This window comes from Leptothoe sp. EHU-05/26/07-4 (assembly GCF_043421015.1).
In the GTDB taxonomy this organism is placed as follows: Bacteria; Cyanobacteriota; Cyanobacteriia; order Phormidesmidales; family Phormidesmidaceae; genus Leptothoe; species Leptothoe turfae.
Window position 1 is genome coordinate 1268776 of record NZ_JAXSQV010000007.1, and the last position, 115343, is coordinate 1384118.

Genomic DNA, 115343 nt, shown 5'->3' on the forward strand with positions numbered 1-115343 from the left:
GTGAACTTGTGGACAAGGTGTCTGAAAAGGCCTCTGTTACTAAAAAGCAGGCTGATGCAGTCATCTCTGCAGCGGTTGAGTCTATTATGGAAGCGGTTGCCGATGGCGAGAAGGTAACACTGGTAGGGTTTGGCTCTTTTGAGCCTCGCCACCGCAAAGAACGTGAGGGCCGTAACCCGAAAACTGGCGATACTATGGTTATCCCAGCTACTACTGTGCCCGCATTTTCGGCAGGTAAGCTATTCAAGGAAATGGTTGCTAAAAAGTAAGCTGGTCAAAAGTAATTAGAAAATTATTAATAGTGTCGTTACGACTTTGCGTATTGGCAGTGTTATTGTCAGAAATTATTCTGCAACTACACTCAAACCGCTTTTAGTTGTAGCGGCACTTCTTTTTAGCTGTCTTAAAGGTTGTTTGTAATACAAAGCAATGTGACAGACGTTGATGGGACAGTATGGCAATCTACGACACAGATTATGACTTGGCGATTTTTGGGGGTAGTCTCAGCAGTCGGATGGCTGCTTGTACTGCAGCTCAAAAAGGTGCTCGGGTCGCTTTGATCGCGCCGCACTGGCAGATTAGTGATATGACTCGATACACCTTGGCAGCACTTAGCTATGCTGGGTCTACTTCAACACCAAAGAAACGTTGGGCTTTTTGGCGTGATTGGGTTGCTTTGCAATGTGCCCATACAGTTCTTTCTCCTGCGGCACTTAACTCCCAAGGTGTGGATGTAATCCTTGAACCGGCTAGTTTCACACGAGGGCGACGGTTGAAACTAGCAAATCGTTATCTTAAGGCAAAGGGATATTTGCTAACGGATGGTTATGCCACATCAGGTCCCATGGCGACTGGTCTCTTATGCCATCAGTTAGCAAAACTTGAGACACTTCCTAAAAGCATTGGCGTGATTGGATATGGTGCAACAGCTCTGGAATGGGCCTATGCTTTGAGTCATCATGCCAAGGTCGTTCTCATTTTGCAAGATCGGTCGCTTTTACCAGCGGAAGATGAAGATATTCAACGTCTTGCTGCGGCTCAGCTTCGGAGCATAGGTGTTAAGGTCATTTTCTCGCATAATTCCCCTGGATCTGATGAGTGCCAGTTTAAGGCGGAAAAATTTAATGTTGAGCAATTGGTGATTGTACCTCAGCCCTATGCCTGGGAGACGCTGGCTTTAAGCAATGTTGGTATTGCTTCAGATGTTCCCATGGCGGTTAATGTCTGTCTGCAAACACAATGGTCTCAGCTTTATGTGACTGGCAGTAGTCTGGGGGGAGAGAATCGTCCTGAGTTGACCCAGCAAGAAATAAGTATTGCTTTGGTCAATGCCTTGTTTGGGCGACGATTAACGATGCAATATGAGCGGGTGTTGTATGGAATTAATTTATTGTCCCCCATTGGCCGCTGGGGTTTGACGGAGCGCCAGGCGAGACGATGTTATGGGCGTGATGTGCAGATATTTCAGGCATTTTGTCTGCCAGTGATGGCTGAAAATGTTGCACAGATTAATTTTTGCAAACTTATTATCTTAGGTCAGCAGATTATTGGGATGCATCTGACGGGGGATGGGGCTCCTACATTGGCAGCAGCTTTGGGTAACAAACCTGATATGCAGACCTTGAGCCCATGGATAACTGCTAGTTTTAGACCTGGCACATTGCTGGATGTTATTTATCAAGCGATTGATCAATGGAAACATTGCCGTTGGTGTGAAGGGCAATGGCGACGAGATGGGGCTGAGAATTGGTTTAACTTCCGGCGTTCGTTGTAGAGGCGTTCCATGGAACGCCTCTACAACGAACCGTCTCTATATATAGTATCGGTTAACTAAACCCGCGCCAGGGTGACCATTTCTGATTGATCCTGATACTTACCCTGGCGAGTTTCATAGCTAATTTGGCAAGGATCCCCTTCCAAAAATAAAAGCTGCACGACGCCCTCATTGGCGTAGATACGGCAGTCTGCGCTGGAGGAGTTGGAAAACTCTAATGTAAGGTAACCACGCCAGCCGGCTTCGGCTGGTGTCAGGTTAGCGATAATCCCGCAGCGGGCATAGGTACTTTTGCCGATACAAATAGTAGTAATGTTGTCGGGAATCGCAAGTCGCTCTAGGGCTACTCCCAAGCCGTAGGAATGGGCAGGCAATATGAAATAGCTGCCGGATTCATCACGTTGCAGCTGAGTGAGCTCCAAGTTTTCTGGATTAAAGTGTTTAGGGTCGATGACCGTGCCTGGTATATGACGGAAAATCCGAAATTCTTTAGGTGATAAGCGGATGTCGTATCCAAAAGAAGATAGTCCGTAGCTGATGACGGGCACGTTGGCACCATTTAGGTCTACCCGTCGCACTAGTTTGGTTTCAAAGGGCGCAATCATGCCCTCTTTGGCCATGGTGTTGATCCAAGCATCATTTTTGATCATTGTTTACGACTCACGACTCACCATATGGAAATGGGCTTGATTGCCTTTTGACTAGGGCAAAAACTCACGGCGGAACTCAGTGACCTGATCGGCCATTGACAGAATTGAATAGGGCATCTTAGGGCCTGTCAAAATGATATCCATTTGAGTGGGGCGGTGCTTAAGTAAATCGAGTACCTCTGCTTCGGGAATTAAACCGTATTCAATGGCAAGGCTGAGCTCATCTAGCATGACCAAACCATATTGATCGCTTTGTACAACTGACTTGACATGGGACCACAGCTCACCTACTGCCCTTTGGGCATCGGCATCTTCTGTAGTTTCAAAAATGCAACCAGCGTACCCGCAGCGTAACCAGTCTAAGTTTTGCCCCATGTGGGTCATGTGACCTGGACCTTGGTCAATACCGCCTTTGAGAAACTGAGCTACTAGTACCGTCATACCTTGGTCTGCAGAGTGCAGGGCTTGAACCATGACATTGGTAAAAAAGCTGCGATGAACAGATGTAAATACCCGTATTGATCCTTCAAGGGCTTGTAAAAATGGGTGACGCTCCCCGCTGGCAATGTTTTGGGAAACATCAGGAACAGGCGAGAGGCGGGATGGGCGGCGGGCATTCTGATCTACCCTCAGCTGTTGAACCATAAAACGCTATATCTAGTAGCACTTTCTCAGTAGAGCCCTAAATATAGCGCATACCTGACAGATTTAAGCAGCTACTTAACATGATGATTTTCTTGCAAAGATAATGATACTCACCACTGGTGATGGATGCCCCAACCTTGCATAGCTCAGGCTTAGTGCTATATAGACTATATAGTTAAAATGTACTATCTGATGGGAGGGAGAATCTACGTTGCGAAAGCTGGGGACGCTAAAGCCACCACGGCCACCAGGGTAAGAGTTGCGATCGCAATCACCACGCTAGCTCTATCTGCTTTAATCCGTTTTTTCATCGTTCAAGTCTCGTAGGTCGCTATCGTAACACAGGGTTTGAGGATAGCCACGACACAGCTCTCAACGGCTAACCCACGCTATGGTCGAAGAGTTATATCGTTTTTTAGAACGCCACTCCAATGTTAAAAGCAGTTTTATTTGACTTAGATGGCACCCTGGCCAACACCGATCCAATTCACTTCCAAGTGTGGCAGACATTGCTGGCATCCCATGACATGGTCGTCGACCAGGAATTTTATGATCGCTTTATCAGCGGGCGTCTTAACCCTGATATTGTGCAAGATCTCTTACCGCAGCTTTCAGTGGAAGCAGGAGTAGCTTTTATTGCTGATAAAGAAGCTCAGTTTCGAGAAATGGCCGCGAATCAACTCCAGCGGATGCCAGGGCTGACCGACTTTCTTCACTCCATTGAGCAGAAAGGATATGCCATTGCCCTAGTGACAAATGCCCCCCGCCCCAATGCGGAATTTATGCTGAAAACCCTGGCCTTAAACGGTGTTTTTGATCCTATTGTCATTGCGGATGATTTACCTAAAGGTAAGCCTGATCCGCTTCCTTATCAAACTGCATTAGAGCAGTTGAGGCTGCTTCCAGATGAGGCAATTGTGTTTGAAGATTCTCCCACGGGTGTTCAGGCAGCGACTGCGGCGGGCATTCCCACTATTGGCGTGACGTCTACCCATAGCGACACGATCCTATGTCAATTAGGAGCCCAGTGTACGATTGCAGATTTTACCGATAGCCGATTGCTGGCCTATGTTGGCGATCCGGATGTGGCAGGTACAGCATCAAGATAGCGCTTAGAACGTTTGTCAGGGCCAGTCAATGATGAGTTGCAAGGACGTCCCAGACTCTTAGATGCTAGGAAGGGATTAGTTATGGATTTCCATTATGAGCAACGCTTCTGAACATTCGCCTGAGTCACAGACGGTCCAAGACCGTTTAGTGAATTTGCGTCAACTAGCGCAAGCATTTCCTAAGGAACAGCGGGAAGATGTCCTGCTAGAACTTGATGACCTCAGCACAGATCTAACCCATACGGATGGTTCTAGCTTGCAAACCCTCCACAAAAGGCTTAAACGGCTGGCTGCCATTGCCATGATGGCCCGTATGTTTGCTACGAATAACCAGCAGGTAATTGAAGAGTTTGCCAGTAATTTAGTCGAGCTGACCAATGCAACGAAGATTGGCGGGGGAGATAGTGAAGAGTAGGAGTGGGGGTAGGGCTAGTAATAATTTCTAGCGGGGGGTGGTGTGTAGGCCTGTTCTACCCAAATCTGGGTATTTACTGGTCCATAATGCTGGCGTAACGCATTTTCCACACGTTCACCGATAGTGTGGGACATGGCTAAAAATTCTGGATGAACGGCCAGATAAAGTTCGATCCAAACTTGGCGACCGACCATGCCCCGTGACCGAATGAGATTGCATCGGGTGACCCCCTCTACGCTAGTCGCTACCTGGGCAATCGCTTCAGGTGCAATGGCAGTGGGACGTAACAATGTGGGTAGTTGGGTGTCTAGGACGCGCCAGAAGCTGTGAAGGGTGAAGATGATAAGTGCGATCGCAAGCAGTGGATCGAGCCAAGTATAACCACGCCAGATACCTACCAAGCTTAACAGCATTATGATGCTGAGCCAGCCATCGCCTAAGACATGTTGTGTCGTGAGTTTAAGGGCCAAACTATTTAGATATCTGCCTTGGTAAGACACCAATAAAGCTAACGTTAAGGCAATGGCTACCATGGCAGCCATCAACTGCATCAGCGCTACGGTCACTTCTACTGGAAAAGGAGTCGTAATCTTTTGCATTGCTAGTTGAAATTGCCCTAAAGCAACGATTAATAGGCTGACGCCAAAGAACCCTAACGTAGCTGCTAAAATTAATGCCCCTCCTGCTTCTCCTCGACCATGGCCCCATATTTCGCGTCCTAATGGACGATGCGGTGAAGCGACCGCTGTCAAACTTAGAGCCGTGCTAAATACATCAATCAGAGTGTGGAGTGATTCTGCTAATAGACATACAGAATGACTGACCCAACCCGCTATGACCTCAATTGTCAAAATCACTAAATTAGCCCAGAGCATCATGAGCAATAGGCGGTAGCATGTTTGCCTTTGTTGCCCAGCATCTATGAACATGGGGGATTTTCTTTCAAGTTGAATGTGGGGTTAGCCATGATTTTCCCTACCGAACGCTATCAGTCAAGATGTCGTATGAGCCATGAACATTGGATCCTACCTATAGGAAACAATAAAAAAGCTACTGATTTAACCAGTAGCTAGAGTAAATATAGTAAGAATAGACCTGATGCCCCTAAATTAATTTCAGGTCTGACAGGCAAAGACATCACGAGCCGATGCCATCGCTCATCATATGTTTCTCAAACGTCTGTAACTTGCTGACAAAAGCAGACAGAAACTTCAGCTCAATATTCAGACAATACGAATAGCTATACGAGTCCTTGACAGCAGTTTAGAAAAGTTGGTTGCAGCGAATGCTTTTCTAAATCTTTTAAGAAGGATGTGGGAGAAGCAAGTGCATCTGATTGACTAATTGAAAATTTTAAAAGCAGAAAGGGTACCGACGACTGGCCGTGTTTCGTCTCGGTACCCTCACTGGTTCGCTCCTCACACACATCCATATGTTAGGGCACATCGTGGACTTTGTCATCCCCCCGTGGCAGGTTTGCATAGGTTAGATATCTAGAGTACCTACAATCGTTCAGCTAGTTGGTAGCCTAATCTGCCGTTCACAGACTGTTTCAAGACAATTCGAGTTGATTCTAGCCAAGGTCTAAGGGCAAAGACTTCTGGTGATTGATTGATTGGCGTAGTGCAGGCTGCTAATGCCAGGACAAGCTGTTGAACCTGTCGCAAAAGCTGAGGTGAGGTTGTCTGATGCCATCGATCGCAGATATCCAACAAACAATGAATCAGATCTTGTAAAGGAGACCAGGAAGTTTGAAATGTTTCCGTTGGGCCCCTTTCGATGCTCCTTGCAGCGCTTCTTGTAGTTAAAAAATCGCGCTGATGATCACGGGTTTGCCATCGACAGCACAGCTCATAAGCAGATTGCAGTTGCCATAGGTCTTCAGGCGTAATCGGCCAAGGCGATGGTGCCAAGGGCAGTATCCACTGTTCTAGCTGCTGTTGCCACTGTGCCATTCCTCGCTGAGAAATGACGAACTCCAACCAACCATCCCTGGTCTTATGAACACTAGACCATAGGGGTGGAGTGGTTTGTTGGCGTAAGATCGATAACAGCATATTTGCGATGTCATCGCTTGGCTGCTGCCAGATTGTCGCCAACTTCCGTGAAATTGCAGAAATGTATGTAACTGTTCCGTTACAGTTAACTTTTTTTAAGGGAATATTCTGATGACAAATCTGTGTGGTTTTACCGATGCTTAACAAAACTGCTGAATACCTAAGGTGAGTATGAAGGTTTAATCTAGGTACATCTTGATTGATGGGATTAAGAACTTCAATCGAGGAAGCTAGATTAGACTGCAATGTCCGTTTTAACGAAAACCATGTCATATTTGTAATAGTCAAAGTAAGTAGGACAGACCCGACTCTGTTCAGGCCTTTTTAGCTTTACTGAAGGTTAATGGTTGTATTTCAATCATCTACTTCAATAAAAGCTGAAGTAAATATAAAGAAATCAATTTTAGGATGCCAACCAGGTTAGTCGTTTGTATTAATGTACTTGACATGTTTGTTCCGTATACTGATCGTGGTTTTACGGTTGACAGATATGGTGGTTCCTTGGTAGTTGACATAGAGCTTTAAATTACTTCTTTTTAATTTACATAAATGATTACTTTCAGGGCGTATCGATAACTGGAATTTTCTTTAATCGGAAGCTTTCCAGGTTGTTTGTTTTGTCTACAAACTCTATGGCTTGACACTAGGTAAATGACACTATCTGAATTATCGACAACTTCCAGCACCTCCTCCATGTCCTCATCTATCCCATCAGATGACGCTCGGCCATTTCATGTATGGCAACGCATTCTGGATTGGGCGCAAGAGCACTATCGATGCCGCACTTTTAGTAAAGATGAGAGGATTCCGACACGCCCTGGACTGCTTTATTTAGTGCAACAGGGAGCTGTGCGCTTAGTTGGAAGCGCTCAGGTTAGCGCCACGCTAAAGCAGCAGAAGAGTTCATCTGCCAGAGTCCCCTTGGTGGCAGCTGAAGAAGCATTCCTAGGGTTTGTCGGTGCAGGTCAGCCGTTTGAGATCGTTGCGCAGCCACCATTTACCCTGCAAAGTTTTTCCCATGTAGATCAAACAACTATCGTTTGGCTTTACTGGAACGATTTGGACACGTGGCCTCATTTTCGTCGTGAGGTGCTAGACGCATTTCGTCGTCAGCACCAGCGTAAATTGCTTTGGTTAAGTACTTTGGGGCAGCGTCGTACCATCGATCGCCTGCTTGGTTTTCTAACTCTACTGGTTGATGAGTACGGTGAGCCCTGTGAAAATGGCTATTACCTGCCCTTCCCATTAACCCATGCTCAAATTGGTAGTGCTATCGGTTCAACCCGAGTAACCGTCACACGTCTGATGGGCAAATTGCGTCAGCGGGGTCTAATTCAGAGTCATGGGGAAAATTTGATTAGTATTCCTTTTAGTGCCAGCCTCAAGCAACAGGGATAAGAGCTGAGTTTATTTTTATTTGCCAAAACGTAGGGGGGTGCATGCACCCCCCTACGTTTTGGTGTTTCTAGAATTTGTGGAGCTTGGCACGGTTCCTTAGGATTATTGCAGGCGTGCAAACCCTACGCTGCTTAAAGCGGCTTGACCTTCATCCGATAAAATTAGCTCTGCATAGGCTTGGCCAATGGGCTTATCGATATTTGACACAATATAAATTTGACGCGTTAGAGGATAGTTTCCTGACTCAAATCCCTTTAGGTTGGGGTGATTGCGCTGATTAGGGCAGTTTTGTAAATCAATATAGGGGAGTTGATACGGAGGCTGTTGATTGATGGAGAGCGGTTTGACCGTACACTGACCTATGACTTCTGGAGCCGATGCAAAATAAATAGCGCCTGGTGTGTTAGCTGTGAGACGAATCGCTTCCGTCGTGTTATTGCTGCGTTGTACCTGAGTACTTAGGGCTTCTCCATTCAGCACGGTTTGGCTAAAAAACATCACGGTGCCACCTGCATCATCACGGGAAATGGGTACAACGGGAAGATCAGGGCCACCGAGTTGTTGCCAATTATTGACACGGCCAGTGTAGATATCCCGGAGGTCAGCCTGACTCAAATTTGAAAGTGGTAACGTTGGGTGGGTAACGACGGCAACCCCTTCAATGGCCACAGGAATTTCTTGTAACGCTATACCCTGTTGGTGGGCCTGTTGCTTGTCGGCTTGAGTGAGAGGGCGCGATGTCTGGGCAAAATCTAGTTCACCCTTGATCAGCATTTGAATACCAGCAGACGACCCTGGCGCTTGATTGCTGGGTGCTTGGTAGGTTAGTTGTAACCCCGGAATAGCCTGCTGTAGCTGAGGATCAATGATGCCTCGAATGGGAGCCCAAGTGGTGCTACCACCATAGGTGAATTGCCCGGTTGGTACATCGACATCTGCAAATTTTTCTGCTGGCTTGATGTCGGATAGCTGTGATGTTGGGGTGTTAAACAGACCCTTTTGTTTTATCCACCAACCTCCTCCAGTTACCAATGCGACGAGTAGAGCCAGACCGAGCATCCATGGCCGTATGACTCCTGGTTTGGTTTGGCGAGTTGAAACAGGGTTTGGGGAGGCTGCTGTGTTGAGTGGCTGAGGTGGTGACGGTGACGTCGGTGTTTGGGGCGCAGGTGTCGCTGCACCAGATACCGAATGACTGATGCTGGGCATCAAGACATCTAAGGCGGCCTGGGCACTGTGATATCGATCTTGAGGACTAGCACTTAGTAGTTTGGTGATGACATGGTCCAGATTTTTGTCTTCAAGGGTGATGTATTTTTGCCAAAGCCACTCGCTGCTATAGCTATCAAATAGATCTGCTGTTTCTTGGCCAGTCAATAAAATAATGCAGGTAACGGCTAAGGAATAGAGATCGGACGCTGGAAAAACTTGTCCACCAGTAACCTGCTCGGGAGGTGCGTAGCCTGTGGTGTAGATGCCTGTTGAACGATTTGATGCAGCGGCTCCAGTGACCTGTTTGACTGCTCCGAAATCTAACAAATACAGCTGATTATCAACTGTTTTCATAATGTTAGAAGGTTTGATATCGCGATGAATAGCTCCGTTACTATGGACAAAATCCAGGACTTTTAAAATAGAGATGAGGATAGCTTTAACTGCCCTTTCGGGTAAGGTGCCGCGCCGATCGAGAATTTGGTCTAAGTCTTCACCATCAATAAATTCTTGGACCAGGTAAAAGTATTCTTCATCCTGACCCGATGATGGAGATTTCACCACGATGGGGAAATAGGCGTAGAGATCGGGAATTTGTGGATGTTGATTTCCTAGACGCTCTAGGACCTCAGCCTCACGGGCAAAGAGCTTCTGAGCAATCTTTAATTGTTGTTGGTTGAGTTGGGCTGATGGTTGAAATAGCTTGACAACGCAGGGACGTAAGGTGGGGGTGTCGCGATCGCACGCATAATAAGCTGACCCAAACCCCCCTTGACCTAAAAGTCGCTGTGGCAAATACCGTCCTCTTAAAATTAACGGCATGCCACAGCTCGTGCAAAAGAGCTGAGACGCTGTTTGAAGCGAATCCTTTAGGTTTGGATGGAAGTTAACTGGTCGAGAACAGCCGGGTCTAGTGCAGTGTAATTGCATGGAGCAGCAACGTGACGACGTATTCAAGTGGCAACGCCCAAGAATAAGCTTAACTAAAGCTTAATTGCTCTCTTCAACAGGTTTTTGGTCTACTTGCTTGCCGTTGGTATCTGCTTTAGCGGGTGCTGCCTGATTTCCCCCATTTTTCTTGCGATCAGAGCGCTGATCAAAGTCAATTTCCCGGTTTGTAAACTGAGGCAGAATCTCCTTGGTAAAAGCTCCAGCTGCCGTTGAGCGATAGCGATTGGGATTAAAAATCACCGATAGGGTGCGTTTGACTACGACCGAGTCAATTTTGGCTCGATGCAATACTCCCATCTGTAATTCTTTCTCAATGGCTGAGATTGAGACAAAGGCCACTCCCAGCCCAGACTGAACGGCGTTTTTAATGGCCTCAATGGAGTTCAGTTCCATTTCGGTTCTTAGCCGCCGGGTTTCAATGCCGCACCGGGTGAGTACCTGGTCGATTACCTTACGAATAGTAGATTGGGAATCGAGGGAAATAAATTTTAGTTTGTAGAGATCTTCTCGCTGAATCGCTTGACTACTGGCCAGTGGATGGAAGACAGGCATAATCAACGCCAGTTCGTCTTCAGCGTAGGGGATAATTTCCAGCGAATCCTGTAGTTCTGGAGGGACTTCACCCCCAATAATCGCCAGGTCAATCTGGCCATTGCCGACACTCCAAGAGGTGCGGCGAGTGGAATGCACATGAAGCTGTACCGCCACATCTGGATAGCGTTGACGAAACAGGCCAATCATCCTTGGTAGTAGATAGGTGCCTGTGGTTTGGCTGGCCCCCACAATCAGAGTGCCCCCCTGTAGTTTTTGCAAATCCTCAATGGCGCGACAGGTCTCTTGGCAAAGACTGAGGATGCGATCGCCATATTCCAGCAACAAATATCCCGCTTCAGTGAGCTGTGCTCTCCTACCACCACGGTCAAATAGAGGGACATCCAACTGACGCTCTAAATTTTGTACCTGCAGGCTAACGGCAGGCTGAGATACATACAGACTATCGGCAGCTCGCTTGAAACTACCCTCTGCCGCAATCGCCTTTAGAATGCGCAGTTGATCTAACGTAAACGGGAGGTCAGACATAACGGTTAGGGTGTTAACGCCGGTATTTCAAGCAAAATCCGTGGCACGATCAATAAGGGCCTCTACTAAATAAGAGCACTTTAAAGTATCTAACAAATAGAGCTACCCTGTCGCTGCTTAACACACTTACTAGCACGTTAAAGTCCACAGGATACGTAGATCATTCATTCCTTATGAGGGGAGAATAACTCAAAACGTTAGCTAAAGTATTTTTTGTGAGGAAAACTTTTAAAGCTTGTCAATGAGTTTACCGATTTTATTGAACGTTTGTGGTCATATTCTATCTGCTCTAGTCTTGCTTATATGCAGTTCCAATTAATTCAAAATTTTCTAGACCTGCCCGGTATTATTGGTTTTAGTCTGGTGCCTTTAAATGACACCTCCAATCACGCTTATAGCGTTGGCTTTCCTCAAGGGAACGGGCCTGATAAAAATCCCCTACTGCTACAAGGAATTCAACAGATTATCAAGACAACGCCCACCTCGCTAGAATTTTGTGCATTTCAATTTGGGTCGTATCAGGTGGAGTTGCACAAGGTTGAGAGCGGAGCTGTCTTACTAGTTTTTAGTGAAGGTGCACTCTCTAGCCAGTATTCGAAGTCGGTCAGTGAGCTAATGCAGTTCATTAAAGCTGACTATTTAGCGTTAGTTGAGAGCATACAGTCCATTCATGCCGACAATGTAACTCCTGCCACAACATTCTCTGCACAGCGGCAAACAGCTAGTGTTGATGATGTTGTAGCGGCGATGAATAGTCTTAGTCAGGTAACGAGTCGATATTTAGGCACGCAATTGGTGGCTAATCATTGGCGCACCTATCAATCCCAGGACATGGTCTGGCTGAAGAAATTTTGTATTTCCGTTGATGGCACGATCAGTGTGAAGGATGTAGATTCAAAACTTTCGCCGGAACAGCTCACAGAGATTCGTCTGTGGACTCAGCGATTTCATCAGCGATGTACCCGTATTATTCGAGATTACGACGTATTAGTGGAGCAGACACTACCTAAAGAGCACTGGCAGCTGCTGTTTGGTGGATAACTTTTGTTTTGCGGATATTAGTGACGGTAAACCAAACACTGAGTCAATTTTAAACACTTGCCAGTCACTATGTTTACGTGAATAGTGGAAACTTTTGCCCGATATTTAAACACCTATGGTAAAGACAGTTCGGTTAGAACCGATTGCCCAGGAGAGTGCCGTTGAAACTAACGGCAACCTGTTATCGGTCTTATTACATCAAGAGTTAACTGTATTAAAGGAATGTGGCGGACGAGGTATGTGTGCTACCTGCCACGTTTATGTCAATGAAGGCATGGATGAATTGACCCCCATCAGTCGACGGGAGCAACGTACCCTAGCAATTATTACTTCCTGTAGAGCCAATTCTCGTTTAGCCTGTCAAGCTCGGGTGAAGGGGAATGGTGTAGTGGTGGAGTTACCCCCTGGCATGTACGTCAACTCCATCAAGGACATTGAGTCTCTGATTGGTCGTCGAGCCGACCAAGACTTACTGCACCCTTTGACTGGTGCCGTGCTGGTAGAACAGGGCAAATTAATTACCCGGTCGATGTTACGCAAAATTGCAAATGGTGCCGATTTAAACCTGAACGAGTATTTCAACCACAGTACCTAGAATGTAGGTATCTGGTAGACGGCACTATGTAGGCAGGTCCCTGTATTGCTTAGATTATTTTGTAACGATATGTTTACGCCCATAGTCTTCAAGGTCTTTTTGAGAAAGACAATTTAATATCTTTATTAAAAGATTTAGTATCTTATTGAGCTTTCTAGGTAAACAGCACCCTTTAGTATGGGTTTAATTGAGGGCTCGGCCAGATAATACTTGATGTGGCTGCTTGTATTTTTAGATATTGATGGCTGTCGATAAATCTAGGGATCTTAATCTCCGTCAACAAAATGTGATGCGTGCCACTGTGCGCCACTATGTGTCGACAGCAGAGCCTGTGGGGTCCAAAGCCTTGCTGGATGCCTATGACTTAAATGTCAGTGCGGCCACAGTGCGAAATGTCATGGGGGCACTGGAGCGCTCTGGTTTTTTATATCAGCCCCACACATCAGCAGGGCGAGTGCCTTCTGACTCAGGATATCGGCTCTATGTGGATCAGCTGATTAAGCCTTCAAGGCCAACGGCTCTGCGGATCGATCAACTTTTGTCACAGCATCTAGATTGGCAGGGATGGAGCATTGAGGCCTTGTTGCAGGAAGCGGCTCACATTCTGGCTCACTTGAGTGGCTATGTGGCTTTAGTGACCATGCCTGTATTAGAAAAAATGGTGGTCAAGCACTTACAGCTAGTGCAAATATCGGCTGAGCAAGTGCTTTTAGTGGTGGTCTTAGATAGCTACGGTACTGAGTCTATGGTGGTTAGTTTGCCTAGAGGCACTACGGGGGCCGGGGGAACCCAAGACGAGGAAGTGCTGGATCGAGAGCTACAGATTTTATCCAATTTTTTAACCGCTCAGCTATGTGGCAGGCAGCTGTCTGAGATCTCTAGCTTAGATTGGGATGAAGTAGATACAGCCGAACATCATGTTGTAGCCCTTTGTCAGGCCATTGATGACCTGTCGCGCCGTAAGCGTCAGCCCCAAACCCATATTTTGGTAAAAGGTGTAGCGGATGTGTTGAGTCAGCCGGAGTTTGCAGAGCAAAGTCAGCTGAGAAACCTGGTGTCGTTGTTGGCAGATGGACGCGAGCAGCTATGGCCCTTGATCTACTCAGACGATAGCCCGCTGCTTAAGATTTGGATTGGAGAAGAAAATCCGCTGGAGCCAATGCAAAGCTGTGCTCTGATTTCAGCGACCTATAATCGGGATTCTCTGCCGTTGGGTAGTGTGGGGGTGATGGGACCCACTCGGATGCTGTATGAAAATACAATTGCAGCTGTTGAAGCCACATCTAGTTACCTATCAGAGATTATGTCAGGCTTAGACGTTAACCAGTAGGCGGCGACAATGCCACTGATAAAGCCAAACAGGTGGCTTTCCCAGGAAATTCCAGGTTGTGTGGGTAAAACTCCCCAAAACATTGCGCCATAGGTAACTAGGATAAATAAGGATATTGCGATCGCACCCATCGTTCGTTCGTAATATCCTCGGGCTACTAAAAATCCTAAATAGCCAAAGATTAGGCCACTGGCCCCAATGTGGACGGTTGAACCTAGAGAAAAGAGACTGCCCAATAACCATGTGCTTGCTCCCCCCAGGATCGTAATCATCACTGTGGCTTTGATCCAGGTGTCGATAGAGCGCAGCATCACCCACCAGCTGAGGGTGAGCATGGGTACTGTATTCGCTAATAAATGATTAAATCCACCATGGAGAAATGGGGCAAAGAGAATTCCCCAGATCCCATCTATAGAACGGGGGCGAATACCGTATCGATCGAGATGCCCACCAAACACTAAAAAATCTATAATTTCAATACACCATAGGGTAATCAAAACGATACCCAATAGCTGAAATCGAGCTACGGTAGCAGATTTCAGTTCAGATAAGAGAGGACGATCGGATGACATGTTTTGAGATGGCATTAACTCAGGATGTGGGCAACCTATGCGGCACAGGCTTGGAATAACCACTAGTTCCTAGGTTAAGCCAACTACCGTAAAGTTGCCTTCGCTTCTCTTGCAAATTTGCATTTCTACCGCCCTACCTGCGTCACCACCCTCATCTCACGTTTGACTCCCTTCACTCCATTTACAGAAACGACGTGATCCTTCCAGAACTGCTAGCGGTGCTCTCGATTTCGGCAGCCACTGGCCTCAGACTGGCGTTACCATTACTGCTGATTGGCCTGTTTTCAGGCGAACAGTTATGGGCCGCTGTGCCAATTTTGGCCAACATTCCTCAGATGTTGGTGGTTGCCGTGTTGGTGATTTGGTCCCTGCTAGAATTGACGATTTCTAAAGATCGGGTCAGTCGTCGATTTTTGCAAAGTGCGGAGCTGTTTATCAGTCCGTTTGTTGGCACAATTGCTGGCGTTGCGATCGCACGCCTCGCTGATATCAATGACAGCCTCACCCTTGTCCTTTTAGCCGTGACAGGAGGCGTGCTTGCCTTGGTTATTCAAATGGTTCAAGTGGGCTGGCTATATCGTTTTAACAGCCCGCCCATGTGGATGATTTTTGTGGAAGATGCCCTTTGCATCTGCCTGGTATTCTTTGCCTTTGATGCACCGGAACAAGGTGGCCTAATTGCTTTATTTTTACTTTGGTTTGCTATCCGGAGTTCAGCTGTCTGGCGGCAATGGCAGAAAAAACGGTGATAAAAATGCCGGAGGGTGGGCATTGCCCACCCTCCGGCATTTTTGTATTGCTCTTGCAGAATTACATCAGTCCAGCAATGTGCAACGGCCCATGACCGCTTACCATTTCCAGCAGTAGTGCCAAGAAACCCACCATCGCTAGGCGACCATTCCAGACCTCGGCAAAGGGAGTTAACCCCCATGCAGACTTATCTTGAGGGTAAATACGTACCTGTTTCTGCAACTGCGCAGCGTCAGAAAATAGCTTACGGGGAGATTCCAAAGCCTTTACCACCATGTTACCCATGTCTTCAATAAAGACAGGATAGGTATTCAGGGCAGGAACTCGGTGGAATCCTTTGATGCCAGATTCTTCAGCCAACTCGCGATATTCAATATCGATTTCCTGCAAAGTTTCAATGTGCTCAGATACAAAGCTAATGGGCACAACCACAAGGTCATCAATGCCTTTCTCTGCCAACTCTTCAATGGCATCTTCTGTGTAGGGCTGTAGCCACTCTACGGGGCCTACACGACTTTGATAAGCCAGTGTAAAGTCATTGGGACGATTGACCGCTTTTATGATTAAGTCAACGCAGTGCTCCATCTCTCGCTGGTATGGATCACCTGCTTCTTCGACATAGCTAACGGGTACACCATGGGCGCTAAAGAAGATGTGACCACTTTCAGGATTTGGTAGTTTATCCAGCTCTTGAATGATCAAATCTGCCATAGCTCTGACATAGCCAGGGCTGTTGTACCAAGACGGAATCAGGGTGTAGTTAATTTTCTGTAGGGCGGGGTCGGCCTGCCAAAGTTTTTCTAGCAGCCGGAAACTAGAGCCACTAGTACTAATGGAAAACTGAGGATATAGAGGCAAAATAACGAGGTCTTCAATGCCATCTTGCTTAATTTGAGCAACAGCCTCTTCAGTGAAGGGATACCAGTAGCGCATGCCAATATAAATCTTGACATCGCGCCCCAGTTTTTGTAAGTACTCCTTGAGGGCTGTCCCCTGCTCTTCAGTAATACGGCGTAGGGGAGAACCACCTCCAATCTCCTTATAATTGTCCTGGGATTTGTTCGCACGGCTAGTGGAAATTAGCCAAGCGAGAGGTTTTTGCAACCAGGGAAATGGGAGCCGGATAATCTCTGGGTCAGCAAACAAGTTGAACAGAAAAGGACGGACATCCTCTAACTGCTCTGGACCTCCAAGATTAAGTAATAAGACTCCAGTACGACCCATGACAGCGCAGTTACCTTTATAAACGAAGTTTTAATCATCTTTGACTTATCGTAACAACTAACTACTCGATAGGCATATCAGATTTGTAGAAGTTGAGAATTTTTTTCATTTAGTATGGCGGATGTATCCATAGCGCATTCCATAGATAAGTCATTAGCGCAGGTGAATCAGCGCTTAAAAGCTGCGAAATTAGGGCTGCAAATCGAACGGCGAGGAGATCGCTTAAATCTGCGGGGTACGTTGCCACCACGGCCTGGTAGCCCTAAGCTACGCCCCTATCAACAGCGAGTTCCTTTAAAGTTGCCTGCGACTAAAGCGGGGCTGAAGCAATGTGAGCAAACGGCTAAAATCATTGCGGCTCAGTTATTGCAAAACACCTTTGATTGGCGCAACTATCTGGGAGTTGTTGCAGGATTGCGCATGGCAGGGGCTGATTTATCTGCGCAGATTGATGCTTTTGAGCAGTATTTTTTTGAAACCCGGCGCTCACAATCCTCAGCTGCTTCATTGCAAACGACGTGGGAAAAAGCTTACGTGCCTTACCTGCGGAAACTGCAAGCCACAGCGGAGCATCATCGTAACCTCAGTTTGCCTGAGGCCATTTATGCCACAGTGCAAAGTACCAAGGCCAATTCCCGCAGCCGTCAGATTTGCTGCACCGCTTTAGCTGCCTTAGCAGAGTTTCTAAACTTAGACCTGCCTACAGATCTCAAGTCCTTTTGGGGTAACTATGGCAATAGCCAAACTCAATTACGGGAGCTGCCTTCTGATGAACAGATTGTTGAAGTTTACGACAGCCTAAAAAATCCTCGTTGGCAGTATGTTTACGGCATGATGGCTACCTATGGTTTACGGAACCATGAGGTGTTCTTTTGCGATCGCACCTGCACCCCTAACGCTGAAATCATTGTCCGCGAAACCACCAAAACCGGCCACCACGAAGTTTGGCCCTTTTACCCCGAATGGGTAGAGCGTTTTAACCTCACCACTGGTGAACTCCCAAACGTCAATACCGATCTAGATGCAACGACTTTGCAGCGTGTCGGTCAGCAGGTGACCACCCAGTTTCGTCGCTACAAAATTCCATTTTCACCCTACGACTTGCGTCATGCCTGGGCTGTGCGCACTATATTAATGGGCCTACCCGATGCCGTCGCCGCCAGAATGATGGGCCACTCGGTACAGGTACACAATCGGACGTACCACCGTTGGATGACCTACCGAGATCAGCAGGCGGCGGTGCAGGCAGCGTTAGCAAAAAATGAGATGAAGGCACCCATGTAGGGGCGTTGCATGCAACACCCCTACATCCAACACCCCTACAAATTGAATTTCAATTACATCACCATGCCGCCATCCACATTCATTACCTGACCGGTGATATAAGCTGCTGCGGGATCAGCTGCTAAGAATCGAATGAGTCCAGCAACTTCACTTACTTGACCGTAGCGACCTAACGGAATGTACTTGAGAATTTCCTCGGTGTTAGGGAGTTCGCTGGTCATATCAGTCTCAATAAAGCCAGGTGCAACGGCATTGACAGTTACACTACGGCCTGCCATTTCCTTGGCCACAGTCTTTGTGAAACCGATGACACCTGCTTTAGCGGCACTATAGTTAGCTTGACCGGGGTTACCCATGAGACCGGCCACGGATGAAATATTAATGATGCGCCCTGAACGCTGTTTGAGCATGATTTTGGCAACGGCACGGGTGCAGAGAAATACGCCTGTGAGGTTGAGATCGATCACTGCCTGCCAGTCGGCGGGCTTCATTCTGAGTAGCAACGTGTCTCGGGTGATGCCGGCATTGTTGACTAGCACGTCGATGCGCCCAAACTTTTCCATAGTGCCCTTGATCAAGGTCTCTACCTGATCTTCTTTAGAGACATCAGCCTGAAGGGCAATGGCATTACCACCTGCACCCGTTATTTCAGAAACGACTTCATCAGCAGCAGTACTAGAGCGTGCATAGTTGACCACAACGCTGGCCCCTTCTGCGGCGAGGGCGAGGGCAGCTGCTTTACCGATGCCACGGGACGAGCCGGTAATGATAGCGACCTGATCTTGCATTGCTCCAGTCATGGTGAGGGGAAATGGTTAACGGCTCGATCACTCTATTATTTTTGGGGGTTGGGGATCAATTACCCTCTTTTCACTGCCCATCTTGGCCCAAATAGTTAGCCTAAAATCCAGTACCTTACAAATGCTTATAAAAATGCCAAGAATTCCCTTAAATTCCCACCATTTTGATGGGGCTCGCTTAGCATGAAGGCTGAACCTAGCCTGGATTTAGGACAATGGCTGTAAAACAACAATTTTCTAGTTTTGAGGATATGTTAGCTGGGTCTGATAAGCCTACGCTGGTGGATTTTTATGCTACCTGGTGTGGTCCTTGTCAGTTGATGGCAGGAGAATTGAAGAAAGTTAAGGATGAGCTACAGGATAAGCTGCAAATCGTGAAAATTGACACGGATCGCTACGACACGCTGGCATCCAAGTATCAGATCCATGCGCTACCGACTATGGTGCTCTTTAAGGATGGTCAAGAAGTGGACCGAATTGAAGGTGCCATGAACGCTACTCAATTGGTTACGCGATTACGGCCGAATTTATAATTGGGAACTGCTGACTCAACTGCTTGGTAGCAACGGGTATGATTGAGAGTCCCCAGGCATGCCTGGGCTCGTGACGACTCAGCAAAACAGTATGGAAACGGCGTGTGCCATTGCCCTGGGCAGTAACCTGGGAGACTCGGAGCAAACCATTGAAGCAGCATTGGCACAGCTTGATCGGGGTGGTATGCGGTTTAGGCGGCGATCGCAACTCTACAAAACCGCTCCAGTGGGTCCCCCCCAGCCTGACTACATCAATGCCAGTGCTGTTTTCCATACCACCCTGCGTCCTGAACAGGTGCTGCAGTTACTGCTAGTGACAGAGGCGAGCTTTGGTCGTATCCGGCGTGAGCGTTGGGGACCTCGTACGTTAGATTTGGATTTACTGTTCTATGGCGATCAGATCATAGATACGCCCAGACTGATTTTGCCGCATCCGAGAATGCATGAGCGGGCGTTTGTGTTGGTGCCCCTGTCGGAAATTGCAGCGGATTGGCGACATCCCGTCAGGCAGCGAACCGTGAAGGAATTATTGGGACAGGTTGATACAGCTGGAGTGTATCCACTGGTGGCTTAGAGACTGGGCTTTGACTACGCTCAGCTCTCATCGCATTAGTTGGCTGAGCGAAGCGCCTTTAATGGAGTTAGCCAGCGGCTCATGGTGTAACCTGATCCCGTTACCTCACTGCATCCAACACTATGTCTCTTGGTTTAGAACCGCCTCAGCTACTCAAAAAGTGTCTATTTTACGCCGGACGTAAGTTTGACTTTGAAGTCAACCGTCTCCGTCTACCCAACAAAGTGGAAGGTCAGTGGGAATGCATTCGCCATCCAGGGGGAGCGATGGCTATACCCATTACCCCTGACGGTAAGCTGGTGCTGGTCCGACAATATCGTTTTGCCGTGCAAGGAAGATTGTTAGAGTTTCCGGCAGGTACGATTGAAAGAGAGGAAGATGCATTTACAACCATTCAACGAGAGATAGAAGAAGAGACTGGTTATAGTGCCAGCGAATGGACCAATCTTGGCAAGTTTCCATTGGCCCCCGGTTACTCTGATGAATATATTTTTGCGTTTTTGGCAAGCGACCTTGAGAAGCTAGAAACAGCTCCAGCCCAGGATGAAGATGAGGATATTGAAGTTGTTTTGATGACGCCAGAAGAGTTTGAAAAAGCTGTTCTTAGTGGTGAAGGTGTGGATGCAAAATCGATTGCCGGGTACTTTATGGCAAAACCGTTTTTGAATAAATAAAACGAGAGTTTTAGAAGACATCCACTCATCTTATGTAGGCATACACTGATGTTGGCTTCTCAAAGTGCCGACAGTACATCAGCCCTTTATGGGACGACATGTAGGGCTGATTATTTGTTTTCAAGGATAATTTGGAATTTCTATGGTGCAATGAAGACAAAAAATGGTGTAGACATTGATAGTAATAAGACGATTAGCCACTGGGTTGTAGTCAATACCCAGAGTTTAGTGAATCCTGATGCGATAGAAATCATGGTGTCGAAATCGATCATGTCGGAACCGGTCATGGTGGAAATCATGACGTCTACCATGTCGAAATCTTCCACGGTAGAAATTATGATGGCGGACACTGCCATGACGGAATTCCCGGTTTCGGAAGAAAATTTCATCCCGCCGAAATTCCCCATGTCTGAAGTGGATTCGACGGATGCTGCCGTTTCGGAAGAAAATATCTCCCCGAAATCTATCAGGACGAAATCGACTGCGCCCGGATCGTCTTCTATGAAATCCTTTCTCTAAGGAGATACTAGTATCTTCTGTTTTTACCCATGGGCTTTCCCCATCTTCTAGATCTGCCAACTTATCTACGTTATTTGTAGAATCATTAATAATTTCTGTTGGTGTCTTGGGAACAGTCTCAAACTCGAAGGCAGCGGCTTTTGGCGTAAGAGCACTGAAATGAGCGCCCAAAATTAGGAGTGGTAGCCAATAAAGTTTCATGGGACCTCCAGCTTTTAAAGCTATGTAGAGGGATGGGGGCAGTGGTGGATTTAGAGGTGATGCACCCTTGGTAGATGCTTGAAATGAACCTTGATAGTTCCTAGGTTGACGCGCTCATATGAAATAAACGTGATGGCAGTCTGAAAAAAACATGAGTGATCTTGATCTAAATTATGGCTGCTTTCACTAACTTTGGTGTGCAGGGGAGTGAAGAATGCCCTAGCCAAAAACACAAAAAACACAAAAAACTCTTTCTTCACTATCAATGAAGAAAGAGGGCAATACGATACTTTGTTTCTACTGAGAGGAAAGAGTCGGCAATGACATTCCCTGAGTTCAACTTAGAATACCTGCGATTTTAATCTAATGCGAGGTTGCCACCCCTCTTTTAGACTTCTTGGTTATATTTCACGCCACGATAGGTGAGCTGTACACGCTGATGGGGGTGATTAGGAACCTTAAATGCCTTGCGCTTAAGGGGCGCACCACGGTAGGTGCCAATCTTTTCAGTATCAGTTACTTGAATATTTTCGAAGTGCGCTTCGTAGAGAGCGCCAAGAAATGAGAGTTTCATCTCGGTTCCTCCAAATGTGTAGATGCCATGACAGAAATATTTGGACAGCAAGAAAATCGCTAAAACTTCCCGCCAAAAACATCAAACTGTGTAATTGGTTACAGTTTATATGCTATCGGGATGCATTAAGGCTAAGTTAGTAAACCTTAAAGTGTAATTTAATATTTGCTTAATTGTGTGGCTAAGCTGTCCTTGCACTGGACCTCGTGTCCCCAAACGTTCAGTGTTCCGGAGGCGCTAGCTTGGAGCTGCTAAACCTAGGCTATCCAGCATAAAGGCATATTCAAAGGCGGTTTCTTCGAGCCATCCATAACGCCCGGAGGCACCGCCGTGGCCTGCATCCATATTGGTTTTGAGAAGAAGCTTATTCTGATCGGTTTTTAACTCTCTCAGTTTTGCTGTCCACTTGGCAGGTTCCCAATAAGAGACTCGTGGGTCGTTAAGTCCACTCGTGATCAACAGGTCAGGATACTTCTGGGCTGTGACATTGTCGTAGGGCGAGTAAGACTTCATGTAGTCATAGTACGCTTTCTCATTAGGGTTGCCCCATTCGTCCCATTCCATCACCGATAGCGGCAGGCTGGGGTCTAAGATGGTTGTTACAACATCCACAAAGGGGACAGCTGCGAGGGCAACTTTAAATAACTCGGGTCGCATATTTAATACGGCACCGATCAATAACCCACCGGCACTACCACCATAAATAGCGAGTTTGTCAGCGCTGGTCCATTGGTTATCGATCAGGTACTCAGCACAGGCAATAAAGTCCGTAAACGTATTTTTCTTATGGAGAAACTTGCCGTTCTCGTACCATGGCCGACCCATTTCACCACCACCGCGAATGTGGGCAATGGCATAGATGACACCTCGGTCTAATAGGGAGAGCCGGATAGAGGAGAAATAGGCCGATGATGATGCGCCATAGGATCCGTAGCCATAGAGGAAGAGGGGACTGTTGCCATTTCGCTCAGTTCCTTTTTTGTACACCAGCGAGATTGGCACTTCGGTGCCGTCGGGAGCCTTCGCCATCAACCATTCACTTTGATATAGGCTGCGGTCGTAGCCTCCAAGTACCGGCATCTCTTTTTTGAGCTCTCGTTCATGGGTGTCCATGTCATAATCAAATACTGAGGACGGAGTGATTAATGACGTGTAGGTAAATCGCAGAGTTTTGTTGTCAAATTCAGGCATGGCACCAGACCAGACCGAATAGGTGGGTTCTGGAAACTCTAGGGCTGTGTCTTCTCCTGTGGAGAGTTTGTGGATACGAATGGTGGGCAACCCCCCCTGGCGTTCGTAAATGATCAGATGGTCGATAAATACACTAATACCTGTCAGCTGTACATCAGGGCGATGGGGTATGACAGTTTCCCAATTCTCTTTGCCAAGTGCGTTGACTGGTGTCACCATTAGCTTTGAGTTAATGGCATCCTCGTTGGTAACAATGTAAAATCGGTCGAGGGTGTGGTTGTTGCCAGGATGGTGAGAAATGGAGTATTCCACGCCATGTTTGCGGGGACAAACTATCTGAAACTCTCCATCTGGATTGTTGGCATCTAAAATCCAGATTTCGGAGGTGATTTTGCTGTTAATTGAGATGAATAGATAAGCTTCGCTGCGGGTGCCGCCCACTGAGAGATAAAAAGCATCGTCGGTTTCTTCGTAAACCAGTTGGTCGTTACCTGGATCTTCTCCCAAACGATGTTTCCATACTTGGTAGGGGCGATGGGCATCATCTAGTCGAGTGTAGAAAACAGTACGATTGTCGTTAGCCCAGATGACTTCACTAATGTTTTCAATTTTTTCTGGATAAAGATTTCCAGTGGTCAAGTCTTTGAATACTAAGGTGCAGCGCTCTGATCCATTGGTGTCTGTAGCATAGGCTAGCAACTGATGATCAAGACTCGTTTCATAGTCTCCCAAGGCAAAAAACTCATGCTCCTCAGCTAGCTCATTTTCATCGAGCAAAATTTCTTCGGGGGCGTCTAAGCTACCTTGTTTACGGCATAGGATGCGATAGGCTTTGCCTTCTTCAGTGCGGCTGTAATAGTAATAATCCCCGTCTTTTGTGGGTACCGACAGATCACTTTCCTGAATGCGGCCTAGCATTTCGTCATACAAAGCTCTCTGAAAGCTCTTGTTATGGGAGGTTTGTGCGTCAGTGTAGGTGTTTTCAGCTTTGAGGTAATCCAGGGTTTCTGGGGAGTCGCGATCGCACAGCCAATAATAATCATCAATGCGAACATCCCCATGTTTTTCAAGGGTTTTCGGCTGTTTTTTGGCGATAGGGGCTCCAGACGTCATCAAAACTTTAACTCCCTGAACGTGTGCCCTTCTAGAATACTGAGCTAAGCCCTGGGAAGCCATGATGCATGGGTGTAGAATACCGTCCCTGTGAAGAAGTTTTGAATTCTGAGTTCTAAGTTTTGGGGTGTAGTGCAATTAAACCCCCCACTCAAAACCACCTATACTGATCGGATTCTCCCCTTTTTACCAAGTTTATGGCTGATCTGATCCTGTTTTGGCACCGTCGTGATCTGCGCATTAGTGATAATTTAGGCCTTGCCGCTGCTCGGGAACGGAGTCCTAAAGTAGTCGGGGTTTTTTGCCTGGATCCTGGCATCTTAGAAGCAGATGACGTAGCCCCAGCCAGGGTGGCCTATATGCTTGGCTGTGTGGCGCAGTTACAGGAGCGTTATCAAGCAGTCGGGAGTGAACTGCTGATTCTCAAGGGTAATCCTGTAGAACAAATCCCTCAGACAGCTTCGACATTGGGAGCTATGGCTGTCTATTGGAATCGAGATGTGGAACCCTATTCCCGCCAGCGAGATAACGCAGTGGCAGCAGCCCTGACGGAAAAAGGCATTGAAATGCGGACCAAAACTTGGGACCAACTGCTGCATGCACCGGGGGATGTGCTGACTGGAGCTGGTAAACCTTACACGGTGTATGGTCCTTTCTGGCGAAACTGGCAAAATTTAGTCAAACTACCTCCAGCTGCAACGTTGCAGGGGGCGGTGGGTCTGAGTGACGCGGAACGTGGGTTGGTAGATGCGATCGCACTGCCCTCGGCTAAAGCATTGGGCTTTACGTGGGATGCCCCATTACCCCTAGAACCCGGCGAGCGGGCCGCCCGTGCCCAGCTAGAATTCTTTGGTCATAAAGCCATTGAAGCCTACGATGAGCAACGCAATTTCCCCGCGGTGACAGGTACTTCATTGCTGAGTGCGGCCCTTAAGTTTGGTGCAGTGGGTATGCGTGAGGTGTGGCAGACGGCAATGACAGCCTACGATGCCTGTAACAGTGATGAGGGTCGTACCAATGTGCAAACCTGGATGAAGGAACTCGCCTGGCGAGAGTTTTACCAGCATGTAATGTTTTTCTTCCCAGAGTTAGCACATGGTCCCTACCGTGATGCCTGGAAAGATTTTCCTTGGGACAATGATGAAGAGAAATTTGCAGCTTGGTGTGAGGGACGTACAGGCTATCCCATTGTGGATGCTGCCATGCGTCAGTTAAATGAGACCGGATGGATGCACAATCGTTGTCGCATGATTGTGGCCAACTTTCTCACCAAAGACTTAATTGTCGACTGGCGCTGGGGTGAGAAATATTTCATGCAAAAGCTGGTGGATGGTGATCTCAGTGCCAACAATGGTGGCTGGCAGTGGAGTGCCTCTAGCGGCATGGATCCTAAGCCGTTAAGAATTTTCAACCCGGCTAGCCAAGCTAAGAAATTTGATGCGGATGCAGACTATATTCGCCAGTGGCTGCCTGAGATTCGCCATGTGGATACGGGCGCACTGGTGAGTGGTAAACTCTCACCCCTAGATTTAGAGGGGACTGATTACGCTGCGCCTATTGTCGATCACAAAAAACAACAGGCTGTTTTTAAAGAACGTTATAAGGAACAAAAAGCTAAGTTGGGAGCCCTAAACGAACGTGATTAATTACACATGAGAAAATTAGGTGTACTGATTTCTGTCTCTGATAAACGGTGATTATGGGCAGTAATAGTGCAGTATGCTGTTTTTCCCGCTAGTTCATCCGGATTTTTATCAGTTCATATTGATTAAATCTTTATAACAAGGTTTTTCTATGCCGAAAATCGGGCAATTTTGAAGAGAGGTCGTCATAACGACCAGCATGATGGAAATGCACTTAAAGAGGAATTGAATCGATATGACAAATTCTGGTGGCGTTGAAGGGGCTGACAAGAAAGTTGTAGCCGGTATTTTAGGGATTTTGCTGGGTGCTTTTGGCATACACAAATTTTATCTGGGGTATACCAACGAAGGCATTATCATGCTGCTGGTTTGCCTGATTGGTGGCACTGTGACCTGTGGTGTGGGTTCTGCTGTAGTGGGTGTGATTGGTCTAGTTGAAGGTATTCTGTATCTGACTAAGTCGGATGAAGAATTTGTCAGCACTTATATCACTAATAAAAAGCCATGGTTCTAACGTAGAGTCATGGTACTTGCAAAATCGTCAATTTATTTGCGCCTCGGTCTATTAGGAGCGTTATGTACACCGCTCTTGATCGTGGTGCTGACTTCATTTGGATATGAAATAACGCTGTGGGGATGTCCGCTAAATGCATTGGTGGGCATCCCCTGTCCTACTTGGGGGATGACGCGAGCGGTGTTTGCGATCGCAAACCGTCAGTGGTCAGCGGCTATTCATTACCATCTCCTGGCTCCCTTGGTTGTCATACTCTGGGCAGTGGCCTTAGTTCAGGTCAGTATTGAGCTTTTGACTAAGCGCCTATGGAGCCGATGGTGGCGGCATCGCAGTCTATGGAGTACCGGGCTTATACTAATGTTTGGATATCACGGTTTCCGGTTATACCAACTCTGGATGTCAGGGGCACTAGCTACAAACATGCAGCAGTCTTTTCTAAGTTCTCTAATCTAAATTAAAGCAGCTAAATAATTACTATGCGTAATCGTACACTACCTCTTAAAGCAGGATTGGCCATCGCAGGATTGACCTACTGTCAAATCTTTGCCCATATGGAAATCAACCCTTTTCTAAAAAACTATTTGATTCTGGTGCCGATACAACTGGGAGTGCTGATGTATTTCGGCTACATGCATTGGAGTGGCAAGTATAAACAGCCCTAGACGCTGCCACAATTTGATTTCTTACCCATAAACCCTTTCACTGCACTGGGTTTGCAGGGTCGCTTGGCTGCCTCATGCTCAAAGCTATGCTTCATTTGAGCGATGCCCGCTACTCAAACGATTTATTAAAATAAACACTTACATGACAGCCTTAACCTTAAATTACTCCGCAGAAGAGCCCCGTTTAAAGATCTCCCAAGATTTAACCGAATTCCCCCTAGAAATTTTAGAACAAGCCGATTCGTTGGAAATTCTAGATCTATCCAATAATCACCTCAGGACGCTGCCACCTGAATTCTCTAAGTTAAAAAAGCTGAGAATTGCCTTTTTCAATAACAATCAGTTTGAAGAATTTCCAGAGATCTTAGCCGCCTGCCCAAATCTCTCTATGGTGAGTTTTAAGGGCAACAAGATGAAAACGATTAGTGAAACGGCCCTGTCACCCAACCTTCGCTGGTTAATTCTGACTAACAATCAGCTAACATCATTGCCCAAGAGCATTGGTAAGCTCAGTAAACTACAAAAGTGTATGCTGGCAGGTAATCAGTTACGCTCGTTGCCGGACGAGCTGGCCAAGTGTCAAAGCTTAGAACTCATGCGACTCGCAGCTAATCAGCTACAAACTTTGCCTAGCTGGCTTTTTGATTTACCCCGGTTAACCTGGTTGGCCTATGCCGGCAACCCATGTAGTCAGGCTACAGAAGTTCAACAAAATAATACCCTAGCCACCATTGATCCAGCAGAACTACAGCTGGGTGAAGTCTTGGGCCAAGGGGCCTCTGGGGTTATCTATAAAGGCCTGTGGACGCCTGAAACAGCATCGACTCCAGCTCAAGATGTGGCAGTTAAGCTGTTCAAAGGTGACATTACTAGCGACGGTTTGCCTCTAGATGAAATGCAGGCCTGTATCGCAGCGGGTTCCCATCCTAATTTAGTCAAAGTATTCGGTAAACTAAGCCACCCCATTGATGGCAAGGCGGGTTTAGTATTCTCCTTTATTACCGCTGAGTACGGTAACTTAGGTAACCCTCCCAGTTTAGAAACCTGCACTCGAGATACGTATGCCGATGGTATTACATTTAGACTCCCTGTTATTCTCCAAATTGCCAGGGGCATCTCCTCTGTCGTTGCACACCTCCATAGCCACGGTATTATGCATGGCGATCTCTATGCCCATAACATTCTAGTCAATACTCATGGGAAGAGTATTCTCGGAGATTTTGGCGCAGCGTCTTTTTACGCCCCGACAGATACAGAGGTCGGGCAATCTTTCCAGCAGCTTGAATCTAGGGCCTATGGTTGTCTCTTAGAGGATTTGCTAGCACGTCATATTTCCGAGAATGATGAGATGGAAATAAAGATATTTCAAGCTCTTCGGGATTTGCAGCAGCGTTGTATGGACGCGGTTCCCAGTGAACGCCCATTATTCAGTACAATCAATGAATTGCTGACAGAGGTATCCACACTTGTTTGAGGCTACTCCCTTTCGGGTTCATCATCCTACGACCAGGCTATGTCCGATTGTGGCCAGTATTCCCCATAGTGGCTTGGTGATTCCGGAAGAGATTATCACCAAGCTAAACCCTCAGTATCAGGATTTTCTGCCCCACCAAGACTGGCATTTGGACAAGCTCTATGACAATTTACCCAAACTGGGTATTACGGTGTTGGCTGCCAACTACAGTCGCTATGTTGTGGATCTGAATCGAGTTGCTAAAGCACCTTTTATAGGAGGCTTTTGGCAAGCGGCAGTACCACGACAGACTGCTTACAAGCAGTCCCTGTATCGTCACTTACCATCAAGCCATCAGGTTCAAGATCGAATTGATCACGTTTATCGCCCTTACCATCAAAAGCTGGAATATCTTCTACAACAAATAGTTGACCAATTTGGCTATGCATATTTGTTAGATTTACACAGCTTTGCAGGACCGATTGTGGATCAGGTTTGCCTGGGCAATGGTAATGGCAAAACCTGTTCTGACAAGCTGATGTCAGCTGTTGAAGCAGCATTTGTATCACAGGCCTATCAGGTCGCACAAAACCATGTGTTTAATGGCGGATATATCACTCGCCACTATGGTGCAATGCCAGGTGTGCAATCGTTGCAGATTGAGCTTCGATATCACAACTATCTCAATTTAGAACAACTTGAACAGCCTCGTATTCCCGATTGGGATATCCCTGAATTTCATCAGGCCAAACAAAACATTCAGGCCGTTTTTAGTCATTTGACCCAATCGATACTGGTGCCGTCTAGTGGAGAAGATAGCTGAAAAGTCTGTATCCCTAGAGATTTCAGAAACCTTATGGAGATGAGCAATGGGTCTATCAGCGTTTCATGGCGAGCATCAGCCCATCTGCAATTGGCAATAAACTCATGGAAACACGCTCATCCGAATGGATTTTCTGATTCAGGGCATGAATGCGCTTTGTGCGATTATCCTGTTCTGTGAATGGATTGGCGACTCGCCCTGACCACAAAACGTTGTCTACAGCGATTAAGCCGCCTGACCGTACGAGCTGTAGAGCCTTCTCATAATAGTTGTTGTAGTTGCTCTTATCTGCGTCGATAAATGCAAAGTCAAAACTGTTACTATGACCTTCGGCAATGAGGTGGTCAAGGGTTTCGAGTGCCGGAGCGATGCGTAGGTCTATCTTGTGGTCAACTCCAGCTTTTTGCCAATACTTGCGAGCCATGCCTGTATACTCATCACTAATGTCGCAGGCAATAAGCTGACCATCGTCGGGCAGTGCCATGGCCACAACTAGCGAACTATAGCCAGTAAAAACGCCTATTTCTAGCGCTTTTTTCACCCCTAATAGCTGTACCAATAACCCCATAAACTGACCCTGTTCTGGGGCAATTTGCATCACTGCTCTAGGGTGCTGAGCATTCTCTTCTCTTAACTGCTGGAGAATCTCACTGTCTCGAACGCCTACAGACAGTAGATAGTCATAGAGGTTTGCAGTGAGGGTGATAATTTGAGTAGACATTGAAGAGGCTGCTGGGACTTTGGATTCTGAGTGCATGCACATCATAAACTAGAAAACTCTAAGGGAAACAACCCAGACTTGAAAGATATTCAATTGAGTAAGAAGGGGCGATTCTACAAGACTTAGAGCTCAATGGTTCTCTTTTGCAACGCTAATGCTGATATCGTTTGACGGTTTGCTAACCTAAGGTACAAAGCGTGAGGAACACCTAATGGATGTGACCCAGGTGGTGCAGGTATCTGCACGGGTGGGGTGGATCATTGAAGTGAGCCAGCAAGACGATGGATATCGCTGCTGGGTAATCAACCGTGAATTGGATGTCTTGAGTGATGGGCACATATACGCCACTAGCAGTGCCGCTCTAGCCGCAGGCAGGTTATTTGTTGAAAGGAATTAGGTGCTTAGAAGTCTTTGAATAGCCTATTGGCATTCTATTGGCATTAAATTAGTAAGAAGTAGGGTCCTAGGAATGCATTTTCCTAGAACCCTTACTTTTTAGATGAGCCTGTAATTAGCTCAGAAAAATTGCTGTCTGCTACCCATTTAGGGCTGGCACAGCACTCGACGCATGGTTTTCATATTGCCGGGTAAGTCAATGCGCATGGCTTGCTCTAGCAAAAACTTAGGTGCTGGAATCATGGGTGTGGCTTTGACTGAGTAGGTCAGTAGCGTACCTTCACCAAAATCTTCTAGTACAAGGTCGGCGGCAAAGTCTGCAAAAGTGCCGCGTTCTAGCCGAAACTGAATGCTCTGATGCAGATGCTCAACGACGTGAAGGTAAATTTCTACCTGAGCGGTGAAAAGGATAAAGGCTTTGCGGGCTGCCTGGTAGAGTTTGCGAGTAATGCGCTGGGACTGTTGTCTGACGTGGTGTTTTACGGACGCTTCTAACTCGCGGCTGTGGGTAATGTCGGGAAAGTAATGAACCCAGCGACTGTAGTCAGTGAGTTGCTCCCAAAGTTGCGATCGCACTAACGGCACATACATTTGAGCAGTAACAGCGGCACCTTTACCTTTGTGGTTAGTATCGGTCGCAATTAAGATATCGCCGCGCAGCAAAGCTGTTTGTTGTGTCGTCGAAACCATAGGATTCAATAAGGAAAAACTTTATATATGCTTAATAAATCTGCCGAATAACTGAGACGCCCCAAAGCATCCATTAGCTTAATGTAGATTGCAAGTTTGTACCGATTCGTTGCCCATTATTAACCAGGCGATATGAGACAAGTGTCAAGCAAACACATTTTTGCGTAAAACCTTAGTAAACCTTGTTGTTCCCTCGATACATGTACCTACTCCGAACCGATGGCTAATCGTTTTCGTCTGCGTCCAATTACTCAACTGTTGCTGGCCACCATCGCGATGACAGCCATTGTCTGGATATTGCGTGGTACGGGCCTCCTGTCATTTCTGCCGGGCATTATTATCTGGTTGCTGATTTTGACATGTTTTGCGATCGCACTCTTTAGCAGCGTGCAATCCACTCGATAGGATAATGCACACTGGTCTTGAAATGTAAATTATTTCTAAATCAAACGTTAAATAAACTTTAAATTCACTCTGCTAGGTTGCCGGGGAGTTGTGAGGCAATCAGCAATGGAACTATTGAGAATATTGGGAATTTCCCTGCTATTACTACTGCTAGGGGACTTTGTCGCTACGTTTATTTACCACGTGCCGGAGCATGTGTTTGGCCGTTACCACAGCATCGTGCACCATAGCCCCAACCGTAGTTTTGTGAGTTACGCCTTCCGCAAACATTGCCCCCAGGCCCTACTGCCAGGATTTTTGGGCGCGTTGCCCTACCTAATGTGGGTGCCATTGCTTTGGCTATTGTCTCCCGTGGGGACCATGATTGGGCTGTTACTGGCTGAGCTGCACGTGATCTGGCGGCACCAGTTCAACCCAGACTATTGCACGCCTAACTGGATTAAAACCATCTGCCGTTGGCTATGCATTACCACGCCTGAGCGCCATCACCTCCACCATAGAAATGCAAATCTGGCCTATGGTGATGTCTTTACGTTTTACGGTAAGCCAGCTCAGTATTGGCTTACATTTTTGCGGCAGCTTAAGCGCCAGTGGGTTTAACAGGTCTGCTGCTAACTATTCTGGCCGTATTTTTACGGGTATCCCTTTATGGTTTCCCTCGTGTAGTTATGGTTTTCCAAAAGGGTATGCCCGCAACCCATCGATCGGTGGAACGCATGCCACTGCAGTCCGTCGAACACATCGCAGCCGCAGCATCCTGTAAGGTTAAGGATGAATCGGCTCGCCGACGCAGAGATAAGGAGTATCATGACCATCCAAACGGTTTCGACAACGCCTTTTTCAGATCAAAAGCCGGGCACATCCGGTTTACGTAAACAGGTCGCTGTTTTTCAAAAGCCTAATTATCTAGAGAACTTTGTTCAATCTATCTTTGATAGCTTGGAGGGCTACCAGGGCCAAACGCTGGTTGTGGGTGGAGACGGTCGCTTCTACAATCGCCAAGCGATCCAAATTATTCTAAAAATGGCCGCTGCTAGCGGCTTTGGTAAAGCCCTTGTGGGGCAGGGTGGTATTTTCTCCACACCGGCAGTTTCCTGCATTATTCGCAAGTATGGAGCCTTTGGTGGCATTATCCTTTCTGCTAGCCATAACCCTGGTGGCCCCGATGGTGACTTTGGCATTAAGTACAACATCGGTAATGGTGGCCCCGCTCCAGAAAAAGTAACCAGTGCCATCTTTGATCGCAGCAAGGTCATCGATAAGTACGAGATTCTCGATGCTGAAGATGTGAACCTGGATCGGGTGGGCACTACTTCCCTGGGCAATATGACCGTTGAAGTGCTTGATGCGGTCAATGACTATGCCGCATTGATGGAAACTCTATTTGACTTTGAGCAAATCCGTCAGCTGCTTACCTCCGGCAATTTCAACATGTGCATGGATTCGTTGCATGCAGTAACTGGCCCCTATGCCAAGGCCATTTTTGAAGGTCTACTGGGCGCTCCTCAAGGCACCGTGCAAAACGGTGAGCCTCTAGAAGACTTTGGCGGTGGGCACCCTGACCCCAACTTAGTCTATGCCCATGACCTGGTAGAGGTCATGTTTGGTAGCAATGCCCCTAGCTTTGGTGCAGCTTCTGATGGCGATGGCGATCGCAACATGATCGTCGGTAGCAACTTCTTCGTTACCCCCAGTGACAGCCTGGCGGTGCTAGCGGCTAATGCCACTTTGGTTCCCGGCTATCGTGACGGCATTGCAGGTGTGGCCCGCTCTATGCCCACGAGCCAGGCCGTGGACCGTGTGGCTGAAAAACTGGGCATCGACTGCTACGAAACCCCAACCGGTTGGAAGTTCTTTGGCAACTTGCTAGATGCTGACAAAGCCACCCTGTGTGGTGAAGAAAGCTTTGGCACCGGCTCTAACCACGTTCGTGAGAAGGATGGCCTCTGGGCCGTGCTGTTCTGGCTCAATATTCTGGCAGTGAAAGGCCAGTCTGTTGAAGCAATCGTCAAAGAGCACTGGGCGACCTATGGTCGTAACTACTACAGCCGCCATGACTTTGAAGGGGTGGAAACGGCTGTAGCCAATCAGCTGATGGATGGCTTAAGAGCCAAGCTCTCCACCATGAAGGGCCAGCAATTGGGCAGCTACACCGTCGACTATGCCGACGATTTCAGCTACACCGACCCCATCGATAACAGTGTGAGTCAAAAGCAAGGCATCCGCATCGGCTTCACCGACGGTTCCCGCATTGTGTTCCGCCTCTCCGGCACCGGCACCAAAGGAGCCACCCTACGACTTTATGTCGAAAACTACGAGCCCGATGCCGCTAATCACGACATCGATACCCAAAAAGCCCTCGCACCTCTGATTCAGCTAGCTGATGAAGTCGCCAAGATTAAAGAGCTGACGGGGTTTGACAAACCCACAGTGATTACCTAACCCGAGGCCACTAACCGAGCACTCTCCCCTACTGGGAGGGGCTCTGGGGTAGGTTAACCGTTGGCGCTATTTTCTAGACATCGCTCTGCTGCCTTAATTGCCAGGTATCGCCACACTACTCTTAACCTGTTGCTTATCTGCATTCTTAGAATATTTCTCAGCCACAGCGGTCACTTCAGCCACCCGCTTAGCATTGCTAACCTCTTCAGCCTTAGCTTTGGCCGCTGCCGCTTCCTTGGCCTTCAGTCCATTCTGGGCCCGTGTCAAAAAAGACACCGTAAATCCTACGCTCAAATAGGTAGCGCTCATAATCGCCCATCCTTCAATGACGTAGGTCATCATGTGATTTAAGGTTTCAACGGTCATGATGCGCTCCTGTCGGTATAAATAACTTTGATCAAAAAGAATTCTAAAGAATAGTGTTACTCGCTAGCAGGCTGGCGAAAACTCATTACAACACAAAATATTTTGATCACCATTTAAGCAGGTTCTTTTTGGGATCGGTACTTATCGCAAAAAATATTTTGGACCGGCTTTTATAAAGAAGGTCTCAAATACATCTGCAGTCTCTAAGTGATCACAAGGTGTTGCTGTAAATTGTCGAATAGCCTGTATTCCAATGGATTGAGGCTATTCATTGTATATATAACTTTATTAATTAAGACTATGAATTTTGCCGCTTGTGTGAAGCCTTTGACAGGGGCGTTGGTGGGAGTATTGGCGATCGCTACACCCACCCTGGCCTTACCCTCTGGCGAAAGTGAGATTGAGAACTACGTAGGGGTAGGTGTACGGACGGGGCTTAACGACGATACAGCAGCCGTACTTGATTCCAAGTTGGAGGTGATTCCGTTTGAGCAGGGGAGTTTATCAGTACGCCCTGCTATTTTGATCGGTGAGGACTTTGAAGGTCGTTTACCCGTCTCCTTTGATCTGGCGTTAGATGAGCAATTTTTGGTCTTTGGCGGCGGCGGCTTTGCCTATAACTTTGATGACAGTGACCTTGACCCCATGATTACGGGGGGGGTTGATATGGCTGTCAGTGAGCGCCTCATTCTGAATGTAGAAGGCAATCTGATTTTCAAATCTAACGATACAGATGCAGAAGTTGCGGCATCGATCAACTGGCTGTTTTAGAACTGGCTGTTTTAGAACTGTTTAGTACTATTCAGGCTATGGCGCTGTTCGGTATTGTGAAATACCGAGCGTCACTGTCTGAGTTATGTCTACCCGCTTGTCTTTCCGTACAAAATTTGCCTACGGTGTTGGTGAATTAGGAACGGCTGTTCCCATTGGCCTGGCAATTTTTTATCTACTGTTTTTTCTCACAGAGGTGGTGGGTCTGTCTCCCACACTGGCTGGGACAGTGCTGCTCATTGGGCGGGTGTGGGATGCCGTTAATGATCCGGTTATTGGCTGGCTGAGCGATCGCACCCAGTCTCGTTGGGGACGTCGCTACCCCTGGCTGGTGCTGGGCGCTTTGCCCCTGGGCTTTTTCACCTTCATGCTCTGGTTGGTACCCCCCCTGGAGTCAGAGACCAGCCTATTTATTTACTATGTGCTGATGGCTGTGGGGGGCTATGCGGCGTTTTCGGTAATTATTTTGCCAATGGTGGCGATCGCAACCGAACTTACCCCCGACTATGACGAACGCACCAGCATTATGTCGGTGCGTTCAGCAGCCAATATTATCGGCTCGGTGGTGGGGCTAGTGCTGGCCCAGATTATCTTTGCCCTGGTGGAAAACACCCGACGCCAGTACATGATTCTGGGTGCGGCCAGCGGCATCTTTATTGTGATAGCCATTGCTGTGTGTGTCGTTGGCACCTACGGTCAATACCGTCCGGTGATGCGTAAACAGCCTGAATTATCGCCCCACCCCATGGGTCGTCAGCTGCGTCGGGTCTTTGCCAATCGGGCATTTCGCTGGGTGATGGGGCTATACCTGTGTTCTTGGGTCGGAGTGCAGGTAACAGCGGCGATGCTGCCTTTTTTCGTGACGGATTGGATGAACCTGGGAGAGCAGCATTTTACCCAGATGGCCATTGCGGTTCAGGGTAGTTCCGTGGTGCTAATGCCATTTTGGCTGTGGGTGACCAAGCGCACGAGCAAGCAGATGGTTTACTACGCTGGGGCACCTTTAGCGCTCATCGGCGTATGTATATTAGGTCTGGTGCAACCGGGGCAGATAGGTCTCATGTACGTCATCGGCGTGGTGATTGGGGCAGGGCTATCCACATTTTATCTAGTGCCTTTCGCCATGTTGCCCGATGTCATTGATGACGAAGAACTGCGTACCGGTGAACGTCAAGAAGGCATGTTTATTAGCCTGATGGTGTTTTTGCAGAAAGTGGGTGTGGCGATCGCCATCTTTCTCTCCGGCTGGATGCTGGATTGGGCCAGTCAAATTGGACCGAACGCTCATCTACTGATTATCCGATTATTAGCCAGCGCCTTACCGAGTCTTTTAATTTGCGGTGGTGTTTATTGTGTATATCGTTATCCCTTAACCCGCAAGGCCCATCATCGTATTCGTCTACAACTAGAACGGAGCCGCAAACAACCTCAACGTAATTAGGTTCGTTTTCATCCCAAAATTTTGTAGAGATGTTCCATGGAACATCTCTACAAAATTGGTCCCTATTCCCCTACGACATATGCAAACCACCGCCGAATACTATTGCGCCTACTGCGGCGAACCCAACACCACCTTTATCGATATCAGCAGCGGTCTCACCCAGCAATATGTTGAGGATTGTCAGGTATGTTGTCGACCCAATATTCTTTACATCACAATTGACGAAGAGACCTTAGACGTAGATATTCAAACTGATTGTGAAGATCGTTAAATACCTGTGAGCGCATTTTACGGTTCGGTTGTTCACACCTAGGGAATGGGCAGGATAAATCCGAATTTCATATCAATTGTTATGTAGCTATTGATAATGTCACATTGGCAGCTATGGAGAACCGATTGAAAACCTTTGTTCGCGTTATTTCTAATTCCTTAGTTAGTGCCTTGTTGTTGGCTAGTTGTAATAATAATGGCACGAGTTCCAGCGGTAGTCGTGGGTTTGAAGTAAAGCTACTGGTGGGTAGTGCACTACACCATTTTTGTGATGAAGCAGCGGTTCAGTTTAACCAAACAAAGCCGCAGCTGGAGAATGGTGACGCATTTCATATGACCTGTGAGGCAGCAGGTAGCGGCGATGTTGTAGAACGGACGGTCGACCTAGCACAGAAATTTCAGCAAGGTACTCTCACCGCTGAGGCTCCAGACTTCCCGACAATTTTGTCTGTAGATGGCGAAATTTATCAGAACCAGCTGATCTATCGTATGGATCAGCTTTATCCTGGCCAAAACTATATCCCAGCGATTACCGATGCACCACTGTTGGCCAATAGCCCCATGGTGTTCATGGTGCCATCGGACCTGGCCCCCGGTCTACGCAACGTTGATGATCTGTTTGCCCAGCTAGTAACTGCGAAAACCCACAAAGATTTAGATGCCAGCAGTCCCGAACAGCCTATCTACTATGTGCATACCGCACCTACCCGGTCTAATTCTGGATTACAAACCCTGGTGTCGCAGTTCTCTTCAGTCTCAGGCAAACGTCCTGAAGAACTAACGGTGGCAGACGTGCAGCAGCACCAAACAAAAGTCCAAGAAATTCAGAGCAAGATCACCCGCTATGGTAAGTCCACCTCTACACTGGCCCAGTCTATGGTGGAAAATGGCCCCTTCTGGGCCTCCATTGGCTCGGTATATGAGTCATCGGTGATTGCAGCTAATACTGATTTGCCCTCCGGGGGTACCCGCTATGAAGCGGTGTATCCCAAATCCACCTTCACCTCCAATATGCGGGGCATTGTGCCCAATGCGCCCTGGGTCAGTGACCAAGAAAAAGCAGCGGCTGACCAGATTTTGGAGTATTTGCAATCTCCGCCAGCGCAGCAAATTGCGACAAATTTAGGACTGCGCCCAGGTGCGCCTGGAGTTGCTCTAGGGACTAAGTTTAGCCCTAATTTTGGCGTCGACCCCCAGGCTAGCTACGATTCTTACCGCCCCCCTGCCCCCGAGGTAGCTGAGGCGATGTTGACCGCCTGGAGCCAGGTGGCTAAGAAATCTTCCCTGGTGGTGGTGGTGGTGGATACCTCTGGATCTATGGAAGGGAATAAACTACCTTCAGTGCAAAACACATTGAAGACCTATGTCGATGCCTTGGGTCCTAAAGACCAGGTGGCTTTGATTGACTTTGATAGTGATATTCGTCAGCCAGTGCTGGCGGATGGTACACCCGAGGGTAAATCGCGAGGACTACAATTTATTGCTGGGTTAAGGGCCGATGGCGGCACCCGACTTTACGATTCGGCATTGGCAGCGCGCAATTGGCTATCGGCTAACCTGAGGCAAAATGCCATCAATGCAGTACTGATTTTGACCGATGGTGAAGATTCAGAATCGGGCATTAGTCTGGACCAACTTGAACAAGAACTAGCGCGCAGTGGATTTTCATCGGACCAGCGCATTGCTTTCTTTACAGTGGGCTATGGCAAGGAAGGAGAGTTTAATCCCCAGGCTCTAGAGCAGATTGCTCAGTTGAATGGAGGTTACTATCGTAAGGGTGATCCGGCGACCATTGCCCAGTTGATGGCCGATCTGCAGGTAGAGTTTTAGGAGCGCTGATGAAGCTAGCCAATCCATTACAGTATCCGTTGGCGGTGCTGGCGGGAGGCATTTTTCTGATAGGTGGTGTGCGTTTGGGACGTTTGCCTGCCGTTGTGGCAATACCTGGTGCGGCCATTATTGCGACGGCTGGTGCAGCTGTTCTGCAGTCCCGCGAACCTGACAAGGTTGAGTTGGCCAACAAATCTATTAATCGGGAGTTTCAACAGGTGCGGCAGCAGGCTCTTGCTCTGGGGGCTCGGGCCGATGAGTTAAATGAGGAGGCGACTCGGTTACTGACTGATAGCGACCAGATTGAGTTGTTAGGTGTGGTGCAATATGCGTGCGATCGCACCCAAGAGCTTCCTAACAAGATCGCTCAGCTGGCCCTGCGTCTGGAAGGTAACGATGCCCTTCTCTCAGTAGATGAACTCCAACGTCAGTTAAAGCAAGCCGAAGCTAAAGTTCGCAACAGCAAAGGTATTGCCCAAGAACAATGGGGCAAACTTGCCAACAGCCTTAAGCGCAATATTTCCCTTGCCCAGCATGGTGAAGACGCTCGCCAGGCCCAGCTAGCCAACCTGTCTACCCTAATTGCCGAATCAGGGGGTGTGTTGCAACAACTTCAGAACAAACTCCGCACCGCTGATCTCACCAGTTCGGTAGCCGCCGATGAACTGCGAGAGCTTAGCGATGAATTCAAGGGCTTCCAAGAAAATGTCGATGTCTTAATTGCCTAATTTGTCATCCATTCCAATTGTGTAGGGTCGTTCCATGGAACGACCCTACACAATTGGCCCCATTCCCCATTTTTCTCCACCATGGTTACCAAACCCGTTACCTCCCTTGCCATCATCGTCGCCTCTGCCGGTCTCGCCTACGCCCCTCTCCCCGGTGTTAACCAATCCATTACCATTGTTAGCGGCAGCGAACTTCAGGAACCTCTTAAACTTCTCGAAACTCGTTTCGAACAACAGAATCCTTCGATTCAAATCAATCTTGAATTCCAAGGTTCCCAAGATATTGTCAACAAATATATTGATGATAACAATGACTTTGAACCCACAGTGCTAATTCCGGCCAATGGTCAACTATTGGACGAACTAAGCCAACGTTGGAAGGCACAGTACGGTGATGAGCCCTTTTATGAAACGCCCCAACCCATTGCAAAAACCATGCTTGTAGCAGTCTCCTGGCCAGAACGAGCCCAGGCACTATTCCCTGGCGGTGAGTTTCAGTGGCAGCGTGTGGAAGACGCCATGACGGGTGGTAATTGGGACAAAATTGGTGGCAATGCCGCTTGGGGCAGTTTTGACTTTGTAACGACTGATCCTACCCGCTCTAACAGTGGTCAGCTGACGATGAGTTTATGGTCACAATCTGAGGCTAATAGCAACAGCCTCAATACGGGTGACTTTAGCAAAGACAATGTACAAACTTTGTTTGGGTTGGTAAAACGCTCTGTTTATCAGCCGCCTAGATCTACGGACATTTTATTGCAAGAGTTTATTACTCGCGGTCCCAACGATGCCGACATTGCCACCGTATATGAGAGTATTGCCCTCCACCGTTGGGAACAATCCAGCGCAACCCAAGGCCAGCCCTATCAAATCCTTTACCTAGATCCGACCATCGAGACTATTTCCACCGCTGTCATTGTGCGACGTGATGTAAACGGTGGTGAAGCTAACGCTGCTCGCGCATTTATTGACTTTTTGATGGAGCCCGGGCAGCAGGCCGTATTTGTGCAGCATGGCTTTCGTCCAATGAATGCCAAAGTTGATATTAATTCCGTTCCCAACAGTCCTTGGAGTAAAAATATTCCTGGAGCAACAACAGATCCAACTGGACGGGTGAGTACTCCCCCAGATCGTTCTGTGGTTGAAGAGGTGATTCGCCAGTGGCAGCGCGCTAATTAACCGTAGCTCTAAATCGGACAAATCCATAAGCACCGGTTGGATCACTCGATGCAGGCGGTACATCTCCCACATTGACAATAATGAAGCCATTGTCCTGGGTCTGACTGCCCAGGGTCAAATCGTAACGACAATAGTTTAAAGAAGCGCTATTGCTGGCAATATAGGCCCCTATATCCAGATCTTCAGTGTTAGTGAAAACCTGATTCCCATTAGCCAGCCCTAACATGATGCCAGTGTCAGGATTAAATGCATCGTCGGCAAAGGTGAGATAGTCGGGGATGCGATCGCACAGTCGAAAATCCTGCGCTACAGTACTACCGTTAGAGAGAAAATAGATCGTGTACTCAATCTCATCCCCTGGCTGCACGCTGATACCACCTACAACTCCACTCAGATAGTTAGCTGGCCACTCGGCTGCATTATCGTCATCATCGGAGCTACCCACATCTACATAGGTGTCATCAAATACCTGTTCATCAGCCTGTCCTCGGTTGATAGCCGTAATTCTTTTAACTAAAGCCATTTGAGCATTGCCCGCCGGGTCAAATGGAAAATTAATATTCAAAATATCTGTTGTCAAAAGGGTTACTTGGCGCGGATTTATTTGAGACGCCTCCGCATCACCCCCACCATAGAGCAATCCTTTCAGATCTCCATCGGTTTCATCAATATCTACCCAGTAGTTTGTATTCTCCGCCAGGTTAGTAAATGAATACTCTCCGCCATTTTGCGTCTCCTTAACCTCAATCAGTAAGTCGTCACCATTGGTTTCTAGAATATTATCGCCGTCATCCTTATAGAGTGTGACAGTTACCTCATCTAGTCCGCGCTCACCACTGCTCAGCAAATCATCTTGACTCGTGTCCTCAAAGGCATTACCACTAATGTGGCAGCCCGCTGCCATACCAGAAGTCATAAAAATAGATTGAGTAGCTCCCCCATCTAAGGATGCACCCACTGCATAGGTAATTTGGGTAGTATCAATAAACGTATTTTGATAATCAACGACAATTCGATTACTAGGGTCATTTTCTGAGGGGTTGGGACCTAATCCCTCGGTATTAGAGGCATTCGGATTATCCGTTGATGATGAATCATCTGTGAATGTGTGTTTATTACCTGAGAGACTCTCCACCAGGATAGACCCAACATAGGTATTGGTAGAGCTAATGGATGTCCCACCCAAAAAACTTTCAACCTCAAGGATGTCTCGAAACCGGACATTACTGTTAACGTACTGACTGTCAACATCCCCCGCCAGGACACGAGCATTACCAATGGGACGATTGTATTCAACTTCCAGAACCCAGCTATCACCAGGGTCGCCTTCACGCTCCGTCAGCCTGGGAGTGCTAATCCCTGTTCTTGGATCGGTAAACTCAATAAAAAATACATCTGGATCATTGCCAGTGGCTATAAACTTACCACTGTTGTTGTTAATGGCAACAGTACGCATCGTGGCCGTAGTTCCATTAGGGGCCGTTGCTGTCCATACCGTATCTACAGAATACTTAGGCCTGGCATTACTTCCTCCAGTCATGCCAAATGGCTCACGGTCAGGCACAAAGTCGCCAAATGCCATATCGTGACAGCTCAAAGAGAGAGGAGCCTGAGGTGAACTATCCGGCCATGCCTCTACAGGCAGATTATTTGCTTGAGCAGGTAAGGCTGTCATTAACGTGGTCGCAATACTCGTTGCCAGTGCCAAAGAATGGGCCGCGACCATTTTCCCATTGTGTATTTTTTTCGAGGGTGCACCCAACAACCGCTGCTGAATCAAACTAACCAGCGGCAAAGACTTTTCTGCCAGCTGTTTTCGAACTCTGACCCTGTGAGGATTTAGAGCGACGAGACGCTCAAGTAATGATGAAAACACTGTATAAAAAAATACTTGCCTTGGTTTTCTTAGCTTGCCTTAAAGATCAGCGATAATCTCTCGGGAATTTTACTAAAATACTTGACATAAAATACTGAAAAAGACAGAAGAGATTTAATCAAAATGCTTTGATATTTAAGCATTTTGGGGCTCAAAGTCCTTCATATGAATCTAATCAGCCTATTCTTTATTTTTGTCTATAAACTTGAATTTAAGATAGTACTAAATACGTGATTTTACTAGTATGACCCATCAAGCTCCAAAGCCATGATCTTATACTTGTCAGTACTTACTTACATCACAAAATGTATTCATCTCAACTGGAAACCGCTATATCTATTGAACAGTTTCTCTTGATGTATCTCTTGTCTGATTATGGTTTAAGTTAGTACGCTCTGAAGACGTTGAGTTGTTTGTTGCAACATCTTCTAACTCCACACCATCAACTATATTAGATTCAATCTGCTGCACATCATTATCAACGTTTTCTATGAAACTTCCCACTGCCTGACTCTCAATCAGAATCATTGGCTTGTCGTTGCTGTTGGCTAACACAGGTGCCCCACAGACCAAAATGCCGCTGTATATAATCAAAGAGGGAACTGCCTGCTTTGCAGGTGTCTGGCTAAGGTTTGCTAGATATGGTGGCAACAAAGACATAGATAGCTATTCTTCCTTTCAGACCCTATGATGCCTGTATAGTTGCTAGTTTGACTTCGGTGAAACTCCTTGAGAATATGGCTTGTTATTGTAGCAACTCTGCAATGTCAGGACAATACTGATTTGTGTTGTAGGGGCACTCCACGGAATGTCCCTACAACGATGTCATTGGTAAAAATCGGATTGCTTATTCATCCACCTTGGTGGTAAACCGAAAATAGCCATAGGCATTGGTGGGTGTCCCTTGCCCGGTGGTGTTAGGTAATGTGGCCAATCCGGTTGGATTACCGGTTGTGCCAGTGATATCGACCACCACCACTTCATCGGTGGCGGATGTGCTAAACCCAGAGAGATTACATGTCGGTACCGCAGGTAGATTGCCCACTGTGGTCACCTCGCCTCGATCAACAGTTGTGGCATCGCTATCATCAGTGAGATTGTAGGTGGTGCTGCCGATAACTAGCTCAATGTCGTTGCCACCATAAAGTCCAGTAACAAAACTCTGATTCGGCTGAATCCAGTCACAGATTCTCACGGTTTCGGCTGTAGTGCCACCTGCGTTGAGGAAATACACTGTGTATTCAATCTCGTCACCAGGGTTGACCAATCCTGCATCAAGTTCACCTAGCAGATAACCATTTGGCCAGTTACTCATGTCATCAGCCGAATTTGTAACATTATCGTTGACTATCCCATTGAGGGTGGTATTGTCGTTAGGATTTTTGGTGCGATCGCCATTGATGGCCGTAATCCGTTTCACCAATACTACATCAGCGTTACTCGACACGACCGTAAACGTGGTCGGATCATCAATGGGGGGTGAGTCCGGGTCGTCGCTAGGGAAGGTTTGTGCACCGAAGGAGAGGGATGCCTGGTTATCAATGTTGCCCACTGGAGCATTGTTATCAACAACAGCATTTACTGTGAAAGTGACACTGTTGGTAATGTTATCCACACCGTTAGGGATGTTAATGCTGCTGATGCTCAGTGCAGTGTCATTAAATGTGGTGACGGTGCCACCACCAGGGGATGCAACACTCAGACTGTTGGTATCAAAGGTAATGTTGGGGTCCGTGAGGACATCCTCAAAATCAATAAAAATGTCGCTACCATACCCGTTGTATAACACGTAGGTATAGGTGACCGTATCACCGGGAAATGCAATTTCAGGTTCAACATTTTTGGTGAGGGCGGGTGGAGTACAGGAAGTGGCATCAAATTTATCATTGGTAAACACTGGTCCCACCCGGTGGACAACAGCGGGCGACCGGGCCAGATCAATGGCAAAGAGGGCATTATCACCACCAGCCACATTGCGATAAAAGTAGCTGATGCCGCTGCTGGTGGCCCAAGACCCTCCTGAATTAAAGGGTACGGGGTCACCTGTCGTTGTAACAACGGTTGCAGCTCCTCCTGTTGGTGGAATACGATAGAGATTTCCCTGGGTGATGCCGTATAACTGACCATCAACAGGATTGAAATTAAGGTCATCGGGATCATTGGGTAGCCCTGTAATAGCAAAAGTTTGGTAGGTGAGGCTACCATCGGTAGGAGTGTCACCAATCGCAACAACTCGCAGTGTGTTGCCATCTACCATGTTGTAGTAATTACCACGGCCATCCATGGTGCCACTAAACCAGGCGGGGGTATTCAGTTCGGTAGACGGATCGCTCACTAAGGTGGCTCGACCTAACCCTTCAAGGGTGCCATCGGCGCTGATGCGCACAATCTCGCGCGGTTGGAAACTGGACTCACCTAGAGTATTGATGACAACACCATAGAGGTAGTTATCCAAAATGTTATAGGCTAAACCATTGACTTCGATGGGAGGATCAAAGTTTGGGGACGTAGCGGTATTAATTGAGTTAAAGCTCAGGGTGGTTGGGTCAAAGATACCGAATTCGGATGGACTGTTGATGATGGAATAGGCGGAGGTGTCGCAGGCAAAGGTGGGACCAGAAAATGTGCTAGCACGAGCTCTCACCGTAGCATCGACAGATGGAATAAAGCCTAAACTAGGATGGTCAGGAGTTCCCTTGAAATTATTGGTATAAATGTCACCGCCGAGACTACCCGTAGATGACATCGTTAGTCGCAGCCGCCGCGTCGGATCCCCGGCATTCATAGCGGGTGCTGTGATCAAAACTGCCGTGACATCAGAATAATCGGCCGCAGGACAACCTCCTGCTCCACTAGTAATATCAGCAGGAGTACACCAGACTGTACTGCCATTTTGAGTCGCTGGGTTATCACTGATATTGTTGGGACTATCGTTGGTGAATTGGAAGGTAAAACCCGCATTATCTACATCCTGAATAGTTTTAAAGATAGGCGTGGCTGTATAATCTGTGGGCGGGGTACCCACACCATCAAACGCATCTCGAATAGAGCCATCGCCCTCATAGGGAAGGATATCGATGAATTCAGAGCCTGCTGTTACATCAATATCTTCACTGAGATTGGCCAGATACAGATCATAAACAATATCTTCTCCTGGCTCTATTTCTGGTGTGACCGCCTCTTTGAAAATGGTAAATGCTGCATTGTTGACGATAGTAACCGAACGGATATCGGTACGCGATTCTAAAGGAGAGGAGTCAAGGTCCGAACCAGTATCATCTAGAGCAGCAACAGATGCTTGGTTGGCAATACTGGTGCCACCGACAATATCAAACCCCGCCTTAGCTTCGAAGGTGATCGTCGGAATCGGCACATTGGGAGAGTAATCGCCTAAGCTCCAGCTCAGAGTCGTAGTTCCATCTCCATTCGCGATCACGCTGTCAGGGGTAATATTGGCAGATCCGGTAACGTAGCTGAGTTCTGTGGGCAAGGTATCGGTCACCACAATCTCAGCCTCAGAGACATCGCTGGTTAATGCTGTGAGGGTGGTCTCTAGGGCAAAGGTAATATTCTCAGTTGCCTTAACGGTATTAACGGAGTCATCTGCTTCCGTTCCATTAGTTGGATCATCGGTGCTTTTATCAATTCGGACGATCGCACGGGTGAGCTGCAGGCGATCACCGTCATCATTACCGCTATGGTCAACGGGGTTATAAGACCCGACATCCCAATTGCCACTCTTGAGTTCATCTACCCGAGAGGTAACAAAATTAGCAAGAATTGTCGGATCGGGGATTTGTATCCCCGTCACTGGATCAATATTAAGAACCTGCAGGTGAAGCACAGCGTCTATACGGAAGCCTTCTGGCAGAACACCATCCACTCCGCTAGGCCGAATCCGTACTCGGGTGACTTGAGGAATCAAACCAGGATTGCTGGCCAGGTTAGCTTCGCTATACCAGGTGGCATCACCATCATTGCAGGTGGCGTTGCGCTGAGCCTCAAACCGAGTCACGTCTCCAATCGCCGCTGTTTCACCCCCATAATAGCTATCTGTTGCAGTGTCGCCTCCTACACCATACTCAATAATCACATCTGACTCTGTCAGCCGTTGACCTCCCGTGCGGAATTCCACATATTGACCACTGGTGGGATTAGGGGCCAAAATTTGGGTACGGTTATCAAACTTGTCGCACAGCATAACATTGGTTAAATCGCCAACACCCGTGTTCCTAATAGTGAAATAACTACCAACGCTCTCACCTGGGAGCACGACACCATCGCCGGATTCAATGTCTGTCATAGGATACAACACGCTGTTGTTATTGAAATTACCACCGCTGTAGGGAGTACGATAATATTTGTCCTGGCTACGCCCTGACTGGGGCTGCTGCAACGCAAATGTTCGATCATTGTTTACATCATCACTGTTACTGATGGGAACGGTGACATTCCCTCCTTGGTCCGGTTCTATATTGGACTGATTGGTAACACTTGGGGTATCGAGAAAGTCATAATAGTTTGTAACTGTGAGCTGATTTCCCCCGGCTGGAAAATCACTCGTAGGTATCCAAATCTCTACAACTCCGGCGACTAGATGAGTGTCATGAACATTGAGGGTACCTCCATTGGCATTTAGGGTAGGACGATGTTGACCAGACAAGTCGGCATCGGTAATGGTGATAGTAATGTCGTTGCCTGCACCGCTTTGACTACAGCTCCAGGTACCAGAATCTGTGACAGCATTTGTCTCTTGTCCTGCCCCGGCAATACTTAGGGAGCCCAATGGGAGTTCTCTGATCCAAGATCCGGCAATACTGTTGTCTTTGGTATTGGGGGCACAGCCCGATCGTCCACCCCAAGTATATAAACGGGCATTGGGGGAAATGCCACTCACCACATCAGTGATAATCATTTGATTGCCTGGGGTACTCGGATCGTCATCACCCAAGACCTCGCTCCCTTTTGGAGCAATAATTGACAGGGGCCAGACATAAAGCACCCCTTCTTCGCCTCCAGGCCCCTCGGTTAATGTACCGACTCGACGAGGAGCGCCGGAGTCATCCTTCGCCAGGTCCATTTGTGGTGTGGCTGAAACTTTCACCTGGGTAGGGCCTGCTGAGAGATTACCGGCACTAGAGGTGAGATTAGCGTTTACTTCCAGATCTGCACCATGGGGGGCTGTGCCTAAAACAGCGGCTGTAAAGTCAAAGAAGCCGGTGGTTGAGGTGGGTAGGGGTTCAGTACATGTGAGGGTTTTGCGATCGCTACTAACCGACACACTCCCAAGACATGAACTTTGGTTCTCTTCCCACAAATGATAATCATCGCCAATGGTGACTGTGATCGTCGTACTGCCATTGGGCTGAGTATCGGTGGCATAGTTAACCCGATAGGTGACAGTATCATAGGTCCGCACAATCCCATTCTCATCATTAGCATCATTCCCCGCATTACTAAAGCCAGGGTAGGTTGGATCAGGTCCCGAGAAGTTTGCAGTACCATCACTTCTAACACTTACTCCAAATGTTGTCACCTCTGCTGTTGCTGTCGTTGCAAATATTCCACCCATCATACTTGCAAGCCCCAATGTGGCTAACAAGTAATTACGAGAAGACAAAAAATAGTGGCTTTTTCTAGAGTTAGGACAACTGTTTTCTTTCTTTGCGAAATGATGATGAATCCCCAAGGAATTTAGAGATAGGAATGGAATTTGCATGGTAGATGACTGACCTGATCAGGAACGGCATATGCAGTAAGCTAACTCTTCTCCTATGGAGAATAATCAAAGTCCATCTGCTAATGGAATAACTTCACACGAATTGAGATGTTTTACCCAGAAAAGTTGTTGTAACTATTCCAATTCGTGTGGCTTTAAAGTGATCTCATCTAATAACGCTAGGGTACACAAAAAAACTTTGATTCTCTCAGTAACTATGCGTATTTTTTGTCAAGGTTACGAACTTGTATTATGCCGGAACTTTGTATTAAGAGCTTTTGCTGTTGACAAATAATGTGCAATCAAGCGTTAGATAAAAAAACGTTAATTCTACTGGCTCGGCTATTCAACTACTTGGGTCGTAAATCGAAAGAAACCAAAAGCGTTGCTAGGCAAATCTTGTCCAGATATACCAGGCAATGTAGTTAACCCAGTGGGTTCACCGATTGTTCCAGTAACATCCAACACCAATACATTATCGTTGAGAGCAGTGTCGTCAGATAGATTACAAGTAGGATTTGTAGACAATCTACCTACAGTTGTTAATTCTGCCCTATCAGTTACATCGTTCGTAGCGGTTAACTGGTAGGTGCTACCACCAATATCAAGCGCAATGTCTTTTCCATCATATAGGTTGGGCGCAGAAGCTCCATACAGACCAGTAACAAAATTCTGGTTAGGCTGTATCCAGTCGCAGAGCCTTACATCCATAGCCTCCCTGCCCCCAGTATTGATAAAATATATTGTATATTCAATCTCATCGCCGGGCTTTACTAAGCCTGCATTAATCTCACCAATCAGATAATCTGTAGGCCAGTTCCTGTTATCATCAGCGGAATTAGCGATATTGTCATTGACTTCAGTGTTGAGAGGCGTGTTGTCGTTTAAGTTAACCGTGCGGTTGCCATTGATAGCCGTAATCCGTTTGACGACGAGTACTTCAGGCGGTCTGACAACATTAGCACCGATAAAACTAAGGTGTTCGCTATCGGCATTGTTGTTGCCTGCTGTACTGTCATCATCGCCGACAATGAGCATGACTTTTTGTATACGTTCGATCTCACCATTATCAACAAAGCCAATCCAGCGAGTTGATTGGTTGCCACAGCCTGGTTCGTTATTGGCTGTGCCGCCACACAGGCTTTGAACAACCAGTTCTGGGTCGGGTTCGTTACTGTCATAGAGAGAATTTGGCGCAATTTCAATATCATTGCCAATGCGGTTATTCGAGGCATCCAGAAGCCTTAAAATTGCTGGTGTTCCGTTGCCATCAGTGCGAGTTTCTAAGTCTCCTACCCAGAAGCCAAACGAGCTAACTGGTTGGTCAAATGATAGGAGAACGGTATTGCGTTTGAGATCACTCAAAGCGCCGGCGTGAGTCTCATTCCAAAATCGAGGTTGGTCATTACTTTCATAAAGGCTGGTCGGACGGGGTGCTGAACCTTGCAAAGAACTACTACTGCTGAGGGTAGGACTTGAGCCTGCAATCGTAGGCTCTCCAGCACATGCAGTCTCCCCTATGGGAATCTGTACCAACTCAACAGAGACATTGACTATATTGTCGATGACAGGATCGTGATAGCTAAAATTGTTAACGCTACCCTGAGGAACACTAGCGGTTCCAAACCAGTTTTCTAACGCAGGATCGGTTGGTTGACCAACCGCAGTTCGCCAATCATCGTCCAAGATGTCTACTAAATCGCGGGTGGCAATGACATTGCGTCTGACCTCACCGCTGATATAAGGGATAATGCTAGGGTCAGATGTACCGCTACCGATGGTGCAGCCGTCTGAGTCGGTGGTCACCATGACAGATGAACTTGTCCGTGTCTCTTGTGAGTTGTTAACTGGGTTAATAAAGCTCCCTGTGGCTTGGTTTTTAAGCGCAGTGCCAGGTGCTGGAGCATCTGCCCGAGCTGAACGATCAATCAATGCTCCATGAGATAACAATATTATGACAATTAGGGCATGTTTGAGGCCCCAACTGAGTAACTGACATTTCATTTGTGCGCAACCCTGACAAAATGTGCCTGGTTATCCCAGTGCTCTCATTAAGGTGCCCACCCATAGTTTTCTCATGTGATGAGAAAGTTGATATCCCTGTCTTTAGGAATTGATGATGCCTGGGCTCAGGTGGAAGAAGGGTTGGCTCTACCTAATATCTGGATTCCGTTATCCACCGATCAATATTCCACTGTTTTAAGGGGCTTGCTGCAAGATGCCCATATAAATGCCAACCTGTTTCCAGATGCCCATTTAGCGGCTTTAGCGATAGGGCATTGTCTGGAAGGTTGTACAATAGATGCTGATTTTGCGAGATCCTCTGGCTGTCGATGGCGTAATCCGCTTCAAGTTGCTTCATGATAGAGGAGCGGACGTTTCCTTTGGCAGGTTATGGCACCGGTATTCACAGATCGATTCTTTAATACGGCGGGTCCGGTGCGGGCTGATTGGCACTATCTGATCGATCCGTTGACCCGTTGGGCTATGGATGACATTCTCCAGCTGATTGCCCAGGGAAAATATTTTGTGCTGCATGCACCCCGGCAGACAGGGAAAACCTCCTGTTTGCTGGCCCTGATGGAGTATCTCAATGCTGAGGGGCGCTACCAGGCGGTTTATGCCAATATTGAGACGGCCCAAACCGCTAGAAATGATGTTTTTCGTGGCATTGACACCGTTGTCTATACCCTGGCATCAATGGCTCAGCTTTATCAGCAAGATGCTCGATTGCATGACTGGCGACAGGCAATGCTCAAGCAATCGGCACCAGCCGATGATATGCTGCGTAGCCTATTATCCCAATGGGCTACTCAAACGGACCAACCCATTGTTCTATTTTTGGATGAAGTGGATGCACTGGTGGGGGATACGCTGGTTGCCCTGTTGCGTCAGTTGCGAGCAGGCTATACCCAACGACCTCAGAATTTTCCTCTATCAATTATTCTCTGTGGGGTACGGGATGTGCGGGACTATCGCATTCAAACCACAGGACAGGACATTATTACCGGGGGCAGTGCATTTAATATTAAGGCAGAATCCCTGCGATTAGGTCATTTTATTGAGTCTGAGGTGCAGGCATTGCTCCAGCAGCACACGGATCTGACGAAGCAGGTGTTTACGCCAGAAGCACTAACTTACATATGGCAGCAGACCCAGGGGCAACCCTGGTTGGTAAATGCCCTGGCTTATCAGGTTTGCTTTAAAGGGGACGGTAAAAAGCGCACCCAACCCATCACCCTGGAACTTATGAAAACTGCCCGAGAAAGTCTGATTCAACGGCGTGACACCCACCTGGACCAGCTCACTGATAAACTCAAAGAGCCCCGAGTCCATCGGGTAATTGCCCAGATACTGGCTGGAGAAGTGCAGGTGGATGAGTTTCCTACGGATGATACCCAATATATTGAAGATTTAGGATTGATTCATCGTCGACCTACCTGGCAGATTGCTAACCCTATCTATCAGGAGATTATCCCTAGGGAATTAATTTGGACTAGTCAATATACGATTCAACAGGAACCCAATTGGTATATCCAGAGTGATAAACGACTGGATATGCCTAAGCTACTGAGAGCATTCCAACAGTTTTTTCGGGAGAATAGTGAAGTCTGGATCGAACGATTTGATTATAAAGAGGCCGGTCCTCAACTCCTGTTGCAAGCGTTTTTACAACGTATTCTTAATGGGGGTGGCAGACTGACAAGAGAATATGGTCTGGGACGTAAACGTACCGATTTGTTAATTGAATGGCCCTTGGCTCAGGAGCAGGGGTTTCTCGGGCCAGTGCAGCGAGTGGTGTTGGAGCTTAAGATTTTATACCGGTCTTTGGAGGCCACTGTGGCTAATGGTTTAGCGCAAACGGCTGACTATGCGGATAAATCTGGAGCAGCAGAAGCCCATTTGATTTGTTTTAATCGCGATTCTCAGGTGAGCTGGGACGATAAGATTTTTGAACGGGTTGAATTGTACCAGGAAAGAACAATTTACCTATGGGGCATGTAAGAAAATATTCATCATGGTGGGGTTACTTCACTCGGGCTCTAAATTTCACATGGCCGTAGGCTCCGGTGGCGTTGGTGGTAGCGTCAGGTAAATCACCCAGGTTAACAACAACGGCACCGTTGGGGTTGGCATTGCTACCATTGCCGTCGCCGTCGCAGTCGATGTCGGGAAAGCTGTTGGCGGGGTCAACGCCGGGGGCAAAGTAAGTAGCACTATCGCCGTCGTTGGCTCCGGTGTGGTAGTCGGTGGTGCCATTGCGGAAGAGTTCGATGCTGAGGTCGGCTCCGCCGATGCCGCCGGTGGCTTGGGGGTTGTTGCCAGTGTAGGCGTTGGGGATAAAGGTGGTAAATGTGGGAATATAGTCGCAGAAGAGAACGTTTTCTGCGGTGGTGTCTCCGGAAGAGAGGAAGTAGATGGTGTATTCGATTTCGTCGTTGGGCATGACGTTACCGCCATTGATACCGCCTAGTAGATTGTTTGTGATATCCGGCCACTGATCTGTATCTTTTGGTGGATCTCCAGGATTGACCGGATCTGCAACCGTAATGTCGTTGTCATCATAGGGGTTACTGGCTTCATCCAGGTATTGAGCTATGTCATCACCTTCGGTGGTAGTGGTTCCCCCATTAAGGGCGGTAATCCTTTTCACCAAAAGCACATTGGGATCAAGTGCGGCTGTGATCTCGACCGTTAAACTATCCTCAGCTTCTCTTTCTCCATTAATCGGTGCACCTGTTGTGTCCCCATTATCCGTGCCCGAATTATCCTGGGTGTAGACATCATTTGACCCTGCCACATAGGCCTCATTCTGACCATCTGTCGCCGCTGTATCCCCCAGGGTGACCGTTAAATCATTGCCTGCAGTCCCTGCCGTTACCGGTACCCGTACTGTAATGCTGGCCCCTGCTGGAATAGAGCCATTGTTGGCACTGACCACACCACTTAACAAATTACCAGTGGTCTCACCCCCACCGGGCACCGTAATATTGTTGCCCGTCAGATCAACCGCAGCCCCTGCCCCTATCCCATCGGCATCGTACTCAATAATTTGAATATCTCCTGCTTGGGTGCCATTGGTCACTGAAGCAGAGCCCGGAAGTACAAACTGGGTAGGATCGTTACCCACATTGGTGATTACAAAGTCTACATATACCGTATCGCCTTCATTGACGGTGCCGTCAGTGGGTTCGTTATAACCATGGCTGACCACAGTGATACCTGCTACCTCAGCCACTTCCACCTGTACTTCATTGGAGATAATGGTCTGGGTGCTACTATCACTCGGATCAACAAAACTACCTGTCGCCTGGTTCCGAATAATGGTCCCTGGGGCAGGACTATTGGCCCAGGCCATCATCCCCGGTGACAATACGCCTCCCGACAACAATATGGCGGCGATAATAGTCCGTGCCCGATTGGTTAACTGACGGCGGTTTGGTTTTGATTGATTGGGTGAAAGGCGACGGTTAGACATTTTCAATAACCAAATTTTGTGTAATACTGAAAATTGGAATTTTTTGTAATACGGATAATCGTCCTCGATCCCTTTGTAGAGACCTTCCATGGAAGGTCTCTACAAAGGGATCGTTGGGGCGGATTACGTTATTGGGGGAGATTTTATTGGGGGCAATAATTTGCGGGGATGATTGCGATCGCGTCCCCAATTGCTCGGATTTTTGACGATATATCGCCGAATATAATCAATTGATCCATCGGCACGAATGATGTGTTCGTAGAACCGAGATTGCCATGCAAACCGAGAATACCCATTTTGGCGACACCATCGCGTTACCGAAGATTTATAGGACCGTACGATGGCACCTAAGGAACCTCGTTTTGGGGAAATCGCGGACATCTTCTGGGACAACGACGACCCCTCTTGTAGAGACCTTCCATGGAAGGTCTCTACAAGAGGATTATCCAAACGACGTTCAATTATCAAAATTCCGTGGAGGTGATTGGGCATCACTACGTATTCATCAATTCGCACATTCTCACAATGGTCAGGAATCTCTTGCCAACACCGTTTTGCCATATGACCAATAGCTGAAAATTCCATAACACCATCCACTACATCACCGAAAAAACACTCCCGTTTTTTGGTGCATAGGGTCAAAAAATAACCACCTGCTCGTCTATAGTCCCTCTGCGGTAAACGCATGGAGGTACCCTTAAATCTGTTGCGATAAGCCATCGTTAACATCACCAGGATCTCCTATTCATCTACCTTGGTGGTAAACCGGAAATACCCATAGGCATTGGTGGGAGTCCCTTGTCCAGTGGTATTCGGGAATGTGGTCAACCCGGTCGGATCACCCGTTGTTCCCGTAATATCCACCACGACTACTTCATCGCTAGCGGTAGTACTAAACGAAGAGAGATTACAGGTGGGTGTCGCAGGCAGACTGCCCACCGTGGTCACCTCTCCCCGGTCGGTGGCCGTATCACTATCGTCAGTGAGATTGTAGGTGGTGCCGCCAATCACTAGCTCAATATCGTTGCCGCCATACTGGCCAGTTACAAAACTCTGATTCGGCTGAATCCAGTCACAGATTCTCACGTCTTCCGCTGCACTATCTCCCGCATTGAGGAAATAGACGGTGTATTCAATCTCATCACCGGGCTTTACTAGGCCTGCATCCAATTCACCCACTAGATAACCCGCTGGCCAATTGCTTTCGTCATCGGCAGAGTTAGCAACACCATCATTAACAATCTGGGTGAGGTCATGACTGTCATTAGGATTGGTGGTGAGCCCATTAATGGCAGTAATGCGTTTAACCAGAACAACATCTGGATTAGTTGATACTGCTGTCGTCGTAATCTCAGTACAATCATCCACCGCTGACGTATTCGGATCATCCGATACCCCCGAACCCGTATTTCCACTGGTCGCTCCGGTATAATCAATGCTCGCCTGGTTACAGACCAATTCCCCTGCTGTCGCTGTCACTGTCACATCAAAGGTCATTGTCACCGAGTCATTAATATTGACCTGCCCCCCCTGGGATGCATTAGCCCCCGTCCCCACACGAAAGATCACATTACTGCCATCAAATTCCGCTTCGTCATCCCCGGAACCATCAGTTTTTGTTACACCATTAATTTTCAAAGACCCCGGCACAAAAGTAGTTCCCGTCGGGATCGCGTCCGTAATCACCGTATTTGTAGAATTGTCATTCCCCGTGTTGGTTACCGAAATGGTGTAAGGCATCGTATCGCCTGTGGTGTAGGTTGTTGAGGGAGTTGTTTTCTCAAACTGGGTGACCAAATTGGGCTCAAACACCTCTACAGCAAAGAAATAGGCGAGAGGCCAGATACCATCTCCTTGACTTTCTAAGGTCAGGTCAATACTTGTGGCATTGGTAGGGATTACGTTATTCGTTTGGTTCCAGATAGTTAGATCTAAATAGTCAATATCAATGACCATGTTGTAGGGGTCATTGGGGGTTCGGCTAGTCACATGGTTACCAAATTTAGAAATTGTGCCATTGAAGAAGTTATTGGCTGGGTTCAGGCTATCCGTAATATTGTTATTGTTGATATGCAGGAAATCATCTGGTTGGTCCACTTCTCCATCGTTAGCAATGGCCCCCATGAAAACATCAAACCCTGTAGTAGGTGGAGTTCGGATACCAGTTAAGTTAAATGTTTTAAGACTGTTACGAACCACATCGTGGCCATCGAAGATAGAGATATTACGAATTGGTTGAGTCGAATCTTCATAGACCACTACAATCGACCAACCTGCATTGGGATAGGTAAATCCTGCACCCGTATTAGATTGAACGTTTGCGACAGTATAGGTGCCATTACCTGCCCCTTGAACTAGAGTTGTAATGTCTGCGAAAGCTCCGTAGGTATGCCAGGAACCAAAGTCAGTACGGTCGTTTTGATCGTCAGCAGTAATTGTTTGATAGGTACCGCTGCCCGGAATTTGCAGTGACACTTGGTTAAATCCAGTCAGGTTAGGAGCTGGAGTTGTGCCAAATCCTTCCAGACTGCCCCCCCAATAAAGAGCTGCAAACTGCACATTTGCCCCGGCAGGAATATTTAATTCTGCTGCACTGGAGTTAAAGGTGGAGCCATCACTATCGATATCCAGCATCTGCATGGCTAAGCCGCCATTATTATTGCCTCTTGTTCCGTTGGCAAGACCATCTGCACAGGAGGCGTTGTTGCGATCGCAAATCACTGACGCATTACCAATCGCTTCAATATTGCCAGATAGTTCAGTATTGTAGCGCTGGTCAAAATTAGGATACGAGGGATTAGCAAGGGCCTTGGTAGGAATACCGACCATGAGGAGAAATAAACTAGCGGTTAATTTAACCGAAGTGCTTGGGGATAAATATTTAAGAACAGAATGTGACATTAGCTAAAAATCTCCTCGGTATATCCTAGACGCATAGCGTCATCCTGGAATAACAAGTTCAGAGTTGTTAGGACCAGTAAATAATTAATGCTTGAGTTGTTCACAGCCAGTAGCCTAAGTACAATGCTGCCTTTAGGCGAACTACTGCTCTATTTGCAGATCATTCTCTTGATCCACAAAGGTAATTTCCACACCTCGGACATCGCTGAACACAAACTCCACCCGGCGATTGCGTGCATAGTTCACCCGGTCAATTTCCTCCACTAAAAGTTCAGTCTCTCCAAAGGACCGAATCGTCATCCGTTCAGGGGCAATTCCTTTTTGCATCAGATATCGTCGTGCATTATTTGCCCGACGTCGAGCCAGGTCCTGGTTATAGGCCACGCTTGCCCGAGAATCAGTATGCCCGTGCAAATCAACAACTATCGATGGGTATTGCTGCATTACCTCAGCAATTTGGTCTAAAATTACCGCGCTATTCGGGTTGATGGAGTCTTCGTCAAGACCATAGTGAACATTGCGAGGAACTTGGAGGCGGATGATTTCGGGTTCAGGTGCGGGGGGGGCAGGTGGTGCCGGAGGAGCTGGTGCAGTCGTGCATTCAACACTCTTCGCAGTCACTGATCCCATACGGTTGGGGCGAGTTGGATTGGTTTCGCCTAGGGCAACGACTGTGGTGTTGAGGGCAGGCTCAGAGGTACCGTAGTTAGGATCAGTGGAAATACCGCTGATCACATCGCCAGGTTGTAGGTCCGCTGAGGGATAGCTAAATGTTCCCGCCTCATCTACACTGAACGTCGCCAATGGTGTTGTCAGAGGACCATATTCGCCTGTATTACCTCGGGTGAGATAGAGCTGTACCGTGGAACCAATATCGGCTTTACCCTGGATCACCACCTGACCATCAATGACAAAGAACTCAGGACTATCAAACTGGGGAGGATTGATAGCACTATTACCCGTATCTCGCCGCCGCTGATTGGAATCTCGTAGTGGGTTGGGGCCATCTCCCCGCTGAAAGTCTTGCACACCTCGATTACGACGGGTATTGAGGTCAATACTCAAACCTTCCAGATTTTCAAAACGATTGTTCTCGATCACATTACGCTGGCTGTGGGTAGTGCCCCCTTGGCTGAAGGCAGTAACCACCACACCAGGTCCTTTTTGGTTCGCGATTTGATTATCCACCACCCGGTGATCATTACCCATCAGGTAAATAGCCGCCCTTCTCAGGCGTTGACCATTAAAGCGAATGTCGTTGTTGCTAATCTCTACGGCACCCTGGGGTTTAAACAGGAATATACCACTACCGTCATTGCCACACATCAAGTTGCCACTAATGAGACTATTATCAATGTGACCTTCTAGGCGAATGGCATCGGGCATACCCGCTAAACCATTGTTGACAATCAGGTTTTCAACAACTTCTAAGTTCTCAGCCTGAGCCCCTGTGATCACTCCACTGCCATCGTGGTAGGAAATACGATTATGGCGCAGTTTCACCCCCTGACTGTTAAATACGGATACCCCAAAGGCAGAGGGTTGTTCAGGTACCGTATTATCCGTAGGAATACCAATCCAGTTTTGCTCAATGACAATACCCTGGGGCGGATGATTCTCATCATGGAACGAGAAATTATTCGCCGGGATATGCTGCTGACTAATATCCGGTGGGGGCAGCTCATGGGCAATAAAAATATCAGCCGGTGGAGTAGATTCGGTAGCCCTGTGCTGTGAGGTAAATCCATACAAACTGAGGCCACGAATGGTGACATCGTCTGCAACGATAGTTAAGCCTCGAAAAACCTCAGTATTGTCAGCCGGGGTAATCTCCACCATTGGGATTGCCACTAAAATTTCTGCTGTGGCTGATTTGGTGGTATCGTAACCAGGCTGGGTGGTGCCATCAATGACTAGGTCAGGCTGAGCTAAAACTGGTAACAGTGACTGTAGTTCAATAGTCGTGTTATCTGCGGGTAAATCAAAGGCAATGACGGAATTGCCAGAGCTAGGGGTTACTTGTTGCTGTTCTGCGGCACTGAGATCGGCTAAGTTGAGGGTGCCGTTGGTAATTGCGATCGCTTCTCGCAACGTCAGCTGCTCATCGGGAGTCATTGGCCCATCCTGAGAGCTATTAACCGTAGCCTGTACCGTAGGAAAATCAAATGCGACTGAAGTTTCAGCAACGGCAGTAGTTGCTGTCACTGTTGTTAACAGAAGAGCAGTGGCTAAGGTACGAATAGATTTTTGATAGGTCATGGCTCTGGCATCCGAAGCATTAAAGAAGAGAAAATAGAAGATGATTTAGGCCTAAGTATTGATTAGGGTGTTCCATTTAATTCCCTCCCAGGAGAGAAGAAGATATTGGCCTGCGTATTGAGGAATTACAGCACTCAGTTTCATAGCGCTTGCCCATCAATAGAGAGCTGCCCTGTATCTGTTTCGCTATTATCAGGTGAAGCCTCAGATACGTCTTCCTCCGTTGGCTCCTCCATGGATTCAGGGGCCTCGAAAGATGCTTCCTCTACTGCCTGTTCACCTGGAAAGATGATGTCGGTGGTATCTTCAAAGAAGATAATCGGTTCCTCAGATTCCAAGGCAGATTCCTGTTGTTGTTCTGGGGCAATGTCTTGCAAGCCAAAGCCATCGAATAGGCTATTAATCTTGGCTGACACACCTATATAAAAACCACTGGCTGTGCGATTTACACCAAAGTCGTCATCGTAGGCACCGCCACCACTGTAGCCTCCATAGATGCGCATATCAGGTGTGGGATAATAACCTGCTTCGAGGGCATAGCCAATCTCACTGTAGTCTCCAAGACCACCAAACCATCGGGCTTCACCACTAATATCCCAGCTGTACCCTAACCGATACGTCGCCCTCATCTGAGCTAAGTGTAAGTTGTTGTTAGAAACAAAGTCACCGCCCACATCTGCTGGTAGATTAATTCGGGTCTGGGTTGTGCGGAAGGCATATTTGCCGTAGAGTTCCCAACGCCAGTTGGGGGTATAGAGGGCTTCTGCTGAGAATAAATGTTCAGAGGTATCAATGCTGCGACCAAATAGAGCGTTAGTGGGTAACGTGTTGGGGTTGATGCGATGCTCGTAACGGAGTAAGGCATTAAATCGGTCGTCGTTAGGGTCACGATACGCTAAACCCAGTTTCAGGTTGCTAGTGGTGCCAATGTTGCTGATGCGCTGGTTTGCAGCTCTATTCAGTTGATAATTGAACAGAGCGCTGACGGCTGGTGTTAATCGTCCTACAGCTGAGGCATTGAGAACGGTATTGGTGCCCTGGGAAGAGTCACGGTGCTCAAAGCGGGCGCTGGCTTGTAGGTCTGGGTTGTCTGTATAGGATAGTCCAACACTATAAGTATTAGCATTGATGGTGCCGAGGGATGAGCCACCTGTACCTACAGCAAAGGGCTGACTAAATTGAGACCCTGCGGCTGTTCCACCGAAGATGCTATTAAACGTGCGTTCGTAGCCTAAATCAAGCCGTAAACCAGGGGCTAGATTAAAGCCATGCTCAATTCCGACAGCTCCACCCAGGTGTTGTCCATCGATGCTGCTAAAGCGTCCTCGCAGTGTGGTGTCTTGGCCCAAGGCATGTTCTCCAGAGAGATCAACAATGGTGTAGGAGTCGCGATCGCTAAAGCCATTGTCACCATAAAAGATTTGTCCCAGTCCCAAATTAATGCCAGGCATCACTTCCCAATCGAGACCAAAATAGGTGCGACTTGGGTAAAGCGGATCGCTATCGGAGGAGAGATTTAGCTCATTTTGGGCACGCAGTGTTAACTTATCGGTTAAATGGGTGGTTAGTCGGGTACGCAGTTGATCGGAACTAGCGCTTAAGCGATCGGGGTTAGTGCGGTCAGTGCGATCGCGATGAATCCAGTCAAACTCCAGATTGCTATTGCCTAGCCGCTGTGCCAGACCTAATGAGTAAGTGGTGAGTGAGTTATCCACCCGTCTGCCGGGTACCGGGTCTTGGCCTGGTTCTAACAAATCTTCGAGATTGATTAATGGCCGCGGTGCTACCCCATCGTTATCTTCATGGTCAAATTGGGCACGAATCGTCGTATTTCTGCTGACTTTGAAATTAGCTTGGGCACCGTATCGGGTTTGTCCGGGCACAAAGCTAGTGGTGGCAGCGTTGGTAAAGCCTGAATCAGTAGAACGCCAATAGGCCCGACCATTTAACCAGTCACCAACTGTGCCATCTAACTCGACGCGATAGGCAGAACCACTAATGGGACCAGACAGGTCAAAATCACTTTCTGAATGGGCAATCTCCGCCACCAGACGACTGCTTTCTCCCAGGGAGAACTGGGCATCGGCACCAAATAAGGTAAAGTCTCGATTTCCCTGGTTTTCTCGCAGATAGGATGCGCCGAACCAGGATTCTTGATTGAGTGTACGATCAAAATTGTACTGTAGTCGCCCAGCCAGAATATTAGTATCTGTGTCGTCCCCTTCAAACTGATAGGTGACCACAATGCGGCGTAACAATACTGTACCAAATTCACCAATTGCCGTTTGGGTGACTGGATCGTCAAATAACAGAGTGCCGCGATCATAGTCGATATCATAATCTGTGTTGCGATAGAGCCGCTCTCGATCGACAATGGTACCAGGTCGATCGAGTTCTTCGGTTTCGATATAGACTTGTTCACTACCGGAAATGACTAGCCGCCGTGAGAGGAAATAAAGACCACTGGTGCCATCTGGAGCAATCGTATCGCGTTGGAATCCTTCAACATTGTCGCCATACAGACCGGTAATGGCCAGATCACCCAGGTTATAGTTCAGCTTAAAACCATGGAGCTGTCGGGAGGTAGAGGTAAATAGCTGGGATGAGTTAGCAAACTCTTCGGTGTTGTAGTCCCCCCACATAATGTAGTCAGCAGTTGCACCTTCGACCGGTGATGTTCGTTCTAAACGCAGGTACAAATTGTCGGTGGAAGGGGTGGTAACATCCAGTGTGGAGTCATCACCGTAGACAGGGTAAAGATTACTACAGCTGCCTGAACTTTGACGGAAAAGAGCTGTTTCTCCACGACAATCTTCATTCAAAGGTCGATCGCTATTAAAGGCCCCCGTCAACAACCATTCACCCAGGTTCCCCATGGTAAAGAGAGAAGCGTCTAGATCGAGGCTGTAGTCGTTATCTCCATCTGGGGGCAAGAAATCTCGCAGACTGCTGTGGAAGTTAGTACCCCGTGCCCCCCATCTCAGGTCAACAATACCGGTGGCAATACTGGGGCGTTGGGGAGTGATAAACTGCACCTGGTTAAAGGCTTCCAGACCATTGGTGGTGGCTTGTAGTTGGACCATATGGGATTCCAGCGATGATTGTAACTCTGCTGAAAAGCGTCCACCTTTGGCTTCTACCTGGAACCCTGGCTGATCCGGGGCATGGTCTACACCGACAAATTCACCATCAGTCGATTCAAGAGTAACAATTGCATCCCAGTGAGAGACATTGCCATGGCTGTCAATTAAGCGACCTTGTAGTGTAGCCGTCGATCGCCCATCGGCTGGAATCTGAGACTCCCGAGAGCGAAGCGTCATCTCTACCGGAGCACCTCTGACCTCTACATCAGTCGACTGTAATATGCTCCCATCACTAGGATGCACTACTGTGATCGTATTGTTACCCTCTGCCAGGGCAACACCATACCAGGTCTGGGTGACTAGACCTGTAGTGGGGTTAGACTCTGTCCGACCAATGAGATCGTTGCTAACTGCCTGAGCATTTACCTGTAACTGAATATCAGCCGTGGCTGGAAAGCGAACAATAACTGTGATTGCAGGGACATCTACAACGCTGCCCACCGTTGGATTTAAGATTTCAATCTGATCGCTAGAAACAGCTTGGGATAGATCTGGGCTAGGTCCAAGCAGATCTTCTATATCCGCCGATTGTTCTGATACAGTCACATTTGTTTCAGGGGGCGTTGGAGAAAATAGCTCAGGTTCAACGGTCTCAGGTGTCTCCGTAAAAGATGGTTTCGCTTCAACGGAAGGTGAGGTTGAGAATTGTGGCCTAATTGGGGTTAGGGATGGAGGAGATTCAATGTTTATGTTTTGGGCCTCTACCACCGACTGCGTTGGTGACTCTGCTGATTGCTCGTCTGATTCCTGGTCATCTGACCCCTGGTTATCAGCCAGCACTGTAGGCGAGATCTCAGGGGAGGATAAGTTAGAAAACTGAGGAATGCCCGAGGTTAATGATGGAAAGACTAATGTGGCTGTGTCACCGCTTTCTATAGCTGTACTGCGAAGAGATAGTCCGAGCAGATCAGGACCTGTTTTGGAGGATGAGAACTTTGGCTCTAAAAATGTTTCAGAACCTGCTGTGTTTGGCATATCTCCATGGAGAGAGATAGCCGTAAAACTGCTAGGAATAGCTTCATAAGATGAATTAGGTGAAACAGGCTCAGGTATATCCTGGGAGGCATAGGCCCAACTATCAATTGATACTGCTGATAAGGCAACTGAGCTAGCTAAAACGCTCCAATAATAAACTTTAGGGTGGCGAGTTAATGACATTATTTAGCTTCCTCCTGGAACGTGGGCGTGACGCCAAAGTTCATGCGAACCATGCCACCGGGAGCAATATTCACCATCCGAGACTGGCTGTTGCGTTCGTTAAAGTAAAGGTTGGGGGCCAGGGTATAACCGGGTAAACTTGTTAAGTCTAGAACTCCACTGCGAGTACCTGGTAACATACACTCTACGGAGTACAAACCATCGGCGTCGGTAACAATCCGGTTGCCATCATCTAAGAAGACTACGGCATTGGGGATACCGGCCTCACCTGGCTGCTGTTCACCATCAAAGTTTTTATCAACAAAGACGCGACCAATTAATGTGGCACAATCTGTGAGAATACCTGGGTCAATGACGAGGCGATGAATGCTGGGACCATCTTGCACAAAGAATTGATTGTCACTACGTTCAGCGGAGACGGATGCGGAGTTTTCGCCATCACCACGCAACGCATCGGGGGTAACGCGAACAGCGTAGAGAACGCTCATGCTTGCATCCACTGGTAAAGGTGTGGTGGTTGTAAAGATGATTTCAGAACCCGAGGCTTGAGCATCCAGAGCAACAGTTTGTTCGTTAAGTACGCCTGTAACGGACTCCGGAATGAGTTGAAATCCTTGGGGAAGAATATCCTCAACGGTAATAGATTCGAGCTCAATATCGGTTAGATTGCGCAATTCTAATCGATAAACAACGGTATCGCCTGGTTGTGCTGCTGCTCGATCAGCTGTTTTTGTAATGCTAACTTGGTTGGGATCACACATCACCATGCCAAGGGCCAGGGAGAATAAGTTTAACCCTTGGGTCTCAGCATTAAAGATTTCCACAACAGTTTCGCTAACTTGGCTGCCGCCACTAGTCCCGATGGGAATACCATCTAAGGCGGTCGCTACATAGCGAATAATCGAGTTGTTAACACCACCGGTGCTGGTAACAAGTTCTAACTTGATGCGACGCTGAGGGAAAACAGAATCTGCTGGTGGATTGACCACTAAAATGTATACAGCATCCGTACTGGTTTGGGTTAACCCTGTATTGATCGGACTTTGTAAGGGGGTCTGTGGATCAAATAAGAAGTTATATTGTCCGGCATCGGCATTGGTTAAGAAAAACGGATTGCTGTTCTCTATGTTGGGAGCTTTACCACCCGGAATTCCATTGTCTTCAATGTCGGGAACCTCTGTACCCGTGAGTGGAACAATGGGACCTAACTCTAAACCACTAGCATCGGGCTCATATAGAGCAACGGAGAAGCCGTCATAGTTGGGCAGCAATTCTCCGTTGCAGCCTAAAATTTGCCCCAGTGGATCGATCAAACTTGCAGTTTCAACAACAATCTCTGCAGATGTGCCACCAAGAGAGATGTTGCGCTCAGCATCTCTATAACTAAAAGCAGCTCGGTTATTGATTTCAGCAGCTCTTGCGATCGCAATAAATGGTGCCTGACCAAAGCTGCCTGCCAATAAGACAGCTATCATTCGATGCATCCAGTTGCGCCAAGCACCTGGTTTGGGTTTAGGTGGTTGGGATAACTTCATTTTTAGCCTCAAACCTGATGAATATTTAAAGAACTAGCGGTAATTGCAGTTGTTACTTGGTGCAAATTTGCCAGGGAGCACTGATGCGATCGCAACAAGATTTATAGAGTAAGCACGACAATTTTTAAGGGCTTATGCCCTTCATGCATGTTTGCAATCTTGTCAGACACTTTTAGGAAAGGACTAGCTGGCTGAACATGTCATAGAAATCTTGGCTGTTAGACCCCGATATCCCAGACTGTGCCATGACGTGAGCTTTCGACCTGGGCTCAAGTCGAAGGGCTCAGCTGAACTACACAAGGCACAGCCCATAAAAAATGGTCTATCTTGAATCGGGTTTAAGGAATTTACAAAATCCTGGTTACTTGTCCCCGATCTCGCAGAGCAATCACAAGGAATGACCTCTACGAAATTGTCCATTTTGAACTGGGTTTACTGAATTTGGATTTGGTATCAGAAACTAAGTACTCACCTATCCTGCTAGGAAGAATACCTTGCTCAATGTCTAAGATGTGCAGTCTATCTTCTGAGAGTAACTGAATGGCAGAGATTCCTTTGACCTCAGGGGTTAATCGTCAAAGGTAAAACTGTTAATAAGTTCTTCAGAGAGATATGGGTAGCAATAGAATCCCTAATTGATTCTCCTGTAATAATGAGAGTATTGCTCGATGTAGAAGAATCGTTCTGGAATGAAAGATTTTGTAGGAGGAGAGTTCTCAACTCTCCTCCTCAAGTTTGGGGTTACTGAACCTTCACGTTATAGAATGCTTTAACGGCCTGGGCAGAAGCGAGATCATCGCTAAAGTTCCACTGCACATGAGTATACATATCAGCAGGGGCAGGCTGTTCTTCAACCGTACCATCGGGCAATGTAACTTCGACCATGGGCTCAGCCACAAAGCTCTCACCACCATCAATGCTATAGATAATCTCAGCATTGCCATCAACTTCAGCAGAACTCAGCTCATAAACGGTCTGAGCAGGAATAGGCTGAGTAATGGACAATCCTTTGGCTTCTACATCACCGGAGTTAGAGCCATCTACGGTATAGCGTAGAACATCATTCGGCTGCACAGTGACTTTACCTTCAAGGGCTTCCCAAGAAATTGTCTCTTGGCCATTAGAATTAAGTTCCACAACCTGCTTTGCGGCACTGAGGGTCAGTTTGACCTCAGGACGCAGAACAGCCTGGACAATAGCATCGGTAACATCTTGCAATTGTGCCAACACTGGCTGATTCATTGCAAATGGGACTGTTCCCACCAAGGCAAGGGCACTTAAGCCCAAGAACAAACGCTTCTTTGCAAAAAGACGCTGCATCATAATTACTCTCGTTTAACTTCAAAGATTTTGCAAGGTTCAAGGTTTGACCTTGGAGCAAGGGACAAACTCTATCAGATCATTCCCTTGCTCCAGGGAATGCATCAGACTTAGTTAATACGACGTTCAAACTCAACGTAGCCAGTCTCTAAGGGCTCAATATCACCCTCAATGTCAAAGGCATATTTAGTGCTGTCTGTGTTGTAAGACGTCCCTGAGATTTCAGTCGTTGGTGTAGCCGTGTCTGGGTTAAATGCTGGATTGCCAGTCGTGCCGCCGCCGTCGCACACTGGACCACCACTGTAGAACACGACACTGCCTGTGGAGCCATCGTCTAGATTAGTTAAATCCACGGAGCTGGGAACATGACGAGTATCCAGGTCGCCATTTATGTCATTGTCAAAGGCCCAGTTATTGGCGTCTGCAACTGCACCGGAACAACCCAACTCAGTGCCATCCTCAAGGATAGTCAGGTCAGAGGCTGTCAATAGTACGTTGCCCTGCATGGGTGCAATCTCAGTTTCAGAGATATTACGGTAAGTCACCCGATAGCGGATATGGTTACCAGGGGCAGGATTACCCGAGACTGCGGGACCATCTCCCTGAACCACCTGAGCAGTCTTTACTAGCTCCAGGAAGCCTGTGTAAACACGGTCGATGGTGACGTTGGTGGTGGTTGATGCATCTAAACCGGTATCAATGCTAGCTGGATCACTCGGATCGGTGACCTCAGAAACGCCGACAAAGGTGGCTTCAATGGGTACGGGGAAGCTATCGAGCTCGTCGATATTCGTGGGATCGTTGGGTAGATCTACCTCAACACCGTAGTCAAATTCGTCGTCACCACCGGGAACACCATCATCGGCCCGTAGGGGAACAATTATATCTGGGTCGGCTGGATTGCTCTTAGACCAGGTGCCAGTGGGCTCATCGTACTCGTATTCAACCCGAGTACCATCAGGAGCGATAATTGTGGCTGTCGTCTCATCGGGTAAGTCGGATGGATCCTGAGGTGCAATGGGCTCTAAACGGACCCAACCATCTTCAGTGGTGTTGACTGCCGGATCGGGGTCAGTATCGTTATTGGCTACCGTATTGGTAAAGGACACAACCGGTGGATCACCATCAGAATAGGGTGCAGACTTATTGGTAAAGTCATCGTTGGTGCCAGTGGGACCCACTGCATCAGGGGCACCGTCAGGACCATTCAGGATATCGGGCTCAGGTTCTGATACCAGGGTGACAATGATAGCTTCACCATCACCGTCGGTGTTATCTCCGGTGTTGTCATCACCGGGAACGGTGGGGGTGTCACTACCGGGGTCTACGCCTTTCTCTAGGAGATCAGAAGGATCGCCAATGTGGCCATCGTCTGGTGTGAAGCCCTCTGGTAGAGGTGTGCTGGGGTCATCAATCACTTCAGGATTAAAGTCACTGAAGGTATCCGTATCAGGATCGTAGTTACTGGGGGTGTCATCACCAGATTCATCCAGTACGGGGAAGCTGAGGGACTCATCTTCTGGTGTTAATGGATCATCTACTGCACCAGAACCGACAACCTGGGCAATGTTAGCAACGGTCAAAGGTGTGGCGGTGGGGTCAACGCCGTCAGCCACAACTGTGATTGTGAACCCAGTTACTGCAGGATCGGTGATTGCGATCGCTGTGTTAGCAGGTCCGATGAAACCGACACGTGTTGTTGCCGCTGCCCCTGGATCAGCAATGGTCCAAGTCGCCTCAAGGGCTGTGTCGGTGAGTGGATCGGAGAGGTTACTGGTGGAATAAACAACGGTCCAGCCACCAGGTGCGGTTGCGCTTTGTAGTGATGTGCCAACTGGAATGGCATCGGACACTAACACATGCTTATCTGGCAATCCATTAATGCTGATGGGCTGTAGATCTGCTGCGATCGCATTACTACCTGTCGGCATAGACGCCTGATCTAAAACATCAACTTCCAGGTTGTAGGTAATGGTGTCGTCCGTTGGGCTAGCTCCATTAACGGTATGGGTGCCAATAGACTTCTTAATCTCAACTAAAGGTTGTTGTAGAGGATCTTCACCAATGGTAATCTCACCCGTAGCACTAGCTTCACGTTCACCGTTAGCCGGAGCATCAGGCCCTGCTTCAGAACCGGTTTGACCAGGATCATTGCTGTCTAATGGATCAAGGTGTACACCTGGAGTATTAGTCGAATTCGCAGCATCAGTTGCATCGTTATCATCGGTGAAGACGCTACCACCAGAGGAATCGTAGGGTTGGTTTTGACCGTTACCAGGGGTGTCACCATAGGTCACGGTAACAATATCATCATCTTGGGCACTGGTGGAAACCTGAACAATTACTTGGACATCAAAGGACTCACCCGGTTGGACATCTTCAATATCTGTCCGATTGCTAATCGTTTCTGTTGCAGGGTCGAAATTTCCGTCCTTGTTGAGGTCGGCAACAATGCTAACCACACTGTCTACGGGACCAGTGAAACCTGCTACCGCAGGTAAACTAATGTCAGTTTCGTCGTTACCTACGTTAGTAATTTCAAAAATATACTCTAATTGTTCACCAGGCCCCGGTGGATCTGCATCTGGAGTAACTTCTTGCGCAGCCGTGTTAACAACCGTGATACCGGCAATCTCAGCGACTTCAACCGTTACTGTGTTAGACGTAGAGGTTTGCGGTGTGCCATCGGGATCACGATAGGTGGCAGTGGCAGTGTTACTAATTTGTGTGCCAGCGGCAGTCCCTTCTGCCAACACAATACCCACTAGGTTAAACACACCGCCCATGGCAAGTGCGGATGCAATAACTGGCTTGCAAAGCTGCCAGCTCAGTTTCTTAGACTGTCTATTCTTTGTCATTATTTCTGAGAACCAATGAATAAATTGAGCAGGTTAGAGAACCACTTTCTTGAAATCAAAGGGCTTATTAGGGGGCAGCGACAGATAATTAAGACTGGAACTACTCACTATGAGGGGCAATTCAGTAGTTCTAGACTCAGGAGAATAAAACTCAAGTATACATAAGAGAGTTTTTTGCCTAATTGTCTAAAATTCCCTAAGCTTTCTGCTAATAATTGATTTGGATTATTAGAGGGCTTTCAGGAAGAATCCGTCCAATTTGTATCAAATAAAAAGAGTTGTGTAGCCTTGTTTTTCTTGGTAAAAAATGAAGATCTATCGCTCTCTTTATTTGTAATTACCCCCCCACATATATTGGATACCCTTTTCTGTAAAATTTGTAGCTAAGTCACATCACTTATTTTGACAGCTAAAATAACGTAGTTTTACAGATAGGAATATGACTTTTTTGTGGGTTTAAATTATCTTTAAAAGCAATAGCAAATATCTTTGAGATCCTACGTAGGTGTTTTTCCTTGTTTCTTTATGAGGAGGTATCTTTTGTCAGGATATTTACTTGGCATCAAACTATAAAAAAGCGAACCTGTTTAACAGGTTCGCTTTTTTATAGTTTGATGATGTTGTCGTTTTTCTCTATTCAACCTCAAAGGGAGGTAAACTCACGATGTATCGATAACCATGATTTGATGAACCTTGAATCGTAATTTCACCGCCATGGATGTCGGTTAGCTGTTGACTCAGTAGTAGACCTAATTCTTGTCGTAAATCAGTAGGCATAGAACCTTCTGTTAGGTCATTTGTATCCAATGGAGACAGGCTCTCTACGATCTCAAAGCCATAGGTGGTGTCTAACGGCTTTGTCGAGGGCAAAAGTTTGTTTTGTTGCCCCCAACTTAAGACTGATTGAGGTAAGTCTTCTCCTAGCCATGGGTTAGAGACCCATGTCGCCAGAGTTAAGCGCTCGTCTTTGCGAGAGATGTGGAGACGTACGGTGCTACCGCTGGTGGAGGCCTTAGCAATGCTGAGGATGAGGTGATAGAGCAATTGTTTAATAATGCGTTTGTCAAGTACCCAGATGCGCGATCCTGGCTCTACTGTCAGATTAAAATTGATTTCTTGCTGCTTAGATCTTGTCTCAATAGGTTGGAGGCTTTGCTGAGCTAGCATTTCAATATCTACGGGAGCGAGCAGTAGCTCACAGGGAGGGTTGTTGAGTGCCCCTAATTCCATAATCTCGTTGGTTAGCGAGAGTAGATTTTGACTGCTGTGCAAGACAATGTTTGCATATTCCTGTTGTTTCTGAGTCAGTGGCCCATAAATTTCTCGGCTTAACATGCTAGCCATGCCGGTGATGGCCGTTAGTGGGTTGCGTAGATCCTGAGTAAGCTGTGACATCAAGTTTGTGCGCAGGATGTTGATGCGACTTTGGCGTTGCTTATCTGAGGATGTTAAATAGTCGTTGCTTTCTGTAGGTTGTTGAATCTTTCCATCTTTTAGCCAGCATTGTTTCTCATATTCACTCATTGCCCATCGTGCATTGAGTTCTAGGATAGCTAAATCTTGTTGCGTATATTGATGTGGCATGATATCCATAACTTCCAATGTGCCAATGCAGCACCTTTCAGACGTCATGAGGGGCACCCCTAAGTAGGCTTGTACACCATATCTCTGTACTAAAAGACTTTTCCTAAATGCTGGATGTTGAGCTACATCCGAGAGCATCAATGACTGACCACTATCTACTACCTGGATGCCAAAGGATTCTATCTTTGGTAGTTCACGGGTAGCCGCTAGTTGATTCATTAACCCTAAGCTAGATAACCCCATGGTGGCTTTGAATAGTTGGTTTTGTCTGTCAAATACACTGATTAAACAGATCGGGGCTGCTAGCAAACGAGAAACGCATTGAGCCGCTTCTTCAAAAATAGGAATTGGCTTGGATGTATCCAGTCTAAGTTGTTCAATGACATTTAGACGTATTTGCTCTCGTGCCATGGGAGACGTTCCATCCAGTGAACATACGGGGCGATGACCAATGGGTTGTTGATTTGGCTGACTATTTGTTGCAGCTGGGGTAACGCCGTAGTGCATTGCAATACTACTAAAAGGGTGGGATCTTGATGACTACATCGTTCCCGAAACTTTATGTTATTGAACGTTAAAGCTCTATAAAACAAGTAATTTGGATATTTTCACACTGATCTTTAATGAGCTCTTTAAATCGATGACACTATCAATTGATGAATGAGGATATGGTGTTCGACATGCTGAGAATGAATAAGCTAAAAATGCTGTTGTATAGATACATAATCTGTGTAAGCTGAAAGCGTTAACAGCCTCTATGGTTAGCTTGTTCAGGACGGTGAATGGCCGGGGTAATGTGGTGTAAAACCGATGCCATTGATTAGTAATTAGCTGATCAATTTAATAGAGTCTGAAGCGATGGAGCATTCATAGAGCATTGGGGTAGAGTGGTATAGCCTGTCTGGAGCCTCAGACCCCAGGGGTTAATCGTTTGATGTCAACATCTTTGGGACGTTTACTATGCAACCTGCCCTAGCCGTCGGCACTCTTTTGCAAAATCGATACCGTATTGTCCGGTTGCTTGGTCAGGGGGGCTTTGGGCGAACCTATCTAACCAAAGACCAGGGACGCTTTGAGGAAGAGTGCGTAATTAAGGAGTTCATGCCTCCAGCAGGGGGCGATCGCTTTTCGAGTAAGGCGGCTCAGTTATTCCAGCGGGAAGCCGAAATTTTATATCAGATTAGCCATCCTCAAATTCCTGAATTTCGTGCAAGTTTTGAGCAGGATCAGCGCTTATTTTTGGTCCAGGAGCATATTGAAGGCCTGACCTATAGAGAAATTTTGCAACAACGTCCGGGACAGGCATTTTCGGAAACAGAGATCCGGGCTTTTCTCGGACAGTTGCTACCGGTTTTGGCTCATATTCATGCCAAAGGCATCATTCATCGAGATATTAGCCCTGATAATATTATTCTGCGCCGCAGTGACCAAAAGCCTGTACTGATTGATTTTGGTGTTGTTAAAGAAGTCGTCACTCGCTTGCAGACGGGGACAACGGCTGTGCAAGCGACAACAGTAGGGAAAGCGGGATATGCCCCTAGCGAACAGCTGCAGTCAGGGCGAGCCTATCCCTGTAGTGATCTATATGCATTAGCGGTAACTGTTTTAGTACTCCTGACGGGTAGAGAACCCCATGAACTATTTGACGATACGACTCTAGGTTGGAAATGGCGGTCGTTTACTCAAGTCAGCGATCAGTTAGCTACTGTGTTAGATAAAGCGTTGAGTTATCGGCCTGGCGATCGCTATCAATCTGTCAGTGATATGGTGCAGGCATTGCAAGGGGGTATGGCTGCGCCTAGATCTCCTCAAAGTCCTGCGGCCAGAGGGCAGCAGCAATCGCCAATTTCTGAGATGCGTACGGTTGCAGTGGGCAGGCCCGTTGCAACTACAGGGGTTACAACTCAAGCAGCATCATCGTCCCGTACACCTAAGACACGAGTAGTCACGTCTACCCAACGTCGGGACACCATGGATAATCCATTGGTCTTAATTGCCCTGTTTCTAGGTGCAATCATTTTGGCGGGATTTGGTGGCTGGGCTGTTGTTAATTACGTATTAAGGCCTTCTCCACCAGATGTGTCAGATGGTGGGGTCCAACCTTTGCCGTTCCCAGAAGATCTAGACGATCAGCCTAGTCAGCCTGATACGCCTACTCCTGAGCCGTTAGATCCACCGATTGAAGATGGGCCAGCTGACTATACAACTTCACTCGCTCTAGCTGTTGGCGATCGGAAAACTGTTGAAGGGGGAATAAAAGAAGGCGAAACCGTTAACTATCAAGTAGAGGCTGAGGCGGGTCAGACCCTGCGGGCAACGATAGAAGGTGAGGGTGTGGTGTTTTCGGTATTAAATGCCGAAGAAAAGGCATTACGCGGTGCCCGCCAAGTGTTGGATTGGGAGGGAGACTTATCAGAGGGGGGTCTCTATACAGTACAGATTCAGACGACTCGCGGTACGGAACAAGGAACCTATGAGTTAGGTGTTGCCCTGGAAGGTCTGGCTGATGATGGGGAGACAACTGATGATACAACTGGTGATGAATCATCATCGACCGATCCGTCTGAGGGAGGGGATGCTACGGACGATGGCTCTAGCGAGCAGCGACCTGATGATGAAGAGGGTGGCGAAGCAGATGTGCAGGAGCAGGTTTCTACCCAGCGAGTACAATTTCCTGAAGGGCAGACGGGGACACTGTTAGCCAATTCAGTCGGACCCGGTAGGGTGCAGCGCTACATGGTGAATGCCAACCAGGGACAGGTCATTACCGTGAAAATCACTCAAGCCAGTGGTCCTGTAACCTTCGATGTGACTTTCCCGGGGGGAGAAGCGATTGCTGAGGCTGAAGGGGTGTTGTATTGGAACAGTGTTTTACCTTTAGGAGGTGATTATGCTGTAGATGTGCGAGCTAGCAGTGAGGCGGACTTTACCTTGGATGTTCAGATTGTTGGCCAAGGAATTCAGAGTCCTTAGGGTAGATATTGCCTTTATATTGAAGAAAAATCGTGGGGTGGGTACGACCTACCATTGTGTGACTAGTGAGTGGATTATTAATTGCAGCGACGGATACGGAGTGTGGCAAGACGGTTTTAACCTGTGCGCTGATAGCCTACTGGCAGCAGTATTGTGCGTCGCGTCGCCTGGGGGTGTTAAAACCAGTCCAAGCCGGTGAAGGTGATCGTGAATTATTCCAGCAAATATTTAATCTGGAGCAATCGCTTGATGAGTTAAACCCTGTGTTTTATGGGGCTCCGTTGGCACCGCCGATTGCAGCGGCCCTAGAGAATACGACGGTAGATTTAGCTCCGGCATGGCAACGTTATACGGTTCTAGATAAAGAATGTGATTGGGTGCTGGTGGAAGGTTTAGGCGGTTTGGGATCTCCGGTGACTAATGAGCTACTCGTGGCGGATCTGGCCGCAGATTGGCGGTTGCCAGTGGTGTTGGTGGTGCCGGTGAAATTGGGTGCGATCGCAGCCACCGTTGCCAACGTAGCCCTAGCCCGGCAACACCGGCTGCAGCTTCAAGGTATTGTCCTGAATTGCACGACACCTGAAGCTGTAGATAAAGTGGAGCAACTCACCCCACCAGAAATGATTAGTGACCTGACTCGTATTCCAGTGCTGGGGGTATTGCCCCATTTTGACGATCCAACAGACTTGGCGCAGTTGAGTGCAGCTGCGCGTGGGCTGAGCCTTGAAGCCATCATGCCCCAGCCATTTTGGGTGGCTTAATCGTATTGCAAGGCAGTGTTGGCATCAGATATGGGTGGTATAAAGCTGCAGAAGACCTAGCTACGCCAGAATTTATATACTGAGCTTATAAATGTGTCTGCTAAGGTCCTATGGTTTCAACGCTGCCCGCCAATACGCGAATTTCTAAAGCTCCGCCTCAAGTGCGGGACAACATTAAAACTCTGCAATCGCAGTTGGTGGAGTGGCGGCGTCATCTACATCAGCGCCCAGAGCTAGGTTTTGAAGAGACTATAACGGCTGACTTTATCACTCAGCAGCTGACTCGGTGGGGTATTGAACACCAAACTGGCATTGCTAAAACCGGTATTGTCGCTACTATCCAAGGCTCTCGCCCTGGTCCGGTGCTGGCGATTCGAGCTGATATGGATGCTCTGCCCATACAAGAGCTGAACCAGGTGCCTTATCGCTCGCTCCATAACGGTAAAATGCATGCCTGCGGCCATGATGGTCATGTCACCATTGCTTTGGGGATAGCCCATTATCTAGCGCTGCACCGCGATACCTTTGCTGGAACAGTTAAAATTATTTTTCAACCTGCAGAAGAAGGGCCTGGCGGTGCCAAACCCATGATTGAGGCTGGCGTACTCAGCCAGCCTGAGGTGGACGCTATTATTGGTCTGCACATTTGGAATAATTTACCTTTGGGAACAGTGGGTGTGCGCAGTGGCCCACTGATGGCCGCTACTGAATATTTTCACTGCACGATTCAAGGGCGTGGAGGTCATGGGGCTTTGCCACATCAGACCGTTGATTCTATTGTGGTTGGGGCACAGGTGGTGACCGCATTACAAACTATTGTTGCCCGTAACATTAGCCCCATTGAGTCTGCTGTTGTTACCGTTGGAGAATTTCAGGCTGGCACAGCGGTAAATGTGATTGCTAATAGCGCGCGTCTCAGCGGCACTGTGCGTTACTTTAACCCAGCGTATCGAGACTTGTTGCCAGAGCGCATGGAAGCCATCATTGCTGGAGTGTGTCAGGCCCATGGAGCCAGCTACCAGTTTGACTATACTCGCTTGTATCCGCCGGTCATTAATGATGCAACCATTGCTGAGTTGGTTAAATCTGTTGCCAGCTCAGTGATTGAAACGCCTGCTGGTGTGGTGCCAGAATGCCAGACCATGGGCGGTGAGGATATGTCATTTTTCTTGCAAGAGAAACCCGGTTGTTATTTCTTTTTAGGATCGGCAAACCCTGATTTAAATCTGGCATATCCCCATCATCACCCCCGGTTTGACTTTGATGAAACAGTCTTGGGAACAGGTGTGGAAATATTTGTACGATGTGTGGAGCGCTTTTGCCAACAGAAATAAACAGGTAGGGGCATTGCATGCAATACCCCTACCTGTTAGATGCCCGATATGGGGAGAATGCGTTTGGCCCACCATTGAACAGTAAAAATTAATGAGAACAACAAATACAGTTCCATCAGAGCAAGCAATAGAAGAGCGTTGTTGGCGAGGTAGTCTGGATCTTCGCTTCGCCAATATGGATGGCAGAACTTTTCCTGCAAAGAGTTTCAGTACATCTCCATTACGTATTCAGCGACCTTTTTACCCGGTGGCGGCCCCAGAAAATTGTCAAAGTGTGATTGTCCATACGGCAGGGGGAATGGTGGGGGGCGATCAGCTGGATATGGTGATCACAGCTGAGGCTGATACTCAGGTCTTAGTGACCACAGCGGCAGCCCATAAGGTATATCGAAGTCAGGGGGATTGGGCACAGCAGACGATTCAGCTCACGGTTGCCAATGGTGCCTATGTGGAATGGCTGCCTCAGGAGCTGATTTTATTTGATGGTGGGCGGTTTCAACAATCCCTGAAAGTGGATTTAGAGCCTGGTGGGGTGTGGCTGAGTTGGGATATTACTCGGTTTGGGCGCAGTGCCAGGGGAGAGACGCTGACGACTGGCCAGTGGCGATCGCAAACCGAAATCTGGCAGCAGGGTACTCCCCTATGGATCGACCAGCAACAGCTTTTAGGGGGGGCTGAGGTCCTGGGTAGTCGGAATGGATTAGCTGGATATCCAGTCGTCGGTACGTTTTTGTTATTGGGTAAGTCCATTACTCCAGAACATCTCAGTGCCATCAGAACTCGCCTTAATTTAAAGAGCCTAACGGGGTGTGACGCCGGTGTTACCCAATTAGAACAGGGACTGGTGGCCCGTTACCGAGGCTCCTCTAGTCAAATCGCTCGACAGTATTTTATTGATATCTGGCAATATTTGCGAGCCAAAGTGCTGGACCAGAAAAGCTATATACCAAGGGTTTGGGGAGTTTAATCTGCTTTTGTGTTGTCAGGTGGGTACAGCCCACCTGACCTATTTTATTTAGATAACGTTTAGCTCTAAGTTGACCGCAGCAGATCCTGGTTTAATATCTCTGTTGTGGTTAGTCTCCGTCGCATCCTATGCAACTCACTCCTCAAGAAAAAGATAAGCTGCTGATTTTTACGGCTGCTTTGGTGGCTGAGCGTCGTAAAGAGCGAGGGCTAAAGCTTAACCACCCAGAATCCGTGGCCTATATTTCTGCCGCAATTTTAGAAGGCGCGCGCGATGGCCGGACAGTGGCTGACTTGATGACCTACGGCACAACGTTACTGAACCTTAATGATGTCATGGATGGCGTGGCGGAAATGATTCACGAAGTTCAGGTGGAAGCGACGTTCCCAGATGGTACTAAGCTGGTTACCGTACATAATCCAATTCAGTAGAAGACGTTGCATGCAACGTCTGTACATTCAAAATTCGATTGTTTAGGCGTTTTTATGGTTGAGTCCGATGGTTCTGATGGTTTTATAAGTTCTGGTGGCGGTTTTCAGGATATAGACCTGGATCAGGAAAGTCGTACCCATGTGTTGGAGGCGATTGCTGAGGCCTTAGACCGCTATGCGTTTCCAGAAGCGGCGGCAAAAGCTCAGGCAGATATTCGACAACGGCTGAGCGATGGCGGCTACAGTGACATTGTTAGCGGACATCAGTTTGCAGAAACCCTAACCAATCAGCTGCAAACCCTGACTGAGGATCAGAGTATTCAGGTGTATTTTAGCCCTGCACCGCTGCCAGACTTAAATGCTGATACACCACCGACGGCTGAAGAGCTGGCCTATCAGAAGCAACAAAGCCAGCGTCGTAACTTTGATATCAATCAGGTGGAACGACTGTCAGGCAATTTAGGATTTTTGCAGCTCTATGGGTTTGAACCACCCGAATTTGCTGGGGAAACCTTAGCGGCGGCTATGGCCTTTGTGGCGAATACAGACGGCTTAATCATTGACCTACGTTATAACCGGGGTGGTTCGCCGGGAATGGTAGCACTGCTGTGTAGCTACCTTTTACCCGCTTATCCAGCCGTTCACCTGAGCGATGTGCATTGGCCTTCGGAACAACGCACTCAACAAAGTTGGACATCGGCCTATGTAGGGGGTCCGCGTTACCTGGACCGATCTGTCTATGTTTTGACTGGGCCAGAAACGGCGACAGCAGCTGAGGAATTTGCTTATACACTGAAACAGCTTGATCGGATTACGTTAATTGGCGAAACAACGGCTGGAAAAGCTAATCCAGGAGCTGGTCAGCGGTTACATGACCATTTTTGGATGTTCTTGCCCACGGGGCAGGTGCTTAACCCAATAACGGGTAGAAATTGGGAGGGTAGTGGCGTATTGCCAGACTTTAAGGTACCGATAGAACTAGCCATGAAAGTTGCCCACTATATGGGATTAACCGACTTAAGTAAAAAGCCTGGAGCCCTGGATCGAGAGCTGGAAGCTGCTCTAGAAACGGTGAAAAAGCAACTTGATCAAATGCAGCAAGATTTAATTAGTCAGCTTGGAGGATTACGATAATGTCTGGTAGTTCTACCGTTGTTCCTGGGGAACTGTTGCCCGCAGCAGGTGACATTGAACTTAATGCCGGTCGCCCAACTGTCACGTTAACTGTGGCTAACAGCGGGGATCGCCCCATTCAAGTTGGTTCGCATTTTCATTTCTATGAAGTGAATAATGCGTTGCAATTTGATCGAGATCAGACCAAGGGAATGCGTCTAGATATTCCGGCGGGGACAGCAGTCAGGTTTGAACCGGGGGATGAGCGCTCTGTAACATTGGTTGCGTTGGCAGGAGAGCGTAGAGTCTATGGATTTAACCAACGGATAGAAGGTAGCGTGTAGGACTGCTAAAAAATCAGCACTTTGTTCAGTGACAACACAACAAAACGTTGATTATGTCTGATATGGGGATTAACTCCTTGAATCAGGAAAATGTCTCCTGGATAGAGCTGCAAATTTGTCCACATCCAGAGCTGTCATTGCTTCGTAGAGGGAACGATTAGTTTGGATGTGATGTGAATGCCGATGTGTTCTGTCTCTGGCGGTATCTGGTCCAACCGGGCGACCACACCTGTTAAATGTGTTCTGAGATTAACTGACGTTGACTATGTTACGACTACACCATTTTGCTGCAATTGCTTGCCTACAAGGGGCATTGCTCTTGGGTAATGTGCCAGTATTGGGGCAAACATCTGATGAAGCTGTAGGGTTACCAGCGGCCATTACGCCTAACTTAGAAGGGATTGTAGACCTTGCAGAGACAGACTTGCCTCTCGGTGTAGGCTACCTATCCCCACGTCGTCGTGCCGGTGTGCAGGCGGATTGGTTGTCGGAGGTGGAACTGCCGCTTTACAGCGAGCCCGGTGGCGATCATTGGGGCTGGATTTGGCAAGGTTGGCTGATTCCCAATGGGCAACAGGCGTTTGCCATTGGTCGTGATGCCAGCTTTACGATGGTTAGTGTAGACCCGCTACTGCTTGCATTTCCTGTGCTAGAAGCCCGTGAAGATGGCTGGTTGCAACTGCAATATACCAATGGTGGCAGTGCGTGGATTCACCGTGAACAATTGGATGATCGCGGCATGGAACTCTCGTTTTATTCCTGGGCAGATCGATTGGCTGAAGCTGATATCGTAGCTTTGAGAAATAGAAATGATGCTCAAGTGTTGCGATCTCAACCCGAACGAGGTCGCAACGTCCTGAGCCTGGTTAGTCCTAGCAGCCTGATCGAACCCTTGGAAGTCAAAGACAACTGGATTCGTGTCCGTGTTACTCGCCCCGCCAATGGCTGTGAGCCCCTAGCGGGTGCTAGTGAGCAAGAAGGCTGGCTACAGTGGCAAAACAACGATGGGGAAGTGTTACTGTTGCCGAGTCGGGACGAATGTGCGGGGTAGAAGGTTAAAAATGTTCGTCATATACTCGTCGGAGCTCCGTAGCTAGCGTAAGCTATCCAGTGGCTTTGTTTTTTTCCTTTAACTCCAGGAGACTCCGATGAGCTACCGCATGGATCGCCGCGCCTATGCTGAAACCTATGGCCCCACCGTAGGAGATCGGGTTCGTTTAGCAGATACGGCACTGGTGATCGAGGTAGAACAGGACTTTACCACCTATGGCGATGAGGTCAAATTTGGTGGTGGTAAAGTAATCCGCGATGGCATGGGCCAATCGCCAATTACGCGGGCTGATGGCGCGGTGGACATGGTAATCACCAACGCGCTGATTTTGGACTGGTGGGGAATTGTTAAAGCCGATATTGGGATTAAAGACGGTCGCATTGCCAAGATTGGAAAGGCAGGAAACCCTTATATTCAGGACAATGTAGACATTATTATTGGCCCCTCTACCGAAGCGGTGGCTGGTGAGGGCATGATTGTTACCGCTGGGGGCATCGACTCCCATATTCACTTTATTTGCCCCCAGCAGATAGAGACGGCCATTGCCAGCGGTGTGACCACGATGATCGGTGGTGGTACTGGACCAGCGACCGGAACAAATGCCACTACCTGTACCCCTGGAGCTTGGAACATGTATCGCATGTTGCAAGCGGCGGATGCATTTCCCATGAATCTGGGGTTTCTAGGTAAAGGCAATAGTGCTCAGCCTCAAGGTCTGGTGGAACAAGTGCAAGCTGGTGCGATGGGTCTGAAGCTCCATGAAGACTGGGGCACAACACCAGGTGCCATTGACACTTGCCTGGCTGTGGCCGATGACTTTGATGTGCAGGTGGCGATCCACACCGACACCCTCAACGAAGCTGGGTTTGTAGAGAACACCATTGCTGCCTTTAAGAATCGCGTGATTCACACCTATCACACTGAAGGGGCGGGGGGCGGACATGCACCAGACATTATTAAAGTGTGTGGCGAAGCCAATGTGCTGCCGTCATCCACAAACCCCACGCGCCCCTATACGCGCAATACGCTGGATGAACACCTAGATATGCTGATGGTGTGTCATCATCTGAGCCCCAGTATTCCTGAGGATGTGGCCTTTGCCGAGTCTCGTATTCGCCGAGAGACCATTGCGGCTGAGGATATCCTGCATGACCTCGGTGCCTTTAGCATGATTGCGTCGGACTCCCAGGCCATGGGGCGTGTAGGTGAAGTGGTCATTCGTACCTGGCAGACGGCTCACAAGATGAAAGTGCAGCGGGGGTCCCTGGCAGAAGATTCTGACCGTAACGATAACCATCGTGCTAAGCGCTACGTGGCTAAGTACACGATCAATCCTGCAATTACCCATGGCATTGCCCATGAGGTTGGTTCTCTAGAAGCGGGTAAGCTGGCAGATATTTGTCTGTGGAAGCCCGCATTCTTTGGGGTGAAACCCGAGATTGTGATTAAGGGTGGGGCTATTGCCTGGGCTCAGATGGGTGACCCCAATGCCAGTATTCCCACACCGCAGCCTATCCATATGCGACCTATGTTTGGTAGCTTTGGCGGTGCTATTGGTAGCACATCCCTAACATTTATTTCTAAGGTCGCTGCTGAGGCAGATATTGCTGGCCAAATTGGGTTACAGACAACGGCTGTGGCAGTGAGCGGCTGTCGTAATCTCAGTAAGGCCGACATGAAGCTAAATGACTATCAGCCCAAGATGGAAGTGGATCCTGAGACCTATGAAGTGCGAGCTGACGGGCAATTGCTCACTTGTGAGCCAGCTGAAGAGCTGCCCATGGCCCAGAGGTATTTCTTGTTTTAGGAGATATGGAGATATTTAGAGAAACATGGACTGAACTCACATAGGGTGAATGTTGAACATATTAATCCCAAAAACGGTCAGTCAGCATCTGGAAACCTAGATACAGTATGAGATTGAATACACGAGTTTTCCAAAAAACACTGAAAAATCTAAACTCTATCTGAATGAAGAAAGTTTTTAGCTAGCAAAGGTTTTACGGCTATTTAAATCGTTGGGGAATCCTTTCCAGGATACGATTGCCAAACACATGATCCAGACCTAAATCGTTCATGTGTACGTAACCAATATGACAGTGGCATGTGTCATTGGTACAGACGCGTTCCCGTAGAGCCTCTTCAAAGTTGGGATGATAAATATTGCCGATGGGGGCTTTAATAAAATGGCATCGGCGCATAGTTCCTTCTCCATCCACAGAGAAGGCCGATTCCCCGGTGCGGCATGCTTTACCAAGACTGGGATAATAGTGGGTGTTTAATTCGTAAAGTGGATCAATGGTTTGGAAAAAGACGCGGTCTTCTGGGGTAAGTTGAGGTAGCTCAGCTTTGACGGCGTTGATCCATAGATAGACGTTGGTAGGCAACGCTTTGCGAAGAGATCGAATGGCGGGGATGAATTTTGGAAAACCCACGACACCAACACTAAATTGGATGTTTTGGTTAATAAGAGTTTGACACTTTTGTAGAAAGTGTTTTTCATTGGACCATTCTGGATGAAAGGTGGCCCAGAGGGCTAGAGTGTTTGGCTCTGCCTGACTTATCCAGTCAAGATGGCAAGATAAATTGGTTTGGATGGCGACTTTTTGTACATTGGGTAGGTGGGATAGATGACTGAGATTCTCTTGATACCATTTATGAATTAATGCTTCGCCCCATGGGGTAAAGAGGATGCCAAAGTTGTGTTCAGTGTGTTCTGTAATCCATTGGACAAATCGTTTTAAGGCCTGACGGTCCACATCGAGTTCGGTAGTCGTTTGTTGGCGTTTGGCAAAGGGACAGTAATGACAGCCGTAATTACAGCTGATTAGAGGGCCTCGATAAAGAATGCTGAGATCCATGTTTGATTGATTGAATGGTTATTATTTGATTTTATAGGTGTTCATTAGGGTGTTGATATTGTCTGAAAATAGGCTGGGGCCAATGGCATCTGAGCGTTCTAGACCTAGTTCAGTAAGGTGTAGGTGGTGATGGTGTTGTTGCAGAAGCTTCAGAGTTAGGAAATGCTGTAGCTTTGGAAAATCGGTTAATGCGTCCGTGTGAAAGCGATCGCAATACCCCCCCATATCTAACCCCTCTTGAGACAGTAAAGACAGTAAAATAAATCGCCGCTGTTGTTCTTCTCGATTTAACTCAAAGCCATAGTTAACGATGTCAAAATCTTGATCAGTGCTGTCAATGTAGCGAGCTAGGATATGTTTGATTTCTTTGGCATTGACAGCATAGTCATAGGAATAATGAAGTGCTTGAGTGTAGGATCGGGCTCCGCAGCCCAGGCCTATCATGCCATCGACCTGACAGCAGTAAACGGGACCGGAACGTGAATTCACATCAATTTTCCGAAACATCCGCATTGAGACCTGTTCGTAGCCCTGGTCTAATAATAAATCTCGCCCAGCGCGATAACAGTCTAATCGATGATCATCCCAGGCCTGATTAGTCATTCCTAATCCCGTTAAGGGTCGCACATACAACGGATACAGATATAACTCTTCTGGTTGAAACTGTAGCGCAGTGTGGATAGACTGCAGCCAGCTGTCTATGGTTTGTCCAGGCAATCCATAGATCAAGTCGATATTCAAGGTGGGAAACTCAATTTCGCGAATACGACACAGCACATCTTTAACGACTTCAGCGGTTTGACGACGTTGGGTGGCTAGCACTTCGCTATCGATAAAGCTTTGCACACCGATGCTAATGCGATCGGTGCCATAATCAAACAACAGATATAATTTTTCTGGGGTGGCGGTGTCAGGAGAGACTTCAACAGATACGGGAATTGTTTGCAGGGGTGCTCCCATCGTGGTTGCTGCAATCTCTAAAATCTGTGCCAGGGCTTTAGTGGGGAGTTGGGTGGGGGTGCCACCGCCGAGGGCAAACCGGGCAAATGTTGGATTATCAAGACTCTCCTGAACACGATGGGCCTGTCGTTGAACGGCCTTGATATAATTGTTGATAAAATCATTATCCTGGGTCACCGTGGTGAAGAGATTACAAAAGCCACATCGCATCTCACAAAAGGGAATGTGAATATACAAAAACAGTGAGTTCTGGTCTTCTTTAGACCATACATCGTGAACAGGTTTTACTGGTAAAGGTCGATAACTGGTCTTGTGAGGATAAGAATAAACATAATGTTGATAGGGTGATTGAGTTAATAAGGGAACAGGGACTGTCATAGGAGAAATCCAAGAAAGGATTGAAAACTAACGATACGGTTTTATGACTACTTTATGACTACGTCTGCATAGGGAACTGTCCACACAACTGGATGGGCACAACGGTGACCAGTGTAACCATCTTCACCATAGGTGGTGCCATGGTCTGAACAGAGAATGGCATAGGTGGGGGCGCGACATCTCAGACCTTGCCAGAGGGAAACCAGGGCCTGATCAACATACTCTAATGCAGCACCGTGGCTTTCTATGGAGTCTGCTTGGGCTCCGGGTAAGTAGAAATAGTTGGGCTGATGCAGGGCTGATAGGTTAATGAACAGGAAAATACGTTGTTGTTTGGAAATGACTTGAATGCGATCGCAAGCCAACTTCACCTGACATTCCGTAGACTGCGGATTTGTCACTCCTAATTCCGGTGACCAATACCGTTCCTGAAACAGATTGGGGAGTACACAGCTAAGGGGATTTAGTTGATTAAAAAAGCCTACCCCACCGATACAAATGGTGCGATAACCTTTGGCCGCTAACCCTTCCGGCAGACTAGGGGCATCTAGTACACAAGTTTCTGGGGTGATGGTGGTACTGCCTGCAAAATTTAAGGCAAAGGGGCGGGGGTGCTTTCCCGGTGTGATGGGAGTGGGTAGAAATCCGGCAAAGAATGCTTGATGAGCGGCATAGGTAAAGCTACCGGGAGAGTGCCGAGCCTCCCAGCCTTGGGGAATTAATTGGGCTAAGTTGGGTAAGCGGCCTTGTTCAAATAACCGTTGGGCCACATCGTAGCGGAGGGTATCGAAAGTGAGTAGCAGAATGTCATGGGTGCCGACCAGCTGATTAACGTTCAGTCTGGTGGGTAGATGATGCGTGGACATAGGGTAACCCTTGGTGCTGCTGGAGTAAGGTTTTTATTTCTGTGGTGTAGGTGTCTTCACCTTGCCAGGTGATGCCCCTGAGTAAATCACCAAAGGCATTGACTTCTAAGACATAATGGTCCTTGAAATTGGGGGCAATGAGTAGGTCAATGCCACAGTAAAGGCTTTTGGGAAAGCAGGCAGCGGCCTGTTCGCAGGTGTGCATCATGGTGGCCCAGTTATCAGCGGTAAGGGCTGAGGGGAGATCGGTGATGGATTTGCGATCGCTACCCAAATGCAAATTGGTCATGGGGCTTTTCCCCACACGCACCACCACATGTTTAGCCTCTCCCCCAATCACCACCACCCGCAGGTCAAACTCTCTGCCATCTATCCTGGCCTTAGGCATCCACGCTTCAACTTGAATAGTCTCTTTAGCAAGGAAGTTAATAATCTCGGCAATGTGTTGGGGATTGCGATATTGATAAACCTTGCGAGAATTATAAAATCGCAGTTTACCTTGCTCCATGGTACGCTCCACAGTTGTGATCGCCCGTTCGTTCTCACCACGATAGTCATAGGCAACAACACCTGATGCCGATGAACCATGGGCAAGTTTAATAAAAACACGCCGACAGCCCTGCTGTGCCATCCGTTCCTTAAGCTGATCATAGTTCTGGATCGGCTCTTTGCGCACCAACGAGCATGGAATTGGAATATCGGCATTTTCTAAGATCCGCTGACACCGAATCTTATCAAACATGCTGACAATGTTATCTGGATGATTCATCACCTGCCCTTGCAACGATTGCATCCAAGATTGAAGACAATGTCGCCAACCCAAATACCATTGGCGCGGGTAGAGAATTCTGCCTTTATCTTCAGGCAATTGATAGGCAGCTGTAGCGCTGATCCGCTGATGATCGCCCGAATCATCTACTACAGCGCCAGTGGCAACAAAACCGCGATCAACAACAAAGTTTCGTTCCGGAGCCTCAAACCGAAACCAAGCGTTAGATCCATCCCAATCAGTTAGAGAATTTTTTTCAGCAAGCAGCTCCTCATAGGAGACTAATTGAGCCATAGATAGACCACACCCCCTAAGCGCCTGTTGAAAGAGATCCACTCTACGGCTTTGAGGATTAGCGATGAGAACAAAATTGATCATATCAAGTTGACTATTAGTCATCTATGGAGGAATCAAATAAATTAGGTTCCATTTTTAGCTGTAGAGACGTTGCATACAACGTCTCTACAGCCAGTGGAATTCCTATTCAGACACCACACAATATCGACGAAATTCAGGGTCTTCGTCTTCCTCTTCTTGCCGCTGTCCATCAGCAATGATCTGCATCCCTAACGTCGTCAACTGCTCGATTAGCGCATCCGAGAGATAACTTTCCGACACATTTAAGATTTCTAAATCACGAATAGCAGGGCTCGCCAACAACTCAGTGGCTCCCGCATCTGAGAGCGTCCCCAGAGACAGATCTAACACCCGTAACCTTGGCAGCAGGGCAGACTTTACCAATCGTTCTATAAGTTCATTGGTAAATTTGCTATTGCGCAGTCCCAGGTAAGCCAGATTGGAAAAACACAGATTATCCAAAACAGGTTCTAGATCTTGTTCCCAGCAATCACCACCATAGTTGTCACTGCCAAACCAAAATTCCAAATGCTCCAGGGCAGGCAGCTTCCAATTATAAATTTGATAAACTGTATCGCGACTGAGGCCACCCGTTTCAAGGATTAAGGCCTTCAGATAGTCGTGCTTAGCTGGTGTTGTAAACGTCAGTCCTGTGCCACCCCGCACCTGCAAAATTTCTAACTGAGGATAGGCCAGCAAAAGAGGAGACATATCACTTTGCTGTAGCCAGGAAATTTCACATTCCTCATAGGTAATATCGCCAATAAACAGAGCTTTCAGATTTGGTAAACGATCATTGATTTCCGCTAATGTACTGACCAACTTAGCTGTTGATGATTCCTCCGTGCATACGTCCCCATCCCCTTGCCAAAGGCCTAGGACCAAGGCCTCAATATCAGTAGCTTCAGGTCTGTTTACGAGTTGCTGCAACACCTCAACTAGTGATTCGTCGTCGTCATAGTCACAACGCAAAGCATAGGCTGTATTTTGGGGATTTGCCAAGGACTGATCGTGCTGAAATTCTTGGACTGTTCTATTGGCAAAACGAGTGGTGTGTTTCCCTTCATATCCGCCATAACCTGCTAACCGTTCGGTCAGGTTCCAACCGGGTACCGTATGCTGAGTTCCATTGAACGTGGGTGAATCAGTCATAGTTGAAAACGTGAGAAGACCGCAAAACTTCTTGAATTGGAAATGTCAGTAATGCACCTGCTCTAATGACGTCTTAGATTACCCACACGTTGCCTATGGCTTGCCTAAAGGCTAGCTCCTGCGAAATATGGGAATACGATTTCAGTGCTGACCTGACAATAGCGCAATAATTATCGCGCCTATATCCAATAATAGTTCAAATGAACTATTATTGGGGTGACAAGGTGTGCACTCTGAAGCGTCAATTCTTCAAAAGAGGGCTTATGTGAGTGATGGTTTTGGCTGTGGGATTTTGGGCCAAAGACCACAGATAATATGTGTGATGCCCAGGAAGATTGCGATCGCACTACCCATAAAGTTTAGAAGTCTTAACACCTCAAGACATAGATAATTTCCTTCTCATCTTCATATATAGCTGAGTTTAGGTACCCCAAAAGGACGCCTCCTAATGTTATGACTACCTTTCAATACACCAGCCTGATTGCGGCCTCAACTGCGACCGTTTGGCGTTTTCACGAACGGCCTGACATCCTTACCCTTCTGACACCACCCTGGCAACCTGTCGAAGCCGTTCGCCGTGAAGGTGGCCTTGGCCCTGGAGCCATCAGCGAGTTTCGTCTGTGGCTAGGGCCTGTTCCTATCACCTGGATCGCCCGCCACACCGATGAATATGAACCCAATCGGTTATTTACAGATATCCAAGAAAGCGGCCCACTGGATGCCTGGACCCATCGCCATCGGTTTGAATCCGAAGGTGAGCAAACGCGGTTAACCGACGATATTGTCTTCACCTTGCCGGTAGAGTGGGCCAGTGAACCCCTGATTGGCTGGTTTGTCCTACAGCGTTTGCAGGACATGTTTGACTATCGTCATAAGGTGACGCGGGAGGCTTGTGAGTAGCCCTCACCCTAAATCCCTCCCACCAGGGAGAAGGACTTTGCAGGAAGAAACTCAACTAAAAACTAAAAATTCCCTAAGAAAATAAAATCAATTAACGCCCAAATTTTGGATGTACAAACGTTCCATGGAACGTCTCGTCCATATTTACTTGTGGACTTTTTTATTTATAGCTTGCTCTTACGCAATATCCGCTGGCGGTTCCCCTTTTTCCTTCAGTTGCTGCAATTGTGCCCGCATCACCTGCTCCAGCATGGTTCGCGGCACCTCAATGCCCTGACCTTTTCCCTTTACCTGCATAAAAATAATGCTGTCTAGCTGCTTTAGCGATAACAGCTGAAACAGTAGGTGGGTGCTGGGATGAGGCAGTGCCATCATCTGAGGATTATCAGCTGCGCTGGCTGCTGCCGCTTCTAGGGATGGGTATGCATAGACGACCGTTTTCGTTGTTTTGGGATCTTGCCGACCACGCAGTGTAGTCATGACCCAGCCCTGTCCTAAAGACTGGACGACGTAATATAGTTGTCTTGGCAGTTGACCCGCGATTTCCTTTAACAGGGGTGCTACCAACGAAATTGCCTGACCAGTTGTCTGATCCGGAGCTTCATCAATCAAAGTTTGAATTTGTTTTTCGATATCCATCTGACTTTTTTGATAGTTTCGTGAAAATTACTGACTTTTGTTAGAACGTGCGGAATACTGTCTATGCTCAGGTGAGGGAATGCCTGGGACGCTCTAGCTCTAATGACCACGCTGCTAATGCTTGAGGAAACGTCTACAACGCTCGTAGAAGCACTTAATACAGAAGTTTTGAAGTTGCTCAAGCAAGCGACCAGAACCTCCGAAAAAAGTTGCCAGGCTGTCGCCGAGCGCATCTGTAGTGAATCGCTTCGTATTTGTACAGAAAGCCAACGTATTCAAAATTCTGGAGATGTAAAAAGTTGGGCATTTAACCTCGCTAATCATCGAGTTGACCAGTGCATTCGCTATTACAAACTTAGCTCTGAACGGGGGCGCATCGAGCTGCATAGTACTCTCAGTGCCATTATCTATCGCTATATATCAGTTCCCTACGCTCAAACTAGCTATCAGGCGCGACTTTCCCTAATTGAAGATTTTCTACAAAATTTCTACAGCGAGGCAATCAATGCTTTTCGTCGGGAAAATCAGATGGAGGCAAACTTTCAGCCCCGCACGGCTCTGGAGCTAGCTGAATATATGGCCTTTACTGAGCGCTACGGTAAGCGCCGTATCCCTTTGAGGCGAGGACGGAGTCAACAGCTCATTATTTTGCGAGCCCAAACCTTTTCCAAGCAGCAGCCCCCAGAAACAGCGGTCGATATTGAGCAGGCCACTGAAGCTGCCAATGACAATGACCAAAGCTGGAAGAATGCACCCGTTCAGCGCCTACGGGAAGAAATTTTGCTGCAGTCTGACACCCAACCAGAGGATAATCTGCGGGAGCGAGTTGTCGACGAGTTGATGGTTTACCTGAAAGATAAAAAGCAAGAGGATTGTGCCGACTACTTTAGTTTGCGGCTTATGGATCTGCCTGCCAGTGAAATTGAAGATTTGCTAGGCCTCACATCCCGTGAGCGCGATTACCTGCAGCAGCGCTTCAAGTATCATTTGCTGCGGTTTGCGCTGACGCATCATTGGGAATTGGTCCATGAATGGCTCGGTATTGAGTTAGAAAAAAATTTGGGATTAACACCTCAACAGTGGGATCACCTACAAGAAAAAATGGACCAGAGCCAGACAAAATTACTACAGCTCAAACAGCAAGGGCTTTCTGATGCGGATATATCGCAAGCGTTGGGTTTGAGCTTGACTCAAATTAGGAAACATTGGTCTAAACTGCTTGAACAAGCCTGGGAATTACGTAATCTATCAGTTAGTTGACTCCGTTAGTTGACGATCGACTTTTTTTGTGTAGACAACCGAGCTAAATTTTTTACACTCTCGGTTTTATCATCCGGATCAGGGGTATTTAGCCATGAATAGTGAGTCAGAAAATTTGAAGCGCTTATTGCTAGAGTTTTTAACTTTTGACCGCTCGGCGTCCCCTATGTCAGGGGGTGAGCCTACCCCATCGACAGGATCCAACCCATCAGCAGTTTGTGCATCTGAAGTCGGATCTGACGCTGTATCATTTGACTTTTTATTTGAAACGGGTCAGTCGTTTAACTTCGGAGATAAAACCACTGTGCAAGATCGTTTCCACACACTTTTAAAACACCGATTCCAAACGGAATTTGCCAATCGGCCCCCACTGTTTCCTTGGGAAGCAGAAGTGCGTGAGTATCCGACTGAGATACCCATGCCTGCCTATGCTCAATCTATTAGCCGACTGTGGCTTGAAAACCCACTGCGGTTTAGCATATCGAGCAAGTTGCCTGAGGCTGTTTTGCAACAGCTATTAGACCGCTGTCAGAATATGGCTCAGTCTACTCAAAAAGAAGGCATTAAGCTCATCAAAATTGTCGAGTCCATGTTTCCAGATTCTTTGGAAGCCCTGGAGCCAATTGCCAATATTGTGCTGACGCCGGCTTATCGAGACCCTACCCTGAAAGAAGCCACCTTGAAAGAGGTTGAAAACATGGCTGGTGGCTATGAACAAGCCACTGCTGAGCAGCAAATCGCTTTGACCATGTTGGCCTCGATAGAAATTATGTCCGCACTGGCATTAACTGTGTCGGCTACAGATCCTACAGCTAGCCGTGATTGGGTGACTCCCCAGGGTGTGGTTCACTTGGATGTGAACTATACAGGTGCGGTTTTGATTATCAATGTAACCATGCCTATGGGTGGCAGTATTCAACTTATTGGAGCTGATGCAGATAGCCAGTCATCTCGCCCTGAAGCAGGTATGCTGACGCTGGCAAAAACAGCTCCGGTCGTTGGTGGTTCTTACTCCTTGGAAGTGTCCTTGGATAATGATTGCCAGCGTCCTTTGCGATTTTCAGTTATGGTTTTAGAGGCATCTGCAAGCTGAGCCCGCTAGGATAAGAATACGCCGACTGATGATGTGTTTGCGCGTTTTTGCCTGGTATGGTTTCTCCGATTTCTACCCCTAATAATTCATCTCAAGATTTGAGTTCATCATGGCGGCAGCGGCTATCGGCCCTGCCGCCATCTGTACCTGAAGACTCGATTGCTTTGCGGGTTTTGGTGCAATGTTTGGTGACAGTGGGGATCGGTAGTCTCAGTGTGGCTGCTTCGGGGGTAACGGATACGTCTGTATGGAATCTGCTGGCGATTCCGCTCAGTGCTGCGGGCGCTTACTGGAGCTGGCGGAGTCGTCGCCGTCGAAATATTGCTGCTAAGTTTCTGATCGCCGTGGGCATGTTGTTGGCCCTGGCGTTTTTTTTAGGGCGGATGGTGAGCATCCCTGGCGATACTCGGATTGTGCTGGCTGAATTGTTGATCCATTTACAGGTGCTCCATAGCTTTGATTTGCCACGACGTAAGGATTTGGGCTACTCAATGATGATTGGTCTGATCTTGGTGGGGGTGGCCGCTACGATCAGTCAAACGCTTCTATTTGGCCCGTTTTTACTGTTATTTCTTTTACTGTCGCTACCAGTGCTGGTTTTAGACTATCGTTCTCGATTAGGTCTATTAAACTGGCGGCAGATGTCCGTGGGGATATCCTTGCGGCAGTTCGGGAGCATTATTGCTGTAGTTGTAACGTTGGGGCTTTTGATTTTTATCGCGATGCCGCGATTCCCAGGGTATCAACTTCAAACCTTTCCAGTGAGTGGCAGCATTGATGTGACTGGCGAGGCCAATAGTAGGGAAATATTTAATCCAGGCTATGTGAGGCGAGGCAATAACAATACTGGCAATGCAGACGAGGAGCAAGAGGGCTCTGGTGTTAGCCCTGAGGATGGGCCGGGCCGTATTAATCCTGATTTTTACTATGGGTTTAACCGACGGATTAATCAAAACCTGAGGGGTGAGTTGGAACCGCAGGTGGTGATGCGGGTGCGATCTCAACGGGCAGGTTTTTGGCGTGTTATGGCCTTTGATAATTACACTGGCCAGGGTTGGGAAGCATCTCGTGGCGATGAGTTAGCCGAACTCAGACGCTCTCCGCTGTCCTATCGGTTTTTACCGATTACTCCGCAGCCCATTGGCCGCAATGAAGAGGTTGTTCAGACCTACACCATGGTGCAGGACTTTCAGAACTTGGTGCCTGTTCTCTATACTCCCCATTCAGTGTACTTTCCAGCTGATGAACTAGCCATGGATCCTGAAGGAGCCCTGCGACCCTCTGGGTTGCTGCCTGAAGGTCTGACGTATACGATTGTTTCCAGGGTTCCGGTACGGGATATTCAGCGTCTCAATCAAAGTTCTACGGAGTACAATGGCTCGATTCGGCAGCACTATTTGCAGGTGCCTGATGATATTCGCGATCGCATTCGTACAGAAACCGAGCGTTGGCTAGCCACATCAGAGGAGTCCTTGAATACTCCCTATGAAAAAGCGACATTTTTAGCCCAGATTCTGCGGGATAACTACACCCTGCAAACGGAGCTGCCCTATTTCGAAGAAGATGAAGATCTGGTCAGTGCTTTTTTGTTTAAGTACACCGGAGGCACCCGCGATCAATTTTCCACAGTGCTGACGGTAATGCTGCGGTCTATTGGCATTCCAGCCCGATTGGCCACCGGGTTTGGCACAGGCCAGTTTAACCCCTTCACTGGGTTTTACATTGTTCGCAACACCGATGCCTATGCTCTAACTGAGGTATATTTCCCTGAGCACGGCTGGTTTTACTTCAATCCGATTCCTGATGGCCTGCTTTTTTCGCCTGATGATAGTGGTGCGAATCCCTTTAGTGTCCTGCGGCAGCTATGGCGCATATTAGTGGGCGTTTTACCAGCTCCTGTTGCCCAATTTATTCGACGTGGGTTTCAGGTGCTGATGTTTGTGATTGGCACAGTCCTACGGTTCTTATCACGTTTTAGTGGCAGAGGTTTACTGAGCGCCCTCTGGTATCTGGTGGGTTTCACGGGGTTAAGTTTCTTGGGATGGTTGATGGTTCAAGGCTGGCGACGGTGGCAGCGTCGGCTTAAACTCAGTCGTCTAGCCCCCATGGAGCAAATTTATCAACAAATGTTGTGGATTCTGGCTCAGCAGGGCTATGGCAAACGCGCCAGCCAAACTCCCTTAGAATATGCAGCAGGATTACAACAGCGCCCAGATTTTCGCCAGGGTAGCTTAGTTCGCCAGATAATTGATCGCTACATTTGCTGGCGTTACGGTGGACAAACGGTGGATGTGGATGGTTTACAGACGAGACTGCAAGAGTTACGACGGTCTGGACGGTAATCGAAAATATTGTCCAGTTTGATACTATCTATCAAATGATTTAGCGGTAAAAGCTGCTGCAATTTTTTACAATCACCTAAGACATTGGAGAGTTTTGAAGTCTAAGTTTTGAGTTTTGGGTTGTGAATTTTACAGCTCAACTCAAAATACTCAGCAAGCTGAGAAGAGCAAAGCTCTACAAAATTCAAAATTCAAAACTTACAGAAGAGGTCAGTCCGTGGTTAGTCTAAAACAGCTTGTTAAGAATCCTCTCAAAGTCTTTGGTGCTGGTACAAAAGCTGGAAAAGGTTTTCGGCCAGAGGTGTTTGATAGTCATGTGATGACCACCTATGGTCGGTTTCCATTGGCATTGACCCGAGGTGCAGGCTGTCGTGTATGGGATGACCAAGGTCATGAGTATTTAGACTTTGTGGCGGGCATTGCCACCTGCACATTAGGCCATGCCCATCCAATCATGGTGGAGGCAGTGACCCAACAAATCCAGAAACTACACCATGTGTCGAATCTCTATTACATTCCAGAACAAGGCGCATTAGCCCAGTGGCTGACGGAACATTCCTGTGCTGATCGAGTATTTTTCTGTAACTCAGGTGCTGAGGCCAATGAAGGGGCGATCAAGCTGGCCCGTAAGTATGGCCACACTGAGCTGGGCATTGATGAGCCCGTGGTTATTACCGCCAAGGCTAGCTTCCATGGGCGTACCCTAGCCACGATTACGGCGACTGGACAGCCTAAGTATCAGAAGAGCTTTTCGCCACTTGTGCCTGGGTTCCACTATGTCCCGTTTAATGATGGCGATGCGTTGGAGGGTGCGATCGCATCCCTTAATGCTAGCGGACCTCGTGTGGCTGCCATTCTGCTTGAAGCCTTACAAGGAGAAGGTGGTGTGAATCCTGGTAATGTTGAATATTTCCAACGGGTACGACAACTGTGCGACCAGCATAAAATCCTGTTGATCTTGGATGAAGTGCAGGTGGGCGTGGGCCGTACTGGAAAAGTATGGGGATATGGGAACCTGGGGATTGAGCCCGATGTTATTACCGTAGCTAAAGGGTTAGGTGGCGGTGTGCCTATTGGTGCAATGATGTGCAAATCTAGCTGTGATGTGCTGGGACCGGGCGAACATGCTAGCACCTATGGCGGAAATCCCTTTGTCTGTGGTGTAGCCCTGGCGGTGTGTCAGACCCTGGAGTCAGAGAACCTAATGGCGAATGCTAGCGCCAGGGGACAGCAGTTACGACAAGGTCTGCTTAAGTTGGTGGATGCTTATCCTGAGTTATTTGAACAAGCTCGCGGCTGGGGGTTGATCAATGGTCTGGTTCTAAACGGTGATGCACCCCTGACATCTTTGGACATTGTGAAAGCGGCCATGAATGAAGGCTTGTTGCTGGTGCCCGCTGGCCCTAATGTCGTTAGATTTGTTCCACCGTTGATTGTGAGCGCCGCTGATGTGGATGAAGCCCTGAAAAAACTCTCTAAGGCAGTTAAAATCCTGTCTTAGAGAGAGGGGGTTATTCAGTGTCAGTTGGCTACAGACACGGGTCGAGCTGACAAGAATGATGCTGTTGCTTTAGCTATATTTGGGCGACATCTCTGGTGTAACGCTGGAGGATTTCAATAGATAATCAATCTTCTTGCGTTGCACCTTATCAAGCGTTGTCGGAAAAGACAGTTCAACAGTCACTTTCTCATCTTCCCAGGCGGCTGAACCCGATGCAGAAGCTTCAACTGAGATCAGCTGAGCTAGCAGCTTCATGGGGGCATGATTATTATTTCCGCTTCTGATTAATAAGCCAACAGGTGGCTGATTCTGCTGAATGTAGTCGCTACCGTGGAGAATTGTATCTGGCATCTCTAGTTTGAGATGGCGAGAACTTGCTGCGGTAATGATGGCTGGGTAAAAATGTCCTTCCCAGTAGACTTCGGTAGGAATATTGACCTGTTTTTGAACAACAGTTGCTTTGGCTGCTTTAGGTTCTCTAAATGCTCTGGAAAGAGCGGTAAATACAAACTGCACCGACTTTAAAAGATTATCGGGGTGAGGTCTGCTTTGGGAGTACCATTCATTGACATCGGCATAGATAACCAGTATCAGCATTTCCCACTGTTCCTGGGTCATGTCAACAAATTCCACAGCCACGGTGACTTCGTTATCTTTGACAACCTTGACTCGATGCACCTTAGCCTCAATACACACGGTCGAATCTGAATCTCCCCAAATCTGCAAGGTTAGGCGATCGGGCAGGTTTGGCCAATTGCTCAAGGAGAGTAGTGCACCTGTTTCACTAATGTTAATGGTTTTACCCACTAAGTCTTGGTATTGGCCATGGTTGTGAATGGCAATATCTAGTTCACGATTCAGACGATGCGCGTCTCGTACTTGTGGTTGTTCATAGGCAACCAGTAATGAGGCCACTAACAGGATGAGATTAAAAACACACCATCCTGCATTAATGAGAACGGCTTCAGTAACGTTTGGATTGATCGCTAACCAGAAGGGGACAGCGAGTAAAGAGGTGACCAGGAGTGCTACCATCACTAAGGTGGCGCGGGAAGAGTTCCAGTCAAAGACTCGCTTAGTTACCGATACACCCTTATCTGTTACGTTAAAACTGCCAAGCTTTGGGTTGATCAAAGCCATCAAGGTAACGATACCGTTTTGAAATGCTAGGGCATATTCAAAGATTTCGTTCCAAAAAGAGAAACGTACTTGCTTTTGGGTGATGTAGTTGGCATACATGGCCAATACAATATGGGGTAATGCGTAGGCTAAGGTCTCAAGACCTATTCCTCGAATTAGGTTAATCCCCAACAGCAAATAGAGGACAGGAGCAAGGGCATATAAAAGACGTGGGAACCCAAAAAAGAAGTGGCTTGTTGCTGAAAAATAGCACAGTCTTTGTGCAAATGATAACTTGAGTTTGGGGTTAAATAATGGGTTTTCAATACGAAGGATTTGAGCCATGCCCCTTGCCCAGCGAACCTGTTGCCCTACGTAAGAAGCAAAGGTTTCAGGGGCAAGCCCGGCCACCATAATCTTGTCGTAATAGATTGATTTGTATTTTTTGGAGTGGAGCCTTAATGAGGTATGGCAATCTTCGGTAACGGTCTCAACAGCGATGCCACCCACTTCCAATAGGGGTTTTTTACGTACAACGGCAGCTGATCCGCAAAAGAAAGCGGCGTTCCAAAAATCGTTCCCTTTTTGAATCACCTTATAGAACAACTCATTGGCTACGGGTACCCGACCCCGAGTCAGCAAATTGCGCTCAAACGGATCGGGATTATAAAACCAGTGAGGTGTTTGCACTAAAGCTACTTTGGGATCTGAAAAGAAGCCGACTGTATTTTTGAGAAGGGGTTTGGCGGGAATATGGTCGCAATCAAGAATGAGGACCAAATCGCCATGGGTACGTTTTAGAGCCGTGTTAATGTTACCTGCTTTGGCATGGTTGTTATTGGGACGCGTGAGTAAAGTACAGCCCAGTTCCTTACACATTCTAGAGAGCTGTTTACGCCGTTCTGGATACTTACGACCATCATCAAGAATATAGATGGTCTTCTTATCTTTTGGATAATCTAGCGCCAGAGCAGCCAGAGCTGTTTTACGAACAATGTTGACATCTTCGTTATAGGTGGGAATGTAGACATCAACCTTTAGCCACTGTTGTTGTGGAATGGTACTGATATCGATGGGGGTGCGATCGCGAATCCTTAATGTCTGAAAATAAGACAGTATCAGAGTACCAATCGCATACAGCTCAGCAACAAACAGCAGTAGGCTAAAGAACCCGTTCACCCAACCGTCCAGATTGAGGGTGTAGTTAACACGGTAGTACAGATACCGTAGCGTCACCACAATGCTGATCCAAGCCATGAAAAGATGTAATGCTTCACTGGCTTGCTTTTGCGGTCGCTGATTTTCAAGCCATACGATTGCCCAACCCAATAGGGTTAAAAAAATAGCGACGATACCTTGTTGCCAAACTTCAAGCGGAGTCGTGATCAGTGGTATGGATGCCACCAGACACATCGTAATCAGTCCGAGCAGTGGCCATTTACCAAAAGGGGAGAGAACTTTTTCAAACACATGGGGCAGCTGTAGCAACCCCTGAATGAGGGAAGGCTGATAGGAATTAGTTTTAGCGGGAGACATTAGGGTTATTCAGGATCAGAGAGACGATTGAGATAAAGCTGTGAAATGCTGTAGAGTGGCAGGGCCATGATGATAATGCCAATGGGTAATGTCCACCAGTGATTCTCTAAAAAGAGTGAACTGCGTTGAATCACACCTGCATCAACAATTTGTCGCTTAGCAGATTCGTCTAGAAAACGCATGTTGTAGTCCTTCCGGTCATAGGGAGAAGGATTTGGCACCTTGCGTCCAATTAGAGTGGTGTCTCCATTGAGTGCCAGGAACAAAGGTTCAAGATCCAGGGCATCTTGTACCTCTCTCAGTCCAGCCTCTGTCTGAGCACTTAAGGCTAGAAGAATGTGCTCATTACTCCAGGGTGACAGGACTGCTTTGATTACGCCTTCATTGTCTTGAATACTCTGAATCTGGTTGTCTTTCCACTGACGTCTGAACTGGGCAAATAGTCTGAATCCATTGGCATTAAAGGCTTCTGAAAATGGGAATTGTTCCCGCAAACCGATGCCAACCCAGTGAAACTTACTTCTGTCTGCGCCAGGGATTGAGCTGTTTTTATAAACATTGAGTTCAATGCTCTCGGCCTTTGATAGTTTGCCTAGTCGGCCACTTAAGGCGAGCAAGGTTTCTATCTCAGCTTGGGAAGGGTTATCGGGAAGTGCGATCGCAGTTTTTGAGAGATCCTGCGGGGCCGTGAATGGATAGCCGACGCGAAACAGTTCTAAATCGGGTAATTGAGCAACGATATAACGAGAGAGTTGGAAGCTCGTATCATTGTGCAATGTTCCCCAGAGCTGTTTTTGAGCAGCCATGCCACATACGGTTGAATCTTGAGGATTCATCGTAAATTGCACCCGTAGCTCAGAATCAGGCTTCATCAGGTGAGGGGGCAAATCAATCTGATACGTCTGATTACTATGATTTTTTGTAGACAGTGGCTTAGAACCAATTGTCACATCGTCCAGGATAACCTCGATGGAAGACGTACGTGGATTAATCTGGGATGTATGGCTGTAGTGAAGCTTAAGGTTGCTACCGCGGCTAAATTGGCTGTCGGGTAATGCCCGGAAGTCAATTCGAACCGGTGGAGCATTTGTCCCTCGAACCGTTGTATCCTCAAACAGGTTGCCATGCTCGTCCTGGAGAGCGCTGAGTACAAACTCTTTCTCCTGGGGGAGATAACCAGGCCAATTGTGCTCATCAGGCGAGGTAGTCTCAGCTAAACTCTCGACTAGTAAGGCTTGCCCTGCTCCAATTGTTTGTTCCTGGGACTGAACCAAGAATTGTATAGCAAGCTGAACGCCTTCCTCACTGTTACCTGTAGCTACCAGAATAGGGTTACCTGTATCAGGATCCGCTGTTTGAGCTAAGATACCGACCTCTCCTTTGAGTGGGTTGCCATCTCCATCCAGGAGCTTATTTGCCGATAGACTAAAAGGCAAGTCCAGAGAAGTCAAAATAGATTGTTCAGCAGGTGTACCGATAACGACCAGACGCTCATTCCAGTCTAGGTCATCTGCTGAATTGACCAATCTAGCGGTCAACGGTCGGTATTCGGCAAGACGCCCGATTGATGCTTGATAACGTGCGGCGGTTGTCAACCATTTTTCACTGTAGGTTTTGGGGCGTAGATAAGCCAGTTTAGTGTCATCCAGGCTCAAATCATCAAAGAACGGATAGGGGTACTGATTAAAATCAGCCATAAAGTTCTTAGTCTTAAACTTAAACAAGAACTCTGAGTCTGGCAAAATCTCTGTCCAAAGAGCCGGATCGTTGGGATTAGTGCAGGTTTCAGACGTATTGTGCTCAACTTCCATGTTGAGAAAATTCTCGTCTTGAATCAAATTTGCAGGTATGTCAAACAAAAATTGAGCGACTTCTGCTGCTGAGCGATCCAGTGGAACACTGCCAATGCTTGTGTCATTCATGCGAACTACAAGATTTGATTTCTCAGGTATTAAAGAAGGTGAGTGCCGCAGCTTAATCTGCACCTTAACATCAGTCAAATCCCAGTTTCTAGGTCGGCTGAAGTACATACTCGCGTCAGAATAAACGCCTTCTAGGCGAATACGGTTGCCAACACTGGCATCTCGATTAAATGGCAAGCGATATTCATAAGTGGGGGTTAGGCCCTCACCATCTTCATTTAGTGTTGAACCAGCGGTTGTGCTAGATGCTTCCTGGATTGTTGCATCATTGGAAGCACTTGCTCCTGCATTTTCCTCTTCAATTTTGCTACTAGGTAGTGGAAAAGTTTTTATTACCGTTGATTGAGAACTGTTTGTTGGTGTCTGAGCACTTGCTACCATAGGCAGTAGTAACGTAATTCCAAGGCCTAGTAGACAAAATAAACTTACTCCAGATCGGAATAATCGTCGAAATAATTGTTGTCGCAGGGACAGAGTCCTTTTTAGCGTTGCTTTTTTAAGAGAACTATAAGGTTGAAGGAAAGACATATTGCTCAGAATTAAATAAACATATAATGGAAACTTAGAGAGAACCGCTGGTGATTTGTTGGCTCGCAGGGGCTTGCGACAAATTATTTTCTTGTGTCAGCCATTGCTTATCCAAGCTTTCAAACGGATAGAAGGCAAACCAGCCTAAATTTTGAACATAATAAGCTGTGTTGTTATCCCAAAAACCATTCTGATAGCTAGGCTCTAACTTTTCTTCTAAAATTTGTTCTGCGATACTATCTTCAATGCCCTGGAGACCAAAATAAAGCATCGCGTATTGAGCTGTTGATTCATAACTCACGGTAGGTGTACCCGATGTAGCAATACGAGCAGGAATAAAGCGCTGCGACTGCCAAAGCTCTATTAGAAACGTTAAGTGACTTTGGAGATAGGCGTTAGCCCTGGGTTCATCAAACCAGAGAGCATCAAGCCTGACACGCCACCAGACTCGATAGGCATCAAAACTATAAACCGACGGTAGTATAGCTGCATCGCTCAATTCAAACTGTCCACTTTGCATGTTCAGTAGCACCCAATCACCAGGCAGTTGACTAGCTGCCAGTTCAGAGGATGCTTCTAAAACCCCATAGCTACTTTCCACTAAAGACATCCAGTCTCGCCTAGGATCAACTTGGGCAAATAGCCGAAAGGCATAGGGAGCCATGTAGCTAGGATTAAGGTAAACCTGGTTAGGTTGAGGCTTAAATGCATCGACAGGACCAGGCAACAAGTAACGCATTGACCCAGACTTGTCATCAACAGCGGTAGTCACCAGTGTTGAATACTCCCAAAGGTCTGCTAATTTGAGCTGAGCTAATTCAAGATAGTCGAGCCGATTCCACCGACGGCCAGCCAAAATCAGTGCAGTAATAGCATCAATATCGGCATCGCTCGCGAAGTTTTTATCGATGGTGCCCCATGTCCCGTCATCATATTGTCCCCATCTCCACGACCAGAGATTATCTTGTAGAATACCCTCGGCTGTGTGACGACGAAGATTTTCTTCTGCCCATTGCAACGTTTGGGAGAATGTTTCTGGATCATTCACAAGCACGGCTCTGAGCATGGCATAGGCCTGTCCCTCAGAGGTTGAACGATCTTTATCTTCGCGATCGATTACTCGGCCATCGGTCTGAATAAATCTTTGGCGATACGTTTCCCAGCTTTGGGTGATAACATCCTGGGATGTGATTCCTTGGGCAGTAAATGGGGATGAATCTTTTTGGCTATTGAGATTAGAAACCTGTGACTGTGAGTTATTAAGTTGTCCAAGCTCGCTACTTGGGCCTGTCGATTGTAATGAACAGCCAAAAAGAGTTGTTATTCCGATTGAAACAGTTGCCCGAAAGCTAGATTGGATCAAGGTATTGAATGTGGAGTAGTAGTTACTCATAGCACCGGAACAAAAGCTAATTTAATATCGTTCCCAAAATGGTTGAAACCCTCGTCGATATAGATATCCCTGAGTTAAACTTACAAGCGCTGATTGAGCTGATTGATTGTTAGGATCGTCTGCCAAGATATCTTCATATATTTGGGATGCTTCATTTAAGCGCTGTTGTGTATAATACAAGCCTGCCAATGCCATGAGGCCACTGGTGTCATTGGGATACGCTCTTAGCAGGGTGGTATACGCTTCTTCGGCTAACTCAAATTGCTCTAAGTCAACAGCTAAATCACCTTGTGCAAAAAAGTCGGAGCGTTCTACCGCAAAATTTCCTTGAAACGAGCGCATTAGCAGCTCCTTAGCTTCAGCTTCTGATATTCTCTTTGCCAAGAGAGCTAAACGAGTCCGTCGTAAAATTTGAGAGGTTGTAGGTTGTGGGCTTTGTGCAAGCAGCTGATCGTAAAGGACCAGAGCTTCTTCATTACGCTCTTGAACCCTAAGGATCTCAGCATATCCAGTCAGAGCTGCTGCTGTAATGGACTGATCCGTCGGTCGACTGCGTAATATAGCATCATAAATATTGCTACTGGTTGCGAAATCTCCTTCGCGGCGTTCAATATCAGCTAATAAGAGCAGGCCACTACTTTGCCGATTGATCCCTAATGCGCTGTCAGCATAGGTGGCTAGTGCAGCTCGAGCAGCTTGATAGTTTTGGTTCTCAAGATAGACTTGGGCAATTCGATAATACAAGAGAGGTTCTTGTAGACCACTCTCAATAAGGGCTTGGTATAACGGCAATAATGAAGCTTCAGGGGGATCTAACCGGATTAAACCTCGGGCGATATTTCTCTGTGTGCCCATATCAACGGATGATGACTGAAGTCCTCGCAAAATATTTTGTAGGTCTGCAATCGATGCAAAACCCAGTTGTTTTTCTAGAACTCCCCTTTGAAATTTCAACCCAATATCATCTGGTTGCTGGGAAGTAAGTTGACGATAGACTTGTAAGGCCAAAGACTGCTGACCAGGTAAACCACTGAGGGCATAAGCAACCTCTCTAGCCACTCCGATAGTTACGTACTGTGAGGGTTGAGCTAATATTTCTTGATAGTGGGCAGCGGCTTCATTAGCATAAGCCGGGTTCTGACTGTAACGCCAAAGTTCATTGTATGCTCGGGCTAATGTTAGTCGAGAATCTTGACGACCTATCACAGGAGCGATAGCAGTTTCGGCCTGCTCAAATTGACCATTAGCTGCATAACTTGCTGCTAGTGCACCTCGCTGTTGCAATGTTATGTTATTTTCACCACGGCTTTGTCGTAGTGCATTTTCTAAAATTTCGATTGACCGGTCTGGATTACCAATTTCTCTTTCTGCAAGAGAATAGGCAATGGTCGCACTCCCTTGAATGGATCGTCCACTATTTTGATAGTGTCTGAACAGCTCTAATCCTTGGTTGTAGTTGCCGCTGTAGGTATAGGCTTCAGCAGCACTTAAAACTGTTTCAGGAGAAGGACTGCCGCGTAGTACGCGGGCATAATCTTCTGTAGCTTCACTAAACCGACCTTGATAGGTATAAAGCAAAGCCCGTTGAGTTAACGCACTTTGATCTTGAGGACTATTCTGTAGTAGCGTTGAGAGAGCCTCTATTCCCTGAGATTGCCACTCTGGGCGATATCCTCCTAGTTTCCCAATCGCTCTGAGTGCATCTACATTATTTGGGCTAATATCCACGATTTTTTGGTAGGTGCGAAAGGCATCAGCATCTCTTCCAGCCCGTTCATAGGACATTGCTAAACCTAAGTTAGCCTCAAGAGACTGTGGCGTGCGTTTTAATGCTCTTCGAAACTCTCTAATTGCCTGCTCTACTAAACCCTGCTCTAGTAGAGAGAATCCCTGTTGGGATGATTTCGCTTCAAGAGTAGGCGTCGTTGGTTGAGCCCATACTGGAGTCGAATTTCCAAGATGTGTGCTAGATAATAATATTGCACAAATAAAAACAGTTTTAAGATGGTGTCGATATCTCATTCTTCTGGCAGAACTTTGATAAAAGCTCTCTATCCTATGATTTTCAGTACTCTAATGTGATCAAAGAAACTTTGTACTGTCCGCTATTACTCTTTGCTCAAGGCCAACAGATCTACCAGCCAAAATCGTACCCTAGCCGAAACTGAAAGACTGTGTCCGAAAAACCGTTGGTTTGCTGAATACTAGCACCCACTCTAAACTCGTCAACGGGTTCAAAGTCATAGAAAACTTCAAAAACCTCTGGTGATACTGAGCCTTCTATCTCTCGAAGGGAATCGTTGGAGACTGTTTGACCGTAGGCTACGCCTAATCGATCATTGTCTGAAAGCAAGTCAAATAAAGTTACACCAAGACTAAAGGTCTCGCCGCTCAGATCGAGAGTCTGGTTTTCATAAATACCGTATCGTCCAAATAATCCTAAATTTGCCTCTGGAAAATAGACTTCGCCATTGATGCCATAGGAAACTTCACGATCACCTGGCAAAATACCAGTCTGTCCATTACCTCTATCAATTAGAAAACTGTTTTGGAATCCTGTATCTGCTCCTCCATCACGACCAGAAACATAGGTACCTCGGACAATTACATTGCCAGAGCGATAGGCGACTTCACCAGCGTAGCTATCAAAATTAAAGTCACTCAAATCTCGGTCTGAGGAAAACGCTGCGGCGCGGAGATCTAAGTTATCGTTAACACTCCAATTGATGAGTGCCCCTAGATTAGAGTTACCCAGCGATGATCCGATAGCAGGGCTGGTCTGAAAAGCCCCGTTAAAGAACTGAGTCGCCCCATCTTTAGCGAAACTATTACGATCAAAATAGGAAGAGAAATCGAGCTGTCCTGCTATCAACCTTAAATTTGGAGAAGATGGTAAAGAAGCCGCTAGATAAAGTTCATTAAGCCTGGCCCCCTCATCTGAAGAATCTACAAAGGCAGTGCCATTAACTGCTTCGACAGACCCTCCTATCAGTAGATTTTGACTGATTGGATACGTTGCATTAATGCGAGCGCGCCCAGAAAACTCCTCATTGCCGACAATAGATGTACCTTGGAAACTGAAGTCAGGAGCAAATGGATTATCGATTAACCCAGAGTTGCTTCTTGATGGGGAAGCTGGTGTTTCAAAGGCTAACCTTTCCTCAGAAAACGGTTGACCAGACGGAAGTTGAGAGAAGTCATTAGCTCTTGAAGACGCGGTTTGAGAAGTACCTTCGGTACCTGAGATAAGACTTTGCAAATAGGTTTGATCAGAATTAAAAAATGCCTCGTTCGTTTGTTGCTGTGATGAAGTGAAAGGCGTTATCGTGGGCAATATTTGTCGAGGCGGAACAGTATTGGGCTGTTGTAAGACAAATAAATCAGCATTACTGCAATTTTGAGTGCAAGATACTAATTGTTGCCGAACAGGTGGCTCTGGCAAGACTGAGTTAGAAAAGCTTGGTTGTAGCCTGGTTTCAGGAACTGGTAATGCAGAATATTTAGCAAGAATTTGTAGATCGTTAAGATCAGAAAAATCATTGGTTTCTACGGGTGTGAAATTGACCCATTCATTATCCTTATTCTCTTTTGATGCTGGACTAGCTGTTGCAGGGGCTGTAAAGAGAACGTTTGGGGCAACTTGCCCCAACGCTAAACCTACAGATGTTATATGAAATCCGATTTTAAGCCAGATAGGACCGTTGCTATTTTGTGTAGGCGTTGATTGAACCATATTCTTTAAAAAATACGCTAATCTAAATCTGAAAAAACAAATACGATCGATGGTCCGCGTCTAAACAGGTAGCTGCTTTAAGCGCCGATTCTTTAGCCGTTTGATTTGAAGTCGGAAAACTAAGGACCTCTGATGTCAAAAGGATCTATCAATAGCGAAGCATTCAGGACAGTTAATCTATAAAATGCAGAAAATAAATAACTGAATACTGAGATTAAAGTCTGGTCTAGCAATTTACTGAGTACTGCAACAAGGAGAAAGAAGATGCTTCTACTTAATTAGCTGTTTACCCACCGAATTGTGTGGTGACCTTGGTTCAATACGATACACCTAAATAGAATGTCAATATACTGTTTGTCTAATCTTTAAAGTTAACTAACCAATGTCATTGTTCGCCTAATTTAGTTCATCTCCTTACTCGAAGCAGGCTTAAACGCTTCAATCGTAGATTCCTCAGGTATTTCAAGATAGCATTAGACAAGTAAATTGCATCTTGCCTATGATGAAGATATTGACCTGTTCTAAAGTCCGTATTTTTCTTGAGAAATTTTGTTGAAGATTTACTTGATACATCCCAATTAGGAATACTGATAGCGTTCTTATTCTCCGGAAAAGTGCTTGATTTAAAAATCAAGAGTCGGCTACATAAAAAGAGGCTGGAATTACTACTATGAAATAATTCTGCCCCTCTCTAGAGAATCTAAATGACTAGATGATTACTATATATATATTGCCTAAAAATAATCCGCTCAAACTCGATATACAGACGTGAATGATAGAGCTACTCAACCAGAGCCAAGATGAGGTCAGGAGTAGCCATCAAATTGTCAAGATCTGCCACAGCCACACTAGCACTGGGTGTTTCAAGGATGAGCCTATGGGCGAAGAGTTAATGAAAAATACGCAATGTCTTTATTGACAGACGTATCGAGTGGCTCAAACACTTAAAGTATGGGACAGTAGCAATCTCCACTGGAGATGAATAACACTCTGGTGGTGTGAGTGATGGTGGGCAGCGAGCAGTGAAGGGGTATTCAACGTGTTTGAGCAACGATATGTATAGCTACTATGCCTAATTCGAGGCTGCATAGTTGTTTAAGCACATATGGTTTCCCAACAGGAAAGCATATTTGAGATTATTTTATAATGGGCTGCCACACTTTACAGTTAAATTAACCAATTGCAGCCGTGAACTAACTATACTGACAGGTAAGTAGAGATTAGAGGATACTTTCCTCTACGGCGAATAAGCCTGTTTTAGGGTGAAACTACCAAATAGAAAGCAAGGTGTGATAGTCATTATTAATTACGTAAATAAGACTTTGCAAATCAGCTACAGACTTCAACAGATCCCTAAGATTGCATTGCTGTACTCCATCTTTTATTACGTAATTAGGATCAGGGTCAACAATGGACATCTGCTATAAACTTAGAAGTTGTCTTCGAAAGCTCATTATGCATCTTAGCTTTCTAAAGCCAGATTATAGAGAATACTTGCAACCTTGAAGGATTAATTCCTATTAACCTTAGCCGCGTAGAGACGTTTAGATCACAAAACTCTCTTTTGCTAATAAGTAGTTCTATGTGTTGCGGAACTGGTTTGATCCTTGGTGCAACCCTTGCACGTGAGCCGTTCGATTAAATTGTGGTCTATTAGGAACGATTGGTAGTTATGAAATTTAGTACTCTTTTATCTTCTAGTCTTTTAGCGGGGGCTGTATTCGCAGTTGCAACACTCCCTATTGCAGCTATCCGATCTGACTCTATTGAAGTAAAACTTCAGGACAAGTCATTTTTCTCCAGTGATTTCCAAGAATTAGCGCTGCCCTACTTGAGTGGTGTGACATTTGTAAGTTTAGGTGCTGGTTTTACTGTATTAACTTTAGGCGGTTGGCGTCAAGCTTCTAAAAAATTAGATAAGACGCAAGCGACAATCAATCAGCTCCAACAGGAGATGGATGAGAAAAAAGCGGCACTTGAAAAGTTGAGATTCTCAGAAAAGCAGTTGAATAAGATAGGACTAGATGCGTTTTTGCATGACGATGTTAGCTTTGAAAAGCTGCAGACAGAACCTGCACAGCAATTTGATGTAGCACATGTGAAGCAGCCTCAATCAATGTCTTCCGAATCTAATGCTGCTGGATCTCAAACCACTGATGACCCTGTTGCTGAAACCCCTAGCTCCTTTCAGGGAAATACTAGTAATACAGAAAAATTTGATGCTTCCGAGGAGTCACTACAGCTAAATCATTTGCTGACAGGTTTGCAGCATATTACAAGTCAGATCGAAGTTCTGCAAGCTGCTCAAGCTAGCTCTTCTTATCAAAAAGTGTAGTTAACTTTTCTTGTCTGAGCTGAAAGTTTTAACTTTCAGCTCAGATGAAAGCGTTGCTGAATTGGTGTTTTGTGGAGATGCTCAAGGTGATCGAGCACTGCTAATAAAACTTTTGATGAAATGGGTTATGTATCCATTTTTTAGAGTAGGGCTCTTATCGAGGAATTTCTTCTAATTTTGTAGTACGTTTCCTGTGAAGACTCATGTGACTGTGTTGTTGTTCACTATGAGGTTTCTAGACAGCCATTCTTGACTTGCATGATTTGAGATAATTTGAGCCACTGGGTATCAAATGATCCTAGATGAGTAGTGGTGATGAGGGTTTGAAATCGATCTTCAATGGTTTCAAGCAGTTGATTTTGTCGATTTAAATCTAACTCAGCTAATACATCATCTAGAAGTAATAACGGTGGTTCTCCTACTATCTCTTCTATTAGCTGCAACTCAGAAAGCTTTAAAGCCAGAACCAGCGTGCGTTGTTGGCCTTGCGAACCATATTGCCGCGCTGGTGTATCATTAATCAGAAAGTTGATGTCGTCTCGGTGGGGACCGACTAATGTGGTGCGCTGGTAGTATTCGGCCATGGCGCGAGATTGTAATTTTTCTAGGAATGCCTGCTGAATTTGTCCAGCATCGTCGGTGTCCACATCTACATTAGGACTATAGAAAATTTCGAGTTGTTCGGTACTCCCACTAATGGCTTGATGCCAAGACTGGGCAATGGGAATCAATCGCTGTAGCATACGAGCTCGTCGTCGGATCACCCGAGTGCCTAATGTGGCAAGTTGGGCATCCCAGAGTGCAAGCTGAGTGGGGTCTAAGGGAGGTGTCTGCCCTGGATCTGCGGTTTGTTGTTTGATAAAGGCATTACGCTGCTTTAGTACCTGGCTATATTGCTGCAGAATATGGAGATAAACTGGTTCTAGTTGCGTGAGTAAGCTGTCAGTCCATGTCCGGCGGGTGACGGGGCCTCCCCGCACGAGTTCCAAATCTAAGCAGGAAAACTGTACGGTGTTGAGGTTGCCGAGAAAGTCTTGCTGGCGGCGTAATGTTTCGCCATTGATCACTGCTGTGCGACGACTACCTCTGCGTAAGGTTAGCTGTAAAGAAGATATGCCTAATTCCCGTTTTAGGCTAGCTTGGATTTGGGCGCTGTTGGTGTCGTTTTGTATGAGATCGCGATCGCGACTTGTGCGATGGGATTTCAACGTCGCTAAGAGTTCTACTGCTTCTAGCAAATTAGACTTACCCTGGGCATTTTCTCCCAGTAGGATCGTTTTGGGTGCCAAAAATTTAACAGCTTGGTCACTGTAATTACGAAACTGCTTTAAGTGTAAGGATTGGAGAAACATAGAAGGACCGAAGCGTTATCCCAGTCTAGAATCAGACATTGCTTTACAGTACGTTACATTTAGAGGGCGAGCGTTTGGGAGTAATGAGTTGATGATCAGCGGACAATGGATAGGGAGTGGTTTGTGGAGTTTAGCATTGGCAGTAGCGACGGTTGCGATCGCAATTTTTCATCGCCGCTTACAGGCATCCTTGGCTACCGCTCCCCGATTGCCGTTACTGCAGACAAGCCCCAATTCATTGCCAGCCGTTTCTTTAATTATTCCGGCATATAACGAAAGCGTAAATATTACAGAGTGTTTGGACGCCGCTTTAGCCAGTCATCTGCCTCATCCTGCAGATTTACAGGTGATTGTGGCCGACGATGAATCAACAGATAATACAGCAGATTTAGCTGCGGCAGTCGCCCTGACAGATGATCGTGTGCAAGTATTTACCGTGCCACCCCGACCGACTGATATTTCCTGGCGTGGCAAAACTTGGGCCTGTGCCAATGCTGTGGAAAAAGCTGTTGGCGACTATGTGCTATTTATCGATGCGGATGTACGCCTTGAGCCTGATGCGATCGCCACAGCCCTAACCGATTGCCAAAAACATGATGCCGATCTATTAAGTTGTGGTCCGGGCATTATCTGTGGGTGTTTAGCTGAATGGTTGGTGCAGCCAGTGATGATGAGCTGTATTGCCGTTGGTTTTAATTTTGAAGCGGTGAATGATCCTAAAGATACGTCAACTGCTTTTGCTGCTGGGCCATTTATGTTGTTTCGTCGTAGTGCCTATGATCGGATTGGGGGGCATCGAGCAGTGGCAACTGAAACTGTGGAAGATGTGGAGCTAGCGAAGCTGGTTAAGGGCAGTGGGTTGAAGCTACGGTATCTGCTGAGTACTGACCTGATTAAAGTGCGCATGTATCGTTCCTTTGCGGCGCTATGGGAAGGCTGGACTAAAAATTTCTATGAAGGAGGTGGGCGTAACCTAGGCGCTACTCTCTATTCTGCCTTTGCCCTGAGCCTGATTTTTGTGATGCCCTGGCTGGGTTTAGTAACTGGATTATGGAATTCCTTGTTTGGTGGTGGCGTTGGCTGGTGGGTGGTGACTGGGTTAGGCGTCTGCAGTGTTGCTCTGCAGGTGTATATGCGCTGGGCCGCTCAGCGAGTATTTAACCAGCCGTTTCGCTACTGGTGGTTGGGTTGGCTCAGTGGCGGTATTGTGGTTGCGATCGCGCTTACCTCAATCATAAAAACTGAAACTGGCTGGGGATGGACTTGGCGCGGACGATCTTTGTCAACATCCTAAGGTTCTGCACTCAGCTTAATCAGAAGGCTGCGGTTCTCAACATGATGAACACAGCCTTCGAAAAAAAATCCACATAGTTATTGACACTACAATGCTAAAAGCTGTTAATATACATTGGCTGGCAATCAATGTTGACTTTGCACTGATAGGTCTAGCTCATATCTCCTTATTGGGGTGTGGCCAAGCGGTAAGGCAGCGGGTTTTGGTCCCGTCATTCGTAGGTTCGAATCCTACCACCCCAGTTAATTTATAAGTTTTCAGCTGTGTCGACATTAATTAGCTCGGCATAGGTTTGATTTTTCACCCCGATATCACTTCTGTGCCTTGTTAATATCAACGATTGGCGTAGCCAGTATTGCTAGAAGAGACGTTTCAACATGTCTTGCCGTGTCATCCAACCAGTCTCGTGAAATGGCGCAAGCAGGTAGGACCGGATGGGGTAGAAAAGCTCCTCAAAGAAGTGTTGCAAGTCGCCTTAGAACAACGGGCGCTCAAGCTACGCGAAATTAAGCGGGTCAATGTAGACACGACGGTGCAAGCAAAAGCGATTGCCTTTCCGACCGATGCTCGATTGTATGACAAAGCGCGTCGAGCGTTAGTCAAGGAGGCTCGGAAAGCGGGTATCCAATTATGTCAAAGCTATGACCGTGTGGGTAAAAAAGTGTTATTTCAACAGAGTCGATATGGAGCGGCCCGAAAATATCGACGGGCTAAGCAACAAACACGAAAATTGCGCACCTATTTGGGACGGGTGATTCGAGATATTAACCGTAAAGTCTCTGCGCTATCGACACCCCTCAACACCTTGATGATGAGAGCCCAACAGATTTATCGTCAGACGAAAAAAGACTCGCCTAAGCTGTACAGTGTGCATGCGCCTGAAGTCGAGTGCATCGTCAAAGGTAAAGCCCATAAACGCTATGAATTTGGCTGCAAGGTGGTCCTAGTGACGACGAGCAAAACGAATTGGATTGTGACCGCCGATGCGATTCATAGCAATCCCTATGATGGTGTGACGTTAAAACCCGCGATTGAACAAGTCCACCGATTGACCGGACAGTCTCCTCAGCAAGCAGCGGTCGATAAAGGCTTTCGTGGATCAACCTATCATCCATCGACACTAGAGGTATGGGTGCGCAGGCACCCGTAAGTTTACAGGCGTTCTCAAACGGTTGGTGAAACGTCGCAGTGCGATTGAACCGGTCATTGGCCATGCCAAGCATGATCATGCGCTCAAACGAAATTACCTCCACGGCAAATCAGGGGACCGGATCAATGCCTTGTTGACAGCGTGTGGGTTTAATCTACGAAAGTTAGTCCGTTTCTTTTTCGATAACCCAACAAATCAGGTTCCGGTCGGAGTCTGATTTGGGGTTTTTCAGGGACGACTAATTACCGCTCTGCTGCGGTTGCAGACTACAACAACGATGGCTTTTTAGATTTACTGGAAACCACCTATGCCAACGATCCCACCTATCGCCTATTAGAAAACACCGGCAATAATAATAACTGGATCTTGATCGATTTAGAAGGAACCATATCCAATCGTGATGGTATTGGAGCAACAGGTTACGTAACAGCCGGTGGTGTTACTCAAATGAGGCAACAGGCTGCAGGACAACACCACAGAACGCAAGATGACAAACGTATTCATTTTGGTTTAGGTGATAAAGACACCATCAGTGAAATTCGGATTAAGTGGCCTAGCGGCATTGAGCAAGTGCTGAACAATGTTAATCCGAATCAAGTACTCCAAATTGTTGAAGCAGAGAGCCAATTTAAGGCAACTGATGATTCTGTTACTACATCCCTAGATACACCAGTCGATATTCAGGTTTTGGCCAATGATAATACTGCCTCAGAAACTGAATTTACCTTGTCTGCCGCTAACTCCAGCAATGGCAGTGTGGAGATCAACAATAATGGTACACCAGCTGATAGCAGCGATGATTTCATTACCTACACCCCTGATGCAGGGTTTGTAGGCACCGATTCATTTACCTATGAAATCAACGACGGCCAAGGTGGCACGGACACAGCTACTGTCGATGTCACCGTCATTGCCGGGAATCTGCCTACAGCAACAGATGACATTGGCACAGTTGAAGAAGACTCACAGCTCATCCTGGATGTCCTATCAAATGATACAGATCCAGATAACGATAGCTTGAGCCTGGATTCTGTACTCCCCGGCAACAACGGTACCACGACCATTATCGGCAATCAGGTACGTTATACGCCTAATGCCAACTTCAACGGGACTGACAGCTTTAGCTACACGGTCTCCGATGGTAATGGCGGTTCTGATACAGCCACAGTGAGTATCACAGTAACTGGTGTCAACGATGCGCCAGTGGCCAGTGATGATACTGCAAACACAGAGCAGAATACTGCCGTTCAAGCTCAGGCGCTTAACAATGACACGGATATCGATGATGATAACCTAACGGTCATATCGGCTAGTCAAGGAACTAATGGCAGCACATCGGTTAGCAACAACCAGATTCTCTATACTCCCAATGCTGATTTTGTAGGAACTGATTCCTTTACCTATGAAATCAGTGACGGCAATGGCGGTACATCAATGGCTACCGTCAATGTCTCTATCACTGAACCCGGCACTAACAACGGTCGCATTGAGGAAGGACTCTTAAGTCTTTACACCTTTGATGAAGGCAGTGGCAATACCGTCTTTGATGTCTCTGGTATAGGTAATCCCTTAAATCTACAAATCGACTCACTGACTGGTGTCAGCTGGGGTGATGGTGTCCTGGATGTTAATGCCCCCAACCTGATTGCCTTCAATCAAGCTGCCACTAAACTCACCAATGGGATTACCCAAACTCAAGAGCTTACCATTGAGGCCTGGATTACGCCCGATAACCTCACCCACCAGGGACCTGCCAGGATTGCTACGCTCTCTGCCAATAGCGGCAACCGCAACTTTACCCTGGGTCAGGAAAGAGCTAACTACCAGACACGTCTACGCACCACCACCACTGGCAACAATGGCACCAGAAAAACTGTCACCTCCAGTGGCTCACCCGTCGAGACGGACCTCAGCCATGTTGTCTACTCCCGCGATGCCAATGGTCTGGCTCAGCTATACGTTGACAACCAGTTAGTTGGCTCCAACATCATTGATGGTGACTTTTCAAACTGGAATGACCAGTACCAGTTTGCCTTAGCCAATGAGCTAGGTGGGGGGCGGCCCTGGCTCGGTATTTATGACCTGGTGGCGGTTTACAACCAAGCTTTCGATGCTAGCGAAGTTGAACAGAACTATCTTGCGGGTGCTGATATTTCTGTGCCTGTCGGCTTTTAAGAATGCTTGAGGGCATTTCCATAGCGATCAAGGATGATGATATCTGGGCCGATAGCGCATATCTTTCGATAGCGATGATCACGGCTTAAATGGTCCTGGTCATGGCAACTGTGCGATCCGATAGCAAGCTCATCAAGGCGGTACCTGTACAAACCTCATGTGCTCGATCCTATCGCTATGGAGGGTTCTTAATGGCCTGGGCGTAGGAATTCTGGGGTTTTAGGGTTTAGAGTGAACCGACATCGATGTCCTGAATGGTGGGATTGGCATCATGCCACTATCACTATTCAGGGCTCGAATTGTTGCAACTTAGATCAGCGCAGGCTGTTTCCACCAAGCTCTCTGGCACATTTGTCCTATTCATGACCGGCAATGCTTTAAGTATGCTGAAGCAAGTGATGCTGAGCTAATGGCACAACTGTTATTTGATGATTTTGTCAATAGTGATTGGTGGCGTTGTAAAAAGTTGTTGTAAGAACAATCTACCTGAACATGAATTTTATGTAAGTATTTCGATGGATTTTGCCTAAAAGAGGACTGCTAAGGCTGTAGTAGATGAAAAAGTTGGGTAGTGAAAGCCTCAGTTTTAAAGACTATGTATAGTTCTGTTGAGATTCTTACCGATCTTTTGTTGAGGTGGATGTTCTTTTTGTAGAATTTTCGACGATTTGTTCAAATGAGTGCACAAGCTACATAGTAAAGCAACCGCTACATACGTAAATTTATTTGCCCTCCAGCAGGAAACTATTGTTAGGACTTCTTAGTCACTAAAGTAGGTTGGGCATTATCACTACAGTGTTTTTTCGGAAAGCTGTTTGCTAATTGCTCTAGCAGTATGAGAGGCTAAAACTTTAGTCTGCCACTACTGCTTGGGGACTATTGTTGCTGTGCTTGTGTGGGTATGTATGTATTCTCATCGGTTCTTTATTATCCCATTAAGTTTATTCGATGAGTTCATGCAAGGCACGGAGTGACTATTACAGCAGTGGTATAACGCTATTGGAATGGTTGTTCAGGTGTCATCTCCCTTCACCAACAGGCCTTCAGGTTGACAGGCAAATAGTTCCTTGTATAGGACATTTGAATGATTGTTCTTGTCTTCGACCTCAGTTGTGAATGTTTTTGTATTAGTCGTAAGGTAGCCTTCTGGAAAATCATGCAGTACCAAGCTTCTGTCGTCACTTCAGACCATAATTTCAAAGACTCTTATACAAATGTATCTGCCCTAACTACCGATAAAGTGCCTAAGGTCAATATATTAGACGTTGAGATTGACAACCTTTCCCGACAGGAGCTATTAGAGCGTTTAGATGCTCACGGCGGAGTTGTGGTTACACCCAATGTGGATCACTTGATGAAACTGCAACACGATACAGACTTTCGTGACGTGTACAAGGCTGTGGACTATCGCGTTTGTGATAGCAAGATCCTGATGTATGCGGCTCAATTTTTAGGTACGCCCATATGTGACAAAATCTCAGGCTCTGACTTGTTGCCCTGGTTTTGTGATTATCACCGCGAAAATCCTGACGTGAAAATTTATTTGTTGGGTGCGGCTCCTGGTGTTGCCAAGCTGGCTCAGCAGCGTATTAATGAGCGTATTGGGCGTGATATTATTGTTGAGGCTCACTCACCTTCCTATGGCTTTGAGAAGAACCCTGAGGAGTGCGAAGCAATTATAGAGCGCATTAATGCTTCGTCTGCGAATGTCTTAGTTGTTGGTGTTGGTGCGCCTAAGCAAGAAAAGTGGATTGTGAAGCACAGAGAGAAACTATCCACCATTAAGACATTTTTGGCAGTCGGTGCAGCTATCGATTTTGAGGCAGGTCATAAGCCTCGTTCTCCTGAGTTTGTGACTGAGTTGGGTCTTGAGTGGTTGTACCGAACAATGTCTGAGCCTAAGCGTCTGTGGAGACGTTATTTGATTGAAGATATGCCTTTCTTTGGTATGGTGTTTCAACAGTGGTTAGCTAAGCGAAAGAAGCGAAAGTCAGTTTAAGTGTATTGTCAGAAAGCATTTGGAGGCTACGCCTAACTGCTACGTACTAATGCCATTTCATCACGATAAAGCCCTGAAATGTCTGTAGACATTTCAGGGCTTTTCTCTATTTTGTTAGATATAGCGCACTGCTGGATGAATATCTCCAGAGGGAAGGTTGTGCCAATCTAGATGTTCTGTTGTTATTTTCTGTTTTTTGAGAATGTTGTTGAGGAGATGGGGCAGTGGAAATGAGTTATAGCTCTTCTATGTATGCATCCTGGCCTTGGAGGTTTCGTAATGATGGAGAGTTGCGGTCAATAATATACGGGAATTGACCTGTT

Annotated in this window: 92 protein-coding genes, 1 tRNA gene and 1 pseudogene (2 of these 94 only partly in view); 53 read left to right on the top strand and 41 right to left on the bottom strand. The window is 47.2% G+C overall.

Annotated elements, in window-relative coordinates:
- Positions 1-269, top strand: the 3' portion of a protein-coding gene (locus tag U2F10_RS30130) for an HU family DNA-binding protein (protein WP_163671673.1). The gene continues 49 nt to the left of window position 1, outside the view; 269 of the gene's 318 nt are visible here — the last part of the coding sequence; its start codon lies beyond the left edge, outside the window; the stop codon is at positions 267-269.
- 185 nt (positions 270-454) lie between these two features.
- On the top strand, positions 455-1774 hold the full coding sequence (locus U2F10_RS30135) for an NAD-binding protein (protein ID WP_499874111.1): 1320 nt from the start codon (positions 455-457) through the stop codon (positions 1772-1774).
- Positions 1775-1830: 56 nt separating this feature from the next.
- Here U2F10_RS30135 and dcd read toward each other — a convergent pair whose 3' ends face one another.
- Positions 1831-2424 (bottom strand): dCTP deaminase, encoded by a 594-nt coding sequence (gene dcd / locus U2F10_RS30140; RefSeq protein ID WP_163664865.1) that lies wholly within the window; start codon positions 2422-2424, stop codon positions 1831-1833.
- Positions 2425-2475: 51 nt separating this feature from the next.
- Entirely contained in the window at positions 2476-3069 is a 594-nt protein-coding gene (locus tag U2F10_RS30145; RefSeq protein WP_499874112.1) for a cob(I)yrinic acid a,c-diamide adenosyltransferase, read from the bottom strand.
- A gap of 431 nt (positions 3070-3500) precedes the next feature.
- On the opposite strand from U2F10_RS30145, the gene U2F10_RS30150 reads away from it, so the two are divergent.
- Both U2F10_RS30150 and U2F10_RS30155 read left to right on the top strand, forming a co-directional pair.
- Entirely contained in the window at positions 3501-4178 is a 678-nt protein-coding gene (locus U2F10_RS30150) for an HAD family hydrolase (protein WP_163664867.1), read from the top strand.
- A 94-nt stretch (positions 4179-4272) separates the two neighbouring features.
- On the top strand, positions 4273-4593 hold the full coding sequence (locus U2F10_RS30155) for a hypothetical protein (RefSeq protein WP_163664869.1): 321 nt from the start codon (positions 4273-4275) through the stop codon (positions 4591-4593).
- A gap of 14 nt (positions 4594-4607) precedes the next feature.
- On the opposite strand, the gene U2F10_RS30160 is transcribed toward U2F10_RS30155, so the two are convergent.
- On the bottom strand, positions 4608-5522 hold the full coding sequence (locus U2F10_RS30160; protein WP_499868533.1) for a cation diffusion facilitator family transporter: 915 nt from the start codon (positions 5520-5522) through the stop codon (positions 4608-4610).
- A 573-nt stretch (positions 5523-6095) separates the two neighbouring features.
- The gene (locus U2F10_RS30165) at positions 6096-6923 is read right to left on the bottom strand and encodes a hypothetical protein (RefSeq protein ID WP_499874114.1); all 828 of its coding nucleotides are present in this window, start codon (positions 6921-6923) and stop codon (positions 6096-6098) included.
- A gap of 420 nt (positions 6924-7343) precedes the next feature.
- Here U2F10_RS30165 and U2F10_RS30170 point away from each other — a divergent pair, with 420 nt between their 5' ends.
- Complete coding sequence (locus U2F10_RS30170; RefSeq protein ID WP_163668339.1) at positions 7344-8048, top strand: Crp/Fnr family transcriptional regulator; 705 nt, start codon at positions 7344-7346, stop codon at positions 8046-8048.
- Positions 8049-8150: 102 nt separating this feature from the next.
- On the opposite strand, the gene U2F10_RS30175 is transcribed toward U2F10_RS30170, so the two are convergent.
- The 3 genes and pseudogenes from U2F10_RS30175 to U2F10_RS30185 all read right to left on the bottom strand — a co-directional run bounded on the left by U2F10_RS30175 (position 8151) and on the right by U2F10_RS30185 (position 11291).
- Positions 8151-10082 (bottom strand): protein kinase domain-containing protein, encoded by a 1932-nt coding sequence (locus U2F10_RS30175; RefSeq protein ID WP_499874524.1) that lies wholly within the window; start codon positions 10080-10082, stop codon positions 8151-8153.
- A 3-nt stretch (positions 10083-10085) separates the two neighbouring features.
- Positions 10086-10190 (bottom strand): annotated as a pseudogene (locus U2F10_RS30180) (4-Cys prefix domain-containing protein); the annotation flags it as partial.
- Positions 10191-10250: 60 nt separating this feature from the next.
- The gene (locus U2F10_RS30185) at positions 10251-11291 is read right to left on the bottom strand and encodes a LysR family transcriptional regulator (RefSeq protein ID WP_163668335.1); all 1041 of its coding nucleotides are present in this window, start codon (positions 11289-11291) and stop codon (positions 10251-10253) included.
- A gap of 303 nt (positions 11292-11594) precedes the next feature.
- Here U2F10_RS30185 and U2F10_RS30190 point away from each other — a divergent pair, with 303 nt between their 5' ends.
- The 3 genes from U2F10_RS30190 (at position 11595) to hrcA (ending at position 14257) form a co-directional block, all read left to right on the top strand.
- A complete protein-coding gene (locus tag U2F10_RS30190; protein WP_163668333.1) occupies positions 11595-12332 on the top strand; it encodes a hypothetical protein in 738 nt (245 codons plus the stop codon).
- Positions 12333-12447: 115 nt separating this feature from the next.
- Positions 12448-12927: a 2Fe-2S iron-sulfur cluster-binding protein gene (locus U2F10_RS30195; RefSeq protein WP_006517953.1), complete on the top strand. Its 480-nt coding sequence runs from the start codon at positions 12448-12450 to the stop codon at positions 12925-12927.
- Between the two features lie 241 nt (positions 12928-13168).
- Positions 13169-14257, top strand: coding sequence for a heat-inducible transcriptional repressor HrcA (hrcA, locus tag U2F10_RS30200; RefSeq protein ID WP_163698572.1), 1089 nt, complete (start codon positions 13169-13171; stop codon positions 14255-14257).
- Here the strand turns inward: hrcA and U2F10_RS30205 are convergent.
- A complete protein-coding gene (locus U2F10_RS30205; RefSeq protein WP_490794015.1) occupies positions 14215-14844 on the bottom strand; it encodes a rhomboid family intramembrane serine protease in 630 nt (209 codons plus the stop codon). The two genes, hrcA and U2F10_RS30205, sit on opposite strands and share 43 nt — an antisense overlap.
- Before the next feature lie 179 nt (positions 14845-15023).
- On the opposite strand from U2F10_RS30205, the gene U2F10_RS30210 reads away from it, so the two are divergent.
- Positions 15024-15578: a DUF4126 family protein gene (locus tag U2F10_RS30210; protein ID WP_163668329.1), complete on the top strand. Its 555-nt coding sequence runs from the start codon at positions 15024-15026 to the stop codon at positions 15576-15578.
- A gap of 61 nt (positions 15579-15639) precedes the next feature.
- On the opposite strand, the gene hemH is transcribed toward U2F10_RS30210, so the two are convergent.
- Positions 15640-16803 carry a ferrochelatase gene (gene hemH, locus U2F10_RS30215; RefSeq protein WP_163668327.1) on the bottom strand — a complete coding sequence of 388 codons (1164 nt, stop codon included), beginning with the start codon at positions 16801-16803 and terminating at the stop codon, positions 15640-15642.
- Between the two features lie 114 nt (positions 16804-16917).
- Between hemH and U2F10_RS30220 the strand changes: the two genes are divergently transcribed.
- Positions 16918-18087 (top strand): site-specific integrase, encoded by a 1170-nt coding sequence (locus U2F10_RS30220; RefSeq protein ID WP_499868539.1) that lies wholly within the window; start codon positions 16918-16920, stop codon positions 18085-18087.
- Between the two features lie 53 nt (positions 18088-18140).
- Here U2F10_RS30220 and fabG read toward each other — a convergent pair whose 3' ends face one another.
- Positions 18141-18887, bottom strand: coding sequence for a 3-oxoacyl-[acyl-carrier-protein] reductase (fabG, locus tag U2F10_RS30225; protein WP_006517947.1), 747 nt, complete (start codon positions 18885-18887; stop codon positions 18141-18143).
- A 215-nt stretch (positions 18888-19102) separates the two neighbouring features.
- Between fabG and trxA the strand changes: the two genes are divergently transcribed.
- The 4 genes from trxA to U2F10_RS30245 all read left to right on the top strand — a co-directional run bounded on the left by trxA (position 19103) and on the right by U2F10_RS30245 (position 21187).
- A complete protein-coding gene (gene trxA, locus U2F10_RS30230; RefSeq protein WP_163668323.1) occupies positions 19103-19420 on the top strand; it encodes a thioredoxin in 318 nt (105 codons plus the stop codon).
- Positions 19421-19478: 58 nt separating this feature from the next.
- Positions 19479-19994, top strand: coding sequence for a 2-amino-4-hydroxy-6-hydroxymethyldihydropteridine diphosphokinase (gene folK, locus U2F10_RS30235; RefSeq protein WP_499874116.1), 516 nt, complete (start codon positions 19479-19481; stop codon positions 19992-19994).
- 122 nt (positions 19995-20116) lie between these two features.
- Positions 20117-20668, top strand: coding sequence for an NUDIX hydrolase (locus U2F10_RS30240; protein ID WP_499058189.1), 552 nt, complete (start codon positions 20117-20119; stop codon positions 20666-20668).
- 48 nt (positions 20669-20716) lie between these two features.
- Positions 20717-21187, top strand: a complete 471-nt coding sequence (locus U2F10_RS30245; protein ID WP_499874118.1) for a hypothetical protein — start codon at positions 20717-20719, stop codon at positions 21185-21187.
- Positions 21188-21776: 589 nt separating this feature from the next.
- Here U2F10_RS30245 and U2F10_RS30250 read toward each other — a convergent pair.
- Positions 21777-21962, bottom strand: a complete 186-nt coding sequence (locus U2F10_RS30250) for a DUF4278 domain-containing protein (RefSeq protein WP_006517942.1) — start codon at positions 21960-21962, stop codon at positions 21777-21779.
- A gap of 237 nt (positions 21963-22199) precedes the next feature.
- Positions 22200-24266, bottom strand: a complete 2067-nt coding sequence (locus U2F10_RS30255; protein WP_499874119.1) for a S9 family peptidase — start codon at positions 24264-24266, stop codon at positions 22200-22202.
- A gap of 197 nt (positions 24267-24463) precedes the next feature.
- Here U2F10_RS30255 and U2F10_RS30260 point away from each other — a divergent pair, with 197 nt between their 5' ends.
- The 6 genes from U2F10_RS30260 (at position 24464) to U2F10_RS30285 (ending at position 29361) form a co-directional block, all read left to right on the top strand.
- Entirely contained in the window at positions 24464-25912 is a 1449-nt protein-coding gene (locus U2F10_RS30260; protein WP_499874120.1) for an FAD-binding domain-containing protein, read from the top strand.
- A 232-nt stretch (positions 25913-26144) separates the two neighbouring features.
- Positions 26145-26423 carry a TM2 domain-containing protein gene (locus U2F10_RS30265; protein WP_006517939.1) on the top strand — a complete coding sequence of 93 codons (279 nt, stop codon included), beginning with the start codon at positions 26145-26147 and terminating at the stop codon, positions 26421-26423.
- A gap of 9 nt (positions 26424-26432) precedes the next feature.
- A complete protein-coding gene (locus U2F10_RS30270; RefSeq protein WP_499874121.1) occupies positions 26433-26876 on the top strand; it encodes a DUF2752 domain-containing protein in 444 nt (147 codons plus the stop codon).
- Positions 26877-26899: 23 nt separating this feature from the next.
- Positions 26900-27085 carry a hypothetical protein gene (locus U2F10_RS30275; RefSeq protein WP_006517937.1) on the top strand — a complete coding sequence of 62 codons (186 nt, stop codon included), beginning with the start codon at positions 26900-26902 and terminating at the stop codon, positions 27083-27085.
- Positions 27086-27227: 142 nt separating this feature from the next.
- Positions 27228-28559: a protein kinase gene (locus U2F10_RS30280; protein WP_163703064.1), complete on the top strand. Its 1332-nt coding sequence runs from the start codon at positions 27228-27230 to the stop codon at positions 28557-28559.
- Positions 28552-29361 (top strand): N-formylglutamate amidohydrolase, encoded by an 810-nt coding sequence (locus U2F10_RS30285; RefSeq protein WP_499874123.1) that lies wholly within the window; start codon positions 28552-28554, stop codon positions 29359-29361. The genes U2F10_RS30280 and U2F10_RS30285 overlap by 8 nt, the downstream gene beginning before the upstream one ends.
- Positions 29362-29416: 55 nt before the next feature.
- On the opposite strand, the gene U2F10_RS30290 is transcribed toward U2F10_RS30285, so the two are convergent.
- Positions 29417-30082: a class I SAM-dependent methyltransferase gene (locus U2F10_RS30290; protein WP_499874125.1), complete on the bottom strand. Its 666-nt coding sequence runs from the start codon at positions 30080-30082 to the stop codon at positions 29417-29419.
- Positions 30083-30293: 211 nt separating this feature from the next.
- On the opposite strand from U2F10_RS30290, the gene U2F10_RS30295 reads away from it, so the two are divergent.
- Entirely contained in the window at positions 30294-30479 is a 186-nt protein-coding gene (locus U2F10_RS30295; protein WP_006517933.1) for a hypothetical protein, read from the top strand.
- Between the two features lie 146 nt (positions 30480-30625).
- Here the strand turns inward: U2F10_RS30295 and U2F10_RS30300 are convergent, their stop codons facing one another.
- On the bottom strand, positions 30626-31168 hold the full coding sequence (locus tag U2F10_RS30300; protein ID WP_163663872.1) for an SRPBCC family protein: 543 nt from the start codon (positions 31166-31168) through the stop codon (positions 30626-30628).
- A 219-nt stretch (positions 31169-31387) separates the two neighbouring features.
- Here U2F10_RS30300 and U2F10_RS30305 point away from each other — a divergent pair, with 219 nt between their 5' ends.
- The 3 genes from U2F10_RS30305 to U2F10_RS30315 all read left to right on the top strand — a co-directional run bounded on the left by U2F10_RS30305 (position 31388) and on the right by U2F10_RS30315 (position 34015).
- The gene (locus U2F10_RS30305; RefSeq protein ID WP_163663874.1) at positions 31388-31573 is read left to right on the top strand and encodes a hypothetical protein; all 186 of its coding nucleotides are present in this window, start codon (positions 31388-31390) and stop codon (positions 31571-31573) included.
- A gap of 105 nt (positions 31574-31678) precedes the next feature.
- On the top strand, positions 31679-32173 hold the full coding sequence (locus tag U2F10_RS30310; protein ID WP_499874126.1) for a sterol desaturase family protein: 495 nt from the start codon (positions 31679-31681) through the stop codon (positions 32171-32173).
- 207 nt (positions 32174-32380) lie between these two features.
- Positions 32381-34015 (top strand): alpha-D-glucose phosphate-specific phosphoglucomutase, encoded by a 1635-nt coding sequence (locus U2F10_RS30315; protein ID WP_163663878.1) that lies wholly within the window; start codon positions 32381-32383, stop codon positions 34013-34015.
- Between the two features lie 93 nt (positions 34016-34108).
- Here the strand turns inward: U2F10_RS30315 and U2F10_RS30320 are convergent, their stop codons facing one another.
- Positions 34109-34381 carry a hypothetical protein gene (locus U2F10_RS30320; RefSeq protein ID WP_163663880.1) on the bottom strand — a complete coding sequence of 91 codons (273 nt, stop codon included), beginning with the start codon at positions 34379-34381 and terminating at the stop codon, positions 34109-34111.
- Positions 34382-34681: 300 nt separating this feature from the next.
- On the opposite strand from U2F10_RS30320, the gene U2F10_RS30325 reads away from it, so the two are divergent.
- The 6 genes from U2F10_RS30325 (at position 34682) to U2F10_RS30350 (ending at position 40600) form a co-directional block, all read left to right on the top strand.
- Positions 34682-35152, top strand: a complete 471-nt coding sequence (locus tag U2F10_RS30325) for a hypothetical protein (RefSeq protein WP_163703066.1) — start codon at positions 34682-34684, stop codon at positions 35150-35152.
- Between the two features lie 85 nt (positions 35153-35237).
- On the top strand, positions 35238-36593 hold the full coding sequence (locus U2F10_RS30330; RefSeq protein WP_163663884.1) for an MFS transporter: 1356 nt from the start codon (positions 35238-35240) through the stop codon (positions 36591-36593).
- Between the two features lie 79 nt (positions 36594-36672).
- The gene (locus U2F10_RS30335; protein WP_006517925.1) at positions 36673-36864 is read left to right on the top strand and encodes a CPXCG motif-containing cysteine-rich protein; all 192 of its coding nucleotides are present in this window, start codon (positions 36673-36675) and stop codon (positions 36862-36864) included.
- Between the two features lie 113 nt (positions 36865-36977).
- Positions 36978-38693, top strand: coding sequence for an extracellular solute-binding protein (locus U2F10_RS30340; RefSeq protein WP_499874127.1), 1716 nt, complete (start codon positions 36978-36980; stop codon positions 38691-38693).
- Between the two features lie 8 nt (positions 38694-38701).
- A complete protein-coding gene (locus U2F10_RS30345) occupies positions 38702-39421 on the top strand; it encodes a hypothetical protein (protein ID WP_163703068.1) in 720 nt (239 codons plus the stop codon).
- Between the two features lie 81 nt (positions 39422-39502).
- The gene (locus U2F10_RS30350; RefSeq protein ID WP_163703069.1) at positions 39503-40600 is read left to right on the top strand and encodes a substrate-binding domain-containing protein; all 1098 of its coding nucleotides are present in this window, start codon (positions 39503-39505) and stop codon (positions 40598-40600) included.
- Here U2F10_RS30350 and U2F10_RS30355 read toward each other — a convergent pair.
- The 4 genes from U2F10_RS30355 to U2F10_RS30370 all read right to left on the bottom strand — a co-directional run bounded on the left by U2F10_RS30355 (position 40593) and on the right by U2F10_RS30370 (position 50127).
- Positions 40593-42476: a hypothetical protein gene (locus U2F10_RS30355; protein ID WP_163663893.1), complete on the bottom strand. Its 1884-nt coding sequence runs from the start codon at positions 42474-42476 to the stop codon at positions 40593-40595. The two genes, U2F10_RS30350 and U2F10_RS30355, sit on opposite strands and share 8 nt — an antisense overlap.
- Positions 42477-42812: 336 nt before the next feature.
- The gene (locus U2F10_RS30360) at positions 42813-43136 is read right to left on the bottom strand and encodes a hypothetical protein (RefSeq protein ID WP_163663895.1); all 324 of its coding nucleotides are present in this window, start codon (positions 43134-43136) and stop codon (positions 42813-42815) included.
- Between the two features lie 187 nt (positions 43137-43323).
- Complete coding sequence (locus U2F10_RS30365) at positions 43324-48051, bottom strand: hypothetical protein (RefSeq protein WP_499874128.1); 4728 nt, start codon at positions 48049-48051, stop codon at positions 43324-43326.
- A 486-nt stretch (positions 48052-48537) separates the two neighbouring features.
- Positions 48538-50127 (bottom strand): hypothetical protein, encoded by a 1590-nt coding sequence (locus tag U2F10_RS30370; RefSeq protein WP_499874129.1) that lies wholly within the window; start codon positions 50125-50127, stop codon positions 48538-48540.
- A 150-nt stretch (positions 50128-50277) separates the two neighbouring features.
- On the opposite strand from U2F10_RS30370, the gene U2F10_RS30375 reads away from it, so the two are divergent.
- Both U2F10_RS30375 and U2F10_RS30380 read left to right on the top strand, forming a co-directional pair.
- Complete coding sequence (locus U2F10_RS30375) at positions 50278-50559, top strand: PIN domain-containing protein (protein ID WP_499874131.1); 282 nt, start codon at positions 50278-50280, stop codon at positions 50557-50559.
- 30 nt (positions 50560-50589) lie between these two features.
- Complete coding sequence (locus U2F10_RS30380) at positions 50590-52200, top strand: AAA-like domain-containing protein (protein ID WP_163663904.1); 1611 nt, start codon at positions 50590-50592, stop codon at positions 52198-52200.
- Between the two features lie 22 nt (positions 52201-52222).
- Here U2F10_RS30380 and U2F10_RS30385 read toward each other — a convergent pair whose 3' ends face one another.
- From U2F10_RS30385 to U2F10_RS30425, 9 genes are all read right to left on the bottom strand, one after another.
- Entirely contained in the window at positions 52223-53674 is a 1452-nt protein-coding gene (locus U2F10_RS30385) for a hypothetical protein (protein WP_499874132.1), read from the bottom strand.
- Between the two features lie 123 nt (positions 53675-53797).
- Positions 53798-54403: a transposase gene (locus U2F10_RS30390; RefSeq protein ID WP_499874134.1), complete on the bottom strand. Its 606-nt coding sequence runs from the start codon at positions 54401-54403 to the stop codon at positions 53798-53800.
- Positions 54404-54415: 12 nt separating this feature from the next.
- Complete coding sequence (locus U2F10_RS30395; protein WP_499058160.1) at positions 54416-56575, bottom strand: hypothetical protein; 2160 nt, start codon at positions 56573-56575, stop codon at positions 54416-54418.
- 141 nt (positions 56576-56716) lie between these two features.
- Complete coding sequence (locus U2F10_RS30400; protein WP_499874136.1) at positions 56717-58834, bottom strand: OmpA family protein; 2118 nt, start codon at positions 58832-58834, stop codon at positions 56717-56719.
- 140 nt (positions 58835-58974) lie between these two features.
- A complete protein-coding gene (locus U2F10_RS30405; protein ID WP_499874138.1) occupies positions 58975-63135 on the bottom strand; it encodes a TonB-dependent receptor in 4161 nt (1386 codons plus the stop codon).
- Positions 63135-64670 carry a DUF11 domain-containing protein gene (locus tag U2F10_RS30410; protein ID WP_163703077.1) on the bottom strand — a complete coding sequence of 512 codons (1536 nt, stop codon included), beginning with the start codon at positions 64668-64670 and terminating at the stop codon, positions 63135-63137. Before U2F10_RS30410 ends, U2F10_RS30405 begins: the two co-directional genes overlap by 1 nt.
- Positions 64671-65411: 741 nt before the next feature.
- Positions 65412-65993: a hypothetical protein gene (locus tag U2F10_RS30415; RefSeq protein ID WP_163703078.1), complete on the bottom strand. Its 582-nt coding sequence runs from the start codon at positions 65991-65993 to the stop codon at positions 65412-65414.
- Between the two features lie 107 nt (positions 65994-66100).
- Entirely contained in the window at positions 66101-68848 is a 2748-nt protein-coding gene (locus U2F10_RS30420) for a DUF7925 domain-containing protein (protein WP_499874139.1), read from the bottom strand.
- Positions 68849-69481: 633 nt separating this feature from the next.
- Positions 69482-70939: a GAF domain-containing sensor histidine kinase gene (locus U2F10_RS30425; protein WP_499874140.1), complete on the bottom strand. Its 1458-nt coding sequence runs from the start codon at positions 70937-70939 to the stop codon at positions 69482-69484.
- Positions 70940-71392: 453 nt separating this feature from the next.
- On the opposite strand from U2F10_RS30425, the gene U2F10_RS30430 reads away from it, so the two are divergent.
- The 9 genes from U2F10_RS30430 to ureC all read left to right on the top strand — a co-directional run bounded on the left by U2F10_RS30430 (position 71393) and on the right by ureC (position 81213).
- Positions 71393-73405 carry a protein kinase domain-containing protein gene (locus U2F10_RS30430; protein WP_499874141.1) on the top strand — a complete coding sequence of 671 codons (2013 nt, stop codon included), beginning with the start codon at positions 71393-71395 and terminating at the stop codon, positions 73403-73405.
- A 65-nt stretch (positions 73406-73470) separates the two neighbouring features.
- The gene (bioD, locus tag U2F10_RS30435) at positions 73471-74166 is read left to right on the top strand and encodes a dethiobiotin synthase (RefSeq protein ID WP_499874143.1); all 696 of its coding nucleotides are present in this window, start codon (positions 73471-73473) and stop codon (positions 74164-74166) included.
- A gap of 110 nt (positions 74167-74276) precedes the next feature.
- Positions 74277-75500, top strand: a complete 1224-nt coding sequence (locus U2F10_RS30440; protein WP_499874144.1) for a M20 metallopeptidase family protein — start codon at positions 74277-74279, stop codon at positions 75498-75500.
- 91 nt (positions 75501-75591) lie between these two features.
- A complete protein-coding gene (locus U2F10_RS30445) occupies positions 75592-76467 on the top strand; it encodes an urease accessory protein UreD (protein WP_499874145.1) in 876 nt (291 codons plus the stop codon).
- Positions 76468-76595: 128 nt separating this feature from the next.
- Complete coding sequence (ureA, locus tag U2F10_RS30450; protein WP_163663928.1) at positions 76596-76898, top strand: urease subunit gamma; 303 nt, start codon at positions 76596-76598, stop codon at positions 76896-76898.
- A gap of 54 nt (positions 76899-76952) precedes the next feature.
- The gene (locus tag U2F10_RS30455) at positions 76953-78032 is read left to right on the top strand and encodes a S41 family peptidase (protein WP_499874146.1); all 1080 of its coding nucleotides are present in this window, start codon (positions 76953-76955) and stop codon (positions 78030-78032) included.
- Positions 78032-78355, top strand: a complete 324-nt coding sequence (locus U2F10_RS30460; protein ID WP_163663939.1) for an urease subunit beta — start codon at positions 78032-78034, stop codon at positions 78353-78355. The genes U2F10_RS30455 and U2F10_RS30460 overlap by 1 nt, the downstream gene beginning before the upstream one ends.
- Positions 78356-78620: 265 nt before the next feature.
- Positions 78621-79406 carry an SH3 domain-containing protein gene (locus tag U2F10_RS30465; RefSeq protein ID WP_163663940.1) on the top strand — a complete coding sequence of 262 codons (786 nt, stop codon included), beginning with the start codon at positions 78621-78623 and terminating at the stop codon, positions 79404-79406.
- Positions 79407-79503: 97 nt separating this feature from the next.
- A complete protein-coding gene (ureC, locus tag U2F10_RS30470; protein ID WP_499874147.1) occupies positions 79504-81213 on the top strand; it encodes an urease subunit alpha in 1710 nt (569 codons plus the stop codon).
- A 199-nt stretch (positions 81214-81412) separates the two neighbouring features.
- Here the strand turns inward: ureC and U2F10_RS30475 are convergent, their stop codons facing one another.
- The 5 genes from U2F10_RS30475 to U2F10_RS30495 all read right to left on the bottom strand — a co-directional run bounded on the left by U2F10_RS30475 (position 81413) and on the right by U2F10_RS30495 (position 86749).
- Complete coding sequence (locus tag U2F10_RS30475) at positions 81413-82267, bottom strand: STM4011 family radical SAM protein (RefSeq protein WP_499874148.1); 855 nt, start codon at positions 82265-82267, stop codon at positions 81413-81415.
- Positions 82268-82288: 21 nt separating this feature from the next.
- Positions 82289-83605 carry an STM4012 family radical SAM protein gene (locus tag U2F10_RS30480; RefSeq protein ID WP_499874149.1) on the bottom strand — a complete coding sequence of 439 codons (1317 nt, stop codon included), beginning with the start codon at positions 83603-83605 and terminating at the stop codon, positions 82289-82291.
- A gap of 47 nt (positions 83606-83652) precedes the next feature.
- Positions 83653-84471 carry an STM4013/SEN3800 family hydrolase gene (locus U2F10_RS30485; RefSeq protein WP_499874150.1) on the bottom strand — a complete coding sequence of 273 codons (819 nt, stop codon included), beginning with the start codon at positions 84469-84471 and terminating at the stop codon, positions 83653-83655.
- Positions 84434-85639 carry an STM4014 family protein gene (locus U2F10_RS30490; protein ID WP_499874152.1) on the bottom strand — a complete coding sequence of 402 codons (1206 nt, stop codon included), beginning with the start codon at positions 85637-85639 and terminating at the stop codon, positions 84434-84436. The genes U2F10_RS30485 and U2F10_RS30490 overlap by 38 nt, the downstream gene beginning before the upstream one ends.
- A gap of 81 nt (positions 85640-85720) precedes the next feature.
- Positions 85721-86749, bottom strand: coding sequence for an STM4015 family protein (locus tag U2F10_RS30495; RefSeq protein WP_163703089.1), 1029 nt, complete (start codon positions 86747-86749; stop codon positions 85721-85723).
- A 453-nt stretch (positions 86750-87202) separates the two neighbouring features.
- Between U2F10_RS30495 and U2F10_RS30500 the strand changes: the two genes are divergently transcribed.
- The gene (locus U2F10_RS30500; protein WP_163703090.1) at positions 87203-87649 is read left to right on the top strand and encodes an SRPBCC family protein; all 447 of its coding nucleotides are present in this window, start codon (positions 87203-87205) and stop codon (positions 87647-87649) included.
- A 177-nt stretch (positions 87650-87826) separates the two neighbouring features.
- Here U2F10_RS30500 and U2F10_RS30505 read toward each other — a convergent pair whose 3' ends face one another.
- The gene (locus U2F10_RS30505) at positions 87827-88288 is read right to left on the bottom strand and encodes a hypothetical protein (protein WP_006517892.1); all 462 of its coding nucleotides are present in this window, start codon (positions 88286-88288) and stop codon (positions 87827-87829) included.
- Between the two features lie 102 nt (positions 88289-88390).
- On the opposite strand from U2F10_RS30505, the gene hetZ reads away from it, so the two are divergent.
- The 4 genes from hetZ (at position 88391) to U2F10_RS30525 (ending at position 94484) form a co-directional block, all read left to right on the top strand.
- On the top strand, positions 88391-89548 hold the full coding sequence (gene hetZ / locus U2F10_RS30510; RefSeq protein ID WP_006517891.1) for a heterocyst differentiation protein HetZ: 1158 nt from the start codon (positions 88391-88393) through the stop codon (positions 89546-89548).
- 94 nt (positions 89549-89642) lie between these two features.
- The gene (locus U2F10_RS30515) at positions 89643-90641 is read left to right on the top strand and encodes a hypothetical protein (protein WP_163663956.1); all 999 of its coding nucleotides are present in this window, start codon (positions 89643-89645) and stop codon (positions 90639-90641) included.
- 56 nt (positions 90642-90697) lie between these two features.
- Positions 90698-92983, top strand: coding sequence for a transglutaminase TgpA family protein (locus U2F10_RS30520; RefSeq protein WP_499874154.1), 2286 nt, complete (start codon positions 90698-90700; stop codon positions 92981-92983).
- A 217-nt stretch (positions 92984-93200) separates the two neighbouring features.
- Positions 93201-94484 (top strand): aspartate aminotransferase family protein, encoded by a 1284-nt coding sequence (locus U2F10_RS30525; protein WP_499874155.1) that lies wholly within the window; start codon positions 93201-93203, stop codon positions 94482-94484.
- 69 nt (positions 94485-94553) lie between these two features.
- On the opposite strand, the gene bcsA is transcribed toward U2F10_RS30525, so the two are convergent.
- From bcsA to U2F10_RS30550, 5 genes are all read right to left on the bottom strand, one after another.
- On the bottom strand, positions 94554-97139 hold the full coding sequence (gene bcsA, locus U2F10_RS30530) for a UDP-forming cellulose synthase catalytic subunit (protein ID WP_499874157.1): 2586 nt from the start codon (positions 97137-97139) through the stop codon (positions 94554-94556).
- 5 nt (positions 97140-97144) lie between these two features.
- Positions 97145-99442: a cellulose biosynthesis cyclic di-GMP-binding regulatory protein BcsB gene (locus U2F10_RS30535; RefSeq protein ID WP_163703093.1), complete on the bottom strand. Its 2298-nt coding sequence runs from the start codon at positions 99440-99442 to the stop codon at positions 97145-97147.
- Positions 99443-99623: 181 nt separating this feature from the next.
- Complete coding sequence (locus U2F10_RS30540) at positions 99624-100982, bottom strand: family 8 glycosyl hydrolase (protein WP_499874158.1); 1359 nt, start codon at positions 100980-100982, stop codon at positions 99624-99626.
- 21 nt (positions 100983-101003) lie between these two features.
- Positions 101004-103004 carry a tetratricopeptide repeat protein gene (locus tag U2F10_RS30545; RefSeq protein WP_499874159.1) on the bottom strand — a complete coding sequence of 667 codons (2001 nt, stop codon included), beginning with the start codon at positions 103002-103004 and terminating at the stop codon, positions 101004-101006.
- A 112-nt stretch (positions 103005-103116) separates the two neighbouring features.
- Positions 103117-104715: a hypothetical protein gene (locus U2F10_RS30550; RefSeq protein ID WP_499874161.1), complete on the bottom strand. Its 1599-nt coding sequence runs from the start codon at positions 104713-104715 to the stop codon at positions 103117-103119.
- Positions 104716-106387: 1672 nt separating this feature from the next.
- Here U2F10_RS30550 and U2F10_RS30555 point away from each other — a divergent pair.
- Complete coding sequence (locus U2F10_RS30555; protein WP_163663972.1) at positions 106388-107050, top strand: hypothetical protein; 663 nt, start codon at positions 106388-106390, stop codon at positions 107048-107050.
- Positions 107051-107274: 224 nt separating this feature from the next.
- Here U2F10_RS30555 and recF read toward each other — a convergent pair whose 3' ends face one another.
- Positions 107275-108402 carry a DNA replication/repair protein RecF gene (gene recF, locus U2F10_RS30560; RefSeq protein WP_499874162.1) on the bottom strand — a complete coding sequence of 376 codons (1128 nt, stop codon included), beginning with the start codon at positions 108400-108402 and terminating at the stop codon, positions 107275-107277.
- Positions 108403-108493: 91 nt separating this feature from the next.
- On the opposite strand from recF, the gene U2F10_RS30565 reads away from it, so the two are divergent.
- The 6 genes from U2F10_RS30565 to U2F10_RS30590 all read left to right on the top strand — a co-directional run bounded on the left by U2F10_RS30565 (position 108494) and on the right by U2F10_RS30590 (position 115020).
- The gene (locus tag U2F10_RS30565; protein WP_499874164.1) at positions 108494-109696 is read left to right on the top strand and encodes a glycosyltransferase family 2 protein; all 1203 of its coding nucleotides are present in this window, start codon (positions 108494-108496) and stop codon (positions 109694-109696) included.
- A gap of 170 nt (positions 109697-109866) precedes the next feature.
- Positions 109867-109938, top strand: a tRNA-Gln gene (locus U2F10_RS30570).
- Positions 109939-110102: 164 nt separating this feature from the next.
- The gene (locus U2F10_RS30575) at positions 110103-110846 is read left to right on the top strand and encodes a transposase family protein (RefSeq protein ID WP_499874165.1); all 744 of its coding nucleotides are present in this window, start codon (positions 110103-110105) and stop codon (positions 110844-110846) included.
- 25 nt (positions 110847-110871) lie between these two features.
- Entirely contained in the window at positions 110872-111063 is a 192-nt protein-coding gene (locus tag U2F10_RS30580) for a transposase (RefSeq protein ID WP_499874166.1), read from the top strand.
- 149 nt (positions 111064-111212) lie between these two features.
- Positions 111213-113021, top strand: a complete 1809-nt coding sequence (locus U2F10_RS30585; protein ID WP_499874167.1) for an Ig-like domain-containing protein — start codon at positions 111213-111215, stop codon at positions 113019-113021.
- A 1240-nt stretch (positions 113022-114261) separates the two neighbouring features.
- Positions 114262-115020, top strand: a complete 759-nt coding sequence (locus tag U2F10_RS30590) for a WecB/TagA/CpsF family glycosyltransferase (RefSeq protein WP_348918294.1) — start codon at positions 114262-114264, stop codon at positions 115018-115020.
- Positions 115021-115255: 235 nt separating this feature from the next.
- On the opposite strand, the gene U2F10_RS30595 is transcribed toward U2F10_RS30590, so the two are convergent.
- Positions 115256-115343 carry the 3' end of an XdhC family protein gene (locus U2F10_RS30595; RefSeq protein WP_163667079.1) on the bottom strand. 437 nt of this gene lie beyond the right edge of the window, so the window shows 88 of its 525 coding nt (coding positions 438-525); the start codon falls outside the window, past its right edge — the gene reads right to left on this strand; it ends in the stop codon at positions 115256-115258.

Coding starts and splice junctions, on each gene's coding strand:
- U2F10_RS30135 (WP_499874111.1), top strand. CDS start 455: ATGGCAATCTACGACACAGATTATGACTTGGCGATTTTTGGGGGTAGT.
- dcd (WP_163664865.1), bottom strand. CDS start 2,424: ATGATCAAAAATGATGCTTGGATCAACACCATGGCCAAAGAGGGCATG.
- U2F10_RS30145 (WP_499874112.1), bottom strand. CDS start 3,069: ATGGTTCAACAGCTGAGGGTAGATCAGAATGCCCGCCGCCCATCCCGC.
- U2F10_RS30150 (WP_163664867.1), top strand. CDS start 3,501: ATGTTAAAAGCAGTTTTATTTGACTTAGATGGCACCCTGGCCAACACC.
- U2F10_RS30155 (WP_163664869.1), top strand. CDS start 4,273: ATGAGCAACGCTTCTGAACATTCGCCTGAGTCACAGACGGTCCAAGAC.
- U2F10_RS30160 (WP_499868533.1), bottom strand. CDS start 5,522: ATGTTCATAGATGCTGGGCAACAAAGGCAAACATGCTACCGCCTATTG.
- U2F10_RS30165 (WP_499874114.1), bottom strand. CDS start 6,923: ATGACATGGTTTTCGTTAAAACGGACATTGCAGTCTAATCTAGCTTCC.
- U2F10_RS30170 (WP_163668339.1), top strand. CDS start 7,344: ATGTCCTCATCTATCCCATCAGATGACGCTCGGCCATTTCATGTATGG.
- U2F10_RS30175 (WP_499874524.1), bottom strand. CDS start 10,082: ATGCCGTTAATTTTAAGAGGACGGTATTTGCCACAGCGACTTTTAGGT.
- U2F10_RS30185 (WP_163668335.1), bottom strand. CDS start 11,291: ATGTCTGACCTCCCGTTTACGTTAGATCAACTGCGCATTCTAAAGGCG.
- U2F10_RS30190 (WP_163668333.1), top strand. CDS start 11,595: ATGCAGTTCCAATTAATTCAAAATTTTCTAGACCTGCCCGGTATTATT.
- U2F10_RS30195 (WP_006517953.1), top strand. CDS start 12,448: ATGGTAAAGACAGTTCGGTTAGAACCGATTGCCCAGGAGAGTGCCGTT.
- hrcA (WP_163698572.1), top strand. CDS start 13,169: ATGGCTGTCGATAAATCTAGGGATCTTAATCTCCGTCAACAAAATGTG.
- U2F10_RS30205 (WP_490794015.1), bottom strand. CDS start 14,844: ATGCCATCTCAAAACATGTCATCCGATCGTCCTCTCTTATCTGAACTG.
- hemH (WP_163668327.1), bottom strand. CDS start 16,803: ATGGGTCGTACTGGAGTCTTATTACTTAATCTTGGAGGTCCAGAGCAG.
- U2F10_RS30220 (WP_499868539.1), top strand. CDS start 16,918: ATGGCGGATGTATCCATAGCGCATTCCATAGATAAGTCATTAGCGCAG.
- fabG (WP_006517947.1), bottom strand. CDS start 18,887: ATGACTGGAGCAATGCAAGATCAGGTCGCTATCATTACCGGCTCGTCC.
- trxA (WP_163668323.1), top strand. CDS start 19,103: ATGGCTGTAAAACAACAATTTTCTAGTTTTGAGGATATGTTAGCTGGG.
- folK (WP_499874116.1), top strand. CDS start 19,479: ATGCCTGGGCTCGTGACGACTCAGCAAAACAGTATGGAAACGGCGTGT.
- U2F10_RS30240 (WP_499058189.1), top strand. CDS start 20,117: ATGTCTCTTGGTTTAGAACCGCCTCAGCTACTCAAAAAGTGTCTATTT.
- U2F10_RS30245 (WP_499874118.1), top strand. CDS start 20,717: ATGTTGGCTTCTCAAAGTGCCGACAGTACATCAGCCCTTTATGGGACG.
- U2F10_RS30250 (WP_006517942.1), bottom strand. CDS start 21,962: ATGAAACTCTCATTTCTTGGCGCTCTCTACGAAGCGCACTTCGAAAAT.
- U2F10_RS30255 (WP_499874119.1), bottom strand. CDS start 24,266: ATGACGTCTGGAGCCCCTATCGCCAAAAAACAGCCGAAAACCCTTGAA.
- U2F10_RS30260 (WP_499874120.1), top strand. CDS start 24,464: ATGGCTGATCTGATCCTGTTTTGGCACCGTCGTGATCTGCGCATTAGT.
- U2F10_RS30265 (WP_006517939.1), top strand. CDS start 26,145: ATGACAAATTCTGGTGGCGTTGAAGGGGCTGACAAGAAAGTTGTAGCC.
- U2F10_RS30270 (WP_499874121.1), top strand. CDS start 26,433: ATGGTACTTGCAAAATCGTCAATTTATTTGCGCCTCGGTCTATTAGGA.
- U2F10_RS30275 (WP_006517937.1), top strand. CDS start 26,900: ATGCGTAATCGTACACTACCTCTTAAAGCAGGATTGGCCATCGCAGGA.
- U2F10_RS30280 (WP_163703064.1), top strand. CDS start 27,228: ATGACAGCCTTAACCTTAAATTACTCCGCAGAAGAGCCCCGTTTAAAG.
- U2F10_RS30290 (WP_499874125.1), bottom strand. CDS start 30,082: ATGTCTACTCAAATTATCACCCTCACTGCAAACCTCTATGACTATCTA.
- U2F10_RS30295 (WP_006517933.1), top strand. CDS start 30,294: ATGGATGTGACCCAGGTGGTGCAGGTATCTGCACGGGTGGGGTGGATC.
- U2F10_RS30300 (WP_163663872.1), bottom strand. CDS start 31,168: ATGGTTTCGACGACACAACAAACAGCTTTGCTGCGCGGCGATATCTTA.
- U2F10_RS30305 (WP_163663874.1), top strand. CDS start 31,388: ATGGCTAATCGTTTTCGTCTGCGTCCAATTACTCAACTGTTGCTGGCC.
- U2F10_RS30310 (WP_499874126.1), top strand. CDS start 31,679: ATGGAACTATTGAGAATATTGGGAATTTCCCTGCTATTACTACTGCTA.
- U2F10_RS30315 (WP_163663878.1), top strand. CDS start 32,381: ATGACCATCCAAACGGTTTCGACAACGCCTTTTTCAGATCAAAAGCCG.
- U2F10_RS30320 (WP_163663880.1), bottom strand. CDS start 34,381: ATGACCGTTGAAACCTTAAATCACATGATGACCTACGTCATTGAAGGA.
- U2F10_RS30325 (WP_163703066.1), top strand. CDS start 34,682: ATGAATTTTGCCGCTTGTGTGAAGCCTTTGACAGGGGCGTTGGTGGGA.
- U2F10_RS30330 (WP_163663884.1), top strand. CDS start 35,238: ATGTCTACCCGCTTGTCTTTCCGTACAAAATTTGCCTACGGTGTTGGT.
- U2F10_RS30335 (WP_006517925.1), top strand. CDS start 36,673: ATGCAAACCACCGCCGAATACTATTGCGCCTACTGCGGCGAACCCAAC.
- U2F10_RS30340 (WP_499874127.1), top strand. CDS start 36,978: ATGGAGAACCGATTGAAAACCTTTGTTCGCGTTATTTCTAATTCCTTA.
- U2F10_RS30345 (WP_163703068.1), top strand. CDS start 38,702: ATGAAGCTAGCCAATCCATTACAGTATCCGTTGGCGGTGCTGGCGGGA.
- U2F10_RS30350 (WP_163703069.1), top strand. CDS start 39,503: ATGGTTACCAAACCCGTTACCTCCCTTGCCATCATCGTCGCCTCTGCC.
- U2F10_RS30360 (WP_163663895.1), bottom strand. CDS start 43,136: ATGTCTTTGTTGCCACCATATCTAGCAAACCTTAGCCAGACACCTGCA.
- U2F10_RS30365 (WP_499874128.1), bottom strand. CDS start 48,051: ATGATGGGTGGAATATTTGCAACGACAGCAACAGCAGAGGTGACAACA.
- U2F10_RS30375 (WP_499874131.1), top strand. CDS start 50,278: ATGAGAAAGTTGATATCCCTGTCTTTAGGAATTGATGATGCCTGGGCT.
- U2F10_RS30380 (WP_163663904.1), top strand. CDS start 50,590: ATGGCACCGGTATTCACAGATCGATTCTTTAATACGGCGGGTCCGGTG.
- U2F10_RS30385 (WP_499874132.1), bottom strand. CDS start 53,674: ATGTCTAACCGTCGCCTTTCACCCAATCAATCAAAACCAAACCGCCGT.
- U2F10_RS30390 (WP_499874134.1), bottom strand. CDS start 54,403: ATGTTAACGATGGCTTATCGCAACAGATTTAAGGGTACCTCCATGCGT.
- U2F10_RS30395 (WP_499058160.1), bottom strand. CDS start 56,575: ATGTCACATTCTGTTCTTAAATATTTATCCCCAAGCACTTCGGTTAAA.
- U2F10_RS30400 (WP_499874136.1), bottom strand. CDS start 58,834: ATGACCTATCAAAAATCTATTCGTACCTTAGCCACTGCTCTTCTGTTA.
- U2F10_RS30405 (WP_499874138.1), bottom strand. CDS start 63,135: ATGTCATTAACTCGCCACCCTAAAGTTTATTATTGGAGCGTTTTAGCT.
- U2F10_RS30410 (WP_163703077.1), bottom strand. CDS start 64,670: ATGAAGTTATCCCAACCACCTAAACCCAAACCAGGTGCTTGGCGCAAC.
- U2F10_RS30415 (WP_163703078.1), bottom strand. CDS start 65,993: ATGATGCAGCGTCTTTTTGCAAAGAAGCGTTTGTTCTTGGGCTTAAGT.
- U2F10_RS30420 (WP_499874139.1), bottom strand. CDS start 68,848: ATGACAAAGAATAGACAGTCTAAGAAACTGAGCTGGCAGCTTTGCAAG.
- U2F10_RS30425 (WP_499874140.1), bottom strand. CDS start 70,939: ATGCACTACGGCGTTACCCCAGCTGCAACAAATAGTCAGCCAAATCAA.
- U2F10_RS30430 (WP_499874141.1), top strand. CDS start 71,393: ATGCAACCTGCCCTAGCCGTCGGCACTCTTTTGCAAAATCGATACCGT.
- U2F10_RS30440 (WP_499874144.1), top strand. CDS start 74,277: ATGGTTTCAACGCTGCCCGCCAATACGCGAATTTCTAAAGCTCCGCCT.
- U2F10_RS30445 (WP_499874145.1), top strand. CDS start 75,592: ATGAGAACAACAAATACAGTTCCATCAGAGCAAGCAATAGAAGAGCGT.
- ureA (WP_163663928.1), top strand. CDS start 76,596: ATGCAACTCACTCCTCAAGAAAAAGATAAGCTGCTGATTTTTACGGCT.
- U2F10_RS30455 (WP_499874146.1), top strand. CDS start 76,953: ATGGTTGAGTCCGATGGTTCTGATGGTTTTATAAGTTCTGGTGGCGGT.
- U2F10_RS30460 (WP_163663939.1), top strand. CDS start 78,032: ATGTCTGGTAGTTCTACCGTTGTTCCTGGGGAACTGTTGCCCGCAGCA.
- U2F10_RS30465 (WP_163663940.1), top strand. CDS start 78,621: ATGTTACGACTACACCATTTTGCTGCAATTGCTTGCCTACAAGGGGCA.
- ureC (WP_499874147.1), top strand. CDS start 79,504: ATGAGCTACCGCATGGATCGCCGCGCCTATGCTGAAACCTATGGCCCC.
- U2F10_RS30475 (WP_499874148.1), bottom strand. CDS start 82,267: ATGGATCTCAGCATTCTTTATCGAGGCCCTCTAATCAGCTGTAATTAC.
- U2F10_RS30480 (WP_499874149.1), bottom strand. CDS start 83,605: ATGACAGTCCCTGTTCCCTTATTAACTCAATCACCCTATCAACATTAT.
- U2F10_RS30485 (WP_499874150.1), bottom strand. CDS start 84,471: ATGTCCACGCATCATCTACCCACCAGACTGAACGTTAATCAGCTGGTC.
- U2F10_RS30490 (WP_499874152.1), bottom strand. CDS start 85,639: ATGACTAATAGTCAACTTGATATGATCAATTTTGTTCTCATCGCTAAT.
- U2F10_RS30495 (WP_163703089.1), bottom strand. CDS start 86,749: ATGACTGATTCACCCACGTTCAATGGAACTCAGCATACGGTACCCGGT.
- U2F10_RS30500 (WP_163703090.1), top strand. CDS start 87,203: ATGACTACCTTTCAATACACCAGCCTGATTGCGGCCTCAACTGCGACC.
- U2F10_RS30505 (WP_006517892.1), bottom strand. CDS start 88,288: ATGGATATCGAAAAACAAATTCAAACTTTGATTGATGAAGCTCCGGAT.
- hetZ (WP_006517891.1), top strand. CDS start 88,391: ATGACCACGCTGCTAATGCTTGAGGAAACGTCTACAACGCTCGTAGAA.
- U2F10_RS30515 (WP_163663956.1), top strand. CDS start 89,643: ATGAATAGTGAGTCAGAAAATTTGAAGCGCTTATTGCTAGAGTTTTTA.
- U2F10_RS30520 (WP_499874154.1), top strand. CDS start 90,698: ATGGTTTCTCCGATTTCTACCCCTAATAATTCATCTCAAGATTTGAGT.
- bcsA (WP_499874157.1), bottom strand. CDS start 97,139: ATGTCTCCCGCTAAAACTAATTCCTATCAGCCTTCCCTCATTCAGGGG.
- U2F10_RS30535 (WP_163703093.1), bottom strand. CDS start 99,442: ATGGTAGCAAGTGCTCAGACACCAACAAACAGTTCTCAATCAACGGTA.
- U2F10_RS30540 (WP_499874158.1), bottom strand. CDS start 100,982: ATGAGTAACTACTACTCCACATTCAATACCTTGATCCAATCTAGCTTT.
- U2F10_RS30545 (WP_499874159.1), bottom strand. CDS start 103,004: ATGAGATATCGACACCATCTTAAAACTGTTTTTATTTGTGCAATATTA.
- U2F10_RS30550 (WP_499874161.1), bottom strand. CDS start 104,715: ATGGTTCAATCAACGCCTACACAAAATAGCAACGGTCCTATCTGGCTT.
- U2F10_RS30555 (WP_163663972.1), top strand. CDS start 106,388: ATGAAATTTAGTACTCTTTTATCTTCTAGTCTTTTAGCGGGGGCTGTA.
- recF (WP_499874162.1), bottom strand. CDS start 108,402: ATGTTTCTCCAATCCTTACACTTAAAGCAGTTTCGTAATTACAGTGAC.
- U2F10_RS30565 (WP_499874164.1), top strand. CDS start 108,494: ATGATCAGCGGACAATGGATAGGGAGTGGTTTGTGGAGTTTAGCATTG.